General features: G+C 72.4%; 84 protein-coding genes. 60 read left to right on the top strand and 24 right to left on the bottom strand.

Features of this window, described 5'->3' with window-relative positions:
* Positions 1-724 precede the first annotated feature (724 nt).
* The gene (locus AB0F10_RS04825) at positions 725-910 is read left to right on the top strand and encodes a DNA-binding protein (RefSeq protein ID WP_360620468.1); all 186 of its coding nucleotides are present in this window, start codon (positions 725-727) and stop codon (positions 908-910) included.
* A 19-nt stretch (positions 911-929) separates the two neighbouring features.
* On the opposite strand, the gene dprA is transcribed toward AB0F10_RS04825, so the two are convergent.
* Genes dprA through AB0F10_RS04810 form a run of 3 tightly spaced genes read right to left on the bottom strand, consistent with a single transcriptional unit; the run spans position 930 to position 4008 of the window.
* Entirely contained in the window at positions 930-2135 is a 1206-nt protein-coding gene (gene dprA, locus AB0F10_RS04820) for a DNA-processing protein DprA (RefSeq protein ID WP_360620463.1), read from the bottom strand.
* Positions 2110-3648 carry a YifB family Mg chelatase-like AAA ATPase gene (locus tag AB0F10_RS04815; RefSeq protein WP_360620462.1) on the bottom strand — a complete coding sequence of 513 codons (1539 nt, stop codon included), beginning with the start codon at positions 3646-3648 and terminating at the stop codon, positions 2110-2112. Before AB0F10_RS04815 ends, dprA begins: the two co-directional genes overlap by 26 nt.
* The gene (locus tag AB0F10_RS04810) at positions 3649-4008 is read right to left on the bottom strand and encodes a YraN family protein (protein WP_360620461.1); all 360 of its coding nucleotides are present in this window, start codon (positions 4006-4008) and stop codon (positions 3649-3651) included.
* 156 nt (positions 4009-4164) lie between these two features.
* On the opposite strand from AB0F10_RS04810, the gene AB0F10_RS04805 reads away from it, so the two are divergent.
* From AB0F10_RS04805 to AB0F10_RS04770, 8 genes are all read left to right on the top strand, one after another.
* Positions 4165-4899, top strand: a complete 735-nt coding sequence (locus tag AB0F10_RS04805; RefSeq protein ID WP_360620460.1) for a hypothetical protein — start codon at positions 4165-4167, stop codon at positions 4897-4899.
* Between the two features lie 278 nt (positions 4900-5177).
* Positions 5178-6128: a 30S ribosomal protein S2 gene (gene rpsB / locus AB0F10_RS04800; protein WP_360620459.1), complete on the top strand. Its 951-nt coding sequence runs from the start codon at positions 5178-5180 to the stop codon at positions 6126-6128.
* A gap of 75 nt (positions 6129-6203) precedes the next feature.
* Positions 6204-7034, top strand: coding sequence for a translation elongation factor Ts (tsf, locus tag AB0F10_RS04795; protein WP_360620458.1), 831 nt, complete (start codon positions 6204-6206; stop codon positions 7032-7034).
* Between the two features lie 102 nt (positions 7035-7136).
* The gene (gene pyrH, locus AB0F10_RS04790) at positions 7137-7901 is read left to right on the top strand and encodes a UMP kinase (protein WP_360620457.1); all 765 of its coding nucleotides are present in this window, start codon (positions 7137-7139) and stop codon (positions 7899-7901) included.
* A gap of 58 nt (positions 7902-7959) precedes the next feature.
* Positions 7960-8517 carry a ribosome recycling factor gene (gene frr / locus AB0F10_RS04785; RefSeq protein WP_354719520.1) on the top strand — a complete coding sequence of 186 codons (558 nt, stop codon included), beginning with the start codon at positions 7960-7962 and terminating at the stop codon, positions 8515-8517.
* Positions 8517-9656, top strand: coding sequence for a phosphatidate cytidylyltransferase (locus tag AB0F10_RS04780; protein ID WP_360620456.1), 1140 nt, complete (start codon positions 8517-8519; stop codon positions 9654-9656). The genes frr and AB0F10_RS04780 overlap by 1 nt, the downstream gene beginning before the upstream one ends.
* Before the next feature lie 34 nt (positions 9657-9690).
* Complete coding sequence (rlmN, locus tag AB0F10_RS04775) at positions 9691-10869, top strand: 23S rRNA (adenine(2503)-C(2))-methyltransferase RlmN (protein ID WP_360620455.1); 1179 nt, start codon at positions 9691-9693, stop codon at positions 10867-10869.
* 40 nt (positions 10870-10909) lie between these two features.
* Positions 10910-11920 carry a DivIVA domain-containing protein gene (locus AB0F10_RS04770; RefSeq protein WP_360620454.1) on the top strand — a complete coding sequence of 337 codons (1011 nt, stop codon included), beginning with the start codon at positions 10910-10912 and terminating at the stop codon, positions 11918-11920.
* A 49-nt stretch (positions 11921-11969) separates the two neighbouring features.
* Here the strand turns inward: AB0F10_RS04770 and AB0F10_RS04765 are convergent, their stop codons facing one another.
* Complete coding sequence (locus AB0F10_RS04765; RefSeq protein WP_360620453.1) at positions 11970-12239, bottom strand: DUF2631 domain-containing protein; 270 nt, start codon at positions 12237-12239, stop codon at positions 11970-11972.
* A gap of 90 nt (positions 12240-12329) precedes the next feature.
* On the opposite strand from AB0F10_RS04765, the gene AB0F10_RS04760 reads away from it, so the two are divergent.
* Positions 12330-13883, top strand: coding sequence for a Rieske 2Fe-2S domain-containing protein (locus AB0F10_RS04760; RefSeq protein ID WP_360620452.1), 1554 nt, complete (start codon positions 12330-12332; stop codon positions 13881-13883).
* A gap of 22 nt (positions 13884-13905) precedes the next feature.
* On the opposite strand, the gene AB0F10_RS04755 is transcribed toward AB0F10_RS04760, so the two are convergent.
* Positions 13906-15498 carry an NAD(P)/FAD-dependent oxidoreductase gene (locus tag AB0F10_RS04755; protein WP_360620451.1) on the bottom strand — a complete coding sequence of 531 codons (1593 nt, stop codon included), beginning with the start codon at positions 15496-15498 and terminating at the stop codon, positions 13906-13908.
* An 11-nt stretch (positions 15499-15509) separates the two neighbouring features.
* Positions 15510-16205: a TetR/AcrR family transcriptional regulator gene (locus tag AB0F10_RS04750; RefSeq protein WP_360620450.1), complete on the bottom strand. Its 696-nt coding sequence runs from the start codon at positions 16203-16205 to the stop codon at positions 15510-15512.
* Positions 16206-16312: 107 nt separating this feature from the next.
* Here AB0F10_RS04750 and AB0F10_RS04745 point away from each other — a divergent pair, with 107 nt between their 5' ends.
* Positions 16313-18460, top strand: coding sequence for an MMPL family transporter (locus tag AB0F10_RS04745; RefSeq protein ID WP_360620449.1), 2148 nt, complete (start codon positions 16313-16315; stop codon positions 18458-18460).
* On the opposite strand, the gene AB0F10_RS04740 is transcribed toward AB0F10_RS04745, so the two are convergent.
* The gene (locus AB0F10_RS04740; protein WP_360620448.1) at positions 18385-19260 is read right to left on the bottom strand and encodes a YhjD/YihY/BrkB family envelope integrity protein; all 876 of its coding nucleotides are present in this window, start codon (positions 19258-19260) and stop codon (positions 18385-18387) included. The two genes, AB0F10_RS04745 and AB0F10_RS04740, sit on opposite strands and share 76 nt — an antisense overlap.
* A gap of 76 nt (positions 19261-19336) precedes the next feature.
* Here AB0F10_RS04740 and dxr point away from each other — a divergent pair, with 76 nt between their 5' ends.
* The 3 genes from dxr to ispG are packed head-to-tail and all read left to right on the top strand — an operon-like array spanning position 19337 to position 22990.
* On the top strand, positions 19337-20548 hold the full coding sequence (dxr, locus tag AB0F10_RS04735) for a 1-deoxy-D-xylulose-5-phosphate reductoisomerase (protein ID WP_360620447.1): 1212 nt from the start codon (positions 19337-19339) through the stop codon (positions 20546-20548).
* Positions 20548-21807: a site-2 protease family protein gene (locus AB0F10_RS04730; RefSeq protein ID WP_360620446.1), complete on the top strand. Its 1260-nt coding sequence runs from the start codon at positions 20548-20550 to the stop codon at positions 21805-21807. Before dxr ends, AB0F10_RS04730 begins: the two co-directional genes overlap by 1 nt.
* Before the next feature lie 10 nt (positions 21808-21817).
* Complete coding sequence (gene ispG, locus AB0F10_RS04725; protein ID WP_360620445.1) at positions 21818-22990, top strand: flavodoxin-dependent (E)-4-hydroxy-3-methylbut-2-enyl-diphosphate synthase; 1173 nt, start codon at positions 21818-21820, stop codon at positions 22988-22990.
* A gap of 391 nt (positions 22991-23381) precedes the next feature.
* Here ispG and AB0F10_RS04720 read toward each other — a convergent pair whose 3' ends face one another.
* Positions 23382-23957: a PadR family transcriptional regulator gene (locus tag AB0F10_RS04720; protein WP_360620444.1), complete on the bottom strand. Its 576-nt coding sequence runs from the start codon at positions 23955-23957 to the stop codon at positions 23382-23384.
* 138 nt (positions 23958-24095) lie between these two features.
* Here AB0F10_RS04720 and AB0F10_RS04715 point away from each other — a divergent pair, with 138 nt between their 5' ends.
* Positions 24096-24935: a GNAT family N-acetyltransferase gene (locus AB0F10_RS04715; RefSeq protein WP_360620443.1), complete on the top strand. Its 840-nt coding sequence runs from the start codon at positions 24096-24098 to the stop codon at positions 24933-24935.
* Here the strand turns inward: AB0F10_RS04715 and AB0F10_RS04710 are convergent.
* A complete protein-coding gene (locus AB0F10_RS04710; RefSeq protein ID WP_360620442.1) occupies positions 24932-25915 on the bottom strand; it encodes an LLM class F420-dependent oxidoreductase in 984 nt (327 codons plus the stop codon). The two genes, AB0F10_RS04715 and AB0F10_RS04710, sit on opposite strands and share 4 nt — an antisense overlap.
* Positions 25916-26028: 113 nt before the next feature.
* Here AB0F10_RS04710 and AB0F10_RS04705 point away from each other — a divergent pair, with 113 nt between their 5' ends.
* From AB0F10_RS04705 to AB0F10_RS04695, 3 genes are read left to right on the top strand one after another with little or no spacing between them, the layout of a single operon-like run.
* Positions 26029-26997, top strand: coding sequence for an ATP-binding cassette domain-containing protein (locus tag AB0F10_RS04705; protein ID WP_360620441.1), 969 nt, complete (start codon positions 26029-26031; stop codon positions 26995-26997).
* Positions 26994-29138: a YhgE/Pip domain-containing protein gene (locus AB0F10_RS04700; RefSeq protein WP_360620440.1), complete on the top strand. Its 2145-nt coding sequence runs from the start codon at positions 26994-26996 to the stop codon at positions 29136-29138. The genes AB0F10_RS04705 and AB0F10_RS04700 overlap by 4 nt, the downstream gene beginning before the upstream one ends.
* 4 nt (positions 29139-29142) lie before the next feature.
* The gene (locus AB0F10_RS04695; protein WP_360620439.1) at positions 29143-29727 is read left to right on the top strand and encodes a TetR family transcriptional regulator; all 585 of its coding nucleotides are present in this window, start codon (positions 29143-29145) and stop codon (positions 29725-29727) included.
* Between the two features lie 98 nt (positions 29728-29825).
* Here the strand turns inward: AB0F10_RS04695 and AB0F10_RS04690 are convergent, their stop codons facing one another.
* Together AB0F10_RS04690 and AB0F10_RS04685 are read right to left on the bottom strand one after the other, a co-directional pair.
* Entirely contained in the window at positions 29826-30452 is a 627-nt protein-coding gene (locus AB0F10_RS04690) for a DUF998 domain-containing protein (protein ID WP_360620467.1), read from the bottom strand.
* A 29-nt stretch (positions 30453-30481) separates the two neighbouring features.
* Positions 30482-30880: a MerR family transcriptional regulator gene (locus AB0F10_RS04685; protein ID WP_360620438.1), complete on the bottom strand. Its 399-nt coding sequence runs from the start codon at positions 30878-30880 to the stop codon at positions 30482-30484.
* Between the two features lie 689 nt (positions 30881-31569).
* Here AB0F10_RS04685 and AB0F10_RS04680 point away from each other — a divergent pair.
* The 6 genes from AB0F10_RS04680 (at position 31570) to AB0F10_RS04655 (ending at position 38403) form a co-directional block, all read left to right on the top strand.
* A complete protein-coding gene (locus AB0F10_RS04680) occupies positions 31570-33093 on the top strand; it encodes an amino acid permease (RefSeq protein WP_360620437.1) in 1524 nt (507 codons plus the stop codon).
* 71 nt (positions 33094-33164) lie between these two features.
* Positions 33165-34511 carry a glutamine synthetase family protein gene (locus tag AB0F10_RS04675; protein WP_360620436.1) on the top strand — a complete coding sequence of 449 codons (1347 nt, stop codon included), beginning with the start codon at positions 33165-33167 and terminating at the stop codon, positions 34509-34511.
* A gap of 35 nt (positions 34512-34546) precedes the next feature.
* Complete coding sequence (locus AB0F10_RS04670) at positions 34547-35908, top strand: aldehyde dehydrogenase family protein (RefSeq protein ID WP_360620435.1); 1362 nt, start codon at positions 34547-34549, stop codon at positions 35906-35908.
* The gene (locus AB0F10_RS04665) at positions 35874-36683 is read left to right on the top strand and encodes a 3-oxoacyl-ACP reductase (protein WP_360620434.1); all 810 of its coding nucleotides are present in this window, start codon (positions 35874-35876) and stop codon (positions 36681-36683) included. Before AB0F10_RS04670 ends, AB0F10_RS04665 begins: the two co-directional genes overlap by 35 nt.
* Positions 36684-36908: 225 nt before the next feature.
* Positions 36909-37595 (top strand): gamma-glutamyl-gamma-aminobutyrate hydrolase family protein, encoded by a 687-nt coding sequence (locus AB0F10_RS04660; protein WP_360620433.1) that lies wholly within the window; start codon positions 36909-36911, stop codon positions 37593-37595.
* Between the two features lie 58 nt (positions 37596-37653).
* Positions 37654-38403, top strand: a complete 750-nt coding sequence (locus AB0F10_RS04655; protein ID WP_360620432.1) for a gamma-glutamyl-gamma-aminobutyrate hydrolase family protein — start codon at positions 37654-37656, stop codon at positions 38401-38403.
* On the opposite strand, the gene AB0F10_RS04650 is transcribed toward AB0F10_RS04655, so the two are convergent.
* Positions 38404-38976, bottom strand: a complete 573-nt coding sequence (locus AB0F10_RS04650; RefSeq protein WP_360620431.1) for an HD domain-containing protein — start codon at positions 38974-38976, stop codon at positions 38404-38406.
* Between the two features lie 87 nt (positions 38977-39063).
* On the opposite strand from AB0F10_RS04650, the gene AB0F10_RS04645 reads away from it, so the two are divergent.
* Positions 39064-42705 (top strand): SpoIIE family protein phosphatase, encoded by a 3642-nt coding sequence (locus tag AB0F10_RS04645; RefSeq protein ID WP_360620430.1) that lies wholly within the window; start codon positions 39064-39066, stop codon positions 42703-42705.
* Between the two features lie 7 nt (positions 42706-42712).
* Here the strand turns inward: AB0F10_RS04645 and AB0F10_RS04640 are convergent, their stop codons facing one another.
* Positions 42713-43030, bottom strand: a complete 318-nt coding sequence (locus tag AB0F10_RS04640; protein ID WP_360620429.1) for an STAS domain-containing protein — start codon at positions 43028-43030, stop codon at positions 42713-42715.
* A gap of 118 nt (positions 43031-43148) precedes the next feature.
* Here AB0F10_RS04640 and map point away from each other — a divergent pair, with 118 nt between their 5' ends.
* Positions 43149-44006, top strand: a complete 858-nt coding sequence (gene map / locus AB0F10_RS04635) for a type I methionyl aminopeptidase (RefSeq protein WP_360620428.1) — start codon at positions 43149-43151, stop codon at positions 44004-44006.
* A 12-nt stretch (positions 44007-44018) separates the two neighbouring features.
* On the opposite strand, the gene AB0F10_RS04630 is transcribed toward map, so the two are convergent.
* Genes AB0F10_RS04630 through AB0F10_RS04620 form a run of 3 tightly spaced genes read right to left on the bottom strand, consistent with a single transcriptional unit; the run spans position 44019 to position 45703 of the window.
* The gene (locus tag AB0F10_RS04630; RefSeq protein WP_360620427.1) at positions 44019-44729 is read right to left on the bottom strand and encodes a nucleotidyltransferase domain-containing protein; all 711 of its coding nucleotides are present in this window, start codon (positions 44727-44729) and stop codon (positions 44019-44021) included.
* Positions 44730-44769: 40 nt separating this feature from the next.
* Positions 44770-45192: a ferritin-like domain-containing protein gene (locus AB0F10_RS04625; RefSeq protein WP_360620426.1), complete on the bottom strand. Its 423-nt coding sequence runs from the start codon at positions 45190-45192 to the stop codon at positions 44770-44772.
* Positions 45193-45241: 49 nt separating this feature from the next.
* Complete coding sequence (locus tag AB0F10_RS04620; protein ID WP_360620425.1) at positions 45242-45703, bottom strand: hypothetical protein; 462 nt, start codon at positions 45701-45703, stop codon at positions 45242-45244.
* A gap of 217 nt (positions 45704-45920) precedes the next feature.
* On the opposite strand from AB0F10_RS04620, the gene rimP reads away from it, so the two are divergent.
* The 10 genes from rimP (at position 45921) to truB (ending at position 56960) form a co-directional block, all read left to right on the top strand.
* On the top strand, positions 45921-46595 hold the full coding sequence (gene rimP, locus AB0F10_RS04615) for a ribosome maturation factor RimP (RefSeq protein ID WP_360620424.1): 675 nt from the start codon (positions 45921-45923) through the stop codon (positions 46593-46595).
* Positions 46592-47608 carry a transcription termination factor NusA gene (gene nusA / locus AB0F10_RS04610; RefSeq protein WP_360620423.1) on the top strand — a complete coding sequence of 339 codons (1017 nt, stop codon included), beginning with the start codon at positions 46592-46594 and terminating at the stop codon, positions 47606-47608. Before rimP ends, nusA begins: the two co-directional genes overlap by 4 nt.
* Positions 47586-47987: a YlxR family protein gene (locus AB0F10_RS04605; RefSeq protein ID WP_360620422.1), complete on the top strand. Its 402-nt coding sequence runs from the start codon at positions 47586-47588 to the stop codon at positions 47985-47987. The genes nusA and AB0F10_RS04605 overlap by 23 nt, the downstream gene beginning before the upstream one ends.
* A 91-nt stretch (positions 47988-48078) precedes the next feature.
* The gene (infB, locus tag AB0F10_RS04600) at positions 48079-51159 is read left to right on the top strand and encodes a translation initiation factor IF-2 (protein ID WP_360620421.1); all 3081 of its coding nucleotides are present in this window, start codon (positions 48079-48081) and stop codon (positions 51157-51159) included.
* A 60-nt stretch (positions 51160-51219) separates the two neighbouring features.
* Positions 51220-52245 carry an SAM-dependent methyltransferase gene (locus tag AB0F10_RS04595; protein ID WP_360620420.1) on the top strand — a complete coding sequence of 342 codons (1026 nt, stop codon included), beginning with the start codon at positions 51220-51222 and terminating at the stop codon, positions 52243-52245.
* A 33-nt stretch (positions 52246-52278) separates the two neighbouring features.
* Positions 52279-52572, top strand: a complete 294-nt coding sequence (locus AB0F10_RS04590; RefSeq protein WP_360620419.1) for a DUF503 domain-containing protein — start codon at positions 52279-52281, stop codon at positions 52570-52572.
* A 126-nt stretch (positions 52573-52698) separates the two neighbouring features.
* Positions 52699-53172 carry a 30S ribosome-binding factor RbfA gene (gene rbfA, locus AB0F10_RS04585; protein WP_360620418.1) on the top strand — a complete coding sequence of 158 codons (474 nt, stop codon included), beginning with the start codon at positions 52699-52701 and terminating at the stop codon, positions 53170-53172.
* Complete coding sequence (locus tag AB0F10_RS04580; RefSeq protein WP_360620417.1) at positions 53169-54197, top strand: bifunctional oligoribonuclease/PAP phosphatase NrnA; 1029 nt, start codon at positions 53169-53171, stop codon at positions 54195-54197. The genes rbfA and AB0F10_RS04580 overlap by 4 nt, the downstream gene beginning before the upstream one ends.
* A gap of 445 nt (positions 54198-54642) precedes the next feature.
* Complete coding sequence (locus tag AB0F10_RS04575; protein ID WP_360620416.1) at positions 54643-55962, top strand: MATE family efflux transporter; 1320 nt, start codon at positions 54643-54645, stop codon at positions 55960-55962.
* 116 nt (positions 55963-56078) lie between these two features.
* On the top strand, positions 56079-56960 hold the full coding sequence (gene truB / locus AB0F10_RS04570) for a tRNA pseudouridine(55) synthase TruB (protein ID WP_360620466.1): 882 nt from the start codon (positions 56079-56081) through the stop codon (positions 56958-56960).
* 5 nt (positions 56961-56965) lie between these two features.
* Here truB and AB0F10_RS04565 read toward each other — a convergent pair whose 3' ends face one another.
* Complete coding sequence (locus AB0F10_RS04565) at positions 56966-57376, bottom strand: response regulator (protein ID WP_360620415.1); 411 nt, start codon at positions 57374-57376, stop codon at positions 56966-56968.
* The gene (locus AB0F10_RS04560) at positions 57373-60012 is read right to left on the bottom strand and encodes a response regulator (RefSeq protein WP_360620414.1); all 2640 of its coding nucleotides are present in this window, start codon (positions 60010-60012) and stop codon (positions 57373-57375) included. The genes AB0F10_RS04565 and AB0F10_RS04560 overlap by 4 nt, the downstream gene beginning before the upstream one ends.
* Positions 60013-60095: 83 nt before the next feature.
* Between AB0F10_RS04560 and AB0F10_RS04555 the strand changes: the two genes are divergently transcribed.
* From AB0F10_RS04555 to dapB, 6 genes are all read left to right on the top strand, one after another.
* Complete coding sequence (locus tag AB0F10_RS04555; RefSeq protein ID WP_360620413.1) at positions 60096-61049, top strand: bifunctional riboflavin kinase/FAD synthetase; 954 nt, start codon at positions 60096-60098, stop codon at positions 61047-61049.
* A gap of 125 nt (positions 61050-61174) precedes the next feature.
* Positions 61175-61444 carry a 30S ribosomal protein S15 gene (gene rpsO / locus AB0F10_RS04550; RefSeq protein WP_360217023.1) on the top strand — a complete coding sequence of 90 codons (270 nt, stop codon included), beginning with the start codon at positions 61175-61177 and terminating at the stop codon, positions 61442-61444.
* Positions 61445-61653: 209 nt separating this feature from the next.
* Entirely contained in the window at positions 61654-63972 is a 2319-nt protein-coding gene (locus AB0F10_RS04545; RefSeq protein WP_360620412.1) for a polyribonucleotide nucleotidyltransferase, read from the top strand.
* Between the two features lie 7 nt (positions 63973-63979).
* On the top strand, positions 63980-65314 hold the full coding sequence (locus tag AB0F10_RS04540; protein WP_360620411.1) for a pitrilysin family protein: 1335 nt from the start codon (positions 63980-63982) through the stop codon (positions 65312-65314).
* A gap of 103 nt (positions 65315-65417) precedes the next feature.
* The gene (locus tag AB0F10_RS04535; RefSeq protein WP_360620465.1) at positions 65418-66326 is read left to right on the top strand and encodes a phosphatase PAP2 family protein; all 909 of its coding nucleotides are present in this window, start codon (positions 65418-65420) and stop codon (positions 66324-66326) included.
* A gap of 9 nt (positions 66327-66335) precedes the next feature.
* Positions 66336-67091, top strand: a complete 756-nt coding sequence (dapB, locus tag AB0F10_RS04530) for a 4-hydroxy-tetrahydrodipicolinate reductase (RefSeq protein WP_360620410.1) — start codon at positions 66336-66338, stop codon at positions 67089-67091.
* A 19-nt stretch (positions 67092-67110) separates the two neighbouring features.
* Here dapB and AB0F10_RS04525 read toward each other — a convergent pair whose 3' ends face one another.
* Together AB0F10_RS04525 and AB0F10_RS04520 are read right to left on the bottom strand one after the other, a co-directional pair.
* On the bottom strand, positions 67111-69099 hold the full coding sequence (locus tag AB0F10_RS04525) for a glycogen debranching N-terminal domain-containing protein (RefSeq protein WP_360620409.1): 1989 nt from the start codon (positions 69097-69099) through the stop codon (positions 67111-67113).
* 13 nt (positions 69100-69112) lie between these two features.
* Complete coding sequence (locus tag AB0F10_RS04520) at positions 69113-69685, bottom strand: GNAT family N-acetyltransferase (protein WP_360620408.1); 573 nt, start codon at positions 69683-69685, stop codon at positions 69113-69115.
* 51 nt (positions 69686-69736) lie between these two features.
* Here AB0F10_RS04520 and AB0F10_RS04515 point away from each other — a divergent pair, with 51 nt between their 5' ends.
* From AB0F10_RS04515 to AB0F10_RS04490, 6 genes are all read left to right on the top strand, one after another.
* Positions 69737-70969: a DNA glycosylase AlkZ-like family protein gene (locus AB0F10_RS04515; RefSeq protein ID WP_360620407.1), complete on the top strand. Its 1233-nt coding sequence runs from the start codon at positions 69737-69739 to the stop codon at positions 70967-70969.
* A 5-nt stretch (positions 70970-70974) separates the two neighbouring features.
* A complete protein-coding gene (locus AB0F10_RS04510; RefSeq protein WP_360620406.1) occupies positions 70975-71472 on the top strand; it encodes a DUF2752 domain-containing protein in 498 nt (165 codons plus the stop codon).
* A 63-nt stretch (positions 71473-71535) separates the two neighbouring features.
* Positions 71536-72441, top strand: coding sequence for a 4-hydroxy-tetrahydrodipicolinate synthase (dapA, locus tag AB0F10_RS04505; protein ID WP_360620405.1), 906 nt, complete (start codon positions 71536-71538; stop codon positions 72439-72441).
* A gap of 13 nt (positions 72442-72454) precedes the next feature.
* Positions 72455-74143 carry a ribonuclease J gene (locus tag AB0F10_RS04500; RefSeq protein ID WP_360620404.1) on the top strand — a complete coding sequence of 563 codons (1689 nt, stop codon included), beginning with the start codon at positions 72455-72457 and terminating at the stop codon, positions 74141-74143.
* 113 nt (positions 74144-74256) lie between these two features.
* On the top strand, positions 74257-75570 hold the full coding sequence (locus AB0F10_RS04495) for a S1 family peptidase (RefSeq protein ID WP_360620403.1): 1314 nt from the start codon (positions 74257-74259) through the stop codon (positions 75568-75570).
* A 79-nt stretch (positions 75571-75649) separates the two neighbouring features.
* Positions 75650-76018 (top strand): DUF2784 domain-containing protein, encoded by a 369-nt coding sequence (locus AB0F10_RS04490; RefSeq protein WP_360620402.1) that lies wholly within the window; start codon positions 75650-75652, stop codon positions 76016-76018.
* On the opposite strand, the gene AB0F10_RS04485 is transcribed toward AB0F10_RS04490, so the two are convergent.
* Positions 75992-76405 (bottom strand): YbjN domain-containing protein, encoded by a 414-nt coding sequence (locus AB0F10_RS04485; RefSeq protein ID WP_360620401.1) that lies wholly within the window; start codon positions 76403-76405, stop codon positions 75992-75994. The two genes, AB0F10_RS04490 and AB0F10_RS04485, sit on opposite strands and share 27 nt — an antisense overlap.
* An 88-nt stretch (positions 76406-76493) precedes the next feature.
* Between AB0F10_RS04485 and AB0F10_RS04480 the strand changes: the two genes are divergently transcribed.
* The 7 genes from AB0F10_RS04480 (at position 76494) to AB0F10_RS04450 (ending at position 84306) form a co-directional block, all read left to right on the top strand.
* The gene (locus AB0F10_RS04480; protein ID WP_360620400.1) at positions 76494-79046 is read left to right on the top strand and encodes a DNA translocase FtsK 4TM domain-containing protein; all 2553 of its coding nucleotides are present in this window, start codon (positions 76494-76496) and stop codon (positions 79044-79046) included.
* Positions 79047-79139: 93 nt separating this feature from the next.
* On the top strand, positions 79140-80609 hold the full coding sequence (rimO, locus tag AB0F10_RS04475) for a 30S ribosomal protein S12 methylthiotransferase RimO (protein WP_360620399.1): 1470 nt from the start codon (positions 79140-79142) through the stop codon (positions 80607-80609).
* Positions 80606-81199 (top strand): CDP-diacylglycerol--glycerol-3-phosphate 3-phosphatidyltransferase, encoded by a 594-nt coding sequence (gene pgsA, locus AB0F10_RS04470; RefSeq protein WP_360620398.1) that lies wholly within the window; start codon positions 80606-80608, stop codon positions 81197-81199. The genes rimO and pgsA overlap by 4 nt, the downstream gene beginning before the upstream one ends.
* The gene (locus tag AB0F10_RS04465; RefSeq protein ID WP_360620397.1) at positions 81196-81690 is read left to right on the top strand and encodes a CinA family protein; all 495 of its coding nucleotides are present in this window, start codon (positions 81196-81198) and stop codon (positions 81688-81690) included. Before pgsA ends, AB0F10_RS04465 begins: the two co-directional genes overlap by 4 nt.
* A gap of 190 nt (positions 81691-81880) precedes the next feature.
* Positions 81881-82366, top strand: coding sequence for a helix-turn-helix transcriptional regulator (locus AB0F10_RS04460; RefSeq protein ID WP_360620396.1), 486 nt, complete (start codon positions 81881-81883; stop codon positions 82364-82366).
* 288 nt (positions 82367-82654) lie between these two features.
* A complete protein-coding gene (locus AB0F10_RS04455) occupies positions 82655-83518 on the top strand; it encodes a PspA/IM30 family protein (protein WP_360620395.1) in 864 nt (287 codons plus the stop codon).
* A 26-nt stretch (positions 83519-83544) separates the two neighbouring features.
* On the top strand, positions 83545-84306 hold the full coding sequence (locus AB0F10_RS04450) for a hypothetical protein (protein ID WP_360620394.1): 762 nt from the start codon (positions 83545-83547) through the stop codon (positions 84304-84306).
* On the opposite strand, the gene AB0F10_RS04445 is transcribed toward AB0F10_RS04450, so the two are convergent.
* Complete coding sequence (locus AB0F10_RS04445; RefSeq protein ID WP_360620393.1) at positions 84303-85100, bottom strand: DNA-formamidopyrimidine glycosylase family protein; 798 nt, start codon at positions 85098-85100, stop codon at positions 84303-84305. The genes AB0F10_RS04450 and AB0F10_RS04445 overlap by 4 nt on opposite strands.
* 390 nt (positions 85101-85490) lie before the next feature.
* Complete coding sequence (locus AB0F10_RS04440) at positions 85491-86276, bottom strand: SAM-dependent chlorinase/fluorinase (protein ID WP_360620392.1); 786 nt, start codon at positions 86274-86276, stop codon at positions 85491-85493.
* Positions 86277-86359: 83 nt separating this feature from the next.
* Here AB0F10_RS04440 and AB0F10_RS04435 point away from each other — a divergent pair, with 83 nt between their 5' ends.
* Both AB0F10_RS04435 and AB0F10_RS04430 read left to right on the top strand, forming a co-directional pair.
* Positions 86360-87349, top strand: a complete 990-nt coding sequence (locus AB0F10_RS04435) for an LLM class F420-dependent oxidoreductase (protein ID WP_360620391.1) — start codon at positions 86360-86362, stop codon at positions 87347-87349.
* Positions 87350-87376: 27 nt separating this feature from the next.
* On the top strand, positions 87377-87919 hold the full coding sequence (locus tag AB0F10_RS04430) for a GNAT family N-acetyltransferase (RefSeq protein ID WP_360620390.1): 543 nt from the start codon (positions 87377-87379) through the stop codon (positions 87917-87919).
* 593 nt (positions 87920-88512) lie between these two features.
* On the opposite strand, the gene AB0F10_RS04425 is transcribed toward AB0F10_RS04430, so the two are convergent.
* Positions 88513-93048, bottom strand: coding sequence for an ATP-dependent helicase (locus AB0F10_RS04425; protein WP_360620464.1), 4536 nt, complete (start codon positions 93046-93048; stop codon positions 88513-88515).
* A gap of 273 nt (positions 93049-93321) precedes the next feature.
* Here AB0F10_RS04425 and AB0F10_RS04420 point away from each other — a divergent pair, with 273 nt between their 5' ends.
* From AB0F10_RS04420 to AB0F10_RS04410, 3 genes are all read left to right on the top strand, one after another.
* On the top strand, positions 93322-94176 hold the full coding sequence (locus AB0F10_RS04420; protein ID WP_360620389.1) for a DUF4397 domain-containing protein: 855 nt from the start codon (positions 93322-93324) through the stop codon (positions 94174-94176).
* Positions 94177-94187: 11 nt separating this feature from the next.
* Positions 94188-94826: a class F sortase gene (locus tag AB0F10_RS04415; protein ID WP_360620388.1), complete on the top strand. Its 639-nt coding sequence runs from the start codon at positions 94188-94190 to the stop codon at positions 94824-94826.
* Between the two features lie 62 nt (positions 94827-94888).
* On the top strand, positions 94889-95845 hold a 957-nt coding region (locus AB0F10_RS04410), incomplete at its 3' end, for a serine/threonine-protein kinase (RefSeq protein WP_360620387.1).

The following is a 95845-nucleotide window of genomic DNA, read 5'->3' as shown; positions in this document are numbered from 1 at the left end:
GCCGCGCCGCCGGGCGGCGGGGGCGGGCCGCCGGGCGGCGGGGCCGGGTCGCGGGCGCGGTCGGCTCTGCCGATGTATGGCCCGGCCCGGTGGCGTCCGTTCGCCGTGTCGCCGCGGCCGGAGACCGGCCAGGTCGGCCGCCGCGCACTCGCGGCCCTTGCCTCGAGGCTTACGGCTCTGCTTGCCTCGACGCCTGCGGCTCTGCTTGCCTCGACGCCTGCGGCGCTGCTTGCCTCGAGGCCTGCGGCGCTGCTTGCCCCGAGGCTTACGGGTCTGCTTGCCTCGAGGCTTGCGGACCTGTTTGCTTCGATGTAGGCGCTCGGGCTGATCCAGGCGGTGTCGTGGCCCGGCCGGGCCGGGCGGATCGGGCTGGCCCGCGGCGCTGGGATCCTCGCGCTTGTGGACATCGGCGGGTGGGTGCCGTCGCCCGCGATCGGCCGGCGGCCGGCGGGCGTGGCCCGGTTCGGAGGGAAGGGGAGTGGTGGTGCCGGGACCAGGCGATCCACGCAGGGAGCCGGCAGCCCGCACGAACATCGCCGCCACAGTGAGCGCCAGGTGCGCCGGTGGGACGGCTCGTGCGGCACCGGTCTCGGGCACCGTCTACGAGGGATAGTCATGCGACCACCGTAGTTGACGTATAACTAGGTGTCTCTCACCAAGTTGACCCATGACTAATAGTCATGCGCCTACGGTCGATCATGTGGCAGCTAAGCCGATCCGACTGATGGGTGCGCACGAGATTCGAGTCCGCCTGGGCGGCGTGAGTCGCCAGCGCGCATACCAGATCACGAGCAGGGCGGACTTCCCCGTGCCCATCGCAGACCTCGCGCAGGGCAAGGTCTGGCTGACCGAGGACGTCGAGGCCTGGATGAAGGTCCATCGCCGCGACATCGACGACGCCGAGGCCTGACGGCGGCCGCACCCGGCCGTCATCTCGGTGAGCGCGCCAGTGCGACCCCGTCGCCTCCGCGCACCACCAGGCCTGCCATCTCCAACAGGGACAGGCGCCGCATGACGGTGCGCACGCCCAGGCCCGCCTTCGCGGCCAGTTCCTGCGGCCCGACGGTGCCGCGCCGCGGCATCGCCTCCAGCACCAGCGCCGATTCCTCGTCCAGGCCGTCGTGTGGCCGGTCCCGGCCGCGCGGCACCTCGGCCAGGTACTCGCCGATCTTCCCGACCTCGTCCAGCACGTGCGCCAGCCCCGTCACCACCGTCACCTCCGGATGCTTGCGAAGCAACTCGTGGCAGCCGACCGACATCGCGGACGTGACCGGGCCCGGCACCACCATCGCGCTCCGGTTGAGGGCGATCGTCCGGCCCATCGTCTGCACGGCGCCGCTGCGGGCCGCGGCCTCGACGATCACCGTGCCCGCGGTGGCCGCCGCGATCACCCGGTTGCGGATCAGGAATCTGTGCCGAAGCGGCTCCGCGCCCGGCGGCCACTCGCTCATCAGCACCCCGCTGTCCGCGATCTGCTCGAACATGGCCGTGTTGCCCATCGGGTAGGGCCGGTCGATGCCGCACGCCAGGATCGCCACCGTGAGCCCGCCCGCGGAGAGCGCGGCCCGGTGCGCCGCCGCGTCGATGCCGAACGCCCCGCCGGAGACCACCGTCCACGCGCGCTCCGCCAGCCCGAACGCCAGGTCGCTCGTCACGCGCATCCCGTAGCCGGTGGCCGCGCGGGCGCCGACCACCGCGACGGAGCGGGCGAACGCCTCGTTCAGCGGCCAGCCGCCGCGGACCCAGAGGCACAGCGGCGGGCGCACGTCCCGATTGATCCGCCCGTTGCCGTCGGCCTCGAGCGTGGCCAGGGCGTTCACCGCGGTGGGCCACTCGGGGTCCGCCGGCACGACGACCCGCGCGCCGAGGCGTTCGGCTCGGCTCAGGGCCGCCTCGGCCTGGCGCCGCGGGTCGTCGGCCGCGGTCCGGGAGACCACGGCCGCGCGCAGCGCCGACTCGGGGATGTCGCCCCGCAGCAGCCGCTCCAGCGTCGCCTCGGCGCCGTCGGCCCGCACCAACTGCCACACGGCGCGGTTGCCCGGCTCGGCGAGGCAGGTCAACGCCACGCGGGCCGCCCGGTCCGCGGCATCGCCACCCGCCGGGTGATCCTCAGGAGGCTCGATCTGTCCGGTCATGTGCCTCTCCCATTCGTAGTTGTGCCGCCTCGTCCACATCCGAGCCCGACGGCCTCTCCCGCCCGTCCAGATCCGCGATCGACCAGGCCAGCCGCAGGATCCGGTCGAAGCCCCGCGCCGACAGCAGCCCGCGATCCAGCCCCGCCCGCAGCGACGCCGTGTCCCTGGCCGGCAGCCGCCACGGCGGCTGCCGCAGCCGCGGTCCCGGCACCTGCGCGTTGACCCGCCAGCCCTCCGCCGACCAGCGCGCCGCGGCCGCCGCGCGGGCCCGGGCCACGCGCGCCGCGACCGCCGCGGACTCCTCGGCCGCCGCGGCCGTCATCAACATGGCCGCGCTCATCGGCTGGATCCGGATCTGGATGTCGATCCGGTCGAGCAGCGGGCCCGACAGCCTGCCGAGATAGCGCCGCCGCGCCGTCGCCGTGCATTCGCACCACTGATCGCCGGCCGGGTTCGCGCACGGGCACGGATTCGCCGCCAGCACCACCTGCACCCGGGCCGGGTACTCGGTGTTGCCGCGCGCCCGGGCCAGCAGCACCCGCCCGCTCTCCAGCGGCTGGCGGAGCGCCTGCAGGGCCGCGTTCGCGAACTCCGGCGCCTCGTCCAGGAAGAGGACGCCGCAGTGCGCCAGCGACAACGCGCCCGGCCGGGCCAAGCCCGAGCCACCGCCGACCAGCGCCGCCAGGCTCGCGCTGTGATGCGGCGCCTGGAACGGCGGCCGGCGCACCAGCCGGCCGTCCTGGGGCAGCAGCCCCGCGATCGAGTGCAGCGCCGTCACCTCGAGCGCCGACGCGTCGTCCAGGGCGGGCAGGATCGACGGCAGCCGCTCGGCCAGCATCGTCTTGCCCGCGCCGGGCGGCCCCAGCATCGCCAGGTGGTGGCCGCCCGCCGCGGCCACCTCGAGGGCGTAGCGGCCCAGCTCCTGGCCCGCCACGTCGGCCAGGTCCGGGCCGGTCCCGGGCGGCTCCGGTTCGGCCGGCGGCGGGTCCAGCAGGCGCTCCTCGCCCCGGACGTAACCGACCAGCCGGTGCAGCGAGTCGACCGCCCGCACCGTCACCCCGGGCACCACGGTCGCCTCCCGCGCGTTGCCCAGCGGGACGATCACCTCGGTCATCCCGGCCCGCGCTGCCGCCGCCACCATCGGCAGCACCCCGCGGACCGGCCGCACCGCCCCGTCCAGCCCCAGCTCGCCCAGGAGCACCACACCCGCGAGCGACGCGGTCGGCAACTCGCCGGCGCCGGCGAGCAGCGCGCAGGCGATGGCCAGGTCGAACGCACTGCCGTGCTTCGGCAGGGTGGCCGGCAGCAGGTTCACCGTGATCCGCCGGTTGGGCCAGGCCTGGCCCGAGTTGACCACCGCCGCGCGGACCCGGTCCCGGGCCTCGTGCAGCGCGGTGTCCGGCAGCCCGGTCAGCACCACCGCGGGCAGGCCCGGCGACAGGTCGGCCTCCACCTCGATCAGGTGACCGGCGAGGCCGACCAGGCCCACGCACAGCACGCGTGCGTAGCTCACCTAGAACGCCGCTCGCACGTGCTCGACCACTGTCGCCCCGCGCCGCTGGGGCAGCACCGCCACCACGTCGAAGCGGATGCCGTGCGGGCGCACCGAGGTCTCCGCCAGCCAGCGCGCCGCCAGCCGGCGCAGCCGGCGGACCTTCGCCGGGCCGATCGCCTCGGCCGGCGTGCCGTAGCGATCGCCGCGCCTGGTCTTGACCTCGCAGAACACCACGTCGTCGCCGTCGCGGAGGATCAGGTCGACCTCGCCCTCGGTGCGCCGCCAGTTGCGGGCCAGCACCACCAGGCCCTGCGCGCGCAGGTGCCGCTCGGCCAGGCGCTCCCCGTAGGCGCCGACCGCCTTTCGCTCCGTCGTCATGACGGGACCGTGGCGCACTTACCCGGGGCCGCGCGCCGCGAGGCGCCTCCAGGCTGTGGACGGAGCGCGATTGTGGATAACCGTAGGGTGACCGTGGTCATGTGATACCGCCTCAGCGGTGGCATCCGGACGTCGCTTCACCTACGGTGCAAAATCGTGGAAGGAAATCGTCGCTACGCCGAAGAGCCGGATCCGAGCTGGTACACGGGTCAGCGACCGCCCGACGCCGCGTCCGCGAACGCCTACGACTCGGGCGTCTATGAGCGCCCCAGCAGCGCCTATCGGCTGCCGGAGCAGCGGCCCGCCGACCCGTATTCGGCGCCGGCCGGGTACCCCTCGGCGGACCCGGCGATCTCGGGCAGTCATGCCCTGTCGTCGTCCGACTCGGGCTCGATCCGGATTCCGGTGCGCGGGCCCGAGTACCCGGCCGTCCGGCCGGGCGGTGCCGCCCCGATCGCCGATCCGCCCGCGGCCTCGGCCACCACGTACGGCTCGGGGGCGGGGCTGGACGGTCCGTCCGCGTCGGCGGCCTACAACGAGCCGACCAGCATGGTGCCGATGACCGGCGGTGCCGGGCGTCCGGGGCCGGCGGAGAGCGTCTACGGCGGGCGCCGCCCGGTTTCCGCCATGGTGTTCGCGCTCATCGTCGCCGTCCTGTCGATCCCGGCCGTCATGTTGCTGGTCCGGGTGACGTTCGTCGACGACCCGTCCGCCCGGGGTGTCGTGCCCGCCGTGCTGCTGACCCTGGGCCTGCCGCTCACCGGGCTCGGCCTCTTCTCGGTGGCCGGCGGCGGCGGAGTGGGTGGCCGCGACGCCTGGCTGCGTGCGCCGGTCGTCTACCTGCCGATCGGCCTGGTCCTGCTCCTGGCCGCCGGCCTGGGCGCTGCCTGAGCCCTCACCGGGGGCCGGGTGTTTCCGACGAACGCCCCGGCAGCAGGCCGTACTCCGAACGGCGTATGCTTGTCGACGGCGACCGCCCTGCGCGGTCGACCTCGCGCGCCCTCTGCACGTGCCCCGTCGGGCCGGATCAACCGGCCTGGTCATGAGCCGTCAGCGACGGCCCTCCCTGGTCCCGATTTCTTCGGGCGCCACCAGGGCCGGCGACCGGGCGCCAGGACGCCCACCGCCGGTGAGCGTGACAACCAGGGAAAAACAGGGAGCAATTCACCATGGCCGTCGTGACCATGCGTCAGCTGCTGGAGAGCGGTGTCCACTTCGGGCACCAGACCCGGCGCTGGAACCCGAAGATGAAGCGCTTCATCTTCACCGAGCGCAACGGTATCTACATCATCGACCTGCGCCTGACCCTCGACTACATCGAGAAGGCCTACGCGTACGTCCGCGACACCGTCGCCGAGGGTGGCCACATCCTCTTCGTCGGCACCAAGAAGCAGGCGCAGGAGGCGATCGCCGAGCAGGCGACCCGCGTGGGCCAGCCGTACGTCAACCACCGCTGGCTGGGTGGCATGCTGACCAACTTCCAGACGGTGTACAAGCGGCTCCAGCGCATGAAGGAGCTCGAGGCGATCGGTGACCTCACCGGCACCGCCGCCGGCTACACCAAGAAGGAGACCCTGCAGCTGTTCCGTGAGCAGACCAAGCTCACCAAGACCCTCGGTGGTCTGCGGGACATGACGCGGGTGCCGTCGGCGATCTGGGTCGTCGACACCAAGAAGGAGCACATCGCCGTCGACGAGGCCCGCAAGCTGGGCATTCCGGTCATCGCGGTGCTCGACACCAACTGCGACCCGGACGAGGTCGACTTCCCGATCCCGGGCAACGACGACGCGATCCGCTCGGCCGAGCTGCTGACCCGGGTCATCGCGGCCGCCGTCGCGGACGGTCTGATCAAGCGCTCCGGCCGTAACCGCGGCAACGCCGACGACAAGCCCGAGCCGGGCACCGTCGCCGCCGGCGAGCCGCTGCCCGAGTGGGAGCGCGACCTCTACGAGGGCGCCGACAAGAAGGCCGCCGACGCCGAGCCGGCCGCCGACGCTGCCGCCCCGGCCGCCGACGCTGCCGCCCCGGCCGCCGAGGCTGCTGCCCCGGTCGCCGAGGCCGCCCCGGCCGCGGAGCCCGCTGTCCCGGCCGCCGAGCCGGTCGCCGCCGCCGCGGAGTAATTCCTCAGGAAGCCGGCCGCCGGAGACGGCGGCCGGCACCTCCCGATACCGGACCTCAAGCATCGAGAGAGAGTCATGGCCAACTACACCGCCCAGGACGTGAAGAAGCTTCGCGACCTCACCGGCGCCGGCATGATGGACTGCAAGAAGGCGCTCGAAGAGTCGAACGGTGACTTCGACCAGGCCGTCGAGTTCCTGCGCATCAAGGGTGCCAAGGACGTCGGCAAGCGGGCCGGTCGCACGGCCGCCAACGGCATCGTCGCCCACTCCGGCAAGGCGCTGCTGGAGCTCAACTGCGAGACCGACTTCGTCGCCAAGACCGACGACTTCGTCGCGCTGGGCCAGACGCTTGTCGAGCACGGCGAGCAGGCCAAGCTGGCCGACGCCGCCGCGCTGCTGGCCTCCGCGCTGCCCGACGGCCGCACCGTCGCCGACGTGATCCAGGACTTCTCCGCCAAGATCGGCGAGAAGATCGTGCTCAACCGCTTCGCGCAGCTCGACGGCACCGTCGCGGTCTACCTGCACCGCAAGGCGCAGGACCTGCCGCCGCAGGTCGGCGTCCTGGTGGAGTACACCGGCAAGTCCGACGAGGCCGGCGGCGACGACGCCCGCGCGGTCGGCATGCAGATCGCGGCCATGCGGCCGAAGTACCTCACCCGCGAGGAGGTGCCCGCCGAGACCGTCGAGTCGGAGCGCCGCATCGCCGAGACGACCGCGCGCGAGGAGGGCAAGCCGGAGCAGGCCCTGTCCAAGATCGTCGAGGGCCGGGTGAACTCGTTCTTCAAGGACTACGTCCTGCTGGAGCAGGCCTCGGTCACCGACAACAAGAAGACGGTCAAGCAGGTCACCGCGGATTCCGGCATCGCGGTCACCCGGTTCGTCCGCTTCGAGGTCGGCCAGGAGTAATCCAGGCACCAGCGCACTGCGCGGGAGGCCGGGACGCGAGACAAGCGCCCGGCCTCCCCGTCACATAGGGTCTCGGGTTAGCGAAGGAAAGGGCGGACCGGCATGACGATGGTGACCGAGCAGAACGTCGTGGTCGACGAGGTCGCGGCGCCACGTTCCGACCGGCCCCGGCGGGTCGTGCTGAAGCTCTCCGGCGAGGTCTTCGGCGGCGGCGCGGTGGGCGTGGACCCCGACGTGGTGCAGGGCATCGCCCGGCAGATCGCCACGGCCACCCGGCGCGGCGTGCAGATCGCCGTGGTCGTCGGCGGCGGCAACTTCTTCCGCGGCGCCGAGCTGCAGAAGCGCGGCATGGACCGCAACCGGGCCGACTACATGGGCATGCTCGGCACGGTCATGAACTGCCTGGCCCTGCAGGACTTCCTCGAGAAGGAGGGCATCGAGACGCGGGTGCAGACCGCGATCACGATGGCCCAGGTCGCGGAGCCTTACATCCCGCTGCGCGCCATCCGGCACCTCGAGAAGGGCCGCGTCGTGATCTTCGGCGCCGGCGCCGGCATGCCGTACTTCTCCACGGACACGGTCACGGCGCAGCGGGCCCTGGAGATCCACGCCGACCTCGTGCTGATGAGCAAGAACGGCGTCGACGGCGTCTACACCGCCGACCCGCGCACCGACCCGGACGCCCGCAAGATCGAGCACATCACCTTCGCCAGCGTGCTCCAGCAGGGCCTGCGGGTGGCCGACCAGGCCGCGTTCAGCCTCTGCGAGGAGAATGGCCTGCCGATGCTGGTCTTCGGCGCTCAGGGCGACGACACGATCGTCCGGGCCGTCAGCGGCGAGAAGATCGGCACCCTGATCACCACGTGATCCGCTCCACCCATCATTTTTCACGAACGACCAGACGGATCAAGGAGGCGACACAGCGGTGATCGACGAGACCCTCTTCGAGGCCGAAGAGAAGATGGAGAGCGCGGTCGAGCACGCCAAGGAGGAGTTCGCCGCGATCCGTACGGGTCGTGCCACGCCGGCGATGTTCTCCAAGATCGTGGTCGACTACTACGGCGCTCCCACCCCGGTGACCCAGATGGCTTCCGTCGGCGTGCCGGAGCCCCGCATGGTGATCGTCAAGCCCTACGACGCGTCGCAGCTCGGCCCCATCGAGCGCGCCATCCGCGACTCCGACCTCGGTGTCAACCCCAACAACGAGGGCACCCAGCTGCGCATCCACCTCCCGCAGATGACGGAGGAGCGGCGCCGCGAAATGATCAAGGTGGCCCGGACCAAGGCCGAGGAGGGGCGCGTCGCGATCCGCAACGTGCGCCGCAAGGCCAAGGAGCAGCTCGACCGCTTCGTCAAGGACGGTGAGGCCGGCGAGGACGACGGCCGCCGCGCCGAGAAGGAGCTGGACGACGTCACCCACCGGTACGTCACGGTGGTCGACGAGCTGGTCAAGAACAAGGAAGCTGAGCTACTCGAGGTCTGATGTCGTACCTCGAGCCCCGCGGTGGGCAAACCCCTTCCGGCGGCCGGGCGTCCGGGCAATCCGGCGCCCCGGCCCCGTACGTCTCCGGCGTGCCCGCCGAGGAGCCCGATCCGTACGCGGCCCATCGGCGCCGGCAGGACGCCCAGGAGGCGGCCGAGACCGGCCCGCACTGGGACGCCTTCGCACCCGGCCCGCCCCAGTCGTACGAGCCCGACTGGAGCGCGCCCGTCGCAGCCACCTCGACCTCACAGGCGGAGTGGGAGTTGACGGACACGGAACGCCCGCGCGGCCCGGGCCGGCGACGAGCCGGACGCGCCGGCAAGCCACCGGCCGGCCGGGCGGGCCGCAACCTGCCCGCCGCGATCGCGGTCGGCACCAGCATGGTCCTGATCGTGCTGGGCTCGCTGCTGTGGAAGCCGGCCTTCCTCGGCGTGGTCGCGGTGGCCATCGGCGTCGGCGTCTGGGAGATGGTGCGGGCGCTGCGCGTCACCGGCGCGAAGCCGCCGCTGATCCCGCTGGTCGCGGGTGGCGTGCTGATGGCCGTTGTCGCCTCCTACGGCAGCACCGACGCCCTCGAACTCGGCCTGCTGGCCACGGTCCTGGCCGCGGGGCTGTGGCGCCTGGCCGACGGCGTCGCCGACCTGAAACGGGACCTGGCGGCGGCGGCCCTGGTCGCCGTGTACGTGCCGTTCCTGCTGAGCTTCGGCGTGCTGCTGGCCCGGCCCGACGACGGCGCGCAGCGGGTCTTCCTGGCCCTGATCGCCGTGGTGCTCTCCGACACCGGCGGCTACGCCGCGGGCGTCTTCCTGGGCAAACACCCGATGGCGCCGACGATCAGCCCCAAGAAGTCCTGGGAGGGCTTCGCCGGCTCGGTCGCCGCGACGGCCATCGGCAGTTCGGTGCTCGCCTACCTCCTGCTCGACGTGCCGTTCTACTGGGGTCTACTGTTCGGCGCGGTGATCTCGGTGGTCGCCGTGCTCGGCGATCTGGCCGAGTCGATGCTCAAGCGGGACATCGGGATCAAGGACATGAGTAATCTGCTGCCCGGGCACGGCGGGCTGATGGACCGGCTCGATTCGATCCTCTTCGCGGTGCCGACGGCGTTCCTGCTGCTCTCGCTCATCGCGCCGCCGGGGTAGGCATGTGCTCGCGACGTGGGAGACTGGAGAGGCCATGACGATTCTTCCTCTCATCCCGACCAGCCCCGACACCCCCGACGCGGTGGTCACCCGCCGTCGCCCCGCGATGCCCCCACGCCATCTCGCGGACCTGGACCTGGCCGGCCGCCGCGCGGCCGTCACCGATCTCGGCGAGCCCGCCTTCCGCGCCCAGCAGCTCTCCACCCATTACTTCGGGCGGCTCGTGCGCGACCCCGCCGAGATGACCGACCTGCCGGCCGCCTCGCGCGCCAGGCTCGCCGAGGACCTGCTGCCCACGCTGCTCACGCCGCAGCGCGAGATGGCCTGCGACGACGGTGCCACCCGTAAGACGCTGTGGAAGCTGCACGACAACGCGATGGTCGAGAGCGTCCTGATGGGCTACCCCGACCGGATCACCGCGTGCGTGTCCAGCCAGGCGGGCTGCGGCATGGCCTGCCCGTTCTGCGCGACCGGTCAGGCCGGGCTGACCCGCAACCTCTCGGTTGCCGAGATCGTCGACCAGGTCGTCTATCTTGCCGGTGTCGCCGCCTCGGGCGCGGTCACCGGCTCGCCGCCGCGGCTGTCCCGCGTCGTGTTCATGGGCATGGGCGAGCCGCTGGCCAACTACCCCCGGGTGATCCAGGCCGTGCGCCGTCTGGTCGCGCCCGCCCCGGAGGGCCTGGGTCTCTCACAACGGCACATCACCGTCTCCACCGTGGGTCTCGTGCCGGCGATGCGGAGATTGATCACCGAAGAGCTGTCCGTGACTCTTGCGCTGTCACTGCACGCCCCCGATGATGATCTGCGCGATGAGCTTGTGCCCGTCAACCAGCGTTGGAAGGTGGCCGAGGTGCTCCATGCCGCGTTCGACTACGCGGCGCAGACCGGTCGTCGGATCTCCATCGAATACGCCCTGATCAGGGACGTAAACGATCAGCCCTGGCGTGCCGACCTGCTCGGCAGGCTGTTGCACGGCAAGCTGGCGCATGTGAATCTCATCCCGCTCAACCCGACCCCGGGCAGCAAGTGGGACGCCAGCCCCAAGCCGGTCGAGCGGGAGTTCGTCCGCCGGCTGCGCGAGGCGGGAGTGGCGACCACGGTCCGGGACACCCGCGGGCGGGAGATCGACGGTGCGTGCGGCCAATTGGCCGCGAGTGAGCTGACGGTGGTGGACGCTGGGGGCGCCACCGCCCACGCGGAGGTGGAACGATGACGGGGCTCAGTTCCCTGCGGACGCTGATTTGGGAGACGTTGTGACGAGTCAGGGACAGCGTTTCCGGCGGCGCGCGCTGCGGCGCGGCTACAAGGTCGACGAGGTCGATGCCTTCCTGGACCGGGTCGAGGCGACCTTGGCCGGCGAGCAGTCCGGTGCGCCCGTCGGCGCGCAGGAGGTGCACGACGTGGTGTTCCGCGTGCGCTTCGGCGGCTACGACGAGTGGCAGGTCGACCTGCACCTGGACCGGGTCGAGCGCCAGCTGGCCGAGTTCGAGGACCGGAGTGGGCGTGGCCCCGACGCCCGGATGACCCCGGACCGGATGCAGCCGGAGCCGACGCGTGGCGGCATGCAGCCCGACCGGATGGGACAGGCGCTGAGCCGCTCGGCCCCGCCCACCGAGCGCCTGCCCGCGCCGGTGCGCGACGACCGCCAGTTCGCCCGCGAGGACCAGTACGCGCGGGACGACCAGTACGCCCGCGAGGACCCGTACGGGCGCGACGACCGGATGCAGCCGCAGCAGCCGCAGCTACCGCAGCGGCCCCAGATGCCCGCCCCGGACCCCTACGGCGGTCGCTACGAGGGTGGCGGCTACGGCCAGCAGCAGCAGCAACAACAGCCGCAGGCGCCCGCCGGCTACGACACGGGCGGCTACGACGCGTTCGAGCCGGGCCGGCACGGCAAGGCCGACATGACGACCGAGATGCGGATGCCCGACCGTGGCGGCTACGGCAGCCCGGCCCCGATGAGCGCGCCGCCGATGAGTGGCCCGCCGATGGGTGGCGGCCAGGGCGGCAGCCCGGAGCTCTACCGGGTGGATCAGCTGCGCCGGACCTTCCAGCCGCGCCGCTTCGGCAGCGGTTACGACCCGGTGCAGGTCGACCGCCTGTTCGAGAGCATCCTGCAGGCCATGACCGGCCGCGGCCCGATGCCCGTACCGGAGAACGAGCTCGACACGCTGCAGTTCGGGCTGGTTCCCGGTGGCTACTTCGAGGCCGAGGTCGACGCCGCGCTGCGCGAGGTCAAGGACCTCCTGCTGCGCCGCCGCTGAGCATGGGAAAGGCCCGCTCCCGGTCGGGGGCGGGCCTTTTCCGTACGCGTTACTGGTCGTTGGGCTTGAGGCCGTTGCGGCGTAGCACCGCGTCGGCGACCACGACGCCGATGAGCAGCAGGGCCGTAACGATGAGCCAGATGTTCTCGGTGTTGCCCTCGTGGTTGCCCCAGAGCATCAGGAGCAGGACCGCGGCGGTGCCCAGCGCGCCGATGCGGGCCCATTTGCGGTTGCCCGGCTTGAGCTGGTCGGGGGCGTAAACCGGCTCTTCTGCCACGACTGGATCCTCCTGCGGCGATGGCGACTGGAACGCGTTCATTTTCGCACGACGGCTCCGCGCGCGGCCCACCAACCCGGACCCGGTACCTTCGATGCCGTCGGAATACTCCGGATCGAGGGAGCTTAAAGGGTGCGGATCACAGGCACTGGCCACGCCAGCATGCGGATCGACACGGGCGCGGGCAGCATTCTGTGCGACCCGTGGGTCAACCCGGCGTACTTCGCGTCGTGGTTCCCGTTCCCGGACAATTCCCAGCTCGACTGGGACACGCTCGGGAACGTCGACTACCTCTACGTGTCCCACCTTCACCGGGACCACTTCGACGCCGAGCACCTGAAGCGCTTCGTCAGCAAGAAGGCGACGGTGCTGCTGCCGGAGTATCCGACCAGTCAGCTCGAGGACGAGCTGCGCGAGCTCGGCTTCACCAGCTTCTTCAAGACGAAGAGCAACGAGGTCCACGAGCTCGACGGCGGCCTCAAGGTGATGATCCAGGCCCTGATCAGCCCCACGGACGGCCCGATCGGCGATTCGTCGCTCTGGGTGGAGCACGACGGCGTACGGGTGCTGAACCAGAACGACGCCCGCCCCACGGACCTGTCGACCTTCGCCGAGCTCGGCCACGTGCACGCGCACCTGCTGCAGTTCTCCGGCGCGATCTGGTACCCGATGGTCTACGAGCTGCCGCAGTCGGCGAAGACCGCGTTCGGCAAGCAGAAGCGCGACCGTCAGTTCGACCGCACCTGGCGCTACATCGACGACCTGAAGGCCGACCACGTCTTCCCGATCGCCGGCCCGCCGTGCTTCCTGGACGACGAGCTGTGGCAGTTCAACGACATCTTCGGCGACGAGGGAAACATCTTCCCGGACCAGTCGGTCTTCATGAGCGAGTACGCCAAGGTAGGCGGCACCAACGGCGTGGTCCTGCTGCCGGGCAGCGTGACGGAGCTGACGACGTCGTCGATCGAGACGAGCCACCCGACCGACGTCGACGAGTTCTTCGTCAACAAGAAGCAGCACCTCGAGGAGATGCGCGAGCGCAAGGCGCCGATCATCGCCGCCGAGAAGGCGTCCTGGCGGCACCCCGAGATCGACGTGCTGGGCGAGCTCAAGAAGCGCATCGAGCCGCTGCTCGAGGAGTCGATCTACCTGGCCAAGGGCGTCGGCGGGCCGGTCCGCTTCGACCTGGTCTCCTACGAGGGCGAGTCCATCGAGTCGATCGTCGTGGACTTCCCGGGCAAGCAGGTCCGCCCCTACGCCGACGAGAAGGTCCGCTACCGCTTCAAGACCCAGCGCGAGCTGATCGAGCACCTGATCTTCATCGACGAGGGCGACTGGGTGAACTCGCTGTTCCTGAGCTGCCGCTTCTCGGCCGCCCGGATCGGCCAGTACAACGAGTTCGTCTACGCGTTCTTCAAGTGCCTCTCCGAGGAGCGCCTGCAGTACGCCGAGGGCTGGTACGACGAGCACGAGCGGTCGGTCGACCTGGAGGACATCGAGCTGGGCGGCTGGACGGTGCAGCGCCGCTGCCCGCACCTGAAGGCGGACCTGAGCCGCTTCGGCATCGTGGACGGCAACGTGCTGACCTGCCAGCTGCACGGCTGGAAGTTCGACCTGCCCAGCGGAAAGTGCCTGACCAGCGCCGGCCACAAGATCCGCGCCGAGAAGGACGAGCAGAGCGACTGAACGCCGGGCGACCTGCGCCCCGCTAGAGGCCCAGGTCGCTGAGGATGCGTTTGGCGGCGTTGTGCCCGGCCGCGCCGATCACGCTGCCCGCCGGGTGTGCGCCCGCGGACCCGGCGTACAGGCCGTCGAGGCCCGTCGCGTACGGCATGCGCTCGTTGAACGCGACCGTGTTGTCGACGTGGTGGATGTGGCCGCCGGTGATGCCGAAGTGCTTCTCGATGCCCGGCGGGCTGAGCGGCATCATGTCCGACACCAGGGCCGAGGCGCCCGGCGCGTAGCGGTCGACGATGTCGAGCAGCCGCGCGACGTAGCCGGGCAGCGCCTCGTCCCAGGTGGTGCCCGCCGGCGTGTAGGGCACCGACTGGACGAACAGCGCGGACGAGTGGTGGCCGGCTGGGTCCTGCAGGGAAGGGTCGACGGTCGTGTGCAGGTACCACTCCATGGTCGGCTCCGCCGGCAGGCGGCCGGCCTGCACGTCGGCCCACATCGCCCGCAGCGCGGCCATGGGGGAGTCCGTCTCGAGCCCGGCCAGGCCCGCGGAGCCGGGCAGCAGGTGGATCGTCGACCCGAACGGGGAGGCGGCGTCCTCGGGCAGGCAGCCGAACCGCGGCAGGCCGCTGAGCGCGAGGTTGACCTTCAGGGTGGTGCCCGGCCGCCGCACGGCCGCCATCCGGTCGGTCAGCTCGGCGGGCAGCGATCCCTCGGGCACCAGGTCGATGAGCCGGTAGGGATCGCAGGCGCCCAGCACCACCCGGGCCGAGACCGCGCGCCCGTCGGCCAGGGCCACCCCGGTCGCGGCGCCCTGCGAGACGGTCACCGCCGACACCGGCGTGCCGGCGAAGATTGCCGCACCGGCGGCGCGGGCGGCCTCGGCGAAGGTGCGCGACACGGTGCCCATGCCGCCCTTGGCGATCATCCAGGTGCCGTCCGAGCCGGGCAGGCGGCACATGTTGTGCACCAGGAAGTTGTGGCCGGTGCCGGGGTCGTCGGGGCCGGCGTTCAGCCCGGAGAGGCCGTCGGTCACCGCGTACATGCTCATCAGCAGTTCGCTCTTGAAGCCGAACCGGGCGAGGTAGTCGGCGACTGAGCCGCGTACGAGATCTATGAAGGTGCTCTGCAGTTGCGGGCGGATGTGCCGGTCGGCGATCGCCTCGACGGAGCCGGGCTCCTGCAGCCAGGCCGGGGCGAGATCGGCGCGCAGCGCCGCGATCTCGACCTGCAGCGCCTCGTCGGCCGCGATGTCGCGCGGCGAGAAGAACCGCTCCATCTGGGCGCGGGTGGCCTCGCGGTCGGTGCCGAACAGCAGGTACGGCGAGCCGGGGCCGCCGGGTGTCGGCAGGAAGTAGTGCGGGTCGCGCCGCAGCACCGGGATGTCGACGTCCAGCGTGCGCAGCAGTTCCGGCGGCATCAGGCCCAGCAGGTAGGAGCCGGTGGAGTGGCCGAGGCCGGGCACCTTGGCGAACGGATGCTCGGTGCGGGTCGCGCCGCCGATGACGTCGGCTGCCTCCAGCACGACGACGTCGAGGCCGGCGCGGGCCAGCAGCACGGCGGAGACCAGCCCGTTGTGGCCGGACCCGATGATCACCACATCGGCGCGATCAGGCAGAGCGCTCATGGGCGACGAGCCTAGCGTGCCAGGTGGCCCAGGGTCCGGGACAACTCGAGCTCGAACAGCGGCTCCACGTCCGTCATCGCCCACCTGAGGTGGCCGAAGACCTCCATCGCCACGATTCCGTACAGCCGGGTCCAGGCGGCGACGAAGAGATAGATGACGGGCAGCGGGAAACGCTCGCCGAACGTCTCCAGGTACGGCCGGAACAGGTCGCGCTGGGCGGCCTCGGGCAGGTCGTGGGCGGCACCGCCGAACGGGTGGCGCTGGAAGTGCTCGCCCAGCGTGGTGAAGAACGTTTCGGCGAACCGGGCGCCGGCCTCATTGAGCGGGTCGCACCGGGTGACGCCGGGGACCGGGCTGCCGAACATCAGCGCGAACTCGGCGGGATGGGCGAGCGACCAGCGCCGGAATTCCCGGACCAGGTGGCCGACCCGGGCCAGCGGCTCCTCGGCGGCGTGCTCGCCGGCGGCGGCCACGACGGCGCCGCGCAGGTCCTCGAAGAGGTCCGCGACGACGGCCAGGACGAGCGCGTCGAGGCTGTCGAAGTAGCGGTACAGCGCCGGGGCGGTCAGGCCGACGTCGCGGGCGATGGCCCGCAGCGAGATGGCGGTGGGCCCGCCGGCGACGAGCAGGCGCCGGGCGGCCTCCTTGACCTCGACGACGGTTTCCGCGCGAAGCCGTTCACGCCGGCTGGGCGTGGTGGTCGTCATAGTCGGGCTCCGTTGACGTGAGCGAACGGCTTTTGCGAAGGTGAACACCGTTCACGAAAAATACCGGAATTCTCAGCGACTCTAACCTCCGCGCGGGAGGCAGACAGATGTTCGGCTGGTGGGGCGGAGCGGTCGTCCGGCTGCGCTGGTGGGTGGTCGCCGCCGGGCTGGCGGTCGTCGTCGCGGGCGCCACCTGGGGCGCCGGCGTGTTCGGCGCGCTCTCCGGCGGCGGCTACGACGACCCGGACAGCGAGTCCAACCGGGCCGCGGCCATCGCCGAACAACTGGGCCGGGGCGAGCCCGACCTGGTCGTGCTCTGGTCCAGCGACGAGCTGGCGGTGACGGACCCGGCCTTCCGCGACGCGGTCGCCGGCACGGTCACGAAGCTGCGCGGGCGCCCGGACGTCGCCCAGGTCGCCGCCTACACCGACGAGAACGCGGCGCCCGCCCTGATCAGCACCGATCGGCGCGCCACCTACGCGGCGGTCTACCTCGCCGCCGAGGACGAGGACGGCAGGACGGCGGCGTACCACCGGATCGAGCCCGACCTCGCCGCGCCCGGACTGACCACCCAGGTCGGCGGCCTGGTCGCCTTCACCGACCAGGCCAACACGCAGACCGAAGAGGACATCAGCCGGGCGGAGATCTTCTCCCTGCCGGTGCTCTTCGTGCTGCTCGTGCTGATCTTCCGAGGCCTCATCGCGGCCCTGTCGCCGCTGCTCATCGGCGGCATCGCGATCCTCGGGGCGTTCGTGGCGGTGCGCGCGCTCACCTATGTGACCGACATCTCGGTCTTCGCGATCAACGTGATCACGCTGCTGGGCCTGGGCATGGCGGTGGACTACTCGCTGTTCGTGGTGAGCCGCTTCCGCGAGGAGCTGGCGACCGGCAAGGACGTGCCCGCAGCCATCCGCACCACGGTCGCGACCGCGGGCCGCACCGTGATGGTCTCCGGCCTCACCATCGTCCTGGCGCTCTCCAGCCTGCTGATCTTTCCGCAGCCCTTCCTCGGCGGCATGGCCATCGGCGGCATGGCCGCCGTGCTGATCGCGATGATCGCCGCGCTGACCGTGCTGCCCGCGGCGCTCGCGCTGATCGGCCGCCGGGTCGACCGGCTGCGCATCCCGTTGCCGCGCGGGTCGCGGCCCGGCGCGGGCTGGGCCCGGCTCGCGCGCAGCGTCATGCGCCGCCCGGCCCCCTACCTCATCGGCGTGCTCGCGGTGCTCGCCGTCTTCGCGGCGCCGTTCCTGCGTGTCGAGTTCGGCGGCTTCGACGAGCGGGTGCTGCCGGCCGACACCCAGGCGCGCATCGTCGGCGAGCGGCTGAACACCGGCTTCCCCGGCGGCGGCGAGAACCCGATCAACGTCCTGGTGACGGGCGGGTCCGCGGAGAACCTGGCCGGGCAGATCGCCGCGCTCCCGAACGTCACCGGCGCCACCGTCACCGCCGAGCGCGGCGACGCCTCGCTGGTCACCGTGACTTATCCCGGCACGCTGTCGCGCGGTGAATCCCGCGACATCGTCTCGGCGATCCGCGACCTCACCCCGCCTCCCGGCACCCACGTACTGGTCGGCGGCCGGCCGGCGATCGACCTCGACCTGCTGGAGAGCCTGGCCGACCGGCTGCCCTGGATGGCGCTGATCATGGCGCTGGCCACGATCCTGCTGCTCTTCCTGGCCTTCGGCTCGGTGCTGCTGCCGATCAAGGCCGTGCTGATGAACCTGGTCTCGATCGGCGCGTCCTTCGGCGTGGTCGTCTGGATCTTCCAGGACGGCCACCTCGAGGGGCCGCTGAGCTTCGAGTCGACCGGCTACATCGAGCCCAGCAACATGATCCTGGTGCTCGCCGTGCTGTTCGGCCTGGCCACCGACTACGAGGTGTTCCTGCTGTCGCGGGTCCGCGAGGAGTGGGACTCCACCGGTGACAACCCGGCCGCGGTCGCCGCCGGGCTGCAACGCACCGGCGGCATCATCACGGCCGCGGCGCTGCTGCTGATCACGGTGGTCGCGGGCTTCGCCACCGGCGGAGTGACGGTCATCAAGACCATCGGCATCGGCATGATCGTGGCGATCATCGTGGACGCGACGCTGGTCCGGGCGCTGCTGGTGCCGGCGACGATGCGGCTGCTCGGCCGCTGGAACTGGTGGGCGCCGGGCCTGCTGGGCCGCTTCTACGGCCGCTACGGGATCCACGAGGCCGAACCGGCCCCGTCCGAGGCGCCGGACCTGGAGCCTGCGCGCCTGGCACCCAGGTAGGCGCCGGCACTGCGCGTCGCGGCGAAACCGGCCAGCACGATGACGTGGAACAGATAGAGCCATAGCCCGACGGCGACCACGCCGCCGATCACGGTGAAGCCGCCGAACGGCGCGCCCAGGTCCAGTGGCAGCGAACAGAAGAGCACGAAGCCGTGCAGGAATCCGGACAGGTTCGCGGCCGTGAACGAGCCGACCAGCACCACCGCGAGCCACTCCGGCCGGCCCGGTGCGACCCCTCGGTAGACCCAGATCACCGCCGGCGTCAGAACCAGCCAGGCGGCCAGGAACGACAGCACCAGACCGGCGACCGTGTACCAGCCGCCGCGCACCCACAGGCCGCTGGTCACCGGCAACGCCAGGAACAGGGCCAGCAGCAGCGCCGGGGCGGCGGCCAGCAGCGGCAGCCAGAGCACTCGGCCGCGCCAGCCGATCAGGGACTCGCCCGGTTCGCCCAGCGACACGAAGGCGCGGCGCAGGCCCTCGCCGTACAGGGTCGCGGGCAGCAGGCTGGCCAGCGCGAGCATCGGCGTCAGGTGCAGCCCGGCCTCGATGAGCGCGGCCAGGGCGCGGGGCGCGCCGATCGCGTCCGGCAGGGCGGCAATGGTGTGCGCGGTGAGCCGCCGGACCCGGTCGGCGCCGGCCACCAGGCCGGTGATCCAGATGGCCAGCAGGGCGATCGGCACCACGGCAATTCCGGCGTAGAAGGTCACCGCGGCGGCATGTAATGCCAGGTCCCGCCCGCGCAGCGACCGGAACGGCGCCGCCAGCCTGCGGCCGATGGTGGGCGTCCGGATTCCCATCCCCCACACGTACCCAAGTATGCCGCTACGATCTCGCAACCGGCCGGTCCGCTGCTTCTAGCGCCGGCAGGGAAAGATGGTGTCCATGCGTGAGCTAGTCCTGCTCGGGTCCACCGGGTCCATCGGTACTCAGGCCATCGACATCGTGCGGCGCAATCCGGACAAGTTCCGGGTCGTCGCGATCGGCGCCGGCGGCGGCAACGTCGGATTGCTCGCGGCCCAGGCGCTCGAGCTCGCCGTCGACGTCGTCGGGGTCGCCCACTCCAGCGCCGTGCAGGACCTGCAGCTCGCCTTCTACGCCGAGGCGCAGCAGCGGGGCTGGGCCACCGGGGACTTCAAGCTTCCCAAGATTGTCGCCGGGCCGGACGCGATGACCGAGCTCGCGCAGTGGCCCTGCGACGTGGTGCTCAACGGGGTCGTCGGCAGCCTCGGGCTCGCGCCGACGCTGGCGGCGCTGCGCTCCGGGCGTACCCTCGCGCTCGCCAACAAGGAGTCCCTCGTCGCCGGCGGCCCGCTGGTCAAGGCCGCGGTGACGCGGCCGGGGCAGATCGTGCCCGTCGACTCCGAGCACTCCGCGCTGGCGCAGTGCCTGCGCGGCGGGTCCGCCGCCGAGGTGCGCCGGCTGATCCTGACGGCCAGCGGCGGCGCCTTCCGGGACCGGCGGCGCGCCGAGCTGACGAACGTCACGCCGGAGGAGGCGCTCAAGCACCCGACGTGGGACATGGGACCGGTTGTCACGATCAACTCGGCCACCATGGTGAACAAGGGCCTCGAGGTGATCGAGGCGCACGAGCTCTTCGAGGTGCCTTACTCCGCGATCGAGGTCATGGTCCACCCGCAGTCGGTGCTGCACTCGCTCGTCGAGTTCGTCGACGGGTCGACGCTGGCGCAGGCCAGCCCGCCCGACATGCGGCTGCCGATCGCCCTCGCGCTGGCCTGGCCGGAGCGGGTGCCCGACGCCGCTGCGGCGGTCGACTGGACCCTCGCGCACAACTGGGAGCTGCGCCCGCTCGACGGCGAGGCGTTCCCGGCGGTGCGGCTGGCCAAGGCCGCGGGTGAGGCTGGACACTGCCGGCCGGCCATCTACAACGCGGCGAACGAGGAGTGTGTGGCCGCGTTCGTTTCCGGTCGGCTACCTTTTCTGGGCATCGTCGACACACTCGAGGCGGTGCTCGCGGCAGCGCCCGATTTCGACGAACCAGGTACCGTCGATGAGGTGCTTTCCGCGGAGGCCTGGGCGCGTGCCCAGGCGCAGCGGATGATCGCGACAGCGGCTGAAGGAGCCTAATGCTGTACTGGTTGGGGACGGCGGCCTTCGCGCTGACGATTTTGATCTCGGTCAGCCTGCACGAGCTGGGCCACATGATCACGGCCAAGCGGTACGGGATGAAGGTGAGCAAGTACTTCGTCGGCTTCGGCCCGACGATCTTCTCGTTCCACCGCGGCGAGACCGAGTACGGCCTCAAGGCCATCCCGCTCGGCGGCTTCTGCAAGATCGTCGGGATGACGCCGCAGGACGAGGACGTTGACGAGGAGGACCAGCCCCGGGCCATGTGGCGCTTCCCGGTGTGGAAGCGCACGGTGGTGATGTCGGCCGGCTCGGTGACCCACTTCGCGCTGGCCATCGTCGCCGCCTGGTGCGCCGCGGTCTTCATGGGCCTGCCCAACCCCGACCTCCCGACGACCACGGCACAGACGATCGCGATGCCGGCCCGGATCTCGGTGGGCGAAAACTGCGTGCAGTTCACCCTCAGCGAGAAGGAGTGCAAGCCCGGCGTCGGCGGCGACGCGCCGGCCCCGTCGGTCGTGGCGGGGCTGCGGACCGGTGACGTGATCACCAAGGTCGGCGACACCCCGATCACCGGCTACGGCCAGCTCACCGACGTGATCCGGGCGGCGAAGCCCGGCCCGACGAAGTTCGAGTACACCCGCGACGGCGTGGCCGGCAGCACCACCGTGACGATGCTCGCGGCGCGGCGCCCGCCGCTCAACGACCCGAAGGGTCCGATCGCCACGGTCTCGGTGGTGGGCATCAGCCAGGACTTCGGCATGCCGGGCCTGGTCACCTACGGCCCGGTCGACGGCATCGGCGCCAGTCTGCGCTACGACTGGAGCCTGGTCGAGAACTCGTTCGTGGCGATGAAGCGCATCCCGGAGAAGATCCCGGCGCTCTGGAACTCGATCACCGGCGAGGAGCGCGACCCGAACACGCCCATCAGCGTCATCGGCGCCAGCCGCCTCGGCGGTGAGGCGATCGAGCGCGGCGTGCCCGAGGTGTTCCTGATGATCTTCATCTCGCTGAACGTCTTCATCGGCATCTTCAACCTGCTGCCGCTGCTGCCGCTCGACGGCGGCCACATCGCCATCGCCTGGTATGAGCGGGTGCGCTCGTGGCTCTACGCCCGGATGCGCCGCCCCGACCCGGGCCGGGTGGACTACTTCAAGCTGATGCCGCTGACCTATGTCGTCATCCTGATCGGTGGCGCGTTCACCCTGCTGACCGCCACGGCCGACGTGATCAACCCGATCACCATCTTCGGAAAATGAGAGTGCACAAATGACCGCTGTCAGTCTTGGCATGCCGGCCGTTCCGCCGCCGCCGCTGGCCCGCCGCCGGCTGAGCCGTCAGATCATGGTCGGCAACGTTCCGGTCGGTGGTGCCGCGCCGGTCAGCGTCCAGTCGATGACCACGACGCTGACCTCCGACGTCAACGCGACGCTGCAGCAGATCGCCGAGCTCACCGCCGCCGGCTGCCAGATCGTCCGGGTCGCGGTGCCGTCGCAGGACGACGTCGAGGCGCTGCCGGCGATCGCGAAGAAGTCCCAGATCCCGGTCATCGCGGACATCCACTTCCAGCCGCGCTACGTCTTCGCGGCGATCGACGCCGGCTGCGCGGCGGTCCGGGTCAACCCGGGCAACATCCGCCAGTTCGACGACAAGGTCAAGGAGATCGCCAAGGCCGCCGGCGACGCGCGGGTCCCGATCCGCATCGGCGTCAACGCGGGCTCGCTCGACAAGCGCCTGCTGGAGAAATATGGCAAGGCGACGGCCGAGGCCCTGGTCGAGTCGGCGCTCTGGGAATGCTCCCTCTTCGAGGAGCACGGCTTCCGCGACATCAAGATCTCGGTCAAGCACAACGACCCCGTCGTGATGATCCGGGCCTACCGGCAGCTGGCCGAGCAGTGCGACTACCCGCTGCACCTCGGCGTGACCGAGGCCGGCCCGGCGTTCCAGGGCACGATCAAGAGCGCGGTGGCGTTCGGCGCGCTGCTGGCCGAGGGCATCGGCGACACCATCCGGGTGTCGCTCTCCGCGCCGCCGGTCGAGGAGATCAAGGTCGGCCAGGGCATCCTCGAGTCGCTCGGCCTGCGCGAGCGCGGCCTCGAGATCGTCTCCTGCCCGTCGTGCGGCCGCGCACAGGTCGACGTCTACACGCTCGCCGAGCAGGTCACCGCGGCGCTCGAGGGCTTCCCGGTGCCGCTGCGGGTGGCGGTCATGGGCTGCGTCGTCAACGGTCCGGGCGAGGCGCGCGAGGCGGACCTCGGCGTGGCCTCCGGCAACGGCAAGGGCCAGATCTTCGTGAAGGGCCAGGTCATCAAGACCGTCCCGGAGTCGATCATCGTCGAGACGCTGGTCGAGGAGGCCCTGCGCCTGGCCGACTCGATGGGCGCGGAGCTGCCGGACGAGCTCCGCGAACTCCTCCCAGGCGCGACCGTCACCGTCCACTGACCAAACACTTCTTCGGTACGGCGCCAGCCGTGACCAACCGCAATACCCCGCAAGCGCGGTCGGTCCTCAGGCCAGTCGCCGGCCCGGGCCGTGGCCTGCCCGCCGGGCTGAGCCGGCGGGTCGCGCCGGCGGTTCGACGGCCCGCCGTGGGTCGCGTCGGCGGTTCGACGGCAGGGAGCCTGACCGCACGCCGCCGGGCTGGGCCGGTGGGTGCGTCAGCGGCGCGATGACAGTGAGTTGCAAGCACGCCGCCCGCCCCGGGCATCCGGGACGGGCGGCGTTCCTGTCAGCCCTGCTTCTGGTGTGCGGGTGGGCGACGGTGTTGCGGCTGTGAAGGACTCACGCCGTACAGGAGAAGGCGCCTGATCAACGACGGGAACCAGAGCATGGCTCACTCTCCGTCGGCGAGGACGGCGTAGAGCTTGCGCTTGGTCTCGTTGAGGATCTCCAGCGCCCGCTGGCGCTGCTCCGGCGTGCCGTTGAAGCCGACCTGGCGCAGCGCGTCCATGATGCCGATCGCCGCGTCGCGGAAATCCTGCACCTGGGACATGGTGTCGTTGCTGAACTGGGCCCACGGCGGGTTCTCCGCCGCGGCGGTGGCCTCCGCGCGGCCGGCGTCGGTGAGCGTGAACCGCTTGCGGCCGCCGGTGGCCTCGGCCTCGATGAGGCCCTCGTCCTCGAGCAACTGCAGGGTCGGGTAGACCGATCCCGGGCTCGGGCGCCAGATGCCGCCGGTGCGGCTCTCCAGCTCCTGAATCATCTCGTAGCCGTGCATGGGCCGCTCGAGGAGCAGCGCGAGCAGGGCCGGGCGGACGTTGGGCCGGCTGCCGCGGCCGCCGCGGCGATGGCCGTGCCCGCCTGGACCGCCCGGGCCGAAGCCGCCGAAGCCGCCGGGCCCGCCCTGCCCGAAGGGGAAGCCGGGCGGGAATCCGAACCCGCGGCGCAGGCCCTCGTGCATGTCACGCATGTGTCCGTACCTCATGACGTTCCCCGATCTGTTGGCGATAGTTAGACGATATATCGCCAACATGTCGATCGCAAGGATTCTTTTCTTCGAGGGGGCGGGTGAGGCGTGTGACGGCCGCCATCTGGCAATCTGATAGCTGTGCTGACGGTGCCCATTCGCCAACTCGGCGAGTCCGAGCGGGTGGCGGTCGAGCGGATCCTCGACCAAGACCCTTACGCCGGCGCTCAGATCGCCGAGCGTGTGGCGGCGCATGGGCTGAACTGGTGGCGGTCCGACGGCCGGATCTACGGCTACGGGCCCGGCCGCCGGATCGAGTCCGTGTGCTGGTCCGGCGCGCATCTCGTGCCGGTGTGCGCGGCCCCCGCGGCGGTCGCCGCCTATGCCGACCTGCTCGGCGCCGAGCCGCGGATCTGCTCGTCGATCATCGGGCGCACCGACGCCGTCCTCGATCTGTGGGACCGGCTCGGCGGCCACTGGGGCCCGGCGCGCGACGTGCGGCCGCATCAGCCGCTGCTGGTCGCCGACCGCGAGTCGCCGATCGTGCCGGACCCGGACGTGCGCCTGGTCCGGGCCGGCGAGGTCGACCAGCTCTTCCCGGCGGCGGTGGCGATGTACACCGAGGAGGTCGGCGTCTCGCCGCTGCTGGACGACGGCGGCCGCGGCTACCGGCGGCGGATCGCCGATCTGGTGCGCGCGCGGCGCGCCTACGCGCGGTTCGTCGGGGACCGGGTCGTGTTCAAGGCCGAGCTGGCGATCGTCACCCGGCGGACCACGCAGGTGCAGGGCGTCTGGGTCGATCCGGAGTTTCGCGGGCGCGGTCTCGCCGCGGGCGCGATGGCCGCGGTGGTCCGGGACGCGCTGCGCCGGGTCGCGCCCACGGTCAGCCTGTACGTGAACGACTACAACACCGCGGCCCGGCGGGTCTATGCGCGCTGCGGCTTCGTCCCGAACGGCAGCTTCGCCACGGTCCTGTTCTAGGCGCGGCCCAGCCTCTTGAGTAGCTGGGTCCGGGTGGCGGGGTCGGCCTTTTCCAGCTCCGGGGTCGGGACCAGGGCCATGACCGGGACCTTGACGCCGGCCTCGGCGTAGTTGGCCACGTGGTCGCGGCACTCCTCGGGTGAGCCGTGCACGATCAGCTCGTCGACCACCTCGTCCGGGATCGCCGCCAGCGCGCCCCGGCGGTCGCCCGCCGCCCACGCCGCCCACATCGCGCCCAGGCCCTCCTCGCGCCCCAGCCAGCGGTGGAACTCCGCATAGGCCGGGACCGTCAGATAGGCCGCGATCATCCGCCGGCCGATCGTGCGTGCGTAGGCGGCGTCCTGCGTCGGGCAGACGAAGATGCGCGCGACCACGTCGAAGCCCGGCCGGTCCGATTTCGCCTCCGACAGCGCCCGGGACACGTCGGTGGCGGCCAGCCAATTCAGGATCACGCCGTCGGCCTCGGCCGCCGCCAGCCGCAGCATGCCGGGGCGCAGCGCGGCGAGCAGCAGCCCCGGCGGGGTGGCCGGTGGCCGCTCGAGCCGGAAGCGGCGCACCCGGAAGGTCTCGAACTCCTCGTCGACAAGCTCGCCGGCCAGGGCGGCGCGCAGGAAGCGCAGCATGTCGCGGCTGCGGGCGAACGGCTTGGTGAAGTCGGCGGCGTTCCAGTCGCCGACCACGACCGGTGAGGACGCGCCGATGCCCAGCTGGAAGCGGCCGGGCGCGGCCTCGGCCAGGGCGGCGGCGGTCATCGCGAGCAGTCCGGGTCCGCGGGTGAAGACCGGGGCGATCGCGGTGCCGAGCCGGGCCCGGGGCTGCCAGGCGGCCGCGAGCGTCAGCGGGGTGAACGCGTCGGTGCCGGCCACCTCGGAGGACCACAGGTCGGTGAAGCCCGCGTCGGTGAGGGCCGCGAAGACCTCGGCGTGATCGGTCAGCGGAACCCCGCCCAGCGGTACGGTCATGCCCCAGCGCGTCGACATGTCCCGATACTGCCCTGTGCGGGGCGTGAGGTCCACCACGGGGCACAGCCATCGACGGACATCTGCGGGTAAGTTTTTGAACTGACCAGTCAGTCTTAAAAGTTGGGTGTCTGATGCCGGTGCTGACCGCGACCGGGGTGGGCGTTCGCCGCCACCGCCGATGGCTCTTCCGCGACCTCGATGTCGCCGCCGATCCGGGCGACATCGTCGCGATCGTGGGCCCACCGGGCAGCGGCCGGACGACGGTGCTGCTCGCGCTCGCCCGGCGCTTCAAGCTGTCGGCCGGCAGCGTGGTGGGGTCCGCCGCGCTCGGCTACGTGCCCGAGGTGACCTCGCCCGAGCCCGTGCTGACGGTGCTGGAGCACGTCCGGGAGCGGCTGCTGCTCGTCGGCCGGTCGCCGCGGCAGGCCGCGGAGGTGCCGCTGCTCGGCCTCGACCCGGCGCTGAAGGGTTACCAGCTCAGCCCGTATCAGCGCCAGGTGCTCGGGCTCGTGCTGGCCCGGCTGGAGAACCCGCGGGTGGTGGCGCTGGACGGGATCGACGAGGGGCTGGACCACCGCGAGTCGGCGTCGCTCTGGGGGCTGCTCGCCGACCTCGCCGCCGAGGGCCTCGCGGTGCTGGTGACCGCCCGCGAGGTCGACCCGGCCCGGGTGTCCACGTCGATACGCCTCGGCGGCACCGCGGCGGCGCCGCCGGTGTCCCCGTCGGCGGGACCGTACCCAGCGGACGAGCTGGCGGCGCAGGACCGGCCCGAGACCGAAGACGAGCTGGCGGCGCACGACCGGCCCGAGACCGAAGACGAGCTGGCGGCGCACGACCGGCCCGAGACCGAAGACGAGCTGGCGGCGCACGACCGGCCCGGGATTGAAGACGAGCCGGTGGTGCACGACCGGCCCGAGGCCGAAGACGGGCCGGCCGAGGCGGACGACGCCGAAGCCGTGGACGGCGGCCGGACGGTCGCGGGCCGCGGCGAGGAAGCCGCGGAAAACCAAGCCGTGGTCGCGGAAAACCAAGCCGTGGTCGCGGAAAACCAAGCCGTGGTCGCGGAAGACGAAGACCTGCCGGGCGAGGAGAAGTCATGACCAGGTTGTCCAGTGTGCGGCTCGCCGGGTTCGAGCTGCGCCGCTTCTTCCGCGGCCGGCTGCCCGCAGCCGCCCTCGTCGTCGTGGCCGTCATCCCCCTGCTCTACGGCGCCCTCTACCTCTACGCCTTCTGGGATCCGTACGGCAGGCTCAACCACATCCCCGCCGCCCTGGTCGTCGAGGACGTCCAGGCCACCGCGTCCGACGGCACCGAGGTGCACGCCGGCCGGGACCTCGCCGACGAGCTGATCGAGCGGGAGATCTTCGACTGGCACGTGACCGACGAGCGCGGCGCCGAGGCCGGCCTCGCCGACGGCAGCTATCAGCTCGTGCTGCGCATCCCGCGTGACTTCTCCGCCAACCTGACCACCGGCCCCGACCCCGATGCCGCGCCGAAGTCCGCGCAGCTCGTCGTCGTCAGCGACGACGCCACCAACTACCTCTCCGGCGTCTTCGGCCGTACCGCGTTCGAGGAGGTGCGGGCCGCCGCCGCGCAGAGCGCGCAGGCCGGCTACTTCGACAAGATGCTGATCGGCTTCACCGACCTCAAGAAGCACACCCAGGAGGCCGCCGACGGCGCCGGGAAGCTCGACGACGGCCTGACCGACGCGAGCAGCGGCGCCGACCGGATCGAGGGCGGGCTGAACGACGCCAGCAACGGCGCCGGGAAGCTCTCCGGCGGTCTCGGCAGCGCTGCGCGGGGCGCGGGCGACCTCGCCGAGGGCCTGACCACCCTCCGTTCCGGCACGGCCCAGCTCGCCGCGGGCACGCAGCAGGCGGCGGACGGCGGCAAGCGGCTGGCGACCAAGGTCGACGCCGCGGCCGAGCGGATCGAGCCGCTGCTTCGCCGCAACACCAAGCTCATCGAGGACGCCGCGAGGCAGATCGCGAACGGCGCCGACCTGCTCGCCGGCAACGTCGGCAAGCTGACCGCCGCCGCCGACGAGGCGGTGGACCGCGCCGTCGGCCTGCAGACGTACCTGAACGGCCTGCCCGACTCGACAGCGGGGATCGGCGAGGCGCGCGCGGCCGCCGACGAACTGGTAGCGGCCGCGAAGCGGGTGCAGTCCACAATCCACACCGCCGACCTGGACGGCCTGAGCGACCGGCTGCACGAGGTCGCCACGACCGCCCGCGAGGTCGCCGCCGCCGCACCGCATCTGGCCGACGACGTCGCCACCGCCCGCAAGCACGTCGACGACCTGGCCGCCGGGCTCGGCGACCTCGCGGCCGGCGCGAAGCGGCTGGACAGCGGCGCCGCCGACGCCGCCGCCGGCGCCACGGACCTGCGCGGCGGCATCTACCAGCTGGCGTCCGGCGCGCGTCACCTCAACGGTGGGCTCGATCGGCTGTCCACCGGCGGCCGCCAGCTCGCCGACGGCCTCGGCGACCTGCAGGGCGGCGCCGCCGAGCTGGCCTCCGGATTGTCGGACGGCGCGGACCAGATCCCCGGGTACGGCGCGGACACCTCGGATCGGGCGGACGCGCTGAGCGCGCCGGTCGGCCTCGACCGCACCGTGCGCCATCCGGCCACCACCTACGGCGTCGGCTTCGCCCCGTACTTCCTGGCCCTGGCCCTGTGGGTGGGCGCGATGATCAGCTTCATGGTGCTGCGCCCGCTGAACCGGAGGTACATCGTCTCGGCCGCTCCCGCGTACCGTGTCGCCCTGGCCGGCCTGCTGCCGGCGGTGGCGGTCGGGCTGGCGCAGGCCCTGCTGCTCTTCGTGGTCGTGGTGTTCGGGCTCGGCCTGAGCCCGGTCAATCCGGTGGTCACCCTCGCCCTGTTGATGGTGACCGCGACGGCCTTCGCCGCGATCATGCAGTTGCTCGGCGCCGCGCTCGGCCCGGCCGGCCGGATCGTCGCGCTGGCGCTGCTGATGCTGCAGCTGACCTCATCGGGCGGCACCTACCCGGTGCAGACCACGCCGGGCTTCTTCCAGGCGATCCACCCGCTGCTACCCATGACGTACGTCGTCGAGGCACTCCGCCACGCCATCGACGGAGGCCCGGCCGGTACGGTGGTCACGGGCGTGCTGGTGCTGCTGGGCTTCGGGCTCGGTTCGCTGGCGCTGACCGTGGCGACGGCCGGCCGGGCGCGCCGCCTGACCCCGTCCACCCTGCATCCGGAGCTGGTGATCTGACAACGTGGACGGTAGGACCCGCAGGCGCGAGGACACCCGGCAGCGCCTGTTCGAGGCGGCGGTGGAGCTGATCGCGGAGCAGGGTTTCTCCGCGACGACGGTCGACGACATCGCCCTGCGGGCCAAGGTCGCCAAGGGCACGGTCTACTACAACTTCGCCTCGAAGACGGCGCTCTTCGAGGAGTTGCTCCGGCACGGCATCGGCCTGCTCACCGACGATTTCCGCGCCGCGGTCAGGGACCTGCCACCCCGCGAGGCGGTGGCGGCCCTGATCCGGGCGCAGCTCGAGTACATCCGCCGGTACCGGGCGTTCGCGCAGTTGCTGCTCTCGGAGATGTGGCGCACCAACCGGGAGTGGCAGCAGACGCTGATGCTGCTGCGGGAGCAGGCGATCGGGACCATCGCGGAGACCGTCCAGGCCGGCGTCGACGCGGGGGACCTGCCGGACGACCTCGACGTCCGGGTGGCCGCCTCGGCGCTGTTCGGGGTGGGCCTGGTCGTGGCGGTCGACTGGCTCGTGTTCCAGCCGGACCGCCCGATCGAGGACGTCGAGCGCTCCCTGCTGGGCCTGGTCCGCCGGGTCGTCTGAGCCCCACCCGGCCGTCGAGATCGAGAGGCCTGCCTCGGGCCGGGGTATCCGGTCCGCCGGGCGCCACCACCCGGGCCACGGTGAGAATGGCTCACTCGTCACGGAACGGAACGGAACCCGGGCCTTACGGCCTTCGAGGCCGGCGACGGTGCGGGACCTAGCGCCGTCAGCAGCGCGGTGCCGACCAGCCAGCCGACCGCCACGAGCAGGACGAGCCGTTCCAGGATGGCGCCCGCCGGGTCGCGTCCGACCAGCAGCATGATCAGACCCAGCGCGCCGCCGAGCGGCACGATGAGCGCCGCGGCGACGGCGGCGAGCCGGCGGGCCGGGGCCGGGGTGCGCGCGACGGTGACCATCGCCCCGGCCAGCAGGAACGACGCGACCACGGTGGCCCCCGCGTGCACCACGTCGCCGGCGGTGGCCGGCTCGTACGGCGGCAGCGGGCAGCCGCTGCTGCAGGGCACGGCGCCGGAGGCCGCGGCGAAGGCGGCCGCGCCGCCGAGCAGGAGCGCGGCGAGGCGGGACCGGTGCCGCAGGGCGAGGCCGAGGAGCCCGGCGCCGCCGGCGAGCAGGACCAGCCCGAGGCGGTACGGCGCGGCGAGCGGCAGCCCCGCGATGCCGGCCTCGCTGACGTATCCCTGCAGCCACGGCCCGGGCGCGGCGACCAGGGCGAGGAGCATCATCAGTGACCCGACGAGGCCCGCGCACCCCGCTGCCGCGGCGATGACCGGCGCCCCGCCGCGGCGGGTCCGGGTCAGGGTGCCGACGGGGAGCGCTCCGGGCGGGGCGACGGGTAATACCGGGTCGCCGCGATGTCCGGGTGGGTCTGTGTCGGCAGGTCGGCGTCGTCGTCGGTGGTGAGGGTGCCGCCCAGGGCGACGATGCGGCGGTGGGCCGCGGCCAGCCGGTCCTCGAGCATCACGATGCGGCAGGCCGCGGTCAGCAGGATGCCATCGTCGAGTAGCTGCCGGACCCGGGTGGCCAGTTGCAGCTGATGGCGGGAGTATCGGCGGTGTCCGCCGAGGGAGCGCTGGGGCTCGATCAGGCCCGCCGTGCCGAGGCTGCGCAGGAAGGCGGGCGTCACGCCGATGATGTCGGCGGCGCGACCCATCGTGTACGCCGGGGAGTCGGCGTCGTCGAACGCGGTGTCCATGCTGCCTTTCGTCAACCCCGGAACGCAGTCCAAGGCCCCGGCGGGTTACCGGGGCCTTGGCTGTTCAATTCTGCGGCCGACCGTCGTCGGCGCCGTCCGTCTGCTTGCGTGCCGCTAGCAGACGGGCTGAGTGATGGGCATCGGCTGCGATCACCTCTTGTCGGGTCGGGGACGTTGCGATTACGCGTTGCTGCGGTATCTCGTCCTCCTTAACCAACTCAGCGTCCTTGCCAGTTGCTTGTCGGCTGTGCGTTGCCGACCTGTCCCATGTTAGGCCGCCGACCAGCGAATTTCTAGACTCGCCGCTGTAGATTTTTAGGGCGAATGGGGCGGCGACGCGGGGCGGGCGCATGGCGCAGCGCGATGCCGCGTCGAGAGAGAGGTGACCGCGCCCCGCGTCGCCGCGGGTGTGGGGTGCCGGAGGCGCCCCGGGTGTCCGCCGGGCCTGCCGAGGACCCGGTCGCTGCATGCGCAGCGGTCAGAACACCGGCAGGGCCGCGCGGGAAATCTGGCGGGATGAGCCGCGCTCCGCGTTCCGATGCCCTGACATGTCTACGAGTGTGCGGGTTGCGCTTCACGCCCGACAACTCAATTAACACCGCGCATTGACGCCCGTAACGCTGCGGGTAGATCATCACCGGACAGCGGTGGCCCAGGTCACAGCTGCCCCTCGGTCACGGGAGTCGCACATGAGCGTTAACCCTGCACCCAGCACCGACGAAGAACGACTCGCCCAGCTCGGCTACCAGCAGGAACTTCATCGCCGACTGTCCGGATTCTCCAACTTCGCGGTCTCCTTCTCGATCATTTCCATCCTGGCCGGCGCCATCACGTCGTACGTCATCGCGATGAACGCGGGCGGGCCGGCGGCCATCACCCTCGGCTGGCTCTTCGTCGGTGGCATGGTCACGTTCGTGGCGCTCGCGATGGCGGAGGTCTGCTCCGCCTACCCGACCGCCGGCGCCCTCTACTGGTGGGCCGCCGCGCTCGCCAAGAGGAACAAGGCCGCCTGGGCCTGGTTCATCGGCTGGTTCAACTTCCTCGGCGAGGTCGCGGTCACCGCGGCCATCGACTTCGGCGCGGCGATCACCACCGCGGCGTTCCTCAGCCTGACCTTCGACCTGGAGGTCACCAAGCTCGGCACGTTCCTGATCTTCCTGGTCATCATCGTGGTGCACGGGCTGCTGAACACCTTCGGCGTGAACCTGGTCCGGGTGCTCTCCGACGTCAGCGCCTGGTGGCACCTGATCGGCGTCGCGGTCATCGTGGTGCTGCTCGCCGTGCTCCCCGATCAGCACAAGCCGATCTCCGAGGTGTTCTTCGAGGTACGCAACGAGACCGGTTTCACCTTCGCCGGTGCGGGCGCCTTCGCCGTCCTCCTCGGCCTGCTGATGGCCCAGTACACCTACACGGGCTACGACGCCTCCGCGCACGTGGCGGAGGAGACCCACGACGCCGCGCGGGCCGCTCCCCGGGGCATCGTCATGTCCGTCGTGGTCTCGGTGATCGCCGGATTCATCCTGCTGGTCGCCATCACCTGGTCGATTCAGGACTACGACGCCGAGCGCCAGACCGCCCTCGGCCTGCCGCCCGCGCAGATCTTCATCGACGCGGTCGGCCACAACACGGGCACCTTCCTGCTCTTCATCTGCATGGTGGCCCAGTGGTTCTGCGGCATGGCGTCGGTCACCGCCAACTCGCGGATGGCGTACGCGTTCTCCCGCGACGGCGCGCTGCCGGGCTCGTCGATCTGGAAGAAGGTCAACCCGCGCACGGGTACCCCGACCAACTCCATCTGGCTCTGCGTGGCCTGCTCCACGCTCCTGGTGCTGCCGTCGCTGTGGAACAACGCCGCCTACCTGGCGGCCACCTCCATCGCGGTCATCGGGCTCTACATCGCCTACGTCGGTCCCGTGCTGCTGCGGCGGATGAATCCGGAGTTCCAGCCCGGGCCGTGGAACCTCGGCAGGTGGAGCGCGCCGGTCGGCTGGATCGCGATCGTCTGGGTCGGCTTCATCTGCGTCCTGTTCGTCCTGCCGGCGGCCAGCCCGATCACGGCGAGCAACTTCAACTACACGATCGTCGCGGTGCTGGTCGTGGTCGGTGCCGCGACCATCTGGTGGTTCGCCGGGGCGCGGAAGTGGTTCACCGGCCCGAAGTCGAACCTGATCGAGAAAGCCGCGCAAGGGGAGCCGACCCTGCCGACCGAGTGATTCAGTAGAGGGGGCCGGGCGGATTCGCCCGGCCCCCGAAAATGTCGGCCCAACGCGATAGGACTGCTCCCATGGAACTCGAGGACCTGGACGTCGCCGTCGCGAACGGCAGCATCGACACCGTCCTGCTCGCGCTCACCGACATGCAGGGCCGGCTGCAGGGCAAGCGGCTGCACGGCCGCTTCTTCCTGGACGAGGTCGTGCGGGGCGGCAGCGAGGGCTGCAACTACCTGCTCGCGGTCGACGTCGACATGAACACCGTGGACGGTTACGCGATGTCCTCGTGGAACAGCGGCTACGGCGACTTCGTGATGAGGCCCGACTTCGGCACGCTGCGCCGGGTGCCCTGGCAGCCCGGCACGGCCATGGTCCTCGCCGATCTGGAGACGACGGGCGGCGAGGCCGTCTACGCGTCGCCCCGGCAGATTCTGCGCCGGCAGCTCGACCGGCTCGCCGACCACGGCCTGACCGCCTATGCGGGCACCGAGCTCGAGTTCGTCCTCTACAAGGACACCTACGAGCAGGCCTTCAGCAAGGACTACCGCCACCTCACCCCCGCAAACCAATACAACGTGGACTATTCGCTGCTCGGCACCGCCCGGGTCGAGCCGCTGCTGCGCCGCATCCGCAACGAGATGTACGGCGCCGGCCTCGTGCCGGAGAGCGCCAAGGGCGAGTGCAACCTCGGCCAGCACGAGATCGCCTTCCGTTACGCGGACGCGCTGACCTGCGCCGACAACCACGTCGTCTACAAGAACGGCGCCAAGGAGATCGCCGCGCAGGAGGGCATGTCGCTCAGCTTCATGGCCAAGCCGAACGAGCGCGAGGGCAACTCCTGCCACATCCACTTCTCGTTGCGCGGCGCCGACGGCCGCTCGGCGATGCTCGGCGACGGGCCGGCGCACCTGAGCGTCACCGGGCAGCGGGTGGTGGCCGGCCTGCTCGCCACCATGCGCGAGTTCAGCCTGCTCTTCGCGCCGAACATCAACTCCTACAAGCGCTACCAGCCGGGCTCGTTCGCGCCGACCGCGCTGCGCTGGGGCGTCGACAACCGCACTTGCGCGCTGCGGATGGCCGGGCACGGTCAGGGCATGCGGGTGGAGAACCGGGTGCCCGGCGGCGACGTCAACCCTTACCTGGCGATCGCCGCGCTGGTCGCGGGGGCGCTGCACGGGCTGGAGCACGAGCTCGAGCTCGAGGACGAGTTCACGGGCAACGCCTACTCCGACGCCACCGCGCCGCGGGTGCCCGGCACGCTGCGGGAGGCGTCCGAGCTGTGGGAGCTGAGCCCGGTCGCGGAGCAGGCGTTCGGCGCCGACGTGGTCGCGCACTACACGAACATGGCGAAGGTCGAGACGGCCGCCTTCGACGCCGCCGTCACCGACTGGGAGCTCCGCCGGGGATTCGAGCGCCTGTGACCCGGAGCGTGTGATGATCATCGGGGAGGTGGCGTGTGGACAGCACTGAGGTGATCAATCCGGCGACCGGGGCGGTGTTCCGGGAGGTGCCGTCGAACGGCCTCGCCGAGACGGACGCCGCGATCGCCAGGGCGCAGCGCGCCTTCCTCTCGTGGCGCGAGGTCGCCCCCGGTGACCGGGCGCGGCTGCTGCGGCGCTTCGCCGCCGTGGTGGGCGACCACATCGAGGAGCTGGCCGGGCTGGAGGTCCGCAACTCGGGCCACACCATCGGCAACGCGCGCTGGGAGGCGGGCAACGTCCGCGACGTGCTCGACTTCTACGCGGGCGCGCCGGAGCGGCTGTCCGGGCGCCAGATCCCGGTGGCCGGCGGCCTCGACGTCACCTTCCACGAGCCGCTCGGCGTGGTCGGCATCATCGTGCCGTGGAACTTCCCGATGCCGATCGCCGGCTGGGGCTTCGCGCCCGCGCTCGCCGCGGGCAACACCGTGGTGCTCAAGCCGGCCGAGCTGACCCCGCTGACCGCGATCCGCCTCGGTGAGCTGGCGCTGGAGGCCGGCCTGCCCGAGGACGTGTTCACGGTGCTGCCCGGCAAGGGCCGCGTGGTCGGGCAGCGCTTCGTCACCCATCCCGCCGTGCGGAAGGTCTGCTTCACCGGCTCCACCGAGGTCGGAAAGTCGATCATGGCGGGCTGCGCCGACCAGGTGAAGCGGGTGACCCTCGAGCTGGGCGGCAAGAGCGCGAACGTGGTGTTCGCCGACGCCGACCTGGAACGCGCGGCCGCGAGCGCGCCGGGTGGCGTCTTCGACAACGCCGGCCAGGACTGCTGCGCCCGGTCCCGGCTGCTCGTGCAGGACTCCGTCTACGAGCGCTTCCTCGCCCTGCTGGAGCCGGCGGTCAAGGCGTTCCGGGTGCAGGACCCGGCACTCGAGACGGCCGAGATGGGCCCGCTGATCTCCGCCGGGCACCGCACCAAGGTCGCCTCCTACACCGACGGCGCCGACGTCGCGTTCGCCGGTGCCGCGCCCGACGGCGACGGCTGGTGGTTCCCGCCGACCGTGCTGCTCGCCCGCTCGGCCGACGACCCGCACTGGCGCGAGGAGGTGTTCGGGCCGGTCCTGTCGGTCCTGCCGTTCCGCGACGAGGCCGAGGCGATCCGGCTCGCCAACGACACCGAGTACGGGCTCTCGGGCTCCATCTGGACCCGCGACCTGGGCCGGGCGCTGCGCGTCTCGCGGGGCGTCGAGACCGGAAACCTCAGCGTCAACTCGCACTCGTCGGTGCGCTACTGGACGCCGTTCGGCGGCATGAAGCAGTCCGGCCTCGGCCGCGAGCTGGGCCCCGACGCGCTGCTGTCGTTCACCGATGTCAAGAACGTCTTCATCTCGACGGACAGCTGAGGGGTCATCTGTGGAACGTTTGCAGGATCGGGTCGCCGTCATCACCGGCGCCGGCAGCGGCATCGGCCTCGCCACCGCCCGGCGGTTCGCGGCCGAGGGCGCTCACGTCGTCTGCGTCGACATCGCGGCCGACGCCGGCAAGGCCGCGGCCGAGGAGGTCGGTGGCGAGTTCGTCGCCTGCGACGTCAGCGACGAGGAGGCGGTCCGGGCGCTCTTCGACGGGGTGGCCGAGCGGCACGGGCGGGTCGACATCGCGTTCAACAACGCCGGCATCTCGCCGCCGGACGACGACTCGATCCTGGTCACCGGCCTGGACGCATGGGAGCGCGTGCTGCGGGTGAACACCACGAGCGTCTTCCTCTGCTGCAAGTACGCGATCCCGCACATGCGGCGGCAGGGCAAGGGCTCGATCATCAACACCGCGTCGTTCGTGGCGCTGCTGGGCGCGGCCACGTCGCAGATCGCGTACACGGCAAGCAAGGGTGGCGTGCTCGCGATGACCCGCGAGCTGGGCGTGCAGTTCGCCCGGGAGGGCATCCGGATCAACGCGCTCTGCCCCGGCCCGGTCGCGACCCCGCTGCTGATGGAGCTCTTCGCCAAGGACCCCGAACGCGCGGCGCGGCGCCTGGTGCACGTGCCGATGGGCCGCTTCGCCGAGCCCGCCGAGATCGCGGCGGCGGTGGCGTTCCTGGCCAGCGACGACGCGTCCTTCATGACCGCGTCGCAGTTCGTCGTCGACGGCGGTATCACCGGCGCCTATGTGACACCCCTGTGACTGTTTAGCAACACCTGACACAGGGCACCGCACCTGGTACGTCCGGTTCGCGCCGGGCGCAGGGGCCGTACCTCCGTTTGTGCACGCTGCGATCGCTGCACGGGCGGTCCGAGGGTCCGGGCGCGGCGTCCGGCCGCCACGAGCGGGCGCCGCGCACCCGGGATCGCCGCGGGATCGGCAGCCTGGAAGACCCGATCCGTAACCGGGCCTGGATACCTTTGAAAGATGCGACCCGTCATCGGCATCACCACCTATGTGGAGCCCGCCACCTGGGGTGTGTGGCATGAGCTGCCCACCACACTGGTGCCACACGACTACGTCGCGGCCGTGACCCGGGCCGGCGGCCGGGCCGTCCTGATCCCGCCCGACGATCTCGACCCCGACGTGTTGCGGGTGCTCGACGGTCTCGTGCTCAGCGGCGGCGCCGACCTCGGCCCCGAGCTGTACGGCGCCGAGCCGGGCCCGCACACGGTCGTCCGGCCCGAGCGGGACGCGGCCGAGATGCTGCTGGCCCGGGCCGCGCTCGCCCGGGACCTGCCCATCCTCGGCGTCTGCCGGGGCATGCAGCTGCTGACGATCGCCGCGGGCGGCACGCTGCACCAGCACCTCCCGGACGTGCTCGGCCACGAGCGGCACCGGCCCGCCCCGGGCGTCTACGGGATGCACGAGGCCCGGTTCACCGAGGGCAGCCGGATCGCCGACCTGATGGGCGACGACACCCGGGTGCACTGCTTCCACCATCAGGGCGTCGACGATCCGGGCTCGCTGACGATCACCGGCCGGGCCGGTGACGGGGTCCCGGAGGCGGTCGAGGATCCGGCGCGGCGTTTCGTCCTGGGCGTGCAGTGGCATCCAGAGGTGACACGCGACAAACGGCTGTTCGGGGCCGTGGTGGCGGCCGCCGGAGCCTAAGGAACGTCGGCGGGCGGCCGATACGCAGGTTTTGCAGGGTGAGGAGGATCGCACAAATATGCGCAGGCCATTGATCGGATTGACCGCGTACGCCCAGCAGGTCAGGTATGGCAGCAACGACCAGCTGGTCAGCATGCTGCCGATGTCCTATGTCAGAGCCGTGCACGCCACCGGCGGCCGCGCGGTTCTGATCACTCCGGACGATCCCGGGACGGACGTGCTCGATTCGCTCGACGGCATCGTCCTCGCCGGCGGTGGCGACGTCGATCCCGGCAACTGGGGGGCCGAGCCGCACCCCGCCACCGAGTCCGACCCGGTCCGGGACGCCTCCGAGCTGATGCTCATGCGCGCCGCCCTCGATGCCGGCCTGCCGGTGCTCGGCGTCTGCCGGGGCCTGCAGGTGATGGCCGTGGCCACCGGCGGCACCCTGCACCAGCACCTGCCCGACCTGATCGGCCACGAGCGGCACCGGGCCGCGCCGGGCACCGACCCGCTCGCCGCCGACTCCTCGGACTTCGGGCGCCACGACGTGGTGCTGCGGTCCGGTTCGGTCGCCCGGACGCTGCTCGGCCCGAGGCTCACCGTGAACTCGTTCCACCACCAGGCGATCGACGACCCGGGCAGCTTCACGGTCGCCGGATGGTGCCCGGAGGACCGGGTCGTGGAGATCATCGAGGACCGCGACCGGTACTTCGCCCTCGGCGTGCAGTGGCACCCGGAGCGCACCGGCGACCTGCGCGTCTTCGCGGCCCTGGTGGAAGCCGCGGCCTACCGCTCGGGCCTGGGCGGCACCGCCGTCGCGGCCTGATCAGACCGCGATCGGATACGAGGCCTGGAACGCCAGCCGGCCGTCCGCGCCCGCGGCGAGGTCCCGGAGCACGTCGTCCAGCTCCAGGAACGCCTCCCAGGGCGCACCGCCCAGCATGGTGCACACCCGCCGTTCGAGGTCCTCCACCCGGGCCGCCCGCCAGATCTGGTCCGCGAGGCTGACCAGCAGGTCGTCGAGGCCGACGTCCGGGTCGTGCCAGCTGGAGTGGCTGCCCGCGAAACGCGCGAGGTGCGCCGGCACGCCGTACCGCAGGAGCAGGTCGCGGCCCGCCTCCTCGTGCTCGTGCCCCGGGCCGGACAGCTCGCCCACGTGGATGGTCTTCCCGATGTCGTGCGTCGCGGCGCCGAACAGCACCGCCGTGGTGTCGAACTCCAGGTCCGGCCGGCGGCGTCCCAGCAGGTCCGTGAGCGACCACGCCACGTCGTGCACGAGCCGCAGGTGGGCGCCGAGCCGCGGCGGGGCGGCCAGCTCCCGCAGCAGCTCGGCCGCCGGTCCCGGAAGGGGACGCAGCGGCGATTCGGTCAGCGCGAGGTCGAGCCGGCGGGACGTCACGCGCGCAAGGTTAGCGGCGGCGCAAATGCGGGCGCCGTCGGTGTTACCGTGCCAGAACTTACGGCCGAATCATCCGCGGGAGGACGCATGCGGGCGAGCGCGAACGGCGCCCTGCCGGAGCGGCTGCGGACGGCGTTCGAGCGCGGCGGCGAGATGGGCCGCCGCATGCTCGAGCTCGACTGGGCGCCGACACCCCTCGGCGACCCGTCCGGCTGGGCGCCGGAACTGACCAACGCCGTCTGCACGATGCTCGCCTCCAAGTCGCAGATCGTCCTCTTCTGGGGGCCCGAGTTCTGCGCGCTCTACAACGACGCCTACCTGCCCACCGTGGGCAGCAAGCATCCCGGCCACCTGGCCAGGCCGGGGCGGGAGATGTGGGCCGAGACCTGGTCGCTGCTGCACGAGCTCTTCCGCGACGTGGTGACCCGCGACGAGGCGTTCTACGCCGCCGACCACCTGTTCATGATCGAGCGCCACGGCTTCCTCGAGGAGACCTACTTCGACGTCTCCTACGACCCGATCCGGCTCGGCGACGGCAGCGTCGGCGGCGTCTTCTGCATCGTCAGCGACACCACCCGACGGGTCCTCGCGGACCGCCGGGTGCGTACCCTCAGCGCCCTCGGCTCCCGCCTGGCCGACTCACCCGACCAGAGCGCCCTCGGCACCCAGGTCGTGCGGGTCCTCGGCGAGAACGACGCGGACGTGCCGTTCGCCGCCCTCTACCTCGATGATCCCGTCGACGGCGGCGAGCCGACCCTGGCCGGGGTTTGCGGCCGGCCGGGTTCCGGTTGCCCGCCGCTCGGCGCCGAGGCGCGGCGGGTCGTCGACGCCGTCATGGGCTCACACCGGCCGGGCAGCCTGCCGGTCGCCGACGCCGTCGATCCGCCGCCCGAGTCCGCCGCGCCCGAGGCGCTGGTGCTGCCGATCGGTGCCGGAACCGGCGACGTCGGGGTGCTGATCGTCGGGGTCAGCCGTTTCCTGGCGATGGACCGCGGCTACCGCGACTTCCTCGACCTCGTCACCGCGCAGATCTCCCGCGCGGTGGCCAACCTGCGCGCCTACGAGCAGGAGCGCCGCCGCGCCGCCGCGCTGGCCGCCCTCGACTCGGCGAAGACCAACTTCTTCTCGAACGTGAGCCACGAGTTCCGGACCCCGCTGACGCTGATCCTGGGCCCGCTCGAGGACCTGCTCGCCGGCCCCGGCCTCAGCGACGACCAGCGGGAGCGCCTGCTGCCGATGCAGCGCAACGGCATGCGCCTGCTCAAGCTGGTCAACACCGTGCTCGACTTCTCCCGGCTGGAGTCCGGCCGGCTCGGCGCCGCCTACCGGCCGACCGATCTGGCCGACTACACCGCCAGGCTGGCCAGCACGTTCCGGTCCGCGGCCGAGCGGGCGGGGCTGCGGCTCGACGTCGACTGCCGGACCCTGCCGGAGCCGGCCTACATCGACCGCGAGATGTGGGAGAAGATCGTCTTCAACCTGCTGTCCAACGCGGTGAAGTTCACCCGCGCCGGCGGCATCAGGATCGGCGTCGCCGAGCGCCGGGGCTTCGCGGTGCTCGAGGTGAGCGACACCGGCGTCGGCATCCCCGCCGCCGAACAGCGACTGCTGTTCGACCGCTTCCACCGGGTAACCGGTTCCTGGTCCCGCAGCCACGAGGGCACCGGCATCGGCCTGGCCCTGGTCCGGGAGCTGGCCGAGCTGCACGGCGGCACCGCGACCGCGCGGAGCGAGCCGGGCGCGGGCAGCACCTTCACCGTCGAGATCCCGCTCGGCACGGCGCACCTGCCCGCCGACCGGGTCATCGACGATGGGCACCCGGCCGCCCCGGACGACCAGGCCCGCCTCTACGTGGAGGAGGCGCACTGGTGGCTGGACGACACCGATCCCGCCGAGGTCGATCCGGGCGTGGTGCACGACGCGGGCCGGGGGCGGGTGCTGCTCGTGGACGACAACGCCGACCTGCGCGACCACGTCGCGCGGCTGCTCCGGCGGCACTGGGACGTCACGGCCGTGGTGGACGGGGCGGAGGCGCTGGAGCGGGCCCGGACGGAGCGTTTCGACCTGGTCCTGACGGACGTGATGATGCCGCGGCTGGACGGCTTCGCCCTGATCAAGGAGCTGCGGGCCAACGAGCGCACCCGGGACGTGCCGATCGTGGTGCTCTCCGCCCGGGCCGGCGAGGAGTCCTCGGTCGAGGGGCTCTCGGCCGGCGCCGACGACTACCTGGTCAAGCCGTTCTCGGTGCGTGACCTGACCGCCCGGGTCCGGGCCAACCTCGAGCTGGGCCAGGCCCGCAGGCAGATCATCAGCCGGTTGCGCGGCCTGGTCGACGCGGCCGCGGCGGTCAACACGGTCCGGACCACCGCCGAGGTGCTCGACGTCGCCGCCCGGCACGTGCGGGCGATGACCTCGGCGGGCCGCGTGGTGTTCACCGTCCCGGGTGCCCGGGCCGAGGTGGACGGCGGTGCCGCCGCCGCGGACACACCGGACGTCGTCCTGCCGCTGCTCGACACCTCCGGCGCGACGCTCGGCGAGCTGAGCGTCTGGTCCGGTGTGGACGGCCCGCTCGAGCCGGTGCTGCTCACCCAGCTGGCCCGGCTCGTCGGCCTGCGGCTGGAGAACGCCCGGCTCTACGAGGCGGAGCACCGCATCGCCAGCACGCTGCAGCACAGCCTGCTGCCGCACTCGCTGCCGCGGGTGTCCGGGGCGATCGTGGCGAGCCGCTACCTGCCCGGCAGCTCCGAGGCGGAGGTCGGCGGCGACTGGTACGACGTCTTCCTGTCCCCGGACGACCAGCTCTTCCTGGTCATCGGCGACGTGGTCGGCAAGGGCGTGCACGCCGCGGCCGGCATGGGCCAGCTCCGGAACGCGCTGCGTGCGTACATCCTGGAGGGATTCGACTGCGGCGAGTCGCTGAGCCGGCTCAACCGGCTGGTGGACAACCTCGGCGTGAGCCAGTTCGCGACCGTCGTCTGCGTCCGCTTCGACCCGCGGACCGGGCAGCTGCACTACTCCTCGGCCGGGCATCCGTCGCCGATAGTGGCCGCCCCGGGCGAGGAGGGCGTGCTGCTCTATGCGAAGGCGCTCGGGCCCCCGATCGGGGCGCTCGGCGACGTCAGCTATCCCACCCTCGAGTCGGAGCTGGCACCGGGGCAGCGGCTGCTGCTCTACACCGACGGCCTGATCGAGGACCGGCGCCAGGGCATCGACACGGGCCTGGCCGAGCTGCGGGCCGAGCTGGCCAAGCCGGCCGAGCACGTCGAGGACCTGCTGGACCGCCTGCTGGCCAAGGCCGCGCAGCAGCCCCGCCGCGACGACATCGCGCTGCTCGCGCTGCAGGCCACCGAGCCGCGCGAGTTCGTGCTGCGGCTGCCCGCCGACCCGACCCGGCTGCGCGTGCTGCGGCACCGGCTTGAGGACTTCCTGACCGCGAACGGCGTGCCCGAGAACGACGTCTTCGACCTGACCATCGCCGTCTCGGAGGCGGCGGCCAACGCGATCGAGCACCCGATCGACCCGGCCGAGCCGATGATCACAGTGGAGGCCTCGGTCGGCGACGATGTCGTGACGGCGACCGTACGGGACACCGGAAGCTGGCGGCCGGCCACCTCGGCCGGCTTCCGCGGGCGCGGGCTGGCGCTGATCGGCGCGCTGTCGCAATTCTCGGTGGACCGCTCCGAGACCGGCACCACGGTGACCCTGCGGCGGCCGATCGGCCGGCCGTGACGGGCCCTCAGCCGCGCGGCAGCAGCCAGGGCTGGCCGGCGAGGCCGGCGATCTCGAGCACCCGGTGCACCGGCGGCGACGGGATCACCTCGAGTGCGCCCGGATAGCGCGCCGCGAGCCTGATCAGCGCATGGATGCCGGCGGAGTCGAAGAAGGTGACCTCGCGCAGGTCGAGGGTGACGCGGCCGACGCCGCCGTCGGTAGCCGCCCCGTACATGGCGTCGGCGGTGGCCATGTCGACCTCGCCGCCGACCACGACGGTGGCGCGATCGCCGTCCGTCGAGGTGCTTACCGAGAAGATCGTCTCGGTGCCGTCTTGATCCACACTGACACGATTACACAGCGGCCCGGGGGCGGCAACAGCCGGTCATCGGGGTCAGCCGGGCGGGCAAACTAGCGTCACACCGCAGGGTGCCCCGGACCGGCGGCGATAAGGTGGGCCGATGACCGTTCGTGCCCCTCTGGTTCCGGGAAAGCAGTCGCCGTGGCGGGCGGTGCCACCTCAGATCACCCGCCCTGAGTACGTCGGGAAGAAGCGTCCGAAGGAATGGCGCGGCTCCCACGTGCAGACCCCCGAGATCATCGAGCGGATGCGCGTCGCCGGGCGGATCGCCGCGCAGGCGACCCAACTCGCCGGCGAGCACTGCAAGCCGGGCGTGACGACCGACGAGATCGACCGGGTGGTGCACGAGTTCCTCTGCGACCACGGTGCATACCCGTCGACGCTGGGCTACAAGGGCTTCCCCAAGTCGTGCTGCACCTCGCTCAACGAGGTCATCTGCCACGGCATCCCCGACACCACGGTGCTCGAGGACGGTGACATCGTCAACGTCGACGTGACCGCGTACATCGACGGGGTGCACGGCGACACCGACGCGACCTTCTGCGTCGGCGAGGTCAGCGAGGAGGCCCGGCTGCTGGTCGAGCGCACCCACGAGGCGATGATGCGCGGCATCCGCGCGGTCGCGCCCGGGCGGCAGATCAACGCGATCGGCCGGGTCATCGAGGCCTACGCGCGCCGCTTCGGCTACGGCGTGGTCCGCGACTTCACCGGCCACGGCATCGGCGAGACGTTCCACAGCGGGCTCTACATTCCGCACTACGACAACCCGCGGCTCGACGTGGCGATGGAGCCCGGCATGACCTTCACCATCGAGCCGATGATCACCCTCGGCACCCACGAGTACGAGACCTGGAGTGACGGCTGGACGGTCGTCACCAAGGACCGCAAGTGGACGGCGCAGTTCGAGCACACCCTGGTGGTGACCGACGACGGTTACGAGATTCTGACCCTTCCCTGACGGCGCGGGCCGTCATTCGAAGAGCGAGCCGAGGGAGCCGTCGACCGGGCGGCCCCGGGCGGTCAGCTCCTCCGCCTGCGCGTGCAGCACCGAGCCGAGCTCGGTCGCGTCCGCCCCGGCGAGGCCGGTGCGCTTGACCGCGTCGGCGCGGTTGCGGAAGTACGTGCGGCCGAACAGGCCGGTGACCATGGCGGCGTGCAGCCGCGCCTCGGCCAGCAGCACCAGGGCGGCGTCGGTCTCGTACCACTCGGCGAGGCGTACCGCCCTGGCGTGCGCGGCCGAGGCGACGCACCAGTTGCGCCGGGCGAGCCCGGAGAACTCGCCGGGCCGGGTCTCGGCGAGCTTGCCCAGGTGCGCGTCGCGCTGGTCGCCGAACCAGCCGCGCGGGTCGAACAGCACGCGGGTGTTCAGGTAGCGGTCCGCCTCCAGCGGCCAGCGCGGGGTCAGCTCCGTGGCCCGGCGCAGGCAGTCGTCGGCGGTGCCGACGCTGAGATCGACCAGGATGCCGTCGACCCGGCGCAGGGCGGCGCGCGGTCCGGCGTTCGGCTTGTAGGTGACGACCTGCAGGTTGAGGTCGCTGCTGTCGGAGTCGTCGCCGTGCGCCATCGATCCGTGCACGCCGATGGCCCGCACCTCGGCCGACCAGCGGCGCAGGATCACGTCACGGAGCCGGGTGGCCAGGTGCCAGCGGGGGTTGGCCAGGTCGTACTCGTCCTGCGACACTGCGTCATTCTCGGGCAAGAACCCGAAGTGTGAAAGCTTCTCAGGCGCTTCCGGGCCAGGCCATCGTCACCGGGGTGACCTCGCCGAGGCGCCGCCACCGGGTGGCGCGGACCGCCGCCTCGATCAACGCGTTCAGCGCGGTCGCCCGGTCGGCGCCCTCGCCGGCCGGCAGCACCGCCCGCCACGCCTGCGCGAGGCCGTCCTCGATCTGGATGGCCAGCTTCACCGCGCCGGCCCGGTCGGTGAGCTCGAACGGCAGCTCATAACCGGCGGGGGCGGGCGCGGCGCTGGCCTTCAACGCCGACAGGCGGCTGACCAGCGCGTCGCGCCGGCCGCGGTGGGCCGCCTCGGCCGAGCGCGCCTCGGCCAGGTCACCCTCGCCGGTCAGCTTCACCCCGAGCACCCCGTACGCATAGATGGCGGCCTCTTCCGCCGCCAGTGCCGCCAGCAGTTGCTCGTTCATGCCATCGCCTCCGCCGGGTGCCGAGTTGATGATTCGCTCGCGGGGTCGCTCACCGCAGCGCCTCCGCGTGGGTGGCGCGGGAGGCGGCGATCGAGCCGGCGAGGCCGGCGCGGGCGGCCGGCGCGGTCCGGCAGGCGGCGGAGGCCGTCTTCATGGCCGCCAGTTCGGCCTTGCGCAGGGTCGCCACCGAGTCGGCCGCGTCGCCGCCCGGCGCGGGCGCGCTCGACGAGGGCGCGCCGGAGGGCGGCGTCACGCCGATCACCCGGGCCAGTTCGGCCGCGTGGGCCCGGTGGTCCTCGGCCAGCGGCTGCAGCCGCTTCGCGAGCCCGGGCTCGGCCAGCACCGCCCGGTCGTACGCCGCCGCCAGCTGCAACGCCTCGTCCAGCACCGGCTGCAACGCGTCGGGCGGCGGGACGGGCTCGGGGTCGTCGTCGAGGAGCCCGCAGCCCGCCAGCGTCGTCGCGCTCAGCGTCGCGCCGGCCGCTACGCGGATCAGCTGACGTCTTTTCACGCGGTCAGTCAACACCATCGCGGCCATGTCCCGGCGTGGACGTCGCTGACCTGCGCATGGCGCGGATTCGGAGCGGCGGCGGCCGGGCGGCGCCGGTGGCGCGTTACGCTCTGCGTCAGCCGCCGGGGATTTCGCCCCGGTGGCATCCCGGTGTTCCCGGCGTTCGGCGTGCGGAGCCCCTGCCGCCCGCCACATTCGAGCAGAAGGGTTGGGCCCGATGACGCAGCGTGATCGCGGCGGTGCCCGGCCGACCGGCCGTCGCAGTGGCGGCCGCAATCGCGACGCCGTCGCAGAGACGCGAGCCTCCGCTGCTCCGCGCATCGACCTGGTGGCCGCGAGGTCCCGCGTGCGCGCGGTCATCGAGCCGGTCGTCGTCGCCGCGGGTTTCGACCTCGAGGACGTGGGCCTGTCCCGCGCGGGCCGGCGGCACGTGGTCCGCGTGCTGGTCGACGCGGACGGCGGCATCAGCCTGGACGACGTCGCGGTGGTGTCCCGGGAGATCTCCCAGGCTCTCGACACCGCCGAGGAGACCGGCGGCGAGGTCCTGGCGGGCGAATATCAGCTCGAGGTCGGCTCGCCCGGCGTGGACCGGCCGCTGACCCACCCCCGGCACTGGCGGCGCAACGTGAGCCGGCTGGTGACGGTCACCGTCGCGGGCCGCTCGCTGACCGGCCGGGTGACCTCCGCCGACGAGGCCGGCATCGTGCTGGACGTCGCCGGCAAGAGCCGCGAGGTTCCCTACGCCGACCTCGGACCCGGCAAGGTGCAGATCGAGTTCAAGCGGCTGGACGAGGCCGTCTTCCCGGACGAGGAAGAGCCGGACGACGACGAGCCGGACGACGAAGATGAAGATGAAGACGACGACGAGAATGGGGAGGGCGAGGGGAGATGAACATCGACCTCGCGGCGCTGCGCGCCCTGGAGCGCGAGCGGGAGATCCCGTTCGAGACGATCCTCGCGGCGATCGAGACAGCGCTGCTTACCGCGTACCGGCACACGGACGGGGCCGAGGGCCACGCCCGGGTGGAGATCGACCGTAAGAACGGCGCGGCCCAGGTCTTCGCCCAGGAGCTGGATGCCGACGGCACGATCGTGCGCGAGTGGGACGACACACCGCACGACTTCGGCCGCATCGCCGCGATGACCGCCAAGCAGGTCATCCTGCAGCGGCTGCGCGAGGCCACCGACGAGGTGCACTTCGGCGAGTACGCGGGCCGGGACGGTGACCTGGTCACGGGCATCGTGCAGGCCGACGCGGCGCGCGCCGAGAAGGGCATCGTCATCGTCGACCTGGGCAAGCTCGAGGCGGTCCTGCCGCAGGCCGAGCAGGTGCCGGGGGAGAGCTACGAGCACGGATCCCGGATCCGCTGCGTCGTGGTGCACGTCGCCAAGGGCTTCCGCGGGCCGCAGATCACCCTGTCGCGCACCCACCCGGGTCTGGTGAAGAAGCTCTTCGCCCTCGAGGTGCCGGAGATCGCCGACGGCACGGTGGAGATCGCCGCGATCGCACGTGAGGCAGGTCACCGTACAAAGATCGCGGTGCATTCCCGGGTGACCGGCGTCAACGCCAAGGGTGCCTGCATCGGCCCGATGGGCCAGCGGGTCCGGGCCGTTATGAGCGAATTGCACGGCGAGAAGATCGACATCATCGACTATTCGGAGAACCCGGCGAACTTCGTCGGCAACGCCCTCTCGCCTGCCAAGGCGCTGCGGGTCGAGGTCGTCGACGCGGCCACCCGGACCGCCCGGGTGACGGTGCCGGACTTCCAGCTCTCCCTGGCTATCGGGCGGGAAGGGCAGAACGCCCGGCTGGCGGCCCGGTTGACCGGCTGGCGCATCGACATCCGGCCGGACAACGAGCCCAATCCGGCCGTGGAGCGCGATGCCGCCGAGACCGGAAGCTGACCGGATACGCGAGCGTCCGGTACGCGGGGTAGACTTTCGGGAGGCCGGGCCGACACGAACCTGTGTTGGGTGTCGCTCACGCGTGCCGGCCTCCGATTTACTGCGGTTCGTCGCGGTCGGGGCGGAGGGTGACCTCCGGCTTCAGCCCGATCCGGGCCGTCGACTGCCGGGTCGGGGAGCGCATCTGCATCCTGATCCGGCCTGTTTCGCGCAGGCGGAGCGGCGTCGTGCCTTCGGGCGCGCGCTGCGACTCACCGGTGTTGCTGACACCGGATTGCTTGCCGAGCACATCCGCGCGGTCTCCGTGCCGCGGGGAACAACCGATGATGGAGCGGTAAGTGCCCCATCCATGTCCAGCAAGGTAGGACGACCCAGATGAGCACACGATGAAGTCCCTGAAATGACCAGGCTTCTAGTGCACGAGTGAGGTCGGCGGGCGCTGCTCGCACGACCTCGAAGTGAGGAGTGCAGTGCCAGGCAAGGCCCGCGTTCACGAGCTCGCCAAAGAGCTCGGGGTCGACAGCAAGACCGTTCTCGCCAAGCTCAAAGAGATGGGCGAGTTCGTCAAATCCGCATCCAGCACGGTCGAGGCCCCGGTAGCCCGGCGACTTCGTGGTGCCCTCGACGCACAGGGCGGTGGCGCTCCGGCGGCACCCGCCGCTGCCGCGCCGAGCGCCCCGAGCGCGCCCAGCGCCCCCCGGGCCACTCCATCGACCGCGCGGCCGCAGCCGCCGCGCCGGCCCGCCGCCCCGGCCGAGGGAGCGCCCACCAGCGCACCCACGTCCCCGGCGCCGTCTCCCGGCTCGATGGTCCGGCCCAAGCCGCCGGTTCCCGGCCGTCCGGGCCCCATGCCCGGTCCGGTCGCCAAGCCGGCGAGTGCCCACGACATCGAGGTGGCGGCCGCCGAGGCGCGCGCCTCGGCGCTGAAGGCCGAGCAGGAGGCTGCCGTCAAGGCCGCCCAGGCCGCCCGCCAGCGCGACACCGAGCGCCGGGCGCAGCAGCCTCCGGCCGACGGGACCACCCGTCCGCGGCCCCCGGGCCCGGGCACGGTTCCGCCGCGTCCCGGTTCGCCCGCGGCTACGCGTCCCGGAGCCCCGGGCGCGCCCACTACCGGCCGGCCCGGCCCCGGCGGCGCACCGCGCCCGCCGGCTCGCAGCCCCGGTAACAACCCGTTCGGCGTCTCCGGTGGCGGCCAGCGGCCGACCCCGTCGGCGATGCCGCGTCCCAACCAGCCCGGCATGCCGCCGCGGCCGAGCCCTGCCTCGATGCCGCCGCGTCCCAGCCCCGCGTCCATGCCCGCACAGCGCCCCGCCGGTCCCGGCGGCGGTCGTGGCGGCCCCGGTGGCGGCGCAGGTCGTCCCGGCGGTCCCGGTGGCGGTCGTGGCGGTCCCGGTGGTGGCGCCGGTGGCGGCTTCCGTCCCGGTGGCGGCGCAGGTGCCGGTGCCGGTGGCGGCGGTTACCGCGGCGGTCCCGGTGGCGGTGGCGGCGGCGGTGGCTACCGCGGCGGCCCCGGTGGCGGCGGCGGTGCCGGTGCCGGTGGCGGTTTCCGCCCCGGTGGCGGCGGTCCCGTCGGCGGTGCCCCCGGTCGTCCCGGTGGTGGCGGTCGCGGTCGTGGCGGCGGTGCCGCGGGTGCCTTCGGGCGTCCCGGTGGCCGGCCCACGCGTGGCCGCAAGTCGAAGAAGCAGCGGCGTCAGGAGTTCGACAACCTGTCGGCTCCGCAGATGTCGTCGGGTGCGCCCCGCGGCCAGGGTCAGGAGATCCGGCTGTCGCGTGGTGCGTCGCTCTCCGACTTCGCCGACAAGATCAACGCCAACCCGGGTTCGCTGGTCCAGGAGATGTTCAACCTGGGCGAGATGGTCACGGCGACGCAGTCGTGCTCCGACGACACGCTGGCGCTCCTCGCCGTGCACCTCGGCTTCGAGCTGCAGATCGTCAGCCCCGAGGACGAGGATCGCGAGCTCCTGTCGCGGTTCAACATCGACCTCGACGCCGAGGTGGCCGAGGACCGTCTGGTCATTCGTCCGCCGGTGGTGACCGTCATGGGTCACGTCGACCACGGTAAGACGAAGCTGCTCGACGCGATCCGCAAGACCAACGTGGTCGCCGGCGAGGCGGGTGGCATCACCCAGCACATCGGTGCCTACCAGGTCGTCGTCCCGCACCAGGGCGAGGATCGGGCCATCACCTTCATCGACACCCCCGGTCACGAGGCGTTCACCGCCATGCGTGCCCGTGGTGCCCAGGTCACGGACATCGTGATCCTGGTGGTCGCGGCCGACGACGGCGTCATGCCGCAGACGGTCGAGGCGTTGAACCACGCCAAGGCGGCCGACGTGCCGATCGTGGTCGCGGTCAACAAGGTGGACAAGCCGGACGCCAACCCGGACAAGGTCCGTCAGCAGCTGACGGACTACGGCCTGCTCGCCGAGGAGTACGGCGGCGACACGATGTTCGTGAACGTGGCCGCCAAGCCCGGCATCGGCATCGAGGAACTGCTCGAGGCCGTGCTGCTGACCGCCGACGCGTCGCTGGAGCTCACCGCTCCGATCGACGGGCCGGCGCAGGGTGTCGCGGTCGAGGCCCACCTCGACAAGGGCCGGGGCGCGGTTGCCACGGTTCTGGTCCAGAAGGGCACGCTGCGGGCCGGCGACTCGATCGTGGCGGGCGGCGCGCACGGTCGCGTCCGCGCCATGCTCGACGAGAACGGCAACCAGGTCTCCGAGGCGGGCCCGGCTCGTCCGGTCCTCGTCCTGGGCCTGACGTCGGTGCCTGGCGCCGGCGACACGTTCCTGGCGGCCGAGGACGACCGCACGGTCCGGCAGATCGCCGAGCAGCGCCAGGCCCGCCGTCGTGCGGCGAGCTTCGCGAACTCCAAGGGCAAGGCGACCATCGAGGACCTCATGGAGCAGCTCAAGGAGGGCGAGAAGACGTCGCTCACCCTGGTGCTCAAGGGTGATGGTTCGGGTTCGGTCGAGGCGCTCGAGGACGCGCTGTTCAAGATCGAGATCCCGAGCGAGGTGCAGCTCAAGGTCATCCACCGCGGCGTCGGTGCGATCACCGAGAGCGACGTCAACCTGGCGAGTGCATCGTCGGACGCGGTTGCCACGATCATCGGCTTCAACGTCCGGGCCTCGAACAAGGTCAAGGAGATGGCCGACCGCGCCGGCGTGGAGATCCGCTACTACAGCGTCATCTACCAGGCCATCGAGGAGATCGAGGCGGCGCTCAAGGGCCTGCTCAAGCCGGAGTACGAGGAGGTCGAGCTGGGCACCGCGGAGATCCGCGAGGTGTTCCGTTCGTCCAAGATCGGTCTCATCGCCGGCTGTCTGGTCCGCTCCGGTCTCATCCGCCGCAACGCCAAGGCGCGCATCCTGCGCGAGGGCACCGTGGTGGCGGACAACGTCACGATCAGCTCGCTGAAGCGGTTCAAGGACGACGCCACCGAGGTCCGCGAGGGCTTCGAGTGTGGTCTGACCCTGTCCGGTTTCGGCTCGCCGCAGCCCGGCGACGTGATCGAGACCTTCGAGATGCGTGAGAAGCCGCGGGCGTAACAACCCCGGCTGACGGCCCCCGGCGCTTCGGCGCCGGGGGCCGTTGTCTTTACTACAGGAATGTCTCGCTATGCCATGCTGCTCGCGCCCTCCGCCAACCGTGTGTACGCCGATCAGGCGGGCCGGCTCTCCCGGGCCGAGCTGGCCGCGTTCCGGCCGGTGCTCTCCGGTGACGTCACGGACGTCGACGCCGAGGCGATCGGCGGCGTGGAGTACCTGACCTTCGACGCCGACCTGCTGCCCCGCGACGTCGCCTACCTGTCGAACATGTCGGCTGCCTACGCCCTCTTCGAGCGGGCCGGTGACGACCTGCTGCGCCCGGTCGAGCTCACCCCGCTGGCCCGCTACGACAGCGACCTGATCACCATTCCGAAGTACGCGGGCAAGACCAACGAGCAGTTCACCAAGCTGCTGCTCAACCTCACGCTGCTCGCCTCCGCGTCGGCGAAGCGGATGCTCGACGGCCACCTCGTCGTGGGTGATCCGCTGGCGGGCCGCGGCACCACCCTCAACCAGGCCCTCATGTACGGCTACGACGCCATCGGCGTGGAGATCGACGGCAAGGACGTCGAGGCGTACAAGCTGTTCCTGCAGACCTGGCTCAAGCGCAAGCGCCTCAAGCACACCGCGGAGCTGGTGCCGGTGCGCCGCCAGGGCCGCAAGGCCGCCCGCCGCCTCGAGATCACGATGGCGGCCAGCAAGGAGGACCACAAGGCCGGCGCGGTGCAGCGGCTGATCGTGCTCAACGCGGACACCACCCAGCTGGACGGCCTGATCCGGAACAACACCGTCGACGTGCTGGTCGCGGATCTGCCGTACGGCGTCGCGCACGGCAGCTACGACGACGAGGGCGGCATGTCCCGCCGGCCGCTGGACCTGCTGGAGCGGGCCGTGCCGCAGTGGCTGTCCCTGCTGCGGCCCGGCGGCGCCATCGGGCTGTCCTGGAACACGAAGGTGGCGAAGCGGGAGCTCGCCGAGGACATTCTGATCGCGAACGGCCTCGACCTGGTCGCGCACGAGGAGCTGAGCCACCGGGTCGACCAGGGGATCGAGCGCGACGTCGTGGTGGCCCGGAAATCCGGCTGATCTTCGGGGCCGACGGGCGTACCCTGCTCGCTGATGTATATCGAATCAGCGCTCTTCGACCTGCTCCTGCCCGGCGACTCCCGCTCGCTCAAGCAGAAGCGTTCCTACCTTCGGCCGATCATCGCGATGCTGCGCCGCTACGAGGTCAGCGTCGCCGAGGTCGGCGCGCACGACCTGCACGGGCGCGCCCAGATCGGGGTGGCCGTCGTCGCCGCCGAGGCGCATCAGGCGCGGGCGGTGATCGACACCTGTGAGCACCAGGTGGCCGGCCGCCCGGAGATCGAACTGCTGTCCGTGAGGCGACGACTACACGGCGACGAGGACTGAACGCGCTGGTCTCCCCGGGGGGCGGCGGCGGGCGGCCGGGACGTTCGGCGCGTGGCCGTCATGGGTAGGCTTCAGGCGTTGGGCGGGGTGGTTCACCCGCAGGTACGGATGTCGGAGGTGGGCGATATGTCGGATCCGGCCAAGACGCGTCGGCACGCGGAGCGAATCCGCGAGCTGGTGGCATCGTTGGTGCGCGAGATCAAGGATCCCCGGCTCGGCATGGTGACGATCACCGACGCCCGAATCACGGGAGACCTCCGCGACGCGCACGTTTACTACACCGTGCTCGGTGACCAGACCGAGCAGGCGGCCACCGCGGCGGCGCTGGAGAGTGCCAAGGGCATGCTCCGCACCCGGGTCGGCCACGCGCTGGGCCTGCGGCACTCGCCGAGCCTCACCTTCGTCCTGGACAACGTCCTGGACCACGCCAAGGAGATCGACGATCTGCTGGCCGCGGCCCGGCACCGCGACGAGGAGGTCCAGCGGCTCGCCGCCGGTAAGCAGTACGCCGGCGACCCGGACCCGTACAAGGTCGACGAAGAGGAAGAGGAAGAGGACGACGCCGACGAGCGCGTCGGGGCCCGCGAGGATCAGGGGTGACCGAGGCGGTCGCCGCTTCGGCCACGCCTACCGCAGCCGACTGGTCGGCGGCCGTCTCGACGATCCGCGAGCTGGCCCCGACCGGGCGGGTGCTGCTGATCTGCCACGTAAACCCGGACGGTGACGCGCTGGGCAGCATGCTGGGCTTCGCGCTCGGGCTGCGCCGGCTGGGCGTGACGCGGCTGCAGGCGACGTTCGCGGGCGAGTTCGAGATCCCGGAGCCCTACGCCGGGCTGCCGGGCCTCGACCTGCTGGTGCCCGAGGAACAGGCCTGGCGCGATCCGGACCTGCTGCTGATCTTCGACGTGGCGGCCGAGTCCCGGCTCGGCGGGCTGGTCGACCGGCTGGCGGCGGCCCGGGCCACGGTCGTGCTCGATCACCACGCCTCGAACACCGGCTTCGGCACCGTCAAGCTGGTCGACGGCGCCGCGGCCGCCACCTCCGTGGTCGCCGAGGGGCTGCTCCAGCGCCTCGACGTGCCGCTGGACGTGGAGATCGCGGAGTGCCTCTACGTCGCGCTGGCGACCGACACGGGCTCGTTCCGCTTCGACATGACCACGCCGCAGGTGCACGAGATGGCCGCCCGGCTGATCGCCACCGGGCTGCGGCCGGGGGACATCTCCCGGCGGATCTTCGACAGCCGGCCGTTCGGCGCGATGAAGCTCTTCGCCGACGTGCTGGGGCGCGCGCAACTGGACCCCACGGCGGCGGCCGGGCACGGCATGGTGTGGACGTACGCGACCCTCGAGGACCTGGCGCGGCACGGCCAGCGGCCGTATGTGCTGGACGCGCTCATCGACCCGGTCCGGTGCGTGGCCGAGGTCGACGTCTCGATGGTGGTCAAGGAGCTTGCCGACGGCGTCTGGGCCGTGTCGATGCGCAGCAAGGGCGCGGTCGACGTGAGCGCGGTCGCGGTCGCGCTCGGCGGCGGCGGGCATCGGCTGGCGGCGGGTTTCACCGGTCACGGATCACCGGGCGACGTCGCGGTTGCCGTTCGCGACAAACTAGACAATCATCTCATTTAGAACCTTTACTCACCAAAAGGCCGACCTGCGGGTCGGCCTTTTGTCATTCTTTCGTGTCCCGTAGCGCGGGATGCTTATCGCACTCAGCGAGACTGAACGATAGTTTGATTTAACGGTGATTTGGTTTCTGCACGGGCGCTACCACCGCACGCCGCAGCTGCCTCGAGCCATCCCGGGCGCACCCGCCCGGGCGCGTCGCCCCGTTACCCACCCGGTGATCCCGGGTCGGCCCCTCGCGACGCCTCGCTCGATCGATCAGTGGGTGCCGTGCACCCGTCCCGCCGTGGAAGGACCACCATCATGGCCGCCAAGCCGAAGCCCCAGCAGTCCGACGACGCCCGTGAGCAGGCCCGACGTGCGCTGCAGACGTCGATGGACACGCGTCAGTAGGTAAGTCTCAGGACACATTGCGCTCCTTACGGCAGGGCGGGCATCATGTGAAGTCATGAGCCCGCCCGCCGCAGTAGAGGAGCGCACGGCGACGCGCCGGATCGCCGCGCTCGCCCTGCCGGCCCTGGTCGTGCTCGCCGCCGAGCCGCTGTATGTGCTTGTCGACACGGCGGTGGTCGGTCATCTCGGCCGCTTGCCGCTGGCCGCCGTCGCCGTCGGCGGCACCGTGATGTCGGTCGCCGTCTGGTTCGGCACCCTGATGGCCTACGGCACCACCGGCCGGGCCGCCCGCCGCTTCGGCGCCGGCGACCGGACCGCGGCCGTCGCCGAGGGCGTGCAGGCCTCCTGGCAGGCCCTCGCCACCGGCGCGCTGTTGGTGCTGCTCGCCCAGCTGTTCGCCGACCCGATCACCCGGGCGCTGGCCGGCGATCCCCAGACCGCTGCCGCCGCCGCGGGCTGGCTGCGCATCGCCGTCCTCGGCGCCCCCGGCCTGTTGCTGGCCGCGGCCGGCAACGGCTGGATGCGCGGCGTGCAGGACACCCGCCGCCCACTGATCTTCGTGCTCGGCGCGAACGTGCTCTCCGCGGTGCTCTGCCCGGTGCTCGTCTACTCCGCCGGCTGGGGCCTGACCGGCTCGGCGGTCGCGAACGTGGTGGCGCAGTCGCTCAGCGGCGGCCTGTTCCTCTGGGCCCTGTTCCGGGAACGCGCGCCGCTGCGGCCCAACCCGGTGATCATCGTGCGCCAGCTCGTGCTGGGCCGGGACCTGCTCATCCGCGGCGCGGCATTCCAGGCCTGCTGGCTCTCCGCGACGGCGGTGGCGGCCCGCTTCGGCGTCGCGGCGGTCGGCGCCCACCAGATCGGCCTGCAACTCTGGTTCTTCTGCGCGCTGGCCCTGGACGCGGTGGCGATCGCCGCGCAGTCCCTGGTCGGCGCCGCGCTCGGCGCGGGCGACGAGCGCTCGGCCCGCGCGGTCGCCCGCCGGGTGACCACGGTCGGCGCGGTGGCCGCGACGGCACTCGCCGCGCTGGCGGCGGCGGGCGCGGGCGTGGTGCCGGGCTGGTTCACCAGCGACCAGGCGGTGCTCGACCAGGCGGCGATCGTCTGGCCGTGGTTCGTCGGCATGCTGCCGTTCGCGGGGGTCGTCTACGCGCTGGACGGCGTGCTGATCGGCGCGGGCGACGTGGGATTCCTGCGCACGATGACGCTGTCGGCGGCGCTGTTCGGCTTCCTGCCGGCGATCTGGCTGGCCTACGCGCTGGACCGCGGCCTGGCCGGCGTCTGGTTCGGCCTGGCCCTGTTCATGCTGATCAGACTCGTCTTCATCGTGATCCGCTGGCGCAGCCCCCGCTGGACCGTCCTGGGCGTGACCCGCTGAGTCATCTGTGCCCTCGACCCGTCGTCACGCGCTACAACTAGGGTTAACCGCAACCAGAGTCGCAGTGCCCCGACAACGACTCAAAGGGTGCACTGCCCGTCGAGCGGAGCGAGACCATCAACACAGATGGGCTGATCGTGGTGGACAAGCCGGCCGGGATGACCTCCCACGATGTCGTCGCGCGGGTGCGGCGGCTGGCGAAGACCCGCCGGGTCGGGCACGGTGGCACGCTCGACCCGATGGCCACCGGGGTGCTCATCATCGGCGTCAACCGGGCGACCCGGCTGCTCACCTACGTGATCGGCTCGCAGAAGAGCTACACCGCCACGATCCGGCTCGGCCAGTCCACCGTCACCGACGACGCCGAGGGCGACGTCACCGCGACCGTCTCGGCCGCCGGGGTCACCGACGAGGGGATCCGGGCCGGGCTCGCCGCACAGACCGGCGAGATCGATCAGGTGCCGAGCGCGGTCAGCGCCATCAAGGTCAACGGCCAGCGGGCATACAAGCGGGTCCGCGACGGCGAGGAGGTCGAGCTGGCCGCGCGCCGGGTCACCGTCTCGCGGCTCGACGTGCTCGACATCCGCCGGGCGGGCGACGCCGTCGACGTCGACATCGACGTGACCTGCTCCAGCGGCACCTACATCCGGGCCATCGCCCGGGACCTGGGCCGCACCCTCGGCGTCGGCGGCCACCTCACCGCCCTGCGGCGTACGGCCGTCGGCGGGCTGTCGCTCGCGGAGGCGGCCACGCTGCCGGAGTTGGAGGAGCGCGCCCCCGACGTGATCTCCCTGCCGATGGCCGACGCCGCGCGGCGGGCCTTCCCGCAGCGCGCGGCGGACGCCGAGGAGGCCCGGGTGCTCAGCCACGGCGGGCCGCTCGAGCCGGTCGGCATCGAGGGGCCGTACGCGGTCTTCGACGCCGCCGGCGACGTGCTCGCGATCGTCTCGGAGCGCGACGGCAAGGCCCGCGCCGAGATCGTGCTCGCACCGGCCTAGGCCGTTCAGGGGCCGCGGGGGAGGTGGTCGGCGACGGTTGCCACCAGGTCCGCCGCGGCGTAGGGCTTGTCGAGGAAGCCGTCGCAGCCGGCCGCCAGCGCCGCCGCTCGGTCCTGGGGCAGCACGCTCGCGGTGACCGCGACCACCTTCGGCCGGGGCCGGCCCGGCGTGACCGTGCCCGCCGCGAGTTCGCCGGCCAGGGTCAGGCCGTTGCCGTCCGGCAGGTTCATGTCGAGCAGCACCAGGTCGATGTCCCCGGCGGCGAGTTGTTCGCGCGCGGCGGCGATCGAGGACGCGTCCAGCACCTCGGCGTCGCGGACCGCGGCGATGCCGGCCCGGGAGAGAACCGCCTTGACCAGGGTCCTGTTCAGCTCCTCGTCCTCGACCAGCAGGATGCGCGGATTCTCTGCCGTCACGGAATCTCCCTCTCGTCCTTCACGGCCTTTTCGGCGCCGCTGAGCAGCGGCGCCAGGGTCTCCCAGCCGGCGCCGCCGGCCATCGCGGTCGCCACGACGCCGCCGGCCATCGCCGTCGCGACCAGCGGGCCGGCCTCGCCCGGCGCCGGTGCGGCGCCGGCGGGGGTCAGCCCCAGCACCGGGGTGTGCCGGGTGGCCGGGTCCTGTTCGATGGCGGTCAGCATGCTGAAGCCGTCCACGTCGGGCGACTGCATGTCGCAGACGATCAGGTCGAAGTGGCCCTCGCGGCTCAGCGCCAGCCCGTCGCGGCCGTCGGCGCAGGCGACCACGTCGGCGCCGCCCGCGCGCAGGCCCTGCTCGATCGCCTCGCGGATCCGGTCGTCGTGGTCGACGACCAGCACCCGGGGCGTCGGCCGGCGCGCCATCGCCTTGGCCAGGGCGCCCAGCAGCGCGGCCTGGTCGACCGGCTTCACGAAGTATTCCTGCGCGCCCAGCGCCAGGCCGGCCTGGCGCTCGTCGATGATCGTGACGAAGAAGACCGGGATCGCGGCGAGCCGCGGTTCGGCCTTCAGCCGGCGGATGACCTCGAAGCCGTCGATGCCGGGCAGCGCGACGTCCAGCACGATCGCGTCCGGCGGGTGGGCGCCGGCCGCGGTGAGCCCCGCCTCGCCGGTGCCGGCCACGTCGACGTGGTAGCCCGCGCCGGCCAGTTGGGTGCTGAGCAGCTCCGCCGACTGCGGGTCGTCCTCGACGAGCAGCACGTGTGCGCCCGCCGCCGGCCCCTCCTCGAAGCTGAGGACCGACGCGGCGGGCAGCCGTACGGTGAAGGCACTGCCCTCGCCGGGCGCGGAGAGCAGGGTGATCTCGCCGCCGTGCGCGGTGACCAGCCGCTTGGTCAGCGCCAGCCCGAGGCCGGTGCCGGAACGGTGCCGCTCCGGGTCGCCGACCTGCTGGAACTCCTCGAAGACCCGGTCCCGGTCGGCCTCGGCGATGCCCACCCCGGTGTCGGCGACCGTGAGGTCGACGAGGTCGTCGCCCGCCGGCGCCACCGAGACGAAGATCGACCCGCCCTCCGGCGTGAACTTGATCGCGTTGGAGAGCAGGTTCTCCGCGATCTGCCGGAAGCGCACCCGGTCGGCGAGCACGGTGGCCTCGGGCAGCCTGGTGGTGACCGTGAGGTGCTTGCTGGTCAGCAGCGGCGAGAGCCCGGTCAGCAGTTCGGTGATCGCGGCGTCGACCCGCAGCGGCGCGAGCCGCAGGTCGAGCCGGCCTGCCTCGATCTTGGCCAGGTCCAGGATGTCGTTGATGAGGCCGAGCAGGTGCCGGCCGCTGCTGTGGATGTGGTCGATCCAGTCGGCGGGCACCCGGCGGCGGTCGCCGTCCGGCTCCTCGAGCCGCATGAGGTCGCTGAAGCCGATGATGGCGTTGAGCGGGGTACGAAGCTCGTGGCTCATGTTCGCCAGGAACGAGCTCTTCGCCTGGCTGGCCCGGGTGAGCGCCTCGACGGAGGCGCTCAGCTCGACGGCCATGCGGCGGTGTGCCGAGGTGACGGCCTGCCGTTCCGCGATGATGCCGGCCTGGCCGCCCAGCGCGGCCAGCAGCCGCAGGTCGTCGTCCCGGAACAGGCTGCGGTGCCGGTTGACGAGCAGCACCGCGCCCTCGGCGTCCGGCGGCACCGGCATGCTCAGCACGGTCACGAGGTCGTCGCCATAGTGCCTGACCAGGGCCGCGCCGCCCTCGCGCAGCCGGGCGGGCCGGCCGGCGCGGATGAGCGCGGTGATGTCCTTGGCGCCGAGGGCGTGCGGGGTGGCGATCGGCGGGCCGGAGTAGGCGGCGGGTGCGAGCATGCCGTCGGCGCGCGGCATGAGCACGGTGACCGCGTCGGCGCCGGTCTGCACCCGCATGATCTCGGCGTACGTCTGCCACACCTGCTCGGGGGATTCCACGGGCGTGCGCAGCAGGCGTTCGGTGACCGACTGGGCGGCCGAGGCGGAGAAGGCCCGGCGCAGCCAGCGCGGGGGCAGGAACGCGATCAGGTAGCCGACGGCGCTGACCAGCGCCATCCCCCGGCTCGCGGTTCTGAAGGCGGAGTCGGCGCCGTCGAGCGAGCCGATGCCGAGCAACACGATCGTCGCGCCGAAGGTGAGGGTGGCGAAGGCGGCGGTCATCAGCCGGGCCCGGTTCGCGCCGGAGCGGGTGCGCGCCTTGCCGAAGAGCAGCCAGGCGGCGACGATCTCCGCGGCGACGAAGCCGAGCCAAGCGAGGGCCCACACCTCGAGCGGGCGGGGCCGATCCGCGAACGCCAGCGGCGCGGCGGTGACGACGAAGGTGCCCAGCACGGCCAGGTGCAGCCTCCGGGGCACCTGGCGCAGGCGCGCGGCCAGCCGGACCGTGAGATAGGGCTGGATCAGGACGGCCAGCAGGGCGGCCGCGCCGATCCAGTACGGCAGCACCCCGCCGATGATCCGGCGGGTCACGTCGGCGCAGAACAGCACCATGAACGGCGCGAACACCAGCGTGACGTCGCGCTGCAGCGGGTCCCGGCCGTGCAGGTAACCGCTCAGGGCGCGCACGAAGAGCACGGCGAACATGAACTCGGCCGCGAGCAGGACCAGGGGACTCCAGTCGATGCTCATATCGGGATCAACTGTAGCGTTTCAGGCACGGAAGATGACCGATACGCTTACCCGCGAGATCTGGGGCAGGGGAGGCATACGGAATGCAGCGATGGCGTGGCTACGAGGCGGTGCCGGGCGGTTTCGGCCGGTCGGTGGTGACGATCGGCGTCTTCGACGGCGTGCACCGCGGCCACCAGGCGATCATCGGGCACACCGTGAAGCGGGCCCGCGATCTCGGGCTGCAATCGGTCGTCGTGACCTTCGACCCGCACCCGGCCGAGGTCGTGCGCCCGGGCTCGCACCCGGCCGTGCTGACCGAGCCGGTGCGCAAGGCCGAGCTGATCGAGCAGCTCGGCGTCGACGCGCTCTGCGTGGTGCCGTTCACCCCGGCGTTCTCCCAGCTCAGTGCCGAGGCGTTCGTGCACGACGTGCTGGTCGAGGCGCTGCACGCGGCGGTCGTGGTCGAGGGCGACAACTTCCGCTTCGGGCACCGGGCGGCCGGCGACCTCGCCATGCTCACCACGCTCGGGCGCACCTTCGGCTTCACGGTCGAGCAGGCGAAGCTGGTCGCCGAGCAGGGGCTGGTCTTCTCCTCGACGTACATCCGCAGTTGTGTCGACGCCGGGGACGTCGCGGCCGCGGCCGCCGCGCTCGGCCGGCCGCACCGCCTGGGCGGCGTCATCGTGCGGGGCGATCAGCGCGGGCGCGAGATCGGCTTCCCGACGGCCAACCTCATGTGCCACCGTTACGCCGCCATCCCGGCCGACGGCGTCTACGCGGCCCGGCTGATCCGCGGCGGCCGCGACGGCGGTTCGCTGCCCGCCTCGGTGTCGATCGGGACGAATCCCACGTTCTCCGGCCGCGAGCGCCGGGTCGAGGCCTACGTCCTCGACTTCGAAGGCGACCTGTACGGCGAGCGCGTCAGCCTCGACTTCGTTGCCCACCTGCGCGAACAGCGGGTGTATCCGGGCATCGAGCCGCTGGTCGCGCAGATCCGCGAGGACGTCGAACAGACGCGGAGCGTGCTCGCCCGGCCGGGGGATCTAAGCGGCTGATAAGCTTGGCGGGACGTCGGCTCATCCGACGACCGGACTCGCCTGCCTGCCCGACGCCGCGGGCCGCGAGCTTGGCCCCGCGTTCGGGGCACCGAATTCACCGGCAACACAGAATCACGGAGAACATGGCGCTCGATCAAGAGACCAAGACCAAGATCATGACCGAGTACGCGACCCTCGAGGGCGACACCGGTTCGCCCGAGGTGCAGGTCGCGATGCTCACCAAGCGGATCGCCGACCTGACTGAGCACCTCAAGGCGCACAAGCACGACCACCACAGCCGTCGTGGTCTGCTGCTGCTGGTCGGCCGTCGCCGCCGCCTGCTCAACTACGTCCAGAAGAAGGACATCGCGCGCTACCGGACGCTGATCGAGCGTCTAGGCCTGCGCCGCTGATCTGACGGGGGAGTGGCCGCCTGGCCGCTCCCCCGGAGCTTTACCCACGGACCCGCGCGGCACCAGGCCACGGCCCCGGTCCTCGGTAGTGGTTCCCGAGCACGCCCGAATTTCTTCCAGGCTCTGCTCGGGCACTTCGATCGAAGACCGGCCAGCCCGTTCCGCGCTGTGTGAACCGCCGGGTCCTCGACGAAGGAGTACCGCACCACATGACAGAGCAGAAAGCTCTCGGCACCGAATCCCGCACCGCCGTCATCGACAACGGGTCGTTCGGCACGCGGGAGATCACGTTCTCCACCGGCAAGCTGGCCCGCCAGGCCGCCGGCTCGGTCATCGTCCAGCTGGGCGAGACCACCGTTCTTTCCGCGACCACGGCCGGCAAGCAGCCGAAGGAGCACTTCGACTTCTTCCCGCTGACGGTCGACGTCGAGGAGCGGATGTACGCCGTGGGCCGCATCCCCGGCTCGTTCTTCCGCCGCGAGGGCCGCCCCAGCGAGGACGCGATCCTCACCTGCCGCCTGATCGACCGGCCGCTGCGCCCGTCGTTCACCAAGGGCCTGCGCAACGAGGTCCAGGTCGTCGAGACCGTCCTAGCGCTCGACCCGCAGCACCCCTACGACGTCGTCGCCATGAACGGCGCCTCGATGTCGACCAAGCTCTCCGGCCTGCCGTTCAGCGGCCCGGTCGGCTCGACGCGCGTCGCGCACGTCGAGGGCCAGTGGGTCAACTTCCCCACGCTGGAGGAGCTGGCCCGCGCCACCTTCGACATGATCGTCGCCGGCCGTACGCTGGCCGACGGTGAGGTCGCGATCATGATGGTCGAGGCCGAGGCCACCCCGCACGCGCTGACCCTGATCGCGTCCGGCGCGCCGAAGCCGACCGAAGAGGTCGTCGCCAGCGGCATCGAGGCCGCCAAGTCGGCCATCCGCGAGCTGTGCCGCGCGCAGAGCGAGCTGGCCGATGTCGCCGCGAAGCCGGTGCAGGAGTTCCCGGTCTTCCTGGACTACCAGGACGACGTCTACGCCGCCGTCTCCGAGGCCGCCAAGGGCGAGCTCGTCGAGGCGCTGAAGATCGTCCAGAAGGCGGACCGCGAGGAGGCCCTGGACCGCATCAAGGCCAAGGTCGTCGAGGCCGTCGCTCCGAACTTCGAGGGCCGCGAGAAGGAGATCAGCGCCGCGTTCCGCTCGGTCACCAAGTCCGAGGTGCGCAACCGCGTGCTCCGCGACCAGGTCCGCATGGACGGCCGCGGGCCGCGCGACATCCGGCCGCTGAGCGCCGAGGTCGGCATCCTGCCCCGCGTGCACGGCTCGGCCCTGTTCGAGCGCGGCGAGACCCAGATCCTGGGCGTCACCACGCTGAACATGCTGCGTCTCGAGCAGTCGCTGGACACCCTCGCCCCCGAGAAGTCCAAGCGCTACATGCACAACTACAACTTCCCGCCCTACTCGACCGGTGAGACCGGCCGGGTCGGTTCGCCGAAGCGCCGCGAGATCGGCCACGGCGCGCTCGCCGAGCGGGCCCTGGTGCCGGTGCTGCCGACGCGCGAGGAGTTCCCGTACGCGATCCGTCAGGTCTCCGAGGCGCTCAGCTCCAACGGCTCGACCTCGATGGGCTCGGTCTGCGCCTCGACGCTGGCCCTGCTCGCCGCGGGTGTGCCGCTGAAGGCGCACGTCGCCGGCATCGCGATGGGCCTCATCTCCGACGAGGTCGACGGCAAGACCACGTACGTGACGCTGACCGACATCCTCGGAGCCGAGGACGCGTTCGGTGACATGGACTTCAAGGTCGCGGGCACGCCGGAGTTCGTCACCGCGCTGCAGCTCGACACCAAGCTCGACGGCATCCCGTCGGACGTGCTGGCCGCCGCCCTGCAGCAGGCGCACGAGGCCCGGGCGACGATCCTCGGCGTCATGGACGAGGCCATCAACAGCCCCGCCGAGATGTCCGAGTACGCGCCGCGGGTCACCAGCGTGAAGATCCCGGTCGACAAGATCGGCATGGTCATCGGCCCGAAGGGCCAGACGATCAACGCGATCCAGGACGAGACCGGCGCCGACATCTCGATCGAGGACGACGGCACGATCTACGTCGGCGCGACCAACGGCCCGGCGGCCGAGGCCGCGGTGGAGCGGATCAACGCCATCGCCAACCCGACGATGCCGAAGGCCGGTGACAAGTTCCTCGGCACGGTGGTGAAGACGGCCGCGTTCGGCGCGTTCATCTCGCTGCTGCCCGGCCGCGACGGCCTGCTGCACATCTCCAAGGTGGGCGACGGCAAGCGGGTCGACAGGGTCGAGGACTTCCTCAACGTCGGCGACAAGGTCGAGGTCTCGATCGCGGACATCGACAACCGCGGCAAGATCTACCTGGACAAGGTCCGCCCGGAGGGCGAGGAGGCTCCGGCCGCCCCGGCCGCCGACGCGGCGGACAACGGCGGCCGCCCGCCGCGCGAGGACCGCGGTCCCCGTGGCGAGGGTGGCGGCGAGCCCCGCCGGCGCCGCCAGCGTCCCAGCGGCGACCGCAGCTGATTCACGAATGACAGTGAGTTCCCGCGGGCCGGCCGAGAGGCCGGCCCGCGTTGTCACCCGGACCCTGCAGGACGGCGTGCGCCGTACCGTTCTGCCCAGTGGTCTGCGCATTCTCACCGAGTCGATCCCGACGACCCGCAGCGCCGCGCTCGGCGTGTGGGTGGGGGTCGGCTCCCGCGACGAGACCCCGGCGATGTCGGGCGCCTCGCACTTCCTCGAGCACCTGCTCTTCAAGGGCACCGAGAAGCGCACCGCCCTGCAGATCTCCGCGGAGATCGAGGCCGTCGGCGGCGAGACCAACGCCTTCACCACGAAGGAATACACCTGCTTCTACGCGCGGGTGCTCGACGTCGATCTGCCGCTCGCCGTCGACGTGCTCTGCGACGCCGTCTCCGCCTCGATCATCGACCCGGCGGACGTCGAGACCGAGCGCGGTGTGATCCTCGAAGAGATCGCGATGCACGACGACGAGCCGGGTGACGAGGTGCACGACGTCTTCACCGAGGCGATCTTCGGTGCCGAGACCCCGCTGGGCCGGCTGATCTCGGGCACGGCGGAGACCATCTCCCCGATGACCCGCACCCAGATCAACCGCTTCTACCGCAACCGCTACAAGGCGCCGCAGATCGTCATCGCCGCCGCGGGCAACCTGGAACACGCCAAGGTGGTCAGGCTGATCCGGGCCGGGCTGGCCGGCAGCGCGTTCGCGCAGGGCGAGGCGTCGCCGGCGCCGAAGCGGGGCGCGGGCGGCGGACCCCGGCCGCGGAAGCCGGCCACGATCGTGCGGCACCGCGACACCGAGCAGGCGCACATCGTGCTCGGCTGCGCCGGCATCAACCGGGGCGACGAGCGGCGCTTCGCGCTGGGCGTGCTCAACAACGTGCTCGGCGGCGGCATGTCGAGCCGGCTCTTCCAGGAGATCCGGGAGAAGCGCGGCCTGGCGTACTCGGTCTACTCCTACGGCAGCCAGTACGCCGACGCCGGCCTCTTCGCGGTCTACGCGGGCTGCGCGCCCGGCAAGGCCGAGGAGGTCCTCGCCCTGATCCGCGCCGAGCTTGCGGTGGTCGCGGCCGAGGGCATCACGGCCGACGAACTGGCCCGGGGCCAGGGCATGGTGAAGGGCTCCTACGTCCTGGGCCTGGAGGACACCGGCTCGCGGATGAGCCGGCTGGCCAAGTCGGAGCTGCTGCACGGCGACCTGATGGGCGTCGACGAGCTGCTGACCCGGGTCGACGCGGTCACCCTCGACGAGGTGAACACGCTCGCGGCCGAGCTGCTGTCGAGGCCGATGTCGCTCGCCGTCGTCGGGCCGTTCGACGAGACCGCCTTCGCTTCACAATGACCTCAGCCAACCGCCGCTAACCTGGGACGCCGTGACCATCCTCAGCCCACCGCCCGTACAGCAGATCCCGACGCCGGCCCGCAGCCGGCGCCGGCTCATCGGCATGCTGATCTGGGCGGCGTTGTTCGCGGTCGGCACGTTCTTCATCGGCGTGCCGACCAGCGACCCGCTGATCGCCTTCGGGTGGCTGTGGCTGGCCACCATCGCCTGGCGCAGCGAGCTGCCGTGGCGGCAGCACCTGCTGTTCCTGCGCGACTGGCTGCCGATCTCGCTGCTGCTGGTCGTCTACAACGTCTCCCGTGGTTACGCCGACGACCTGTTCGATCCGCACGTCACCGAGCTGATCCACGCCGACGAGTCGATGTTCGGGTGGCTCACCGGCGGCGAGGTGCCGACGGTCTGGCTCCAGCAGCACCTCTACCAGCCGGAGGTGGTGCAGTGGTGGGAGGTCGCCGTCTCCCTGGTCTACGTCTCGCACTTCCTCGCCGTGCCGACCATCGGCGTGATCCTCTGGGTGCGGCAGCGCGATCAGTGGGGCCGCTTCATGCGGCGCTGGTTCACCCTCAGCGTGGCCGGGCTGATCACCTACTTCCTCTACCCGGCCGCGCCGCCGTGGTGGGCCTCCAAGTACGGCTTCCTGCCCGAGTACGTCGAGCGCATCTCCACCAACGGGTGGAACGCGATCGGGCTGCACAGCGCCGGCAACACCCTCAACGCCCTGCAGGTCGAGGCCTCCAACCCGGTCGCGGCCATGCCGTCGCTGCACACCGCGTACGCGATGATGGCGGTGGCGTTCTTCCTGCCGGTGGTCGCGAAGCGCTGGTGGCCGCTGATGCTGGCATATCCGCTGGCCATGACGTTCACGCTGGTCTACTCCGGCGAGCACTACGTGGCCGACGTGCTGGTCGGCTGGGTCTACGTCGCCGTGGTCTTCCTGGCCGTCGGATTCGCCGAGCGCCGCTGGCAGGCGAGGCGCGCGGTCAGCGCCTCGGCCCCCGAGCCGGTACGTTAAATTGTCGGCGTGACAGACGCAGAACCGATCCGTGTCGGCGTTCTAGGCGCCCGGGGCCGCATGGGCCTCGAGGTGTGCAAGGCCGTCGACGCCGCCGACGACCTGGAACTGGTGGCGATGGTCGACCAGGGCGACTGGTTGTTCAACGCCGCCGACGCGGGCGCGCAGGTGCTCGTCGACTTCACCACCCCCGACGTGGTGATGGACAACCTGCACTGGGCCGTCGAGCAGGGCATCAGCGTGGTCGTCGGCACCAGCGGCTTCACCGAGCAGCGCCTCGAACGAGTCCGCGGCTGGCTGGCGCACAAGCCCGGGGTCGGCGTGCTGATCGCCCCGAACTTCGGCATCGGCGCGGTGCTGATGATGCAGTTCGCGGCGAAGGCGGCCCGCTACTTCGAGTCCGTCGAGATCATCGAGCAGCACCACCCGCGCAAGCTGGACGCGCCGAGCGGCACGGCCACGCACACCGCGCGGCTCATCGGCGCGGCCCGGGCCGAGGCCGGCTGCGACCCGATGCCGGACGCGACCGAGGACGAGGTCGCGGGCGCGCGAGGCGCGGAGGTCGACGGCGTGCGGATCCACTCCGTGCGCGCGTCGGGCCTGGTCGCACACCAGGAGGTCCTCTTCGGTACGCAGGGCGAGACGCTCACGATCCGGCACGACAGCTTGGATCGCGCCTCCTTCATGCCGGGCGTGCTGCTGGGCGTCCGCTCGGTCGGCAGCCGACCGGGCCTCACGATCGGCCTCGACTCGCTCCTCGGCTGATCCTCGGCCGCCGCCCGGGTCACGACACCGTCAGCCAGGGCGGCAGGCCGTCGATCGTGGCGGTTCCGCCGTCCGCAGTGACCTCGACCGGCCGGCCCGCGATTTCCAGGCCCCGGGCACTGAGCCGGCCGAAGGGCGAGCCGGCGAGCGGGCGGAGCCGCACCGTGCCGCCCGGCACGTCGGGTTCCAGGCCGATCGCCGCCCGCAGGATCAGCACCGCGGCCGCCGCCGACCAGGCCTGCGGCCGGCACGCGCCGGGATAGGGCGCCGGGCCGCCCGGCGCCGGGCGGGCGTTCCCGGCGTGCAGCTCGGGCAGCCGGTGATCGAAGGCCTCGGCGGCCGCCAGCAACCCGTCGATCAGCCGTGCCGCCTCGGCCGGGAAACCGGCCCGGGCCAGCCCCGCGGCCACGATCGCGGTGTCGTGCGCCCACACCGAACCGCAGTGGTACGACGCCGGTGAGAAGCCGCCGTCGCCCGCGGACATCGTGCGCAGGCCGTACCCGCCGGACATCGCCGGGCCGCCCAGCGCGGTGGCGACCGCGCGCTCCTCGTCCGCGTTCAGCATGCCGGTGCCGAGCAGGTGGCCGATGTTGCTGGTCAGCGAGTCGACCGGCCGCCTGTCGCGGTCCAGGGCCAGCGCCGGATGGCCTGCGGGAAGCCAGAACCTCGCGCGGAAGCGCTCCGCCAGCGCGGCGGCGTACTCGCGCCACCGCGCGCCGCCGGGGCGCCCGAACGCGTCCAGCAGCGCGGCGCCGTCCAGGGCGGCGCGGTAGGCGTACCCCTGCACCTCGGCCAAGGCGATGGGCGGCTCGGCCACCCGACCGTCGTGGAAGCGGACCGCGTCGGCGGAGTCCTTCCAGCCCTGGTTGGCCAGGCCGTGGCCGCCGGCGTCGAGGTATTCGACGAAGCCGTCGCCGTCCGGGCCGGCCTGCCCGGCCAGCCAGCCGAGCGCGGCGGTGAGGCTCGGCAGCAGCCCGCCGACCTCGTCCTCGGGCAGGCCCCAGCGCCAGGCGTCGTGCAGCAGGCTGATCCAGAGCGGGGTGGCGTCCACGGTCCCGTAGTACGCCGGGGGCAGGCGGGTGCCGGACCCGGCGAGGGTGAACTCCTGGCGGCGCAGCTCGTGCATGATCTTACCGGGCGCCTCGCCGGTCTCCGGGTCCACCCGGGTGCCCTGGCGGCGGGCGAGCACCCGCAGCGTCCCGGCGGCGAGGCGGGTGCCCAGCGGCAGCAGCATCCGGGCCGCCCAGATGCTGTCGCGGCCGAACAGGGTCAGATACCACGGCACCCCGGCGCCGAGGTAGACGTCGTCGCCCTCGGCCAGCCGCAGGGCATTGAGGTCGTCGAGCGAGCGGGCGACCAGCCGGTCCAGGCGGTGGTCGGCGGACCGCACCTCGGCGGCGCTCCAGCAACGGGCGCGGGCGGGCGCGTGCACGACGGCGGCCGGGTCGTCCACGCGTACGGTGAGGTCCAGGGTCGTGTCCGCGCCCGGCTCGAGGGTGACCGCCCAGGCCAGCCGGCCGCGGTCGTCGATCTCGGCCCGGTCGGCGGTGGCCGTGACGGTGATGCCGTCGCGCTCCCAGACCAGGGCGCCGCCCGAGCGGCGGGCGGCCACCGGCGTGCCCCGGCCGCCGGACCTGACCACCTCGATGGGCGCCAGGTCCACCGCTAGATCGACGGTGACCGCGACGGCGACCGGCGCCGAGGCCGGCGGGCCGAGGGTGATCAGTTCGGCGATCCGGCCCGCGGAGACCGTGCGGGTCCGCCGGATCCGTACGGCCCGGCCCGGGCCGGCCATCGAGACGAAGTGGGTGGTCCCGGGCCCGTCGCCGGCGTGGCCGACCGGCTCGGGCTCGCGGCCGTCCACCCGCAGCACGGCGCCGCAGAGCACCCGCGCGTCGGCGTGGAAGACGCCCTGCGCCCCGGCCGCGCGGATCTGCCCGTCCGGGCCGGTCAGCGCGAAGGTGGGCGCGGCGACGCCGACGACCAGGTCGTGCGTCGGCGGCTGCATCGCGGTGCCGGCGTCAGGCCGCCGGCGGCTGGTCGAGGGCGACGTGCAGCCGCAGCTGGGGCACCAGCATGTCGTCGACGTCCAGCGCGCGGGCGGCGCCGTCCGGCTCCCAGCCGGTCGAGAGCAGGAACTTCCGCATCGCCTCGTCCGCGTCGTAGGCCCAGGCCACGGCGGCCTTGAAGCCGTCCTCGCGCCACAGGTCGACGGTCGCGGCGAGCAGCCGGCTGCCGTGCCCGCGCCGCCCCCAGCGCGGCTCGATCAGCAGGTCCGTGATCGCCGCGACGCCGTCGTCGAGCGGGGGCTCCTCGGGCGCCAGCGCCTGCTCGTCGGCCGGGCCGGCGGCGGCGAAGCCGACCACCTGCGACGCCGACTCGCCCTGCTCGACCGCGATGAGCACCCGGTGCCGCGGCGAGGGTGCGGCGGTGATCGCCTCGGCCCAGCCCCGCGCCAGGTAGGCCTCGTCGAGGTTGGCCAGCACATGCGCCGGGAACATCCGCCGGTACGCGGTCCGCCAGGTCGAGAGCTGGATGCGGGCGATCTCTCCGGCGTCCTCGGGACGGGCCGGACGGACGAAGCCGAGTGCCATGCCCGGCAGCCTACAGACGTCCTGTCGTACCCCTCGGCTAGCGTCCTGGCTGTGGCTGTACCCGACACCCTCTCCGTCGCGCAGGCCCGGCGCATCACCTTGGCCGCGCAGGGCTTCGCCGACCCCGCCCCGGGCGGGGCCACCGACGTGCGCCACCTGCGCCGGGTGCTGCGCCGCCTGCACCTGATCCAGATGGATTCGGTCAATGTGCTGCAGCGCGCGCACTTCATGCCGCTCTACAGCCGGCTCGGTCCCTACCCGCCGGCGCTGCTCGAGCGCGCCGCCTACCGCGATCCCCGCGAGCTGTTCGAGTTCTGGGGCCACGAGGCCTCGCTGATCAACGTCGAGCTGCAGCCGCTCTTCCGCTGGCGGATGGCCGACGCGCGCCGCTACGCGTGGGGCCACATCGGACGCGTCGTCGACGAGCAACCCGACCTCGTCGCCTGGGTGCGCGACGAGGTGCGCGACCGGGGCCCGCTGACCGCCGCCGAGATCGAGCAGGACGTGCCCCGCAAAAAGGACAACTGGGGGTGGAACTGGTCGGCCACCAAGATCGCCCTCGAATACCTCTTCTTCAGCGGCGAGGTCACCGCCGCCGACCGCACCACCTCGTTCGCCCGGCGCTACGACCTGACCGAGCGGGTCCTGCCGCGGCGGGTGATCGACGCGCCGACCCCGGACCCGCCGGACGCCTTCCGGGCCCTGGTCGCCCTCGCGGCCCGTACCCTGGGCGTCGCCGCCGAGGTGGAGCTGCGCGACTACTTCCGGCTGCCGGTGGCCGGCTTCAAACAGGCCGTGTCCGAGCTGATCGAGGACCGGGTGCTGCTGCCGGTCACGGTGCGGGGCTGGAAGGGCCCGGCCTACCTGCACCACGAGGCGAGGCTGCCGCGCCGGGTGGGCGCGGCGACGCTGATCAGCCCGTTCGACCCGTTGATCTGGGAGCGCGCCCGCACCGAGCGGCTCTTCGACATGAATTACCGCATCGAGATCTACGTGCCCGCCGCCCAGCGGCAATACGGCTACTACGTGCTCCCGTTCCTGCTCGGCGAGGCCTTCGCCGCCCGGGTCGACCTCAAGGCCGACCGCAAGGCCGGCGTGCTGCGGATCCCGGCCGCGTGGCTCGAGCCCGCCGCCGACGAGCAGGAGACGGCCGCCGCGCTCGCCGCCGAGCTGCGCCGGCTGGCCGGCTGGCTGGGCCTCGACGACATCGCCGCGCCGGAGCGCGGCGACCTCGCCGGCCCGCTCGCGGCAGCGCTGAAGGCCGCGTCCGCGGGTGTACCGTGACGCCCATGAGCACGGTCACGGAGCCCCCGCCGTACCCGCAGTATCAGGAGCCGCAGCAGGACCGGGTGACCCGCTTCATCCAGCGCAGGTGGCGCGATTCGCCGGTCTGGGTCGCCCCGGCCGCGATGCTCGTCTGCATGGCCGGCGCGGTCGGCTACACGCTGGCCACCAGCCCCACCGAGGCGAACGCCGGCGCGGCCCCCACCTGCCTGCTCAAATACACGACCGGCTTCATCTGCCCGGGCTGCGGCGGCACCCGCGCGGCGTGGTATCTGCTGCACGGCGACATCCCGGCGGCCGCCCGGCACCACGCGCTGTTCGTCTTCGCCGTCCCCTTCCTCCTTTACATGTACTTCGCCTGGGCCGGCCGCCGGCTCTTCGGCTGGAAGATCGCGCAGCTCAACCCGAGTCCCGCGGTGATCGGCATCTTCATCGCCGCCTGGGGCGTATTCAGCGTGCTGCGCAACCTGCCCTGGGCGCCCTTCACCGCCCTGTACGTCTGAGCCCCGGGGCTCCCGCACACCGGCGACGGGGAAAGCCCTCCGGGCGTCCGATAAGTTGTCGGTATGACGCACGACCACCCGCGGCCCTTCGGCAGGCTGCTCTCGGCCATGGTGACCCCGTTCAGAGCGGACGGCTCCCTCGATGTCGACGGCGCGGCCAGGCTCGCCACGTGGCTGGTGGATGAGCAGGGCCACGACGCGCTGGTGATCAGCGGGACCGGCGGCGAGTCGCCGACCACCACCGATGCCGAGAAGGAGACCCTGCTCCGCGTCGTCGTCGAGGCCGTCGGCGACCGGGCCCGGATCGTCGCGGGGGTCGGCACCAACAACACCGCACACACCGTCGAGCTGTCGCGCACGGCGGAGAAGGCGGGTGCGCACGGGCTGCTGGTCGTGACGCCGTATTACAACAAGCCGCCGCAGGCGGGCCTGATCAGGCACTTCACGACCGTCGCCGACTCCGTGGGCCTGCCGGTCATGCTCTACGACATTCCGCACCGCTCCGGCGTGCCGATCGCCACCGAGACGCTGGTACGCCTCGCCGAGCACCCCAGCATCGTCGCCGTCAAGGACGCCAAGGGCGACTTCGCCGGGAGCGCCGACGTGCTGCGCCGCACCGATCTCGCGTACTACTCGGGTGAGGACGCCGCCATCCTGCCGCTGCTGTCCATCGGCGCGGTCGGCGTGGTCGGCACCTCGACGCACTTCATCGGCCCGCAGACCAAGGCCATGATCGAGGCCTACGAGCGCGGTGACACCGCCGGGGCGCTCGCGCTGCACCGGCGGCTGCTGCCGCTGTTCACCGGCATCTTCCGGACCCAGGGCACCATCCTCGTGAAGGCCGGCCTGCGCGCACTGGGGCTGCCCGCCGGCCCCGTGCGCTCGCCGCTCGTCGATGCCACCGAGGCCGAAACGAACCAACTGCACGAGGACGCCGCCGCGGCGGGACAGCCCCTCGGCACCAATTAGAGAGGCCTCGCATTTGAGCCAGGCACACGTCGAACTGGAACCGCCACCCCCGCTGCCGGAGGGCGCCCTGCGCGTCACCCCGCTGGGAGGTCTCGGTGCCATCGGCCGCAACATGACCGTCTACGAGTACGACGGCAAACTGCTCGTCATCGACTGCGGAGTGCTCTTCCCCGACGTCGAGCAGCCGGGCGTCGACCTGATCCTGCCCGACTTCACGCCGATCCGGGACCGGCTCGCCGACGTACAGGCGATCGTGCTCACCCACGGGCACGAGGACCACATCGGCGCGGTTCCCTACCTGCTCGCGCTCAAGCCCGACATCCCGCTGGTCGGCTCCGAGTTCACCCTCGCGCTGGTCGAGGCGAAGCTGGCGGAGCGGCGGCTGGACCCCTACACGCTGACCGTGCGTGAGGGGCAGACCGAGCGGCTTGGCCCGTTCGAGTGCGAGTTCTTCGCCGTCAACCACTCCATCCCGGACGCGCTCGCCGTCGCCGTGCGCACCCCGGCCGGCCTGGTGCTGCACACCGGCGACTTCAAGATGGACCAGGTGCCGCTGGACGGGCGCATCACCGACCTGGCCGGCTTCGCCCGGCTCGGCGCCGAGGGTGTCGACCTGCTGCTCTCCGACTCGACCAACGCCGAGATCCCCGGCTTCGTGACGCCCGAGCGCGACATCGGCCCGGTGCTCGGCGGCATCTTCGCCAAGGCCCGGGGCCGGATCATCGTGGCCAGCTTCGCGTCCCATGTGCACCGCGTGCAGCAGGTGATGGACGCGGCGTACGAGTACGAGCGCAAGGTCGCCCTGATCGGGCGCTCGATGGTCCGCAACATGGGCATCGCCCGCGACCTGGGCCTGCTGCGGATCCCGGACGGCCTGCTGGTCAGCCTCGACGAGGCGGCGTCCATGCCGCACGACGAGATCGTCTTCATGTCGACCGGTTCGCAGGGCGAGCCGATGAGCGCGCTGGGTCGCATGTCGACCGGCGACCACCGGCACATCACCATCGAGTCCGGCGACACCGTCGTGCTGGCCAGCTCGCTGGTGCCCGGCAACGAGACCTCGGTCTACCGGGTGATCAACCAGCTGGCCCGGGCCGGCGCGACGGTCGTGCACAAGGACACCGCCAAGGTGCACGTCTCCGGGCACGCCCCGGCCGGCGAGCTGCTCTACCTGCTCAACGTCGTGCGCCCGAGCAACCTGATGCCGGTGCACGGCGAGTGGCGGCACCTGCGGGCGCACGCCCAGCTCGGCATCGAATCCGGCGTCGCGCCGGACCGGGTGGTGCTCTGCGAGGACGGCGACGTCGTCGACCTCGTCGAGGGACACGCCCGGCACGTGGGCCGGGTCAAGAACCGCTACGTGTACGTCGACGGCCTCGCCGTGGGCGACGTCAGCGAGTCGCTGCTCACCGAGCGCCGGATCCTCGGCGACGGCGGCTTCATCTCGGCCACCGTGGTGATCGACTCGGTGACCGGCAAGGTGGTCGGCGAGCCGAGCATCTCGGCGAAGGGCTTCTCCGAGGACCCGGAGGCGTTCAACCCGGTCATCCCGCTGCTCACCGCGGCGCTGCACCGCTCGGCGGAGGACGGCATCACCGACACCCACCAGCTGCAACAGGTGGTCCGGCGCACCGTCGGGCGCTGGGTGAACGACGCCTACCGGCGGCGCCCGATGATCGTGCCGACCGTGGTCGAGGTGTAACCCGGAGGCATTGTTTTCTGTGAATACCGGATTTTTTGATCCGGCCGAGACCCCTCTCCGTATCTGAGGGCACGGTGCCGCCCCCACGGCACTCGATGCGAGGGGAGTTTCGGATGCAGCGCAGAACGGTCGTCGCAATCGCGGCGACAGTGACGGCAGCGGGCGCGGCGGTGGCTTTCACCCTGCCGTCGATGGCGGGTACGACCCCGCCGCCCCGCTCCGCGCCGCAGGCAACCGGCGGAGTGGCCCCACAGCTGCTCGCCGCGATGAAGCGGGACCTCGGCGTGAGCACCGACCAGGCCGAGGCCCGGGTGAAGCGGGCCGCGTGGGCCAGCGGCGTCGCCGCCCAACTGCGCAGCGCCGCCGGCGACTCGTACGCCGGCTCCTGGCTCGGCCGGGACGGCACCACGCTGAACATCGGGATCACCGACGCCGGCCTGGCCGGCAAGGTGCGCGCGGCGGGCGCCGTGCCGCGGCTGGTCGAGCGCAGCGTGGCCGAGTTGGACAGTGCCAAGAAGGCGCTGGACGGCGAGGCCACCAAGGCCGACCGCGACCTGCCCGGCTGGTACGTCGACGTCGCCGCCAACAAGGTGGTCGTGCAGGCCCTGCCGGGCGACGCCGACCACGCGAAGGAGCTCGCCGGGGACGCCGGCATCCCGGACGCCGCGGTGAAGGTCGTCGTCACCAAGCGGGCACCCAGGACGCTCGCGGACGTCATCGGCGCCGAGCCGTACTTCGTCAACCTCGACGGCGGTCAGGCGCGCTGCTCGATCGGGTTCGCGGTCGAGGGCGGCTTCGTCACCGCCGGGCACTGCGGCGCCGAGGGCACACAGACCACCGACCGGGAGAACCTGGACCAGGGCGTGGTCATCGCGTCCGTCTTCCCGGGCGACGCCGACATGGGCGTGGTGCAGACCGGCGCCGGCGTGACGCTGCAGCCGTTCGTCAACGACTTCGACGGCAACGCGCTGCCGGTCGGCGGCAGCACGGAGGCGCCCGTCGGCGCGGCGGTCTGCCGTTCCGGCTCCACCACCGGCACCTTCTGCGGCACGATCCTGGCCAAGAACCAGACGGTGAACTACCCGGAGGGCGCGGTCACCGGCCTCACCCGTACGGACGTCTGCGCCGAGGGCGGTGACTCCGGCGGCCCCTGGCTCTCGGGTGACCAGGCACAGGGCGTGACCTCCGGCGGCTCCGGCGACTGCACCGCCGGTGGCGAGACGTTCTTCCAGCCGATCACCGAGATCCTGGAGACGAACAACCTCACCCTGCTCACCACGGGCGGGTCCGCGGGCGGCGCCGCGACCTCGGCGCCCCCGGCGCAGGCCACCACGGCGCCTCCGGCCGAGGCGACCACCCCGCCGGCCGGCGACGCCGGTCAGCTGCAGGGCCGCCACCACCACCGTCGCGGCCACCACCGCGGCTGACGCCACACGAAGACGTGCTGCCCGCGCCGGCCATCCTCCGTCCTGCGCGGGCAGCGCTGCGTCTGGATACCGTGATCGGATGGGCTACCGAGTACTGATCGCCGCGGCCGTGTGCGCGCACTTCGCGTTCCTGGCCTTCGGAATCTTCGGCGGCTTCCTCGCCTGGCGGGTGCCGCGGCTGATCTGGCTGCAGGTGCTCTGTGCCGGCTGGCTGTTCGTGATCGTCGCGGCCCGGCTGAGCTGCCCGCTGACCTGGATCGAGGACCGGGGCCGGGAGGGCGCCGGCCTCCCGCCGCTGACCGGCGGGTTCCTCGACAACCACGCCGCCGGCGTCTTCTACCCGCACGGCTACGAGTGGGCGGCGCGACTGGTGGTCGCCGCGATCATCCTGACCTCGTGGGCCGGGCTGATCGTGCGGCGGCTAAAGCTCCGCGACCGCGTCCGCTAGCTCGCAGCCGGTGGCGATTCCGCAGATCATCACCTGGTCCAGCTGCTCCGGCGTCACGCCGTGCTCCCAGTCGCCGGAGACCTCGCCGACCACCCGCACCGTGCCGTCGTCGGCCGTGTGCACGTAGGCCTTGGGCCAGAGCCGGTCGTGGTTCCAGGCGTTGCAGAACCCGTACAGCCGGGGGACGTCGTCGGTGCTGAACACGGTCCGGGTCAGCGCGCGGACCTGCAGCACCTCCTGGTCGCGGCCCAGCCGGATGAAGTAGATCAGGCAGCCGCGCCAGTTGCCGCCGATGTCGCCGTCGGAGTCGACGAAGTGGGCGTACCCGCGAGCGTCCAGTACTTCGAGGATCATCTCGTGGCTGAGCGGCTTCGGCAGTACGGACATGGTCTTGATCCTAATCGGGGGAAAAAGCGAAACCCTGTCACGGTGCGGCGCGCGGGCTCGCGGGCGTGGCGCCGTTACGGTATTGGGCATGGCGGGCCGAACTCCTCCGGCGAGCCGGGGCCGCGCCGCGTCGACCACGCGCGGCGCCGCGACCACACGCGCCCGCCAGCCCGCCCGCCAGCCCGCCCGCAAGGCCGCCGCCCGTAAGACCGCGGCCCGGCCCGCCGCGCGAACCCGGGCCAGGAGCGCCACCCGGGCCCGGCCCGGCGTCGGCGCGGTCGTCGTCGCCGGCCTCGTCCGCGGCGTCGGCGCCCTCTGGATGGGCGTCGCGCACAGCGTCGGCTGGGTCGCCCGCGGCGTCGGCCGCCAGGCCGCGACGGCCAAGGAGATCGACGAGGAGCACCGCCGCGACGGCGCCGGCCTGCTCATGCTCGGCCTCGCGATCCTCATCGGCGTCGCCGTCTGGGCCGGCTCGGCGGGACCGGTCGGCGCCCGCCTCGCCGACGCCGTGCGGCTCTTCTTCGGCGGGCTGTCCGTGCTGCTCCCGCTGCTGCTGCTCTACGGCGCGTTCCGCTTCATGCGGCGGCCCGCCGACCCGGAGCACCGCGGCCGGTCGGTGGTGGGCTGGACCGCCCTGGTCGTGTCGACCGCGAGCCTGCTGCAGGTGGCACAGCATCCCGTCGACGACATCGAGATGGACAGCTCCGGCGGGCTCATCGGCTACGGCGTCGGCTCGCTGCTGGAGCGCGCGGTCACCGGCTGGGTCGCCGTACCGTTGCTGATCCTGCTGTTGATCTTCGGTCTGCTGGTCATCACCGCGACGCCGATCAGCCGGATCCCCGAGCGGTTCCTGCTCCTCGTCGACGTGCTGCTGGGCCGCTCGTCGGACCGCGCCCCGCTGCCCGACCCCAGCCTGCCCGACCTGGACGATCCCGCCGACGACGAGCAGGCGGGTGCCAAGCGCCGCGCGCCGGCCCGCCGCCGGCAGGGCTCGCTCGCCGACATCGGCCTGGCGCCGGGCCTCGACGGCGACGACGTCGAGGACCCGATCGTGCATGACACCGTCCCGGTGCCGCGCGGCAAGAAGGTGCCGGCCAGCCGCAAGACCCCCGATCCTCCCGAGCACTCGCCGCTGCCGACCCGCGCCGAGCAGCTGGACATCTCCGCGCTCGAGGGCGACTACCGGCTGCCGCCGCCGAGCCTGCTCGGCAAGGGCGTGGCACCGAAGTCCCGCAGCAAGGCCAACGACGAGATCATGACCGCGCTGACCGGCGTCTTCGACCAGTTCAACCTCGACGCGGCGGTCACCGGCTTCACCCGGGGCCCGACGGTCACCCGCTACGAGGTCGAGGTCGGCCCGGGCGTCAAAGTCGAGCGGATCACCCAGCTTTCGCGCAACATCGCGTACGCGGTGAAGTCGCCGGACGTGCGCATCCTGAGCCCGATCCCGGGCAAGAGCGCGGTCGGCGTGGAGATCCCCAACACCGACCCGGAGAACGTGTCGCTGGGCGACGTGCTGCGCTCGCACGCGGCGACCGCCGACCACCATCCGATGCTGGTGGCGCTCGGCAAGGACATCGAGGGCCGCTTCGTGGTGGCCAACCTCGCGAAGATGCCGCACATCCTCATCGCGGGCGCGACCGGCGCCGGCAAGAGCTCGTGCCTCAACTCGCTGCTGGTGTCGATTCTCACCCGGGCCACCCCGGACGAGGTGCGGCTGCTGCTGGTCGACCCGAAGCGGGTCGAGATGACCGCGTACGAGGGCATCCCGCACCTGGTCACCCCCATCGTGACCAACGCCAAGAAGGCGGCGGACGCGCTGGAATGGGTCGTCCGCGAGATGGACATGCGCTACGACGACCTCGCCGCCAACGGGGTACGCCACGTCGACGACTTCAACCGCAAGGTCCGCAGCGGCGAGATCACCGCCCCGCCCGGCGTGGACCGGGTGATGAAGCCGTACCCCTACCTCCTGGTGATCGTCGACGAGCTTGCCGACCTGATGATGGTCGCCCCGCGCGACGTCGAGGACTCGGTCGTGCGCATCACCCAGCTGGCCCGCGCGGCGGGCATCCACCTGGTGCTGGCCACCCAGCGCCCGTCGGTCGACGTGGTGACGGGCCTGATCAAGGCCAACGTCCCGTCCCGGCTGGCCTTCGCGACGTCCTCGCTGGCGGACTCCCGGGTCATCCTCGACCAGCCGGGCGCGGAGAAGCTCCTGGGCCGCGGCGACGGCCTCTTCCTGCCGATGGGCGCCTCGAAGCCCGCGCGCTTCCAGGGCGCGTGGGTCGAGGAAAAAGAGATCAACGACGTCGTCAAGTTCTGCAAGAGCCAGCGCGAGCCGGAATTCCGCCCGGACGTGACCGCGCCGGTGCAGGACAAGAAGAAGCAGATCGACGAGGAGGTCGGCGACGACCTCGAGGTGCTGATCCAGGCGATCGACCTGGTGGTGACCTCACAGTTCGGATCGACCTCGATGCTGCAGCGCAAGCTCCGGGTGGGCTTCGCCAAGGCCGGCCGCCTCATGGACCTCATGGAGACCAGGGGAATCGTCGGCCCGTCCGAGGGTTCGAAGGCGCGGGAGGTCCTGATCAAGCCGGACGAGCTGGAAGAGGCCCTGGCGGCGCTACGGGTCGACTAGGTGTGTCGCGGGCCCGACCGCCGTGGCCTGGCGTAATCGGCCGAGCGGGGGACGGGTCACCGTGCGTAGCCCGGTAACCTTTGCAGAGTGTCCATGACTCCCGCTCCGCGCCGTGTTGCGCTTCTGACCCTCGGATGTGCCCGTAACGAGGTCGACTCCGAGGAGCTGGCCGCCCGCCTCGACGCCGGGGGCTGGCAGGTCAGCACCGACGCCGAGGGCGCCGATGTGGTGCTCGTCAACACCTGTGGTTTCGTCGAGAAGGCCAAGCAGGACTCCATCGAGACGCTGCTGGCCGCCGCCGACACCGGCGCGAAGGTCGTCGCCGCCGGTTGCATGGCCGAGCGCTACGGCAAGGAGCTCGCCGAGAGCCTGCCCGAGGCGCAGGCCGTGCTCGGGTTCGACGACTACACCGACATCGCCGCCCGGCTCGACGGGGTGCTGGCCGGTGAGCGGTTCGACGCGCACACCCCGCGGGACCGGCGCGAGCTGCTGCCGCTGACCCCGGTCGCGCGGCAGGCCGCCAAGGTCGTCGTGCCCGGCCACGCCACCGTCGACGAGCACACGCCCGCGCACCTGCGCAAGGTGCTGCGCCGCCGGCTCGACAACGGGCCCGTCGCCAGCCTCAAGCTGGCCAGCGGCTGCGACCGGCGCTGCTCGTTCTGCGCCATCCCGGCCTTCCGGGGCGCGTTCGTCTCGCGGGACCCGCAGGAGCTGCTGGCCGAGGCCGAGTGGCTGGCCCGCTCCGGCGTCCGCGAACTCGTACTCGTCAGCGAGAACAGCACCTCCTACGGCAAGGACCTCGGCGACCCCCGCGCCCTGGAGAAGCTGCTGCCCCAGCTCGCCGCCGTCGACGGCATCGTGCGGGTGCGGGCCAGCTACCTGCAGCCCGCCGAGACGCGGCCCGGCCTGGTCGAGGTCATCGCCACCACGCCCGGCGTCGCCGCCTACTACGACCTGTCCTTCCAGCACTCCAGCGAGCCCGTGCTGCGCCGGATGCGGCGTTTCGGCTCCACCGACCGGTTCCTGGAGCTGCTCGCCACCGCCCGCGCGCTCGCACCCGAGGCCGGCGCCCGGAGCAACTTCATCGTCGGCTTCCCCGGCGAGACCCGCCAGGACGTCGACGAGCTGGTCCGGTTCCTGTCCGAGGCCCGGCTCGACGCCATCGGTGTCTTCGACTACAGCGACGAGGACGGCACCGAGGCCGCCGGCCTGCCCGGCAAGATCAGCGAGGACACCGTCAAGCGGCGCTTCGGCCGGATCAGCGACCTCGCCGACGAGCTGTGCGCCCAGCGCGCGGAGGACCGGCTCGGCTCGATCGTCGAGGTGCTCGTCGACACCGTCGCCGGCGGCGAGATCGAGGGCCGCGCCGCGCACCAGGCGCCCGAGGTCGACGGCTCCACCACGCTGGTCGCCGGCGACGAGGGTGCCGACCTCGCCGCGCTGCGCCCCGGTGACTTCGTCCGGGCCCGGGTCACGGCGACCGAGGGCGTCGACCTGGTCGCCGTACCGGTCGAGATGATCTCCGCCGCCCCATCGGCAGTGGCAGCGACGGCCGCGTCGTGACCGACGAGCCGGTCCCGCTGGCCGCGCCGCGGCCGGTGTCGCTCTACAACCCGGCAAACCTGCTGACCGCCGTCCGCATAGTGCTCGTACCGGTCTTCGTGGCGATCGTGATCGTCTCCGAGATGACCGAGCCGGCCTGGCGGATGGCGGCCTGCCTGACCTTCTGCGTCGCCTCCGCCACCGACTTCGCCGACGGCTGGATCGCCCGGCGCTACGAGCTGGTGACCTCCTTCGGCAAGGTCGCCGACCCGATCGCGGACAAGACGCTCACCGGGAGCGCGCTGATCCTGCTGTCGGCGTACGACCTGCTGCCGTGGTGGGTGACCGTGCTGATCCTGGTCCGGGAGTGGGGCGTCACCGCGCTGCGGTTCTGGGTCATCCGGTACGGGATCATCCCGGCCAGCCGCGGCGGCAAGCTGAAGACGGCGCTGCAGATCGCGGCGATCGCCTGGTTCCTGTGGCCCGTTCCGGAGCCGTTCGACGTGATCGGCGTCGCCCTCATGGTCGCCGCCCTGATCGTGACGATGGTGACCGGCGCCGACTACGTGCTCCAGGCGGTGCGCCTGCGCCGCCGGTCCCAGCGCGCATGACGGGTGTTTCCGCCGCGGCGGCCGTGCGCGCCCTGGCCGGGCGGCGGGAGACGCTCGCCGTGGCCGAGTCGCTCACCGGCGGCCTGCTCGCCGCCACCATCGTCGAGATCCCCGGGGTCAGCGCGGTGTTCCGGGGCGGGCTCGTGGTCTACGCCACCGACCTCAAGCACGCGCTCGCCGGCGTGCCGGAGGCGCTCCTGGCCGACCGCGGGCCGGTCGATCCGGACGTCGCCCGCGCGCTCGCCGAGGGCGCACGGTCACGCTGCGCAGCCGACTGGGGCCTGGCCACGACCGGCGTCGCCGGGCCCGAACCGCAGGGCGGCCGGCCGGTCGGGCTGGTCTACATCGCGGTCGCCGGGCCGGGCCGCGCCGTCGTCCGGGAGCTCCGGTTGTCCGGTTCGCGGGACGATGTCCGCACCGAAACGGTGAACTCCGTCCTGAGCCTGCTGGTCGACGAGATAGCCGGATCCGGCGGGGGAATGCCCGGCTGACCTGCCGGGTCTTTCCCGTGCGGCGGAACGCGCCCGCGGCCGCCCGGCCGAGTATCAACAGCCCCGCTGGCCGACCCGGTCCCGGCCGCCCCGGATTTCGGCGGGGCGGGATGTCGGTCTCGCCCTCAGCGGGTACGGTTGCGGGAAGCCTCCGGCGGTTGCCGGCGGCCCCGCCGCAGGAGGAGGTGCCATGGTCCTGCTACGCCGGGTTATCGGTGACGCACTTCGGGCGCGCCGGCAGGGTCAGCATCGCACGCTGCGTGAGGTGTCGACCGCCGCCAACGTCAGCCTCGGGTATCTCTCCGAAATCGAACGTGGCCAGAAGGAAGCGTCCAGCGAGCTGCTCGCGGCGATCTGCGAGGCCCTGGGCGCCCGCCTCTCCGAGGTGCTGGGCGAGGTGAGCGGCACGCTCGCGCTCGCCGAGGGCATGGACGGCGTGCTCGTCCCGCTCGAGCCGACCCCGCTCGATTCCAGCGGCGCGGGTGCGGTCAAGACCGCCCCGGCGAAGTCCGCCGGAGTCAAGACAGCGAACCCGGTCAAGGGCACCGAAGCCCCGGCCGTGCGCCAGCTCACCTCCGACGGTGCCGTCTCGGTCTCCGTGCGCCAGGACTCGCCGCTCAGGGCGACCCTGCGCACCAAGCGCAAGCGCGACCGCGACATCGTCTACGCCGCCTGACCGCCCGCTACCGGCGCATCTGGCGGATCATGACCGCCTGCGCCGGGCCCCGGCTCGGCGGCGCCATGATCTGCCAGGTGCGCCGTGGCCTTCCGGCCGTCGCCGGAACGCGTGTCGGCGCGTAGCCTCGACCTCGGGGGAACCCTCGCAAGACCCTGAGATCCCCCCGAGGTCACGTGACGGCGGTGGCATGGGGCTGACACGATGGACTCCGCGCCATCGTGAAGACCCCTCGGTCCCGCGTCGGTGGCGCGTCCGACTGAGCGACATTGAGGGGATACCGCGGATATGGCGAACCCGTTCGTCAAGGGCTGGCGTTACATGATGGCGCTCTTCGGCGCGAAGATCGATGAGTACGCCGACCCCAAGGTGCAGATCCAGCAGGCCATCGAGGATGCACAGCGGCAGCACCAGGCCCTCGTGCAACAGGCCGCGGCCGTGATCGGCAACCAGCGGCAGCTGGAGATGAAGCTGTCCCGGCAGATGTCCGAGGTCGAGAAGCTGCAGGGCATGGCGCGCCAGGCCCTCGTGCTGGCCGATCGGGCCCGGTCGGGCGGTGACGAGTCCGAGGCGCAGAAATACGAGTCGACCGCGCAGACGCTCGCCACCCAGCTGGTCTCCGGCGAGCAGTCGATGGAAGACCTGAAGACGCTGCACGACCAGGCGCTCTCGGCGGCCGGCCAGGCCCGCAAGGCGGTGGAGAACAACGCGATGGTGCTGCAGCAGCGCATCGCCGAGCGCTCCCGGCTGCTGAGCCAGCTCGAGCAGGCCAAGATGCAGGAGACCGTCGCCAAGTCGCTCGAGTCGATGTCGTCGCTCTCGGCGCCCGGCAACACCCCGTCGCTGGACGAGGTGCGCGACAAGATCGAGCAGCGCTATGCGAACGCGATGGGCCGCGCCGAGCTGGCGTCGAACTCCGTCGAGGGCCGCATGCTCGAGGTGCAGAAGTCGAGCCTCGACCTGGCCGGCACGTCCCGGCTCGAGCAGATCCGGGCCAGCATGGCCGGCGAGCAGCTCGGTGGCACCCCCGGCAAGCCGGCCGTCGAGCAGGGCAACGCGGCCCCGGCCGCCGACCCGGCCAGCGTCGCCCGGCTCGACGAGATCCGGGCCAGCATGAATTCCAAGCGCGGGGACACGTCGGCCGCCGGCTGACGACGCGTTCGCGGGAGGAGCAGACGGTGGACGAGCGGACCCGATACTTCCGGCGGCTCAAGCGGCTGCGCGGTTCGGCGCGGCGGTGGAGCGTCGTCGGGGGCGGGCTGACCGCAGCCGCTGCCGTCCTCACCCCGTACGCGGGGATCGGTCTTGCGGATGCGGCCTGGGCCGCGGCGGCGGGGGCGTCCGTGGCACTGGCCTGGTGGCGCTGGAGCGACCACCGGGCGCTGGCCGCGCTGCCCGCGCCGCCCCCTCCCGCGCCGGCGCTGCCCGGACAGCGGCTGCTGGCCGCCGTCGAGCGGTTCCCGGCCGGGCGCCAGGTCCTGCAGGAGGTGCGCAGGCACAAGGACCGCTACGCCCTGCGGGGCTCCGCCGTGGCACAGGCCTGGGACCGGCTGGACCGGGCGTCCGCGACCCTGGTCGGCCTGGCCGGGCGGCTGACCGGCGCGGGCGAGTCGGCGATGCTCGAGGCCGCGGTCGCCGAGCAGTGGCTGCGCGACCTCGGCCAGCGGGTGGCGAGCGTGGAGCGGGCGATCCCGCTCAGCCCGCCCGACCAGCGGCCGGGGATCGAGCACGCGCACGAGAGTCTCGCGAAGCAGTTCACCGAGGGCGTCACCGCCTACGAGCGGCTGGTCGCGGCCGCGGCGAGCTACGTCGCCGAGGACGGCCACCCGATAACGGACCAGCACCCGGCGCTGACCGGCCTGGTCGAGGCGACCGACCGCCTCCGCGGCGTGGCCGAGGGCCTGTCGGAGCTGCGCCGGCCCAGCACCCCGGCGGCCTAGGCGGGCTCGGGCTGGCAGCGCGGGCACCAGTAGGTGACCCGCTCCTCCCGCTGCTCGACGGAGCTCTTCCGGATCGCGGCGCCGCATCGCAGGCAGGGCTGCGCCCGCCGGCCGTAGACGTAGCTGGTCTGCCCGCGGCGCAGCGATCCTGTCGTGGTCCGCGTCCAGCGGTCGCGGTTCGACGCCACCAACTCCTGCGCCAGCCGCACCGTGCCCTCCAGATCCGGCACCGCCGACACCGGCGTCCACGGCCACAGCCCGCGCAGGAACAGCACCTCGGCCTTGTAGACGTTCCCGATCCCGGCCAGATTGCGCTGATCGAGCAGCGCCTCGCCGATCGGTGCCTCCGGCCGCGCCGCAATCCGCCGGGCCGCCTCGGCGGAATCCCAGTCCGAGCCCAGCAGATCCGGCCCGAGATGGGCCAGCAGGGCGGCCTCCTGCGCCGTCGGCAGCAGCGCCACCTCGTGCAGGTGATAGCCGACCGCCACCGAACGGCCGGTGCGCAGCACCACCCGGATCAGGTGCGCGGGCCGCCCGCCCCACCGCTCGCCGGTCGCGAAGACCCGCCAGGTGCCGTCCATGCGCAGATGCGAGTGCAGCGTCATGGCGCGGTCGTCGCGGGTCAGGCGCAGCAGCAGATGCTTGCCCCGGCTCGCGGAACCGGCGACGGTCCATCCGCTCAGGTCGGTCGTCGCGAGTTGCGGCACGCGGAAGTCGGAACCGGTGAGCACGTCGCCTAGCAGCGCGCTCTCCAGCAGCCGCGCAGTCTTCCAGACGGTGTCACCCTCGGGCATGCGTTCCATCCTGCCCGGCCACCGGCACCCCCGCACCGGCGCCTTACCGATATCACCGAGTCGCCGGCCTTGCCGTGCGCTGGCCTTTGCCGTGCGCCAGCCTTTGCCGTGCGCCGGCCTTTGCCGTGCGCCGGCCTTTGCCGTGCGCCGGCCTGCCATGCGCAGGGCTGCCGCGTGCTGGGCTGCCGTGCGTCGGGCTGCCGTGCGCCTGCCTTGCCGCGTGCTGGGCTGCCGCGTGCGGGCCGCCGAGAAGGCGCGGCGGGGGCGGGTCGAGTGGGCGACGACGGTGCGGTGGCCGTTGGCGGCGATCGTTACCCGGGTTTCGTGGCTGCTTTGGTGGAGGGCCGCCTCATCCGCCGGGTTCGGGTCGGCTCGTGGTTGTGGCTCGGGTCAGCGTTCGGCGACTCGGACGATGTCGCCGGGGCGGACCGAGAGGACGACGACCGCGCGGCCACCGTTGACGGCGATCGCCACCCGGTGGGCCGAGTCCTCGTAGACGATCAGTTCGCCGGGCTGGGCGTCCGCGAAGGTCTGAGCCCGGCGGGCCTTGACCCCGCCGACCACCAGCTCGGGGCCGAGCCCGGAGAGCATCGCGCCGCCCGCGGCGAGTTGCACGTTGCCGAACCGGTCGACGGTGACGACCTCGGCCTCGAGCCAACCGTCGCCGACCGCCACGATCGGGTCGGGCAGCCGGACGACCGTGCCGACGTCGACCGGGGGACCGGCATCGCTCAGCGGCGCACCGAGGGCGAGCCGGGCGGCGGCCGGCGAGAACACGTCCCGGCCGTGGAACGTCCGCGAAACCTCACCGAGCAGCCAGTCCTTGTTGGTCAGCTCGACCACCGTGTCGATGCCGCCGAGCGCGTCGGCGGCCCAGACCAGCAATCCGTTGTCCGGCCCGACCAGCACGCCGCCCGGGGTGCCGATCGCGATGCCCCGGCGGTCCGAGCCGACGCCGGGATCGACGACCCCGACATGCACGCTGGCCGGCAGGTACGGCGCGGTCTGCGCGAGCACCGCCGCGCCCCGCGCCACGTCGGCGGGTGGGACGTGGTGTGTGATGTCGATTACTCGCACATCGGGAGCGATGCGCGCGATCGCACCGTGACACGCCGCGGCAAAGCCGTCGAATGTGCCGTAGTCGGTGGTGAGGCTGATCCATTTATAGCCGCCCATGGTGGTCAACGTTACTGCCCTGGAACGCTCCGTGTGTGGCAGGTGCCCGGGCGCGTCGCGAGGCGTCTGGCAGGCTGGGATCCATGCGTCTTGTCATCTTCACCGAACCCCAGCAGGGTGCCGGCTACGACGACCTGCGGCGGGTGGCCCAACTCGCCGAGGAGTCGGGGTTCGACGGCTTCTTTCGCTCCGACCACTATGTCGCGATGGGCGGCGACGGCCTGCCCGGTCCCACCGACGCCTGGCTGACCCTCGCGGCGCTGGCGGTGCAGACCTCGACCATCCGGCTCGGCACCCTGGTGACCTCGGCGACGTTCCGCCTGCCCGGCCCGCTGGCGATCGGCGTCGCCCAGGTCGACGCGATGAGCGGCGGCCGGGTGGAGCTGGGCCTGGGCGGCGGCTGGTTCGAGCGCGAGCACGAGGCCTACGCGATCCCGTTCCCGCCGCTGGGCGAACGCTTCGATCGCCTCGAGGAGCAGCTGGAGATCATCGAGGGCCTGTGGACCACCCCGGCCGGAGGGACGTACAGCTTCACCGGCAAGCACTACCAGGTCGTGGACTCCCCGGCCCTGCCGAAGCCGGTCCAGTCGCCCCGCCCGCCGATCATCGTCGGCGGTTCCGGCAAGAAGCGCACCCCGGCCCTGGCCGCACGGTACGCGGACGAGTTCAACGCCCCGTTCGCCAAGATCGAGGAGCTGGCCGCCCGATACGACCGGGTTCGCGCGGCAAGCTCGGAGATCGGCCGCCCGCAACCGCCGGCGTTCTCGGCGGCGGCGGTCCTGTGCGTGGGCCGGGACGACGCGGAGGTGCGGCGCCGGGCCGCCGCGATCGGCCGGGACGTGGACGAGATGCGCGCCAACGGCGGCGTCGTGGGCACCCCGGACCAGGCGGTCGAGATCCTCGGCCGTTACGCGGAGGCCGGAGCGTCGCGCCTGTACCTGCAGCTACTGGACCTGCAGGACCTGCAACACGTCGAGTTGGTGGCGACGGCGGTGGCGTCGCAGCTGCTCTCCGGCGCTGACCTGGCATCGGGCGGCCGGGGCGCGGGAGGGTCGACGTCGCGGCTGGACTGACCCGGGTCGTCTCGTAAAGTCTGATGCGTGGAGATTGTCACCGCGCGGCTGACTTTGCGCCGGCCCGTTCCCGCCGACCTTGAAACGATCTTCGCGATCCACAGTGATCCGCAAGCCTGCCTGCACAACCCCTCGGACCTGCTGGCCACCCGCTCGGACGCCGAGCACCTGTACGCCCGCTGGGACGAGCACTGGCGTCGGCACGGCTTCGGCTACTGGGTCGTCCGGGACGCCGGGTCGGAGAAGATCCTCGGCTTCGCCGGGGTGAAGGTCGTCCGCTTCCGCGAGATCGAGGTGCTGAACCTGTTCTACCGCCTCGATCCGCAGGCGTGGGGCGCCGGCGTGGCCACCGAGGCGGCCCGGACAGTGGTTGCCTGGGCGGGCGAGCACCTGCCGGAGTGGACCGTCGTGGCCCGCGTCCGCCCGGACAACGTGGCCTCCCAGCGGGTGGCGTGCCGGGCCGGTCTGGTCCGCGCCGAACACCTCGACGACCAGGGCGAGGACGGCGTCGACTGGATCTTCGTCCGGGGCTGGCCATACGACCCGATCGCACCCGAAGCGCCGGCCTGACCCGCTCCCGCTCCAGCGCCTGGGCAGCCTCCGAAACGCGACCATCCGCACTCCGATCCGCCGCCCGGAGCCGTCGCCGCCGGATGCCCGCGCGGTTATCGCTTGTGCGGGTTCTCGTTCGCGGGTTGTCGTTTTGTGCCGGTGGTTGTCTGCGTGGTTGCCGGGCGGGTCGTCGGTGCTCGTGGCGTTCGTGCCGGTTGTTGTTTTGCGGGTTTCGGCTTGTGCCGGTGGTTGTTCGGGTGGTTGTCGCGCGGGCTTGCCGGCATCTGCGGCGATTCCGTGTTGGTTGTTGTTTTGCGGGTTTCGGCTTGTGCCGGTTGACGGCGTCCGTAGCGATTTCGGTGCTGGTTGTTGTTCGGCCCCGCCCCTCGTCGCCGATCCGCCTTGTTTCCAGACCGGCCCGGACCAGGGCGGCCTCGTGGGGTGCCGCTCCTGCCGGTCGTTGTCCGTGCCGCCCCTGCATGGCCCATCGGCGCTCGTCGTTGCCTTGCGGGGTTGCTTGTGCCGGTCCTGTCCGCGCCCTCCTCGCCCGGGCGGTCGGCGCTCGCGGCGTCCCCGTCTCCGCCGGCGCTTGGATGGAGCCCTGCTGCTGGTCAGCCGCGTAGTCGCAGCCCTCGGGGTGTGGTTCGGAACCCGGCGGCGGTGAGTGCGTCACGCAACGGCGAGGCGTGCACCGACTCTCCGTCCGCCCGTTCCACCGACATGGCACCCAGCGCGCCCGAGCGCACCGCCCCCGCCAGGGCCTGCCCGGCGGCCGCCAACGCTCCGGCATCGTCCATGAAGGACAGCAGCGTCTTTCCGCCCCGCTCCACGTAGAGCACCAGGTCGCCGCCGACGAGGACGACCAGGGCGCCCGCCTTGCGGCCCGCCCGGTGGCCCGCGGCGGGAACCGTTTCGCCGTTGCCGCTGTCGACCACCCGCTCCGGCCACGGCAGCGCCGCACCGTAAGGGTTCGCCGGGTCGGTCGCGGCGAGCACCACCGCGGCCGTGCCCGCGTATTTCGCCGGCTCCGCGGGCTCGGCCAGCGCGCGCAGCCGGTCGACCGCGCCCGGGACCGCGAACTGTGCCGCGCCCAGCCCCTCCACGAAGTAGCCGCGGCGCGCCGCGCCGCGCTCCTCCAGCGCCCCGAGCACCGGGTACACCGCCGCGAAGCCGCCGGTGACGCCCTCGGCCATCACCGCGCCGCGGGTGACCACGCCGTGCCGTTCGAGCAGGAGGTCGGCGAGCGCCGCCGCGCGGCGCGTCGGGTCGGTGTCGCGGTCCGGCAGGCGGGACCAGCGGCCGGCCATCGCCGGCGGACCCGATCGGCTCGGCATCGCCGGGCGGCCCGGACGGCGGTAGCGGGTCCGGGCCGGAGCCGCCTTCGCCCGGTGCGCGCCGCTGCCGCCCAGCAGCCCGCGCAGCGGAGCGAACGTGTCGTTGGTGAGGTGGCCCGCCCACACCAGGTCCCAGATCACCGCGGCCAGTCCCGGGTCGTCCGTGCACCCGGCGCGGTCGGACAGGTCCCGGAAGAACAGCGCCTGGGCGTCGCCGAGCGCCGCCAGCACCGCCTGGTGCAGCGGTGTCAGCGCCAGCTCGTCGTCGGGCGGCGGGAGCAGCAGCGGGGCGCTGTCGGCGTAGGCGAGGGTGACCCAGCCGTCGCCGCCGGGGATGGACCCCGAGCCGGCCCACAGCACCTCGCCGCTCGCGCAGAGCTCGTCGAGCAGCGGCGGCGCGAAGTCGGCCACCCGCGCGGGAAGGAGCAGCCGCTCCCAGGCGGAGGCGGGCGCCGCCACACCCTGCAGTTGCTCGATCGACGCGGCCAGGGCGTCGACGCCACGGGCGTTGCCGCCGATCTGGTGCCAGCGCGGCAGGAACGCCGCCAGCACCCGCGGCGGCACCGGCTCGATCTCGCGGCGCAGCGCGGCCAGCGAACGCCGGCGCAGCATGCGCAGCACCTCGGCGTCGCACCACTCGGTGCCCGCGCCGCCCGGCGAGAACTCGCCGGACACCGCGCGGCCGGTGGCGGCGAGTCGCTTGAGTGCCTGCTCGACGACGAACACGCCGAGGCCGAAGCGGGCCGCGCACGTCGCCGCGGCGAACGGGGCGTGGGTGCGGGCGTAGCGGGCGACGAGGTCACCGAGCGGGTCGGCGACGGGCTCGAGGTAGGCCTCCGCCACGCCGACCGGCAGGGCCACGCCGAGCGCGTCGCGGTAGCGGCCCGCGTCCTCGACGCCGATCCAGCGCTCCTCGCCCGCGATCCGGACCCGGATGGCGCGCCGGACCAGGGCGTCCAGCCAGTCGAGGTCGACGCCGCGGGCGACCAGCTCGGCGGGGGACAGGTCGCCGAGCAGCCGCAGCAGCTCGGCCACGTCCTCGGCGTCGCGGGGGCTACGGGTGCTGGTCAGCCACTGCAACTGGCTCTCGGTCTCGGTCACCACCGCGGGGTCGAGCAACTCGCGCAGGTCGACGCGGCCGAGCAGCTCGCCGAGCAGGGTCGAGTCCAGTGCCAGCGCGGCGGCGCGGCGCTCGGCCAGCGGCGCGTCGCCCTCGTAGAGGAACGCGCCGACGTATCCGAAGAGCAGGGAACGGGCGAACGGCGAGGGCCGCGGCGTCTCGACCTCGACCAGGCGCACCTTGCGGCCGGCGATCTCGCGCATCAGCCCCACCAGGCCGGGCACGTCGAAGACGTCCTGCAGGCACTCGCGCGCCGCCTCGAGCGTCACCGGGAAGTCGGCGAACTCGCGGGCCACGTCCAGCAGCTGCGCCGAGCGCTGGCGCTGCTGCCAGAGCGGCTGGCGGCGGCGCGGGTCGCGGCGCGGCAGCAGCAGGGACCGGGCCGCGCACTCGCGGAACCGGGACGCGAACAGCGCCGACGTGCCCACCGACTCCTCGATCAGCTGGGAGATCTCCTCGGGGTCGAACGCGACCAGCTCGGCGCCGGGTGGCTCGACGGCGGTGTCCGGCAGGCGCACCACGATGCCGTCGTCGGAGGGCAGCACCTGCCCGTCCACGCCGTAGCGCTCGGAGAGCCGGCGGGCGATCGCCAGCGACCAGGGCGCGTTGACCCGGGCGCCGAGCACACAGTGCACGGTCATCCGCCAGTCGCCGAGCTCGTCGCGGAAGCGTTCCACCACGATCGTGCGGTCGTCGGGCAGGTTGCGGGTCGCCTCGCGCTGCTCGCGCAGGTAGGCCACCAGGTTGTCGGCCGCCCACTCGTCCAGCCCGGAAGCGCGCAGCGACCCGATCGCGGCCGGGTCGCCGGCTCGGGTCAGGGCGCGCAACCGGGCGCCGATCGCCCGGCCCAGCTCGACCGGGCGGCCCTGGGTGTCGCCCTTCCAGAACGGCATCCGGGCCGGCGCTCCCGGCGCGGGGGAGACCAGCACCCGGTCGGGGGTGATGTCCTCGATCCGCCAGGACGTCGAGCCGAGCAGGAACACGTCGCCGACGCGGGACTCGTAGACCATCTCCTCGTCGAGCTCGCCGACCCGCGACGCGCGCTCGGAGCCGGCCAGGAAGACGCCGAACATGCCGCGGTCGGGGATCGTGCCGCCGCTGGTCACGGCGAGGCGCTGGGCGCCGGGGCGACCGGTCAGCTCGTCGGTGGTGCGGTCCCAGACCAGGCGGGGGCGCAGCTCGGCGAAGGCCGTCGACGGATAACGCCCCGACAGCATGTCGAGCACGGCGTGCAGGGCGGACTCCGGGAGCTCCGCGTAGGGCGCCGCGCGGCGGACCAGCGCGGCCAGGTCGTCGACCTGCCAGGCGTCCAGGGCGACCATGGCCACGATCTGCTGGGCCAGCACGTCGAGCGGGTTGCGCGGATAGCGCAGCTCCTCGATCGCGCCCTCGCCCATCCGCTCGGCGACGACCGCGCAGGAGACCAGGTCGCCGCGGTGCTTCGGGAAGACGACGCCGCGCGAGACGGCGCCGACCTGGTGGCCGGCGCGGCCGATGCGCTGCAGCCCGGCGGAGACCGAGGGCGGGGCCTCGATCTGGACGACCAGGTCGACCGCGCCCATGTCGATGCCCAGCTCCAGGCTGGAGGTGGCGACCACGGCCGGCAGCCGCCCGGACTTGAGCGCCTCCTCGATCTGCTTGCGCTCCTCGCGCGAGACGCTGCCGTGGTGGGCCCGGGCCACGACCGGCGGCGCGCCGCCGGCCTCGCCCGACTGCGCCATCAGCTGTGCCGGTGGCCGCGACGCCGGCGGCGCCGGTGCGGCGGCACCGGGCTCGGCCCGATCGAGCGCGAGCTCGTTGATCCGGGCACACAATCGCTCGGCGCCGCGGCGGGAGTTGGTGAAGACGATCGTCGAGCGGTGCGCGGAGATCAGGTCGAGCACGCGCTCCTCGACCGCGGGCCAGATCGACGGGGTGTGTCGTCCGGCGCCGGGATCGTCCTGGTCGTCGGGCAGCTCGTCGAGCCGGGTCATGTCCTCGACCGGGACCTGGACCGACACCTCGATCGTCTTGGCGCTGCGCGGCTGCACGATCTCGACGTCGCCGGCCCCGACGAGGAAGCGGGCCGTCTCGTCGATCGGCCGCACGGTCGCGGACAGCCCGACCCGCTGGGCCGGCCGGCCCAGCAGGGCGTCGAGCCGCTCGAGGGAGAGCGCGAGGTGTGCGCCGCGCTTGGTCGCCGCGACGGCGTGCACCTCGTCGATGATCACCGTCTCGACGCCGCGCAGCGAATCCCGGGCGGCGGAGGTGAGCAGCAGGAACAGCGACTCGGGCGTGGTGATGAGGACGTCGGGCGGGGTGCGGGAGAACAGCCGTCGCTCGTCGGCCGGAGTGTCGCCGGTCCGCATGCCGACGGTGATGTCCGGCGGAGGCAGGCCGAGCCGGCCGGACGCCTGCCGGATGCCGGTCAGCGGCGCGCGCAGGTTGCGCTCGACGTCGACGGCCAGCGCCTTGAGCGGGCTGATGTAGAGCACCCGGCAGCGGCGCCGGGGGTCGGCCGGCGCGGGCTCGTGCGCCAGCCGGTCGATCGACCAGAGGAACGCCGCCAGCGTCTTGCCGGACCCGGTCGGCGCCACGACCAGCGCGTTGCGCCCGGCACCGATGGAACGCCACGCGCCGGTCTGCGCGGCCGTGGGCGCGGCGAAGGCGGCCCGGAACCACTCCCGGGTCGCGAGGCCGAACTGCTCCAACACGTCTGGCACGGGTCCATGGTGCTACCGGGGTCTGACAGAAACCGGTGGCCGGCGAAACATCCGTCCGAGTGATGGCTCCGAACCGCCGGGTGGGGACACCATCGAGACGGGCATCAACCAGACGACAGGGCATAGGACGGGCGATCGACCGGCGCCTTCGCGTGACCGGACGGACCATGGTGGTCTTCCGGTGACGTACGGCACATTGGTGACCTCGCTGGCATGCATCGACGGCCGCCACCGACGATGCGCGGCGGGCGAACAGGAGGCACCGTGTCCAACCGCGCTCTCCCGGTACGGCGCCTCACCGCCGCCACGGCGGCCCTCGTCGCGCTGGCCACCGTCCTGCTCGCCGCCACGCCGGCGCGGGCGGCAGGGGAGGGCTACGTGCGCCTGGCACACCTCTCGCCGGACACGCCCGCCGTCGACGTCTACCTCAGGTCCGACGCGGGCGCGGTCGAGGACCAGACGTTCGACGGCGTCGCGTACGGCGCGATGTCCGACTATCTGCGCCTGCCCACCGGCATGTACTCGGTGGCGATGCGCCGCGCCGGTGCGGCCGCGAGTACCCCGCCGGTGCTGACCACGCAGGTCACGGTCGCCGCCGGCGGGGCGTACACGGTCGCGGGTGTCGGTCGTTATGCCGATCTCGGCCTGCGCGTCCTCAAGGACGATCTCAGGCTCCCGGGCGCCGGGGAATCCAAGATCCGCATCATCCAGGCGTCGGTGAAGGCGCCGGTCCTCGACGTCGGCGGCGCGAACGGCAAGTCCATCGCGGACGCCGTCCAGTTCGCCACCACGACCGGCTATCGGGAGGTCAAGCCCGGTAGGTGGACGGTCCGGGTGAAGCCGAGCGGCGGCGGGGAGAGCAGCGACCTGCCGTGCACGCTTGGCGCGGGCAACGTCTACTCCCTGCTCGTCCTCGACGACAAGAGCGGCGGGCTGAAGCCCGAACTGCACATCGACGCCGCCCGCCAGGGCACGGTGCCGCGGGGAGGCATCGCCACCGGCGCGGGCGGCAGCCTGCCGCGGTACCCGCTGCCGGCCGCGCCGGCCCTCGGCGGCCTCGCCGCGACGCTCACGGGCGCGCTGCTCGTGGCGCTCAGGCGGCGCCCACGTGACGGCTGACGGCGTACCAAATGCCGGTTTTGGGTCCTGGGGGAGTCCGGGCGGCGTTCACGATCGCGATCTCGCTGGTGGTGGGCCTCGTGGTCGCCGCGGGCTACCTGGCGCTTCGCGCGCCCGGCTCCGACGCGGGCCTCGGCCGCCGGGACGTCCCCGCGATCCCGGCAGCTCCCCGGCCGGCCGGGGATCCGTTCCGTACGGCTACCTCCCACCTCAGCGGCCCGCCCACCCGGCTGCGGGTCCGGGCGATCGGCGTCGATACCGCGCTGGAGTTTCTGCGCCTCGGCGCCGGCGGCGAACTGCGGCCGCCCGGTGACGACGACAAGGCCGGCTGGTACGCGGACGGCACCGCCCCCGGCGACGTCGGCCCGGCCGTCCTCGCCGGTCACGTCGACTCGGTGCGCGGCCCGGCCGTCTTCTACCGGCTCCGCGAGCTCCGGGCCGGCGACACGATCGAGGTCGTCCGCGGTGGCCGTACGGTGAACTTCACGGTAACGGCGACGTCCTGGTACCCGAAGCGGGCCTTCCCCACCGACCGGGTCTACGGACCCACCCCGGACCGGCAGTTACGGCTCATCACCTGCGGCGGGGTCTTCGATCGCAGCCTCCGGTCCTACCGGGACAACCTGGTGGTCTACGCGGTGGCCGGGTGATCGGCGTTCCCCAGGCCCGGTGCCGGTGACTATTCTGTTCAAGAAGCGACGGGTGGAGGCTGATGGCGGTCAGGCGAATGCTCATCGCCGGTCGGTATCGTCTCCTCGAGCCGGTCGGCTCCGGTGGCATGGGCCGGGTCTGGCTCGCCCGCGACGAGATGCTCGACCGCGACGTCGCGGTCAAGGAGTTCGTTCCTCCGAACTGGATGACCGACGACGAGAAGGCCCGCCTGCGCACCCGCACGCTGCGCGAGGCCCGCAGCGCGGCCCGCCTCAACCATCCGCACGTGGTGCGCATCTACGACGTCGTGCACGCCCGCGACCTGCCCTGGATCGTGATGGAGTACGTGCCGTCGCGCTCGCTGTACCAGGTCCTCGGCGAGGACGGCCCGTTCGCGCCGGCGGAGGCGGCCCGGATCGGCCTCGACGTGCTGGAGGCGATCACCGCCGCGCACCGGGCCGGCGTGCTGCACCGCGACGTGAAGCCGCACAACGTCCTGATCGGCCACGACGGCCGGGTGGTGCTCACCGACTTCGGCCTGGCCACGTTCGTCGACGACGGTTCGGTGACGGGCCCGGGCCTGGTCGTCGGCTCGCCGCAGTACGTCTCCCCGGAGCGCGCCCGCGACGGCGCGTCCACGGTGGAATCCGACCTGTGGTCCTTCGGCGCGACCCTGTACGCGGCCGTCGAGGGCCGCTCGCCGTTCGCGCGCGAAAACGCCATGGCGACGCTGATGGCCCTGGCCACCGAGGAGCCCGACCCGCCGCGCCTGGCCGGGGCGCTGGCGCCGGTGCTCACCGGCCTGCTGCGGCGCGAGCCGATGGAGCGGATGACCGCACCCGAGGCCGACGCGCTGCTGCGGGTCGTCGTCGCCGAGGCCGGCGTCGTGCTGGCCGCGCACCCCACCAGCGGTCGTGCGGCCGTACCCGCGCCGCGGCGGGCGCCCGACGACCAGCCCGCGCCGCCGGTCGCCGCGGCCCCGCCCGGATCCGCCGTGGTGCCGGAGCCGGCGCGCCCG

The sequence above is a fragment of the Actinoplanes sp. NPDC026623 genome, from assembly GCF_040638275.1.
GTDB lineage: Bacteria > Actinomycetota > Actinomycetes > Mycobacteriales > Micromonosporaceae > Actinoplanes.
This window is presented reverse-complemented; position numbering and strand designations above follow the sequence as displayed.

Excerpts from the sequence above, each read along its gene's own strand:
- AB0F10_RS04575 (WP_360620416.1), top strand. The coding sequence starts at position 54,643 with ATGAGCCCGCCCGCCGCAGTAGAGGAGCGCACGGCGACGCGCCGGATC.
- AB0F10_RS04605 (WP_360620422.1), top strand. The coding sequence starts at position 47,586 with ATGCCGCCGAGACCGGAAGCTGACCGGATACGCGAGCGTCCGGTACGC.
- rpsO (WP_360217023.1), top strand. The coding sequence starts at position 61,175 with ATGGCGCTCGATCAAGAGACCAAGACCAAGATCATGACCGAGTACGCG.
- AB0F10_RS04555 (WP_360620413.1), top strand. The coding sequence starts at position 60,096 with ATGCAGCGATGGCGTGGCTACGAGGCGGTGCCGGGCGGTTTCGGCCGG.
- AB0F10_RS04700 (WP_360620440.1), top strand. The coding sequence starts at position 26,994 with ATGACCAGGTTGTCCAGTGTGCGGCTCGCCGGGTTCGAGCTGCGCCGC.
- AB0F10_RS04440 (WP_360620392.1), bottom strand. The coding sequence starts at position 86,276 with ATGGGCGGCTATAAATGGATCAGCCTCACCACCGACTACGGCACATTC.
- rbfA (WP_360620418.1), top strand. The coding sequence starts at position 52,699 with ATGTCGGATCCGGCCAAGACGCGTCGGCACGCGGAGCGAATCCGCGAG.
- rpsB (WP_360620459.1), top strand. The coding sequence starts at position 5,178 with ATGGCCGTCGTGACCATGCGTCAGCTGCTGGAGAGCGGTGTCCACTTC.
- AB0F10_RS04645 (WP_360620430.1), top strand. The coding sequence starts at position 39,064 with ATGCGGGCGAGCGCGAACGGCGCCCTGCCGGAGCGGCTGCGGACGGCG.
- rimO (WP_360620399.1), top strand. The coding sequence starts at position 79,140 with ATGACTCCCGCTCCGCGCCGTGTTGCGCTTCTGACCCTCGGATGTGCC.
- AB0F10_RS04435 (WP_360620391.1), top strand. The coding sequence starts at position 86,360 with ATGCGTCTTGTCATCTTCACCGAACCCCAGCAGGGTGCCGGCTACGAC.
- AB0F10_RS04510 (WP_360620406.1), top strand. The coding sequence starts at position 70,975 with ATGAGCACGGTCACGGAGCCCCCGCCGTACCCGCAGTATCAGGAGCCG.
- rlmN (WP_360620455.1), top strand. The coding sequence starts at position 9,691 with ATGACGATTCTTCCTCTCATCCCGACCAGCCCCGACACCCCCGACGCG.
- nusA (WP_360620423.1), top strand. The coding sequence starts at position 46,592 with ATGAACATCGACCTCGCGGCGCTGCGCGCCCTGGAGCGCGAGCGGGAG.
- AB0F10_RS04590 (WP_360620419.1), top strand. The coding sequence starts at position 52,279 with ATGTATATCGAATCAGCGCTCTTCGACCTGCTCCTGCCCGGCGACTCC.
- AB0F10_RS04485 (WP_360620401.1), bottom strand. The coding sequence starts at position 76,405 with ATGTCCGTACTGCCGAAGCCGCTCAGCCACGAGATGATCCTCGAAGTA.
- AB0F10_RS04415 (WP_360620388.1), top strand. The coding sequence starts at position 94,188 with ATGCCGGTTTTGGGTCCTGGGGGAGTCCGGGCGGCGTTCACGATCGCG.
- AB0F10_RS04665 (WP_360620434.1), top strand. The coding sequence starts at position 35,874 with ATGTCAAGAACGTCTTCATCTCGACGGACAGCTGAGGGGTCATCTGTG.
- AB0F10_RS04780 (WP_360620456.1), top strand. The coding sequence starts at position 8,517 with ATGTCGTACCTCGAGCCCCGCGGTGGGCAAACCCCTTCCGGCGGCCGG.
- AB0F10_RS04710 (WP_360620442.1), bottom strand. The coding sequence starts at position 25,915 with ATGTCGACGCGCTGGGGCATGACCGTACCGCTGGGCGGGGTTCCGCTG.
- AB0F10_RS04455 (WP_360620395.1), top strand. The coding sequence starts at position 82,655 with ATGGCGAACCCGTTCGTCAAGGGCTGGCGTTACATGATGGCGCTCTTC.
- AB0F10_RS04460 (WP_360620396.1), top strand. The coding sequence starts at position 81,881 with ATGGTCCTGCTACGCCGGGTTATCGGTGACGCACTTCGGGCGCGCCGG.
- AB0F10_RS04660 (WP_360620433.1), top strand. The coding sequence starts at position 36,909 with ATGCGACCCGTCATCGGCATCACCACCTATGTGGAGCCCGCCACCTGG.
- AB0F10_RS04490 (WP_360620402.1), top strand. The coding sequence starts at position 75,650 with ATGGGCTACCGAGTACTGATCGCCGCGGCCGTGTGCGCGCACTTCGCG.
- AB0F10_RS04680 (WP_360620437.1), top strand. The coding sequence starts at position 31,570 with ATGAGCGTTAACCCTGCACCCAGCACCGACGAAGAACGACTCGCCCAG.
- AB0F10_RS04520 (WP_360620408.1), bottom strand. The coding sequence starts at position 69,685 with ATGGCACTCGGCTTCGTCCGTCCGGCCCGTCCCGAGGACGCCGGAGAG.
- tsf (WP_360620458.1), top strand. The coding sequence starts at position 6,204 with ATGGCCAACTACACCGCCCAGGACGTGAAGAAGCTTCGCGACCTCACC.
- AB0F10_RS04535 (WP_360620465.1), top strand. The coding sequence starts at position 65,418 with ATGCTGATCTGGGCGGCGTTGTTCGCGGTCGGCACGTTCTTCATCGGC.
- AB0F10_RS04825 (WP_360620468.1), top strand. The coding sequence starts at position 725 with ATGGGTGCGCACGAGATTCGAGTCCGCCTGGGCGGCGTGAGTCGCCAG.
- map (WP_360620428.1), top strand. The coding sequence starts at position 43,149 with ATGACCGTTCGTGCCCCTCTGGTTCCGGGAAAGCAGTCGCCGTGGCGG.
- AB0F10_RS04755 (WP_360620451.1), bottom strand. The coding sequence starts at position 15,498 with ATGAGCGCTCTGCCTGATCGCGCCGATGTGGTGATCATCGGGTCCGGC.
- pyrH (WP_360620457.1), top strand. The coding sequence starts at position 7,137 with ATGACGATGGTGACCGAGCAGAACGTCGTGGTCGACGAGGTCGCGGCG.
- AB0F10_RS04685 (WP_360620438.1), bottom strand. The coding sequence starts at position 30,880 with ATGGACACCGCGTTCGACGACGCCGACTCCCCGGCGTACACGATGGGT.
- AB0F10_RS04730 (WP_360620446.1), top strand. The coding sequence starts at position 20,548 with ATGCTGTACTGGTTGGGGACGGCGGCCTTCGCGCTGACGATTTTGATC.
- AB0F10_RS04525 (WP_360620409.1), bottom strand. The coding sequence starts at position 69,099 with ATGCAGCCGCCGACGCACGACCTGGTCGTCGGCGTCGCCGCGCCCACC.
- dprA (WP_360620463.1), bottom strand. The coding sequence starts at position 2,135 with ATGACCGGACAGATCGAGCCTCCTGAGGATCACCCGGCGGGTGGCGAT.
- AB0F10_RS04480 (WP_360620400.1), top strand. The coding sequence starts at position 76,494 with ATGGCGGGCCGAACTCCTCCGGCGAGCCGGGGCCGCGCCGCGTCGACC.
- rimP (WP_360620424.1), top strand. The coding sequence starts at position 45,921 with ATGACGCAGCGTGATCGCGGCGGTGCCCGGCCGACCGGCCGTCGCAGT.
- AB0F10_RS04495 (WP_360620403.1), top strand. The coding sequence starts at position 74,257 with ATGCAGCGCAGAACGGTCGTCGCAATCGCGGCGACAGTGACGGCAGCG.
- AB0F10_RS04465 (WP_360620397.1), top strand. The coding sequence starts at position 81,196 with ATGACGGGTGTTTCCGCCGCGGCGGCCGTGCGCGCCCTGGCCGGGCGG.
- AB0F10_RS04655 (WP_360620432.1), top strand. The coding sequence starts at position 37,654 with ATGCGCAGGCCATTGATCGGATTGACCGCGTACGCCCAGCAGGTCAGG.
- AB0F10_RS04810 (WP_360620461.1), bottom strand. The coding sequence starts at position 4,008 with ATGACGACGGAGCGAAAGGCGGTCGGCGCCTACGGGGAGCGCCTGGCC.
- AB0F10_RS04540 (WP_360620411.1), top strand. The coding sequence starts at position 63,980 with ATGACAGTGAGTTCCCGCGGGCCGGCCGAGAGGCCGGCCCGCGTTGTC.
- AB0F10_RS04745 (WP_360620449.1), top strand. The coding sequence starts at position 16,313 with ATGTTCGGCTGGTGGGGCGGAGCGGTCGTCCGGCTGCGCTGGTGGGTG.
- dapA (WP_360620405.1), top strand. The coding sequence starts at position 71,536 with ATGACGCACGACCACCCGCGGCCCTTCGGCAGGCTGCTCTCGGCCATG.
- AB0F10_RS04560 (WP_360620414.1), bottom strand. The coding sequence starts at position 60,012 with ATGAGCATCGACTGGAGTCCCCTGGTCCTGCTCGCGGCCGAGTTCATG.
- AB0F10_RS04595 (WP_360620420.1), top strand. The coding sequence starts at position 51,220 with ATGTCTCGCTATGCCATGCTGCTCGCGCCCTCCGCCAACCGTGTGTAC.
- AB0F10_RS04675 (WP_360620436.1), top strand. The coding sequence starts at position 33,165 with ATGGAACTCGAGGACCTGGACGTCGCCGTCGCGAACGGCAGCATCGAC.
- AB0F10_RS04705 (WP_360620441.1), top strand. The coding sequence starts at position 26,029 with ATGCCGGTGCTGACCGCGACCGGGGTGGGCGTTCGCCGCCACCGCCGA.
- AB0F10_RS04750 (WP_360620450.1), bottom strand. The coding sequence starts at position 16,205 with ATGACGACCACCACGCCCAGCCGGCGTGAACGGCTTCGCGCGGAAACC.
- ispG (WP_360620445.1), top strand. The coding sequence starts at position 21,818 with ATGACCGCTGTCAGTCTTGGCATGCCGGCCGTTCCGCCGCCGCCGCTG.
- AB0F10_RS04445 (WP_360620393.1), bottom strand. The coding sequence starts at position 85,100 with ATGCCCGAGGGTGACACCGTCTGGAAGACTGCGCGGCTGCTGGAGAGC.
- AB0F10_RS04545 (WP_360620412.1), top strand. The coding sequence starts at position 61,654 with ATGACAGAGCAGAAAGCTCTCGGCACCGAATCCCGCACCGCCGTCATC.
- AB0F10_RS04720 (WP_360620444.1), bottom strand. The coding sequence starts at position 23,957 with ATGCGTGACATGCACGAGGGCCTGCGCCGCGGGTTCGGATTCCCGCCC.
- dxr (WP_360620447.1), top strand. The coding sequence starts at position 19,337 with ATGGTGTCCATGCGTGAGCTAGTCCTGCTCGGGTCCACCGGGTCCATC.
- AB0F10_RS04625 (WP_360620426.1), bottom strand. The coding sequence starts at position 45,192 with ATGAACGAGCAACTGCTGGCGGCACTGGCGGCGGAAGAGGCCGCCATC.
- AB0F10_RS04765 (WP_360620453.1), bottom strand. The coding sequence starts at position 12,239 with ATGAACGCGTTCCAGTCGCCATCGCCGCAGGAGGATCCAGTCGTGGCA.
- AB0F10_RS04740 (WP_360620448.1), bottom strand. The coding sequence starts at position 19,260 with ATGGGAATCCGGACGCCCACCATCGGCCGCAGGCTGGCGGCGCCGTTC.